General features: G+C 73.9%; 82 protein-coding genes. 49 read left to right on the top strand and 33 right to left on the bottom strand.

The features are described 5' to 3' along the window. Positions 1–120 precede the first annotated feature (120 nt). The 3 genes from ACFVZH_RS18095 to ACFVZH_RS18085 all read right to left on the bottom strand — a co-directional run bounded on the left by ACFVZH_RS18095 (position 121) and on the right by ACFVZH_RS18085 (position 3,765). On the bottom strand, positions 121–2,193 hold the full coding sequence (locus tag ACFVZH_RS18095; RefSeq protein WP_384898340.1) for a discoidin domain-containing protein: 2,073 nt from the start codon (positions 2,191–2,193) through the stop codon (positions 121–123). Positions 2,194–2,315: 122 nt separating this feature from the next. Next, positions 2,316–2,909: a TetR/AcrR family transcriptional regulator gene (locus ACFVZH_RS18090; protein ID WP_384898339.1), complete on the bottom strand. Its 594-nt coding sequence runs from the start codon at positions 2,907–2,909 to the stop codon at positions 2,316–2,318. A 148-nt stretch (positions 2,910–3,057) separates the two neighbouring features. Next, a complete protein-coding gene (locus ACFVZH_RS18085) occupies positions 3,058–3,765 on the bottom strand; it encodes a hypothetical protein (RefSeq protein WP_384898338.1) in 708 nt (235 codons plus the stop codon). A gap of 184 nt (positions 3,766–3,949) precedes the next feature. Between ACFVZH_RS18085 and ACFVZH_RS18080 the strand changes: the two genes are divergently transcribed. Then, complete coding sequence (locus tag ACFVZH_RS18080) at positions 3,950–5,464, top strand: hypothetical protein (RefSeq protein ID WP_384898337.1); 1,515 nt, start codon at positions 3,950–3,952, stop codon at positions 5,462–5,464. Between the two features lie 68 nt (positions 5,465–5,532). On the opposite strand, the gene ACFVZH_RS18075 is transcribed toward ACFVZH_RS18080, so the two are convergent. Continuing rightward, positions 5,533–6,204, bottom strand: a complete 672-nt coding sequence (locus tag ACFVZH_RS18075; protein ID WP_384898336.1) for a GntR family transcriptional regulator — start codon at positions 6,202–6,204, stop codon at positions 5,533–5,535. Positions 6,205–6,277: 73 nt separating this feature from the next. Continuing rightward, on the bottom strand, positions 6,278–7,561 hold the full coding sequence (locus tag ACFVZH_RS18070) for a CaiB/BaiF CoA transferase family protein (protein WP_384898335.1): 1,284 nt from the start codon (positions 7,559–7,561) through the stop codon (positions 6,278–6,280). 160 nt (positions 7,562–7,721) lie between these two features. On the opposite strand from ACFVZH_RS18070, the gene ACFVZH_RS18065 reads away from it, so the two are divergent. Then, positions 7,722–8,903, top strand: a complete 1,182-nt coding sequence (locus ACFVZH_RS18065; protein ID WP_384898334.1) for an acyl-CoA dehydrogenase family protein — start codon at positions 7,722–7,724, stop codon at positions 8,901–8,903. A gap of 19 nt (positions 8,904–8,922) precedes the next feature. Here the strand turns inward: ACFVZH_RS18065 and ACFVZH_RS18060 are convergent, their stop codons facing one another. Continuing rightward, positions 8,923–9,426 (bottom strand): FBP domain-containing protein, encoded by a 504-nt coding sequence (locus ACFVZH_RS18060; protein WP_384898333.1) that lies wholly within the window; start codon positions 9,424–9,426, stop codon positions 8,923–8,925. Between the two features lie 94 nt (positions 9,427–9,520). Then, complete coding sequence (locus ACFVZH_RS18055; protein ID WP_384898332.1) at positions 9,521–10,990, bottom strand: PLP-dependent aminotransferase family protein; 1,470 nt, start codon at positions 10,988–10,990, stop codon at positions 9,521–9,523. A 101-nt stretch (positions 10,991–11,091) separates the two neighbouring features. On the opposite strand from ACFVZH_RS18055, the gene ACFVZH_RS18050 reads away from it, so the two are divergent. Next, a complete protein-coding gene (locus ACFVZH_RS18050) occupies positions 11,092–11,379 on the top strand; it encodes a hypothetical protein (RefSeq protein ID WP_384898331.1) in 288 nt (95 codons plus the stop codon). Next, positions 11,376–12,005, top strand: a complete 630-nt coding sequence (locus ACFVZH_RS18045) for a universal stress protein (protein ID WP_384898330.1) — start codon at positions 11,376–11,378, stop codon at positions 12,003–12,005. Before ACFVZH_RS18050 ends, ACFVZH_RS18045 begins: the two co-directional genes overlap by 4 nt. Positions 12,006–12,074: 69 nt before the next feature. Here the strand turns inward: ACFVZH_RS18045 and ACFVZH_RS18040 are convergent, their stop codons facing one another. Beyond that, a complete protein-coding gene (locus ACFVZH_RS18040) occupies positions 12,075–13,409 on the bottom strand; it encodes a DUF6777 domain-containing protein (protein ID WP_384898329.1) in 1,335 nt (444 codons plus the stop codon). Between the two features lie 157 nt (positions 13,410–13,566). Here ACFVZH_RS18040 and ACFVZH_RS18035 point away from each other — a divergent pair, with 157 nt between their 5' ends. Next, positions 13,567–14,898, top strand: a complete 1,332-nt coding sequence (locus tag ACFVZH_RS18035) for a streptophobe family protein (protein WP_384898328.1) — start codon at positions 13,567–13,569, stop codon at positions 14,896–14,898. A 37-nt stretch (positions 14,899–14,935) separates the two neighbouring features. Here ACFVZH_RS18035 and ACFVZH_RS18030 read toward each other — a convergent pair whose 3' ends face one another. The 3 genes from ACFVZH_RS18030 to ACFVZH_RS18020 all read right to left on the bottom strand — a co-directional run bounded on the left by ACFVZH_RS18030 (position 14,936) and on the right by ACFVZH_RS18020 (position 19,668). Then, positions 14,936–15,907, bottom strand: a complete 972-nt coding sequence (locus ACFVZH_RS18030; protein ID WP_384898327.1) for a serine/threonine-protein kinase — start codon at positions 15,905–15,907, stop codon at positions 14,936–14,938. Further along, entirely contained in the window at positions 15,907–16,905 is a 999-nt protein-coding gene (locus ACFVZH_RS18025) for a hypothetical protein (protein ID WP_384898326.1), read from the bottom strand. The genes ACFVZH_RS18030 and ACFVZH_RS18025 overlap by 1 nt, the downstream gene beginning before the upstream one ends. Before the next feature lie 120 nt (positions 16,906–17,025). Further along, positions 17,026–19,668: an FHA domain-containing protein gene (locus tag ACFVZH_RS18020; protein WP_384898325.1), complete on the bottom strand. Its 2,643-nt coding sequence runs from the start codon at positions 19,666–19,668 to the stop codon at positions 17,026–17,028. A 102-nt stretch (positions 19,669–19,770) separates the two neighbouring features. On the opposite strand from ACFVZH_RS18020, the gene ACFVZH_RS18015 reads away from it, so the two are divergent. Next, positions 19,771–20,427, top strand: a complete 657-nt coding sequence (locus ACFVZH_RS18015; protein WP_384898324.1) for a TetR/AcrR family transcriptional regulator — start codon at positions 19,771–19,773, stop codon at positions 20,425–20,427. Here ACFVZH_RS18015 and ACFVZH_RS18010 read toward each other — a convergent pair. Next, the gene (locus ACFVZH_RS18010) at positions 20,391–21,197 is read right to left on the bottom strand and encodes a class II aldolase/adducin family protein (protein WP_384898323.1); all 807 of its coding nucleotides are present in this window, start codon (positions 21,195–21,197) and stop codon (positions 20,391–20,393) included. The two genes, ACFVZH_RS18015 and ACFVZH_RS18010, sit on opposite strands and share 37 nt — an antisense overlap. A gap of 99 nt (positions 21,198–21,296) precedes the next feature. Then, positions 21,297–22,112: a DUF3626 domain-containing protein gene (locus ACFVZH_RS18005; RefSeq protein WP_384898322.1), complete on the bottom strand. Its 816-nt coding sequence runs from the start codon at positions 22,110–22,112 to the stop codon at positions 21,297–21,299. Positions 22,113–22,305: 193 nt separating this feature from the next. Here ACFVZH_RS18005 and ACFVZH_RS18000 point away from each other — a divergent pair, with 193 nt between their 5' ends. Both ACFVZH_RS18000 and ACFVZH_RS17995 read left to right on the top strand, forming a co-directional pair. Then, positions 22,306–22,974 carry a ThuA domain-containing protein gene (locus ACFVZH_RS18000; protein ID WP_384898321.1) on the top strand — a complete coding sequence of 223 codons (669 nt, stop codon included), beginning with the start codon at positions 22,306–22,308 and terminating at the stop codon, positions 22,972–22,974. A 104-nt stretch (positions 22,975–23,078) separates the two neighbouring features. Next, complete coding sequence (locus ACFVZH_RS17995; protein ID WP_384898320.1) at positions 23,079–24,476, top strand: NADP-dependent succinic semialdehyde dehydrogenase; 1,398 nt, start codon at positions 23,079–23,081, stop codon at positions 24,474–24,476. Positions 24,477–24,573: 97 nt separating this feature from the next. Here the strand turns inward: ACFVZH_RS17995 and ACFVZH_RS17990 are convergent, their stop codons facing one another. Both ACFVZH_RS17990 and ACFVZH_RS17985 read right to left on the bottom strand, forming a co-directional pair. Further along, on the bottom strand, positions 24,574–25,599 hold the full coding sequence (locus tag ACFVZH_RS17990; protein WP_384898319.1) for a PHP domain-containing protein: 1,026 nt from the start codon (positions 25,597–25,599) through the stop codon (positions 24,574–24,576). A gap of 9 nt (positions 25,600–25,608) precedes the next feature. Then, positions 25,609–27,690: a SpoIIE family protein phosphatase gene (locus ACFVZH_RS17985; protein WP_384898318.1), complete on the bottom strand. Its 2,082-nt coding sequence runs from the start codon at positions 27,688–27,690 to the stop codon at positions 25,609–25,611. A gap of 449 nt (positions 27,691–28,139) precedes the next feature. Here ACFVZH_RS17985 and ACFVZH_RS17980 point away from each other — a divergent pair, with 449 nt between their 5' ends. The 3 genes from ACFVZH_RS17980 (at position 28,140) to ACFVZH_RS17970 (ending at position 32,249) form a co-directional block, all read left to right on the top strand. Continuing rightward, on the top strand, positions 28,140–31,433 hold the full coding sequence (locus ACFVZH_RS17980; protein ID WP_384898317.1) for a BTAD domain-containing putative transcriptional regulator: 3,294 nt from the start codon (positions 28,140–28,142) through the stop codon (positions 31,431–31,433). Next, complete coding sequence (locus ACFVZH_RS17975) at positions 31,426–31,965, top strand: hypothetical protein (protein ID WP_384898316.1); 540 nt, start codon at positions 31,426–31,428, stop codon at positions 31,963–31,965. Before ACFVZH_RS17980 ends, ACFVZH_RS17975 begins: the two co-directional genes overlap by 8 nt. An 83-nt stretch (positions 31,966–32,048) precedes the next feature. Then, positions 32,049–32,249, top strand: coding sequence for a hypothetical protein (locus ACFVZH_RS17970; RefSeq protein WP_367827336.1), 201 nt, complete (start codon positions 32,049–32,051; stop codon positions 32,247–32,249). A 259-nt stretch (positions 32,250–32,508) separates the two neighbouring features. Here the strand turns inward: ACFVZH_RS17970 and ACFVZH_RS17965 are convergent, their stop codons facing one another. After that, positions 32,509–32,799 carry a winged helix-turn-helix transcriptional regulator gene (locus ACFVZH_RS17965; RefSeq protein ID WP_384898315.1) on the bottom strand — a complete coding sequence of 97 codons (291 nt, stop codon included), beginning with the start codon at positions 32,797–32,799 and terminating at the stop codon, positions 32,509–32,511. Between the two features lie 308 nt (positions 32,800–33,107). Between ACFVZH_RS17965 and ACFVZH_RS17960 the strand changes: the two genes are divergently transcribed. The 3 genes from ACFVZH_RS17960 to ACFVZH_RS17950 all read left to right on the top strand — a co-directional run bounded on the left by ACFVZH_RS17960 (position 33,108) and on the right by ACFVZH_RS17950 (position 35,879). After that, positions 33,108–33,419, top strand: coding sequence for an EthD family reductase (locus ACFVZH_RS17960; RefSeq protein ID WP_384898314.1), 312 nt, complete (start codon positions 33,108–33,110; stop codon positions 33,417–33,419). Between the two features lie 110 nt (positions 33,420–33,529). Then, positions 33,530–34,402 carry a PhzF family phenazine biosynthesis protein gene (locus ACFVZH_RS17955; RefSeq protein ID WP_384898313.1) on the top strand — a complete coding sequence of 291 codons (873 nt, stop codon included), beginning with the start codon at positions 33,530–33,532 and terminating at the stop codon, positions 34,400–34,402. Positions 34,403–34,688: 286 nt separating this feature from the next. Continuing rightward, on the top strand, positions 34,689–35,879 hold the full coding sequence (locus ACFVZH_RS17950) for an acyl-CoA dehydrogenase family protein (RefSeq protein WP_384898312.1): 1,191 nt from the start codon (positions 34,689–34,691) through the stop codon (positions 35,877–35,879). A 96-nt stretch (positions 35,880–35,975) separates the two neighbouring features. Here the strand turns inward: ACFVZH_RS17950 and ACFVZH_RS17945 are convergent, their stop codons facing one another. Further along, complete coding sequence (locus tag ACFVZH_RS17945) at positions 35,976–36,257, bottom strand: pyrimidine/purine nucleoside phosphorylase (protein ID WP_384898311.1); 282 nt, start codon at positions 36,255–36,257, stop codon at positions 35,976–35,978. A gap of 71 nt (positions 36,258–36,328) precedes the next feature. Beyond that, entirely contained in the window at positions 36,329–37,186 is an 858-nt protein-coding gene (locus ACFVZH_RS17940; RefSeq protein WP_384898310.1) for a hypothetical protein, read from the bottom strand. A gap of 139 nt (positions 37,187–37,325) precedes the next feature. Between ACFVZH_RS17940 and ACFVZH_RS17935 the strand changes: the two genes are divergently transcribed. From ACFVZH_RS17935 to ACFVZH_RS17910, 6 genes are all read left to right on the top strand, one after another. Continuing rightward, positions 37,326–38,258, top strand: a complete 933-nt coding sequence (locus tag ACFVZH_RS17935) for an oxygenase MpaB family protein (RefSeq protein ID WP_384898309.1) — start codon at positions 37,326–37,328, stop codon at positions 38,256–38,258. Continuing rightward, on the top strand, positions 38,240–40,546 hold the full coding sequence (locus ACFVZH_RS17930; protein WP_384898308.1) for a tetratricopeptide repeat protein: 2,307 nt from the start codon (positions 38,240–38,242) through the stop codon (positions 40,544–40,546). The genes ACFVZH_RS17935 and ACFVZH_RS17930 overlap by 19 nt, the downstream gene beginning before the upstream one ends. Before the next feature lie 371 nt (positions 40,547–40,917). Beyond that, positions 40,918–42,486: a phytoene desaturase family protein gene (locus ACFVZH_RS17925; protein WP_384898306.1), complete on the top strand. Its 1,569-nt coding sequence runs from the start codon at positions 40,918–40,920 to the stop codon at positions 42,484–42,486. Between the two features lie 259 nt (positions 42,487–42,745). Then, entirely contained in the window at positions 42,746–43,780 is a 1,035-nt protein-coding gene (gene tdh / locus ACFVZH_RS17920; RefSeq protein ID WP_384898304.1) for an L-threonine 3-dehydrogenase, read from the top strand. Positions 43,781–43,783: 3 nt separating this feature from the next. Next, complete coding sequence (locus ACFVZH_RS17915) at positions 43,784–44,983, top strand: glycine C-acetyltransferase (RefSeq protein WP_384898302.1); 1,200 nt, start codon at positions 43,784–43,786, stop codon at positions 44,981–44,983. Between the two features lie 38 nt (positions 44,984–45,021). Further along, positions 45,022–45,945 carry a LysR family transcriptional regulator gene (locus ACFVZH_RS17910; RefSeq protein WP_384898300.1) on the top strand — a complete coding sequence of 308 codons (924 nt, stop codon included), beginning with the start codon at positions 45,022–45,024 and terminating at the stop codon, positions 45,943–45,945. Between the two features lie 132 nt (positions 45,946–46,077). On the opposite strand, the gene ACFVZH_RS17905 is transcribed toward ACFVZH_RS17910, so the two are convergent. After that, entirely contained in the window at positions 46,078–47,946 is a 1,869-nt protein-coding gene (locus ACFVZH_RS17905) for a serine hydrolase (protein ID WP_384898298.1), read from the bottom strand. Positions 47,947–48,063: 117 nt separating this feature from the next. Here ACFVZH_RS17905 and ACFVZH_RS17900 point away from each other — a divergent pair, with 117 nt between their 5' ends. The 3 genes from ACFVZH_RS17900 (at position 48,064) to ACFVZH_RS17890 (ending at position 51,474) form a co-directional block, all read left to right on the top strand. After that, positions 48,064–49,173, top strand: a complete 1,110-nt coding sequence (locus ACFVZH_RS17900) for an NAD(P)H-dependent flavin oxidoreductase (RefSeq protein WP_384898296.1) — start codon at positions 48,064–48,066, stop codon at positions 49,171–49,173. Then, positions 49,170–50,720: an acyl-CoA synthetase gene (locus tag ACFVZH_RS17895; protein WP_384898294.1), complete on the top strand. Its 1,551-nt coding sequence runs from the start codon at positions 49,170–49,172 to the stop codon at positions 50,718–50,720. Before ACFVZH_RS17900 ends, ACFVZH_RS17895 begins: the two co-directional genes overlap by 4 nt. 97 nt (positions 50,721–50,817) lie before the next feature. Continuing rightward, complete coding sequence (locus ACFVZH_RS17890) at positions 50,818–51,474, top strand: hypothetical protein (protein WP_384898292.1); 657 nt, start codon at positions 50,818–50,820, stop codon at positions 51,472–51,474. Positions 51,475–51,477: 3 nt separating this feature from the next. On the opposite strand, the gene ACFVZH_RS17885 is transcribed toward ACFVZH_RS17890, so the two are convergent. Further along, positions 51,478–52,317 carry a nitroreductase/quinone reductase family protein gene (locus ACFVZH_RS17885; protein WP_384898290.1) on the bottom strand — a complete coding sequence of 280 codons (840 nt, stop codon included), beginning with the start codon at positions 52,315–52,317 and terminating at the stop codon, positions 51,478–51,480. Between the two features lie 171 nt (positions 52,318–52,488). On the opposite strand from ACFVZH_RS17885, the gene ACFVZH_RS17880 reads away from it, so the two are divergent. The 5 genes from ACFVZH_RS17880 (at position 52,489) to ACFVZH_RS17860 (ending at position 59,254) form a co-directional block, all read left to right on the top strand. Beyond that, positions 52,489–52,893, top strand: coding sequence for a MarR family winged helix-turn-helix transcriptional regulator (locus tag ACFVZH_RS17880; RefSeq protein WP_384898356.1), 405 nt, complete (start codon positions 52,489–52,491; stop codon positions 52,891–52,893). Positions 52,894–53,139: 246 nt separating this feature from the next. After that, positions 53,140–54,609: a flavin-containing monooxygenase gene (locus ACFVZH_RS17875; protein ID WP_384898288.1), complete on the top strand. Its 1,470-nt coding sequence runs from the start codon at positions 53,140–53,142 to the stop codon at positions 54,607–54,609. A gap of 192 nt (positions 54,610–54,801) precedes the next feature. After that, positions 54,802–57,189 (top strand): collagenase, encoded by a 2,388-nt coding sequence (locus ACFVZH_RS17870; RefSeq protein WP_384898286.1) that lies wholly within the window; start codon positions 54,802–54,804, stop codon positions 57,187–57,189. A 143-nt stretch (positions 57,190–57,332) separates the two neighbouring features. Beyond that, positions 57,333–58,319, top strand: a complete 987-nt coding sequence (locus tag ACFVZH_RS17865; protein WP_384898285.1) for a proline racemase family protein — start codon at positions 57,333–57,335, stop codon at positions 58,317–58,319. Between the two features lie 29 nt (positions 58,320–58,348). Continuing rightward, on the top strand, positions 58,349–59,254 hold the full coding sequence (locus tag ACFVZH_RS17860) for an ornithine cyclodeaminase family protein (protein ID WP_384898355.1): 906 nt from the start codon (positions 58,349–58,351) through the stop codon (positions 59,252–59,254). Positions 59,255–59,311: 57 nt separating this feature from the next. Here ACFVZH_RS17860 and ACFVZH_RS17855 read toward each other — a convergent pair whose 3' ends face one another. From ACFVZH_RS17855 to ACFVZH_RS17835, 5 genes are read right to left on the bottom strand one after another with little or no spacing between them, the layout of a single operon-like run. Continuing rightward, entirely contained in the window at positions 59,312–60,334 is a 1,023-nt protein-coding gene (locus ACFVZH_RS17855; RefSeq protein WP_384898282.1) for an ABC transporter ATP-binding protein, read from the bottom strand. Beyond that, positions 60,331–61,362: an ABC transporter ATP-binding protein gene (locus ACFVZH_RS17850; protein WP_384898280.1), complete on the bottom strand. Its 1,032-nt coding sequence runs from the start codon at positions 61,360–61,362 to the stop codon at positions 60,331–60,333. The genes ACFVZH_RS17855 and ACFVZH_RS17850 overlap by 4 nt, the downstream gene beginning before the upstream one ends. Beyond that, the gene (locus ACFVZH_RS17845; protein WP_384898278.1) at positions 61,362–62,348 is read right to left on the bottom strand and encodes an ABC transporter permease; all 987 of its coding nucleotides are present in this window, start codon (positions 62,346–62,348) and stop codon (positions 61,362–61,364) included. Before ACFVZH_RS17845 ends, ACFVZH_RS17850 begins: the two co-directional genes overlap by 1 nt. Continuing rightward, positions 62,345–63,277 (bottom strand): ABC transporter permease, encoded by a 933-nt coding sequence (locus tag ACFVZH_RS17840; RefSeq protein WP_384898276.1) that lies wholly within the window; start codon positions 63,275–63,277, stop codon positions 62,345–62,347. The genes ACFVZH_RS17845 and ACFVZH_RS17840 overlap by 4 nt, the downstream gene beginning before the upstream one ends. 14 nt (positions 63,278–63,291) lie before the next feature. Beyond that, complete coding sequence (locus tag ACFVZH_RS17835; RefSeq protein ID WP_384898274.1) at positions 63,292–65,037, bottom strand: ABC transporter substrate-binding protein; 1,746 nt, start codon at positions 65,035–65,037, stop codon at positions 63,292–63,294. Between the two features lie 206 nt (positions 65,038–65,243). Here ACFVZH_RS17835 and ACFVZH_RS17830 point away from each other — a divergent pair, with 206 nt between their 5' ends. The 7 genes from ACFVZH_RS17830 to ACFVZH_RS17800 all read left to right on the top strand — a co-directional run bounded on the left by ACFVZH_RS17830 (position 65,244) and on the right by ACFVZH_RS17800 (position 72,627). Beyond that, a complete protein-coding gene (locus tag ACFVZH_RS17830; RefSeq protein ID WP_384898272.1) occupies positions 65,244–66,401 on the top strand; it encodes an NAD(P)/FAD-dependent oxidoreductase in 1,158 nt (385 codons plus the stop codon). 28 nt (positions 66,402–66,429) lie between these two features. Next, positions 66,430–66,744: a (2Fe-2S)-binding protein gene (locus tag ACFVZH_RS17825; RefSeq protein WP_384898271.1), complete on the top strand. Its 315-nt coding sequence runs from the start codon at positions 66,430–66,432 to the stop codon at positions 66,742–66,744. Continuing rightward, positions 66,725–68,215, top strand: coding sequence for an FAD-dependent oxidoreductase (locus ACFVZH_RS17820; protein WP_384898269.1), 1,491 nt, complete (start codon positions 66,725–66,727; stop codon positions 68,213–68,215). The genes ACFVZH_RS17825 and ACFVZH_RS17820 overlap by 20 nt, the downstream gene beginning before the upstream one ends. Before the next feature lie 80 nt (positions 68,216–68,295). Continuing rightward, positions 68,296–69,201 carry a dihydrodipicolinate synthase family protein gene (locus ACFVZH_RS17815; RefSeq protein WP_384898267.1) on the top strand — a complete coding sequence of 302 codons (906 nt, stop codon included), beginning with the start codon at positions 68,296–68,298 and terminating at the stop codon, positions 69,199–69,201. A 120-nt stretch (positions 69,202–69,321) separates the two neighbouring features. Beyond that, on the top strand, positions 69,322–70,707 hold the full coding sequence (locus ACFVZH_RS17810; RefSeq protein WP_384898265.1) for an aldehyde dehydrogenase family protein: 1,386 nt from the start codon (positions 69,322–69,324) through the stop codon (positions 70,705–70,707). A 47-nt stretch (positions 70,708–70,754) separates the two neighbouring features. After that, positions 70,755–71,429: a GntR family transcriptional regulator gene (locus ACFVZH_RS17805; protein ID WP_384898263.1), complete on the top strand. Its 675-nt coding sequence runs from the start codon at positions 70,755–70,757 to the stop codon at positions 71,427–71,429. A gap of 100 nt (positions 71,430–71,529) precedes the next feature. After that, positions 71,530–72,627 carry a calcium:proton antiporter gene (locus ACFVZH_RS17800; protein WP_384898262.1) on the top strand — a complete coding sequence of 366 codons (1,098 nt, stop codon included), beginning with the start codon at positions 71,530–71,532 and terminating at the stop codon, positions 72,625–72,627. Positions 72,628–72,636: 9 nt separating this feature from the next. On the opposite strand, the gene ACFVZH_RS17795 is transcribed toward ACFVZH_RS17800, so the two are convergent. Next, a complete protein-coding gene (locus ACFVZH_RS17795; protein ID WP_384898354.1) occupies positions 72,637–75,042 on the bottom strand; it encodes a penicillin acylase family protein in 2,406 nt (801 codons plus the stop codon). Positions 75,043–75,198: 156 nt separating this feature from the next. On the opposite strand from ACFVZH_RS17795, the gene ACFVZH_RS17790 reads away from it, so the two are divergent. After that, positions 75,199–76,707, top strand: coding sequence for a fatty acyl-CoA synthetase (locus tag ACFVZH_RS17790; RefSeq protein WP_384898260.1), 1,509 nt, complete (start codon positions 75,199–75,201; stop codon positions 76,705–76,707). An 18-nt stretch (positions 76,708–76,725) separates the two neighbouring features. Here the strand turns inward: ACFVZH_RS17790 and ACFVZH_RS17785 are convergent, their stop codons facing one another. Continuing rightward, complete coding sequence (locus ACFVZH_RS17785) at positions 76,726–77,106, bottom strand: VOC family protein (protein WP_384898258.1); 381 nt, start codon at positions 77,104–77,106, stop codon at positions 76,726–76,728. 23 nt (positions 77,107–77,129) lie between these two features. Next, on the bottom strand, positions 77,130–78,416 hold the full coding sequence (gene paaK / locus ACFVZH_RS17780) for a phenylacetate--CoA ligase PaaK (RefSeq protein ID WP_384898256.1): 1,287 nt from the start codon (positions 78,414–78,416) through the stop codon (positions 77,130–77,132). Between the two features lie 326 nt (positions 78,417–78,742). On the opposite strand from paaK, the gene ACFVZH_RS17775 reads away from it, so the two are divergent. From ACFVZH_RS17775 to ACFVZH_RS17765, 3 genes are read left to right on the top strand one after another with little or no spacing between them, the layout of a single operon-like run. Next, positions 78,743–79,939, top strand: a complete 1,197-nt coding sequence (locus ACFVZH_RS17775; protein ID WP_384898255.1) for a cytochrome P450 — start codon at positions 78,743–78,745, stop codon at positions 79,937–79,939. Between the two features lie 16 nt (positions 79,940–79,955). Then, positions 79,956–80,525 (top strand): cupin domain-containing protein, encoded by a 570-nt coding sequence (locus ACFVZH_RS17770; protein WP_384898254.1) that lies wholly within the window; start codon positions 79,956–79,958, stop codon positions 80,523–80,525. After that, entirely contained in the window at positions 80,522–81,733 is a 1,212-nt protein-coding gene (locus ACFVZH_RS17765) for a cytochrome P450 (protein ID WP_384898252.1), read from the top strand. Before ACFVZH_RS17770 ends, ACFVZH_RS17765 begins: the two co-directional genes overlap by 4 nt. A 69-nt stretch (positions 81,734–81,802) precedes the next feature. Here the strand turns inward: ACFVZH_RS17765 and ACFVZH_RS17760 are convergent, their stop codons facing one another. Next, positions 81,803–82,618 carry a pentapeptide repeat-containing protein gene (locus tag ACFVZH_RS17760; protein ID WP_384898249.1) on the bottom strand — a complete coding sequence of 272 codons (816 nt, stop codon included), beginning with the start codon at positions 82,616–82,618 and terminating at the stop codon, positions 81,803–81,805. Positions 82,619–82,721: 103 nt separating this feature from the next. On the opposite strand from ACFVZH_RS17760, the gene ACFVZH_RS17755 reads away from it, so the two are divergent. After that, positions 82,722–84,245, top strand: coding sequence for an alpha/beta fold hydrolase (locus ACFVZH_RS17755; RefSeq protein WP_384898247.1), 1,524 nt, complete (start codon positions 82,722–82,724; stop codon positions 84,243–84,245). 24 nt (positions 84,246–84,269) lie between these two features. Here ACFVZH_RS17755 and ACFVZH_RS17750 read toward each other — a convergent pair whose 3' ends face one another. Beyond that, entirely contained in the window at positions 84,270–84,620 is a 351-nt protein-coding gene (locus ACFVZH_RS17750) for a winged helix-turn-helix transcriptional regulator (protein WP_384898245.1), read from the bottom strand. A gap of 77 nt (positions 84,621–84,697) precedes the next feature. Between ACFVZH_RS17750 and ACFVZH_RS17745 the strand changes: the two genes are divergently transcribed. Beyond that, complete coding sequence (locus tag ACFVZH_RS17745) at positions 84,698–85,351, top strand: NADPH-dependent F420 reductase (protein WP_384898243.1); 654 nt, start codon at positions 84,698–84,700, stop codon at positions 85,349–85,351. 43 nt (positions 85,352–85,394) lie between these two features. Here ACFVZH_RS17745 and ACFVZH_RS17740 read toward each other — a convergent pair whose 3' ends face one another. After that, positions 85,395–87,029, bottom strand: a complete 1,635-nt coding sequence (locus ACFVZH_RS17740) for an acyl-CoA synthetase (protein ID WP_384898241.1) — start codon at positions 87,027–87,029, stop codon at positions 85,395–85,397. A gap of 174 nt (positions 87,030–87,203) precedes the next feature. Between ACFVZH_RS17740 and ACFVZH_RS17735 the strand changes: the two genes are divergently transcribed. The 8 genes from ACFVZH_RS17735 to ACFVZH_RS17700 all read left to right on the top strand — a co-directional run bounded on the left by ACFVZH_RS17735 (position 87,204) and on the right by ACFVZH_RS17700 (position 96,084). Further along, positions 87,204–88,004 (top strand): crotonase/enoyl-CoA hydratase family protein, encoded by an 801-nt coding sequence (locus ACFVZH_RS17735; protein WP_384898239.1) that lies wholly within the window; start codon positions 87,204–87,206, stop codon positions 88,002–88,004. 269 nt (positions 88,005–88,273) lie between these two features. Next, a complete protein-coding gene (locus tag ACFVZH_RS17730) occupies positions 88,274–89,236 on the top strand; it encodes an OB-fold domain-containing protein (RefSeq protein ID WP_384898237.1) in 963 nt (320 codons plus the stop codon). Next, entirely contained in the window at positions 89,233–90,291 is a 1,059-nt protein-coding gene (locus ACFVZH_RS17725; protein ID WP_384898235.1) for a thiolase domain-containing protein, read from the top strand. The genes ACFVZH_RS17730 and ACFVZH_RS17725 overlap by 4 nt, the downstream gene beginning before the upstream one ends. After that, complete coding sequence (locus tag ACFVZH_RS17720) at positions 90,284–91,450, top strand: thiolase domain-containing protein (protein WP_384898233.1); 1,167 nt, start codon at positions 90,284–90,286, stop codon at positions 91,448–91,450. The genes ACFVZH_RS17725 and ACFVZH_RS17720 overlap by 8 nt, the downstream gene beginning before the upstream one ends. Positions 91,451–91,484: 34 nt before the next feature. Continuing rightward, positions 91,485–91,895 (top strand): ACT domain-containing protein, encoded by a 411-nt coding sequence (locus ACFVZH_RS17715; RefSeq protein WP_384898231.1) that lies wholly within the window; start codon positions 91,485–91,487, stop codon positions 91,893–91,895. 436 nt (positions 91,896–92,331) lie between these two features. Beyond that, positions 92,332–95,145: an ATP-binding protein gene (locus tag ACFVZH_RS17710; protein ID WP_384898353.1), complete on the top strand. Its 2,814-nt coding sequence runs from the start codon at positions 92,332–92,334 to the stop codon at positions 95,143–95,145. Positions 95,146–95,201: 56 nt separating this feature from the next. Beyond that, the gene (locus tag ACFVZH_RS17705) at positions 95,202–95,702 is read left to right on the top strand and encodes a hypothetical protein (RefSeq protein WP_384898229.1); all 501 of its coding nucleotides are present in this window, start codon (positions 95,202–95,204) and stop codon (positions 95,700–95,702) included. 16 nt (positions 95,703–95,718) lie between these two features. Beyond that, the gene (locus tag ACFVZH_RS17700; RefSeq protein ID WP_384898227.1) at positions 95,719–96,084 is read left to right on the top strand and encodes an RNA-binding S4 domain-containing protein; all 366 of its coding nucleotides are present in this window, start codon (positions 95,719–95,721) and stop codon (positions 96,082–96,084) included. 51 nt (positions 96,085–96,135) lie between these two features. On the opposite strand, the gene ACFVZH_RS17695 is transcribed toward ACFVZH_RS17700, so the two are convergent. Both ACFVZH_RS17695 and ACFVZH_RS17690 read right to left on the bottom strand, forming a co-directional pair. Next, entirely contained in the window at positions 96,136–98,334 is a 2,199-nt protein-coding gene (locus tag ACFVZH_RS17695; protein ID WP_384898225.1) for a germacradienol/geosmin synthase, read from the bottom strand. 160 nt (positions 98,335–98,494) lie between these two features. Beyond that, positions 98,495–100,441, bottom strand: coding sequence for an N-acetylmuramoyl-L-alanine amidase (locus tag ACFVZH_RS17690; RefSeq protein WP_384898223.1), 1,947 nt, complete (start codon positions 100,439–100,441; stop codon positions 98,495–98,497). Positions 100,442–100,792 lie beyond the last annotated feature (351 nt).

Below are 100,792 nucleotides of genomic sequence, written 5' to 3'. Positions count from 1 at the left end.
GGCAAACACCCCCCCCGCCCGGCTGGCCCCCCCCGTGTGGGGGGGGGCGCCGACCTCGGGGGGGCCGGCCGGCACCCCCCGACCGGGCCGGCCCCTCCTGTGCTGCCGACTGCTCCGTGGTCAGGAGCGCTTGACCGCCACCTCGATGAGCGAGTAACCCCACTGGGTCGCCCGCCGCACGCCGTGGATCCGGACGTACCGTGCCGACTGCGAGGGGAACTCCGCGGTGTCGTACCCACCGTCGCCCGCCTGCGTGGACCAGGCGGTCCGCCAGGTGGCGCCGTCGTCCGACAGCTCGATCCGGTACTCCCGTGCGTACGCCTGCTCCCAGTCGAGCGTGACCCGTCCGATGCGGTGCGCGGACCCGAGGTCCACCTGCCACCACTGGTCGTCCGACCACTCGCTGGCCCAGCGCGTGCCCGTGTCACCGTCGACCGCGCGGCCGGGCGCGAAGCTGACGAACGGGTTCCACCACTCCGACGTGCTGGCCCCGGTGGGCTTGCCCGATGCCAGGTTCACGCCCGGCTCGTGGTCCTCGGTCCGCTTCCAGGTGGTCAGGTACGACTCCGCTCCCCGCGAGAGCTCGTCCACGACGCCCGGGCCACCGGGAGACAGCCGGATCTGCTCGATCCAGTCCGGCACGAGACCGTTGTGCGCGGCGCCGTCGGTGTTGAGGTCCCAGGTGCGCTCGCCGGTGACCTGACGGTCGATCACCGAGCCGCCGTCGAAGCTGCGGAACGGGTACTTCACGGAGTTCGGCGCGTCGTTCCCGACCGGGCCGGGCCAGCCGCCGACGCCGTTCATGTCCGTGCCGTAGCCGAAGCCGACCCCGTACTTCTTCCGCAGGTCCGCCTTCTGCGCGGCCTCACCGACGAACCCCTCGGCGTTGTGCATGTACGAGGCGGCGAAACCGCCGAGACGGTACAGCCGCTCGGTCCAGTCCAGGTCCATCCAGCTGTGGCTGGACAGGACGCCGGGGTACTCCTCGGCCTCCAGGATGTCGAGCGCCCGCCCGGCGGCCTTGACGCTCATGTGGTCGAGCTCCAGCATCATCCCGCGGTCGATCATGCCCCGCACCGCGTACTCGCCGAGCCTCGTCAGGCCGCGGTTGTTGCACTTGGCGTCGGAGGCGTACGAGGGAACGGCCACGCCGGCCGGCAGCTTCGCCGCCATGGCGGCCGGTGCGGCGGCGAGGCCGATCGGGTTGTCGTGCTGCGGGCCGGCGCACTTCTCGGTGGTCCAGAACGTGCCCGTGGACAGGAACTGGCCGATGTTGACCGCCACGCCCGTCGTGCCGCTGTCGAACCGCACGCCGCAGAGCGCGTTGTCGAACTTGTGGCAGAGGAACATGCTGCGCACGCCGAGCGCGTACAGCTCGTCGAGGCCCTTGTCGATGTCCGCCTGCCCGCACTGGGCGACGTCGAGGATCTGCTTGCAGCCGAAGGGCTCCGAGGTCTCCACGCCGAGGACGACCGCGAGCTTGCCCTGCTCGATCACCGAGCGGGCCTGCGCGGCGCTCGTGACGATCCGGAACCAGCCCTTGCCGGGGCCGCCGTACATCGCGTCGACGTAGTCCTGCATCTCGTACGTCTTGCGGGCCTCCAGACGGATCGCGGTCATCTCGTCGCAGCTCCGGTCACGGGGCAGCAGCGAGCAGATCAGTCCGTTGGTCACCAGGTCGTTGACGAGCACGCGCTGGCCGCCGCGCCAGGCGCGCTCGACCCAGGCGTAGTAGTTCTGCTGGTGGCTGAGGGAGTTGTTCGCCGGCCAGTCCTTGAACGTGGGCCAGCCGACCGGGTCGTGCTTCCCGTTGTCGCCGCCGGTGAGGTGCTCGAAGAGGGCGCCGGAGCCGTCCGGGTAGTGCTCGGGACAGTCCTTCAGGGCGTCGGCGACGCCCGCGGCCGAGAACGGGCTGCCGCAGATCATCCGGCCGCCGAAGCCCTCGCTGGACATCAGGTGGTTGTGCGCGTCGATGAACCCGCGCACCTTGCCCTGGGCGTCCGTTCCCTTGAACGGCGCACCCGTGACGTTGATCTGGGAGTCGGCGGCGGGCCGGGACGTGGGCTCCCACCAACCGCCGCCGGCGTCGGCGGCGGGGACCGGAGCGGAGCCGAAGAGCACGGCGGCCAGGGCGAGGAACAGCGCCAGGAGGGCGGATCTGCCGCCACTCCCGCGCGAAATGGGTCGAGTCATGATCAGCGAGCCTCCGGGCGGTGGGGGTGTACCGGGCGCCCCGAGGATCGCGGTGTCGAGGGAGTGAGTCAAGAGTCCGGGTCAAATGACCTGTTGGTGAGACGAGAATCTCCCCCGATGCCTCAATCCTCCATCAGGGCAACGAGTTGATCTGCCGTCAGATCCAGGTGTCCGGCGGCGACACGCGCGTCGCCGAGCACCAGGAACTGCAGTGTCAGACCGTCGATCGCGGCCGCCAGATACCGGGCGAGCACCTCCACCGGTACCCGCGGCTCAAGCCCCCGTACCTCGCCGACCTGCTCCAGCAGGGCCGCCGCCGACGCCACGTACTGGTCGTACTGGGCCCGCGCCAGATGCTCGAACCCCGGCTCCCGCAGGGCGTACTGGGTCAGGTCGTACGTCAGCATGTGCTCGCCCGGGTGGGCCGTCACATGGTCCCAGTACGTCTGCAGCGCGCCCCGGACGGTCTCCCGGAGCGTGCTGCCCGGCTCCACCGCCGACATCACCCGCGTCACGTAGTTTCCGGTGATCGCCTCGATCGCCGCCTCGAGCAGCGCCTGCTTGGACTCGAAGCAGTAGTGGAAGACGCTCAGCGAGACGCCCGCCTCGGCGCAGATCGACCGCGTGGTCGTCCGGGCGACCCCGTCCCTGGTCATCGCCCTGATCGCCGCCTCGACCAGCTGCCTGCGTCGTTCGGCCGACGGCATCCGCCCCATGGTTCCTCCTCGCGTCCGGCGCAAGGGTAACGGTCGGACCTTTGCCCGCCTCCCGCGTGGTCGACCTCGGATCCACGCCGGATCCACGCCGGGGCGCGGACCTCCGTGCCGGTCCCGCCGTGCGCGGCGGGACCGGTGAACCGGAACATCAGGGGGAGTAGGGGGCGTCGCTGTGGTCGAGTTCGGTCATGGTGGGCTCGGTCACGCGGTAGACGGCGGTGCGCCGGATCGTGACGACGGCCGCCGGGTCGGAGTCGCCGCGGGTCAGGTAGACGACGGTGGCCTGACGGGCCGCCGGCGTGGAGACGTCGATCGACTGCACGGGGGTGCGGTCGCCGAGCGAGGCCGCCGCCACGGGCACCGGCGTCCCGGAGTCGTTGCGCCAGGTGACCAGCCCGTAGAACTTGCCCGTACCGCCCGTGGTCACCTTGACGGCGGCCACGGCGTCCTCGGCCGGATCCCCCGTCATGTCCCCGATGCCGCACTGCGGCTGGAGCTCGATCACCACACCGTCGCCCTCCCACCGGCCGTCGGTGAAGGCGACGGTGCCCTCCGGGGCGTCGGGGAACCGGAAGTCCGATGTCTGCAGCGCGGCATCGCGCAACCCCTCACAGGTCAGCGCGCCCGCCGAGGTGCCCTTGCCCGGCTTCTTCGGCTTCTTCGACGCGGTCGGCGACGGCTTGGCCGATTCCTTGCCCTTGCCCGGCGCCTTCGAGGACCCGGCCGACTTCCCGGGCTTGGGGTTCGCCCCTCCCGTGCCGCCGCCCGTGTCCTGGCACCCCACCGTGACCGACGCCAGTGCCAGGGCGGTGATCAGCCACGTACCCCGTGCCGGCCAGTTTCTCTTCCCGTTCACCGCAGGACCCCCTTGTGTCGGTTCGCGCCGTCCGTCCACGGTCCGGCAGGGCCGAAGACGCGCCATCCCGCACCGCGGTTGCGGGTACGGGGCAGCGGGGAGAGCCGGGACACCCTGGCCGGTACTCGTCCTCGCCGATGGCGATAATGAGCCTTCCCGTTCTCCCGTCTTGCGAAGAGCCGCCGTGACCGACAGCACCACCGCACTCCAGTCCACCGACCGCGCCGACATACGCGCCGAGCGACGACGGCTCGTCGAATCGGTCCGCGCCCATCGCCGCCTCCTCCTGGCGCGAGGCCCGTTCGAACTCGCCGACCGGCGTCGGCTGAACCGCGAGACCGGGCAACGGACCCGGGCGGAGGCGCGACGCGGCAAGTCCCTCCAGCGGATCCACGAGAAGCAGGCCAGGCGCGCGCGCTCCCTCACGGGCACGCTCGACGGCCTCGACGGCAAGCGGGCGAGCCGGGAGCGGCGGGCGCTCGCCGTGCTGCGCCGCGAGGCGATCGAAAGCGCGCTGCGCGGCACGCGTCTGACCGCGAGCCAGGTGAACGGCATCGGCAGCGGCCTGGTCCGCGACCTGGCGGCCCAGGGCATCCGTACGGCCGCCGACTTCCGGCGGGTCAGCTGGGGCAAGGCCCCCAACGGCCGCGGCGGCGAGGTGCTCTACATCCACCGCACCGAGGGCCGCAAGGTCCACATCAACGGCATCGGCGAGCACCGGGGCCGCCCGCTGATGGAGTGGCGCCGAGCCGCCGTCGCGCGGGCCGCGGCCCGCGCGCCCCAGGAACTGCCGGCGGACGAGCGGCACCGCATCGACGAGATCATCGAGAACGAGCGGGTCCGCCTCGAAGAGGAACTCGCCCGCGTCCCGAAGACCGCGGAATCCGCTCGCGCCGAGGCCGAACGGATCCACGCGGAACAACTGACGCTGCTGACCGGTGCCGAACGCGAGGCGCAGGCCGAGGCCGACCGGAGGCGGGCCGAGTTCGACGAGACGGCGGAGCGATTGCTCGCGCTCCGGGCCGAGCTGGCCGCCCACGTCGACCGGTACGGCGATCTGGGGCTCCGCGACCGCCGCGCCCGTTCCCGGGCCCTGCGACCGGTACCCGCCGTGGCGCCGGTGGTTCCGGCGATCCCGGCGCCGCGGCCCGCGGACGCCGGCGCGCCGGGACCGGAAGACCCGGCGGGAACGAACGGCGTGTCCCTGTCGAAGGACTCGAAGGACTCGAAGGGGCCGGCGGGCTCGAAGGGCCCGGCGGGCGCGGGCGGCGCGGAAAGCGCCGGAGAAGCCGATGGCGCCCGGGCAGCCGGCGGGGGCGTCGTGGCCGACGTCCCCGGGGTGCCCGGTGTCCGGGCCGGTCTCGGCTGGCTCGTGCCGGTCGCACTGTTCGGCATGACGGCGGTCCTGGGCGCGGGAGAGACGGACGCGACGCCGCTGTGGTGCGCCGTCGCGTCCCGCCTCGTCTCGCTGGCCGTGGTCGTGGACCTGCTGCGGCTGTGGATTCCGCGCAGGAAGTGGCGTACGGCGGGGGACATGCCCGCCGGCACCGGCCTGGTCGCCTCGGGCGCCTTCCTGGGGCTCGCCGCCGCGAGCATGTTCACCGACCCCGTGCACGCCGCCGGCGGCGCCCCCTGGGCCGTGGCCGTCGTGGCGGTGCTCCTCTTCCTGGTCGGCGTGGGCCGTCGCGCGGGGCGGTGACAGGGCCGCCGGGCCCGCCGTCTGACCGCCCGCCGTGTTCCCTGGGCCCGGACCGGGGTCCTCGCGGCTCAGCCCCGGTCCGGGGGCAGGACCCGGCGCAGGGCCGCCACCGCGTGGGAGCGGTGTTCGTCGAGGCGGCGGACCACGGTGTCGGCGTCGCCGTGGCGGAGGGCGGTGAGGACGGCGCGGTGCTCGTCGACGGCCTGCTCGCGGTGCGGGGTGTCGGTGTAGTACAGGGAGCGGTAGGCGTCGGTGGAGTCCCAGAGGGTGGCGATGAGACGGACGAGGCGGGGCATGCCGGAGGCTTCGACGAGGGTGAAGTGGAAGCGGCGGTTCGCCGCGGCCATGCCGGGGACGTCCCCGGCGTCGGCGGCGCGTTCGACGTCCTCCTGGAGGCGTTCGAGCGCGGTGAGGGTGCCGTCGGGCATCCGCCGTAGGGCGACGCGGACCGCCTCCGTCTCCAGGAGTTCGCGGATGCGGTAGATCTCCTCCAGGTCGGCGAGCGAGAGCTCGGCGACGAAGTAGCCCCGGTGTATGTGGTGGACGACGAGGCCCTCGGCCTCCAGGGCCTTCAGGGCCTCGCGCAGCGGTACCCGGCTCACCTCGAACCGGGCGGCGAGGGAGTCCTGGACGATCTGGTCGCCCGGCTTGAGCTCGCCGGTGGTGATGGCGCGCCGCAGTTCCTCCAGGACGAACTGCTGGGCGGTCTGCGGCCGCCGCTTCTGCACCGCGCTGCTCATCGCCTGTGACCTTCCGTTCCTTCGTGTCGCCACCGGCGGAGCACGCCGCCGGTGGCGACCATCTTCCTATGGATCAGGGCGTGCGCGCGGGCCGTCCCAGCGCGGCGAGCAGGCTCTCGGTGTGCTCGCCGAGGCGCGGGGGAGCGGCGCGGTAGGACGGCGGGGTGGCGTCGAGGCGGATCGGGTTCACGACCTGACCGGGTCCGGCGGCGGCCTCCGGCACCCGCGGGGCGAGGCCGAGGCGGTCGGCGAGGCCGAAGGCGGCGGCCAGGTCGTTGATGGGGCCGCAGGGCACGCCGGCGGCGGTGAGGTCCTCGAACCAGGCGTCGGCGGTACGGGTGGCGAGCGGCGCGGACAGGGCCGTGACCAGGTCCTCGCGGTGGGCGACCCGGGCCGTGTTGGTGGCGAACCGGGGGTCCTCGGCCAGCTCCGGCCGGCCGAGCCGGTCGCACAGGCCGCGGAACTGCCGGTCGTTGCCCACGGCGAGGACGAGCGGTCGGTCCTGGGCGTCGAAGACCTCGTACGGGGCGATGCTCGGGTGGCGGTTGCCCATCGCGCGCGGCACGACGCCGGCCGCGAGGTGGGCGGCCGCCTGGTTGGTGAGCGCGGAGAGCAGGGAGGTGAGCAGGGAGACCTCGACGCGCTGCCCCCGGCCGGTGAGGTCCCGGTGCCGCAGGGCGGCCAGCACGCCGAGGCCCGCGTGGAGTCCGGTGATGACGTCGACGAGGGCGACACCCGCCTTGGTGCCCGGGCCGTCCGGCTCGCCGGTGACGCTCATGAGGCCGCCCATCGCCTGGACGAGCAGGTCGTACCCGGGGAGCCGCGCTCCCTCGGCGGTGCCGAAACCGGTGACCGAGCAGTAGACGAGCCCGGGGTTGGACTCCCGTACGTCCTCGTATCCCAGGCCGAGCTTCTCCATGGTGCCGGGCCGGAAGTTCTCCACCAGGACGTCCGCGCGGTCCACGATCGCGCGGGCCGTCGCGAGGTCCTCGGGGTCGGTGAGATCGAGGGAGACGGAGCGCTTGTTCCGGTTGACCCCGAGGAAGTACGTGGCCTCGCCGTCGGCGAACGGCGGGCCCCACGCGCGCGTGTCGTCGCCGGAGCCGGGCCGCTCGATCTTGATCACGTCCGCGCCCAGGTCGGCGAGGAGCATCGTCATGTACGGCCCGGCGAGCACACGGCCGAAGTCGGCGACGACGATCCCGGAGAGAGCGCCGCTCTCGGGCGTCCCCGGTGCTCCCGGTGCCCCTGGCGTGCCCGTGGTGCCCGGCGTGCCCGTGGTGTCCGGCGTCTCCCGCGCGCCCGGCGTCCTCCGCGTTCCCGGGGTGTCCGGCGTGCCCGGCTGGTCTGCGCCCATGCGGCGTTCCCTCGCTCTCCCTGGTGACGCGGTGCGATCCGGCGATTGGATCCAATCGGACCGTAGGGGGCGGCCCGCCTGATTTCAATACTGGATCCAATATCCGATCGGGCGCTACGCTTCGCCTCGCCGAGTTGCCGCAGTCGCCAGGAGGCCGTCCGTGAAGTCGCCGTCCACCCCCGTCCACCCCTTCGACCTGCTCGCCGTCGACGGACTGCTGACCGACGAGGAGCGCGAGATCCGCCGCACCGTGCGCGCCGTCGCGGACCGCGAGCTGCGGCCGCACGTCGCCGGCTGGTTCGAGAAGGGCGAGATCCCCGCCCGCGAACTCGCCCGCACCCTGGGCGGCATCGGCGTCCTCGGCATGCACCTGGAGGGCTACGGCTGCGCGGGGACCAACTCCGTCGCCTACGGGCTCGCCTGCCTGGAGCTGGAGGCCGTCGACTCCGGGCTGCGCTCCCTCGTCTCCGTGCAGGGTTCCCTCGCCATGTACGCGATCTGGAAGCACGGCTCCGAGGAGCAGAAGCAGCGGTGGCTGCCGAAGATGGCGGCCGGCGAGTACATCGGCTGCTTCGGCCTCACCGAGCCCGACGCGGGCTCGGACCCGGGCGCGATGCGGACCAACGCCAAGCGGGACGGCTCCGACTGGGTGCTCAACGGCACCAAGATGTGGATCACCAACGGCTCCGTGGCCGACGTCGCCGTCGTCTGGGCCCGCACCGAGGAAGGCGTCCGGGGCTTCCTCGTCCCGGCCGGCACGCCCGGCTTCAGCGCCCCCGAGATCAAGATGAAGCTCTCCCTGCGGGCCAGCGTCACCAGCGAACTGGTCCTGGAGGACGTGCGCCTCCCGGCCGACGCGATGCTCCCCGGCGCCCGCGGCCTCTCCGGCCCGCTCGGCTGCCTCAACGAGGCCCGCTTCGGCATCGTCTTCGGCGCGCTCGGCGCCGCCCGCGACTGCCTGGAGACGGCGATCTCCTACGCCCGCGACCGGGTCGTCTTCGCCCGCTCCCTCGCCTCGTACCAGCTGACGCAGCAGAAGCTCGCCGACATGTCCGTCGAGCTCGGCAAGGGCATGCTGCTCGCCCTCCACCTCGGCCGGCTCAAGGACGCGGGCGAGCTCACCGCCGAGCAGGTCAGCGTGGGCAAGCTCAACAACGTGCGGGAGGCGATCGCGATCGCCCGCGAGTGCCGCACGATCCTGGGTGCCAACGGGATCACCCTGGAGTACCCGGTGCTGCGCCACGCCAACAACCTGGAGTCGGTGCTCACCTACGAGGGGACGAGCGAGGTCCACTCCCTGGTCATCGGCAAGGCGCTCACCGGCGAGCAGGCGTTCCGCTGAGCGAAGCCGCAGAGCCGGCTCAGCCCGCCGTCACCCGGTCGACGAAGGCGTCCAGGTTGCCCGTCAGACGGGCGACCTGCTCGTCGAGGGTGAGGGACTCCTCGTGGCGCCGGCCGCGCAGCTTCGGCTGCCGTCTGCCCCGCACGTACAGGGAGCAGGCCAGGTCGGCGCAGAGGTAGATGCCGACGGTGTTCCCCTCGCGGCCGCGGGTGCCGGCGAGGGGCGCCACCAGGAGCGTGACGCCCGAGGAGGCGTGACCGGTCAGGCAGACCTGGCACATGCTCGACTTCACGGCACTGGTCCGGCCGGAGGCCGGCACGCGCAGGCTCACACCGACCGGCCCGTCCGCGCGGGGTACGACCAGATGCGCGCGGAGCGGCGCGCCCGGGTCGACCCAGCCGAGGAAGTCCAGGTCCTCCCAAGGGAGTTCGGCGAAGTCGAGCGGCAGCTTGAGGCGGGCCGCCTCGCCCTTGGTGCTGTTCACGAAGGACGAGCGGATCTGTTTGTCGGTCAGTGGTTCCACTCGGTGGACCGTACACCGACCGCTGACGGCGGGCACCCGAATATGACGCGGTGCGGAGTCGGCCCCACGGCGCCGCGCGCCGGCCGCCGCGGACTCAGGCCACCCAGTCCGGCAGCGCCGGGTCGGCGAACCGTCCCGGCGCCCCGTCGAGCGCCGACGCGAGCCGCTCGGCCGCCGGCTCGTACACGTCCTCCGGCAGCGTGTACGGGATGCGCAGCCGGTGCTCGTGCGTCCCGGGGTCCACCCCGAACCGGGCCCCGCCCTCCACCCGTACGCCGTGCCGCATGGCCCGGGCCGCGAGCGAGGAGGCGACCGGGCGGCCCAGGTCGATCCACAGGCACATGCCGCCGGGCGGCACCGTCCAGCGCCACTCGGGCACATGCCGGGCGAGCGCCTCGGTCAGCGCGGACCGGCGCTGCCGCAGCTCCTCGACGCGCCGCGGGAGGATCTCGCCGAGCCGGTCCATCAGGGCGACGGCCACCAGCTGGTCCAGGACGGAGCCGGACAGGTCGGCGGTGATCCGGACCCGGGCCAGCTCGGTCACGACCCGGGCCGAGGCCCGCACCCAGCCGACCCGCATCCCGCCCCAGCAGCTCTTGCTCAGCGAGCCGATGGAGACGATCTGCTCCGCGTCGCCCGCGCCGGCCGCCGCCGCGAACGGCGCCGGAGCGGGCACGTCCAGGGCCATGTCGGTGAGCGTCTCGTCCACCACCAGCCAGGTCCCGGTGGCGCGCGCGGCCCGGGCCAGCTCCCGGCGCTGCTCCTGCGGCATGAGGTGACCGGTCGGGTTGTGGAAGTCGGGGATCAGATAGGCCAGGCGCGGCGCGGTCTGCCGGAGCGCCGCGTCGACGAGCCCGGTGTCCCAGCCGGTTTCGGTCACCGGCACCGGCGTCACCCGGAGCATGCGTCCCCGCATCGCGTCGAGGGCGTTGGTGTACGAGGGGTTCTCGGCGAGCACCCGGTCGCCGGCCCGGCCCAGCAGGGTGAGGACCAGCGACAGGGCCTGCTGCGCGCCCGAGGTGACGAGGATCTGCTCGGGGCGGGTCGGCAGGCCCCGTGCCGTGTAGCGCTCGGCGACGGCGGCGCGCAGCGTGGGCAGTCCGTACGGGTGGTAGCCCTGGGCGCCGGCGTAGCGGGGCAGTTCGAGTGCGGCCGCCGCCAGCGCGGCGGACAGCTCCCGCTCGGGCGCCTGCGGCGCGGCGAGGGCGAGGTCGATCCTGGCGCCGGTCTCGTCGTGGAACCCGCCGAGGGCCGTCGGTGCCTGGCCGTCGGGCAGCGCCGTCCAGGTGCCCGCGCCCCGGCGACTGTGCGCGTAACCGCTCTCGCGGAGCAGGTCGTACGCCCCCGTCACGGTGGTCCGGCTCACCAGCAGCACCGCCGCGAGCTCGCGCTCGGCCGGCAGCCGCAGGCGCAGGGCCACCCGGCCGTCGAGGAGCGCCTCGCGGACGGCCCGCGCCAGCTCGCGGTACCCGAACCGGCCCTCGGGGGGCGGGGTGAGGAGCGACGCCAGCTGGCGGCCCGTCAGGGTCCGGTCCGCTGTGTGGACCACACGTGCCACTGCCATGCCAATCACTCCTCATTGGCTCTGCTGTCCGGGCCAATAAGACTACAGACTCCTTTTCAGTGGCCTGGTGGCCATCTTCCACAAGGGAAAGGAGACGACCGATGTCCGGACAGTTCACCGACCGCGACGAGCGGGTGTGGCAGCTGCGAGCGGAGGAGCGGGCGGCCCGGCCCCTGCCGGTCGGCGCATGGCTCCGGGGGCTGCGTTCCGCCGCGGTGCGGGCCGCCGCCGAGCGCCGGGCCGCCGCCGGCCGAGCGGCCGCCGTCGACCGTGGGGCCGTCTCCGGCCGAAGGGGCGTCGTCGACCGTGGGGCCGCCGCAGGCCGAGGGGCCGCCGCCGAGCGCCGGGCCGTCCCGCCCGTCGCCCGTGCCGCCTGTGAGCAGGCGTGACCGCCACGTTCCCCCCGGCCGTCGGCCGGGTCGTCGTCGGCGTGAGCGGATCCCTCGCCTCGCTGGCCGCCCTCCGGCACGCCACCGCACTCGCCCGGCGCGAGGCCGCGCCGCTGCTCGCGGTCCTGGTCTGGGAGCCCCCGGAGGGGGAGGCGCTGCACGCCCGGATGCCCGACCGGGCCTGGGCGCGCATGTGGGGCGAGGACGCCCGGCGGCGTCTGGAGGACGCTCTCGTCGACGGACTCGGGGGAATCCCCGCGGACCTGGCCTTCGAGGGCCGCGTCGTCCGGGGCGCACCGGCCGACGCGCTCAGCGCGATGGCCGGCCGCCCTGGCGATGTGCTGGTCGTCGGCTCCGCGCCGGGCCGCGGCCGGTTCTCCCGGCTGCGCCGCCGGCCGGTCCTGCGTGCCCTGGTGGACCGTGCCGCCTGCCCGGTCCTCACGGTGCCGGGACCGGTCCTGCTGCCGGGGGAGGCCCGTGTCCTGCGCCGGAGCGCCCGTACCTCCGCACCGGTGGGGGCCGGGGCGGAGGTACGGGGAGGGGGGCCGGGTGTCGGTGCGGGGCCCGGGTCGGACGACGGGCGCGATGCCCGGACCCGGCGCGGGGACGGACTCCGGGAGCGATGAGGAGTCCGACGCGGACGGCGAGTCCGGCAAGGACAGCGGCGACACCGACGTGACGGCCGAGGACGATGCCTAGGTCGACGCCGACTCGTCCGGCGGCGTGTCGGCGGACTGGCTCGTGGTGTCCGTCACGGGCCCGGACGCGGGGCTCGACGACTCGTCCGGCGGCGGGGAGGAATCGGTGGGGGGCGAGGATTCGGACGAGGGCGGAGGGGTGCTCGTCGACGGGGGCGGAGGGGTGCTCGTCGACGGGGGCGGGGAGAGCGTCGAGGGGCACGGCGACGGGGTGATCCCGTTGCTCGGCGTGGGGGTCTCCGCGCCCGTGACCGTCACGCAGGGCACCGGCGACGACGGGGAGACCGACGGCGACGAACTCGACGTGGAGGGCGAGGTCGACGGGGAGACCGTGTGCGGCGGGGGAGGCGGCGGCGTGGGCTTGTCGTGCTTGCCCGTGTCACCGTGCTGCCGGGCGAACCAGCTGTCGTCCTGGGGGTCGTACACGACGAAGACGTTCACGACCGTCACCGAGGGCGCCACCACGACCACCTGGGACGAGTTGTACCCCTGCCACGGCGTGCCCGACGTCTTCGGCGCCTTCTGCGCCACCGGGTCCGTCAGCGGGTTGCCGCAGGCGCAGCGCACGCGGGGCACCCCGTGGCCGTCGACCATGACGGCCGTCCCGGTCTGGAGCACCGCCTGGTACGTGGTGGCGGATCCGTCGCGGAAGCCGTGGTTCGTCACCCGGGTGTCGACGCGGAGCTGAAGCGGGGTCAGCGAGCGCAGGTAGCCGGGCACCTCGTCAGGGGAGACGCCCGCGACCGAGGCGAAGGCCGCGTTCTTCGAGGGCTGGTCGGCGAGGAAGCGCACCTGCTTCTCCACGTCGCAGCTCGCGACCGACTGCGTACCGCCGTAGAGGCCAGGGGTGGAGCCGTTCACCTCGGGGGTCGTCGAGGCGGTACGGGGCGGCAGCGAGGCCGGCGAGGGGGAGCTGTCGCCGGTGCGTGCCGTCGACTGGGTGAAGGGGTCGGGGCCGGACGCGGCGGCGTTCTGCAGGAAGACCTCGCCGCCCCCGGAGCCCGTCGTGGAGCCGTTGTCGTCGGGACGGTTGGCGAGGACGACGGCCAGGGCGGCGGCGGCCACCAGGACCGCGGTGGCCGAGGCGACCTTCGGGACGGAACGCCACCAGGGACCCTTGCCGCCACCGTCCGGGGGGGAGCCACCGGCGCCGGTGCCACCGCCGCCGGAACCGCCCCCGCCGCCCGAACCGCCCCCGGAGCCGCCGCGAGGTGGTCCGGGCGGCGGCGGAGGACCGCCGGTCCCGGGGCGTGTACTCGGGCCCGAGAGGGGGCCGGAGGGGGGGCCTGTGGGGGGAACCGACGGGGGGCCGGACGGCGGGTGGGAAGTCACGTTTTTCCCTTTCTTCCGTTCCGCGCCTATTGTGTGCGCCGACCGGGGCCCGCCCGCAAGCGGAAGCGTCACCCTGTGCGAGAGCGGCAGGTCCCGTGCCCGGGCCCGTGGCCGATCGGCGTCCGTCCACAAGCGGACCGCCGTCACCGGTACTAGCGTGGTCAGGGTGAGCAGTCGGCTCCCCACCTCCACGCGGCCCGCCGCGTCCACCGGTCCCGTCGCCCGCATCGCCCTCCAGGCCCTGGCGGCCGTGGTCGCCGGGTACGCGGCGATGGCCGTCACCGCCGGGCTCGGCCTCTGGGCCGCCGGCGCCGCCGACCTGCCGGGCGGCTTCACCGCCGTCCTCGCCGCCGTCGTGGTGATGGCGTCGGGCGGCCAGGTCGAACTCTCCGGCGACGCCGGTTCCCTCGCCGGCACCCAGGGCGAACTGACCGCCATGCCCCTCACCGTCACCCTGGTGGGCGCCCTGGTCGTCGGCTTCTGCTTCCTGCGCCCCCTGCGCCACCACGCCGTCGCCGCCACCCGCGAACTCCTGCTCCGCGCGGCGAGCGTCGTCGTGCTCTGGCTGGCCGCCCTCGCGGGCCTCTCGGCCCTGGCCCGGCACGACTTCCCGATCACCCTCGGCGGCGGCGGGGACGAGCAGAGCTCCCTCGGGGACCTCTTCGGCGACCTGCTCGACGCGGTGAACCCGACCGTGGGCTTCCGCACCGACGTCGGCCCCACCCTCTTCTACGGGCTCCTGTGGATCCTCGGCGTGCTCGTCATCGCGCTCCTCGTCTCCCGCAGGACCCCCCTGCCTCCCCGGCTCGTCCGCTACCACGAACCCGTCCGGCCCGCCGCCTTCGCGATGCTCCTCCTGCTCCTCGCGTACGTGGTCGTCGGCCTGGGCATCGGGGTGGTCGTCGCCGCGACCAAGGGCCACGCGGCGGAGACCCTCGCCGTGCTCCTCCTCGGCCTGCCGAACGTGGCGTGGCTCGCCCTCGGCGTGGGCATCGGCGGCTCCTGGGAGGGCAAGGTGGACGGCCCGTTCGGGCTGCCCATGCCGCAGGTCCTCGACGCCGTGCTGCGCGGTGGCGGCGACAGCCCGGACCTCTCGACCGTCGACCTGTCCTCGCTCGCCGAGCAGGACGCGCGCGCGTGGTGGCTGCTGCCCATCGCCGCCGTCCTGCTGTTCGCCGTGGCCTTCTGGGCGGCCGTCCGTTCCCCGGCCCGCATGCGGCTCTGGCAGCACTCCCTGCACCTCGGGATCGCGTTCGCGCTGGCCATGCTGGTCGTCACCCCCCTCACCCTGGTCGAGGCCCGCTTCGGCCTCTCGATCCTCGGGATCGGCGAACTGGACTCGCTCGGCGGGGAAGTGGTGCTGCGCCCCGACATCTGGAAGACGGTCGGCCTCGCGCTGCTCTGGGGCCTGGTCTTCGGCTTCCTCGCCGGCCTCCTCGCCACCCGCGTCCACCGCAAGGGCGAGGTCGCGCAGCAGCCACCCGCCTGAATGCGTTGCGCCAGGTCCTGACGGCGTCGCCTGCGGTTCACAGCTCCCGGAACACCGGCCGCGCCCACGCGGGTGGGGCCGGCGGAGGTCCGAGCGCCTGGGGGCCCTTCGTCACCACCGGACCGGTGCCGCCCGAGGTCAGGGCGGCCCGCAGTTCGGCGACGAACTCCAGGCAGGTCCCGTACCGCTCCTCGGGGGTCTTCGCCAGCGCCTTCGCGAAGACCGCGTCGGCCGCCTCCGGCAGCCCGGGGCGCATCTCGGAGAGCGGCGGCGGGGGATCGTACTGCTGGGCCCAGAGCACGGCCCAGTCGGTGTCACGGCGGAAGGGCGGCGCCCCCGCGATGGTCTCGAACACCACGCACGCCAGGCCGTACACGTCGCAGCGGCCGTCCACCGGCTTGCCGGAGATCTGCTCCGGCGCCACGTAGTCGAGTGTGCCGACGAACTCGCCCACCGTCGTGAACCCGGTCAGCGACAGCGACTTCTTCGTCAGCCCGAAGTCGGTCAGGTACACGTGCTCCGGGTGGTCGCCGTCGGTGCCCTCGGCGATCAGGATGTTGCCGGGCTTCACGTCCCGGTGGACCAGGTCGTGCGCGTGCGCCGCGTCCAGGGCGGACGCCACCTGTACGGCGATCCGGCACGCCTTCACGGGCGGCAGCGGCCCCTCGCGGTCGAGCAGGGCGACCAGGTCCTGTCCCGCCACGTACCGCATCGCGATGTACAGCACGCCCTCCGTCTCGCCCGCCTCGAAGACCGGCACGATGTGCGGGTGGTCGATCGAGGCGGCGACCCGCGACTCGTGGGCGAACCGCTTGCGGAACGTGTCGTTGCGGGCCAGCTCGGGGGCGAGCAGCTTCAACGCCACCGTCCGGTCGAGCCGCAGGTCCCGCGCCCGGTACACGACGGCCATGCCGCCGCGCCCGATCTCGCCCTCCACGCGGTAGCCCGCGATCTCCTTGCCGAGGAGCCCCGAGGGCCGCCCCGCCGGCAGATCGGCGTCGCCCGCCATCAGTCCTCATCCTCCGGTGCCGGCGGTCGTACCACCCGTGTCGGTGTCGGTGCCGGCGGTGATCCGGCCGCGTCCGCGGGGTCTACCTGGGGGACGACCTGTGTGGGCGGCGGTCCGGCGGTCTCGGCGGGGTCGATCTGAGGCACCACCTGGGTCGGGGGCGGTCCGGCGGCCTTGGCGGGGTCGATCTGAGGCACCACCTGGGTCGGGGGCGGTCCGGCGGCCTTGGCGGGGTCGACCGGCGGCACCACCTGGGTCGGCGGCGGTCCGGCGGCCTTGGCAGGGTCGATCTGGGGCACCACCTGCGTCGGCTCGTACACGGCGGGCGTCGCGCCGGCCCGCTCCGGCTCGCGCTGGGGCTGGGGCCGGGGCCGGGGAGCTTCGCCGTCGTCCCGGCCTCCGTGTCCGGTCTCCGGGGCCACGCCCGGGGAGGGGGAGGCGTCCGCGGCCGCTTCCGGGGCCGCTCGCGGGAGCGGGGCCACCGGTGAGGCGATCGAGGGCGCGGCCGAGGCGGCGTACGTACTGAGGCCGAGCCCGTCGCAGTACACCCAGCGCTCGTGCTCCGCGTCGTACAGCCACACCGACTCGCCGTCCACGACCATGCCCACCCGCAGGCCGCGGGTCCGCTGCCGGAAGGTCTCGCCGTCGACGCGGCCGGCGCCCAGCTCCTCGGCGGCCCGCCGGTACCGGCCGAGCGCGTCCTCGGCCCGGGAGATCAGCGGCCGCGGGTCGGCGGTCCTCGTCAGCGGGCGGCCCGCCGCCGGAGGGTCGTCGGGCACGGTGACCAGCAGCCGGGCGTCGACCCACGCGGTCCAGCCGTTGGAGCACAGCACCCGCCCCCAGTCACCGGTCCGCTCCTCCAGCCGCACCGGCAGGAAGGCGTCCAGGGGCGACGTGGGCAGCCCCGGGTCCGGCGCCTCCCAGGCGGCGAGCCCGTCGCGCGGCACGACGTGGGTGGGCCGGAAGTCCGGCACGTACTCCGACAGGGGGAAGCTCACGGACCCTCCAGCGCTACGGGACGGTGCACGGGCCCTCCTCCGCCGCGGGAACGCCCACCGGCCCTCGTCCGGGCCGCGGGAAGGCCCGCGGCCCCTCTCCTCCACGGTGACGCCCACGGCCTACTTCCGCATGACGACCGGCTCGTGGCGGCGCAGCAGCCGGGCCACGACGAGCCCGAGGGCGAGACAGAGCGCGACCAGCATGCCCATGTCGAACAGCCACGCCTCCGCCGTGTGGTGCATCAGCGGGTCGGCGGTCTTGTCGCTCGGCGCGACCTTCCCGATGTCGATGGTCGCGCCCATGGCGGCGAACGCCCACCGCGACGGCACCAGCCAGGCCAGCTGCTCCAGGACGAGTGTGCCGCGCACGGTCAGCAGCGCGCCGCAGAACACCACCTGCACGATCGCGAGGAGGACGAGCAGCGGCATCGTCACCTCCTCCTTGCGCACGACCGCAGAGACGAGCAGGCCGAGCATCATCGCGGTGAAGGCGAGCAGTGCCACGGCGAGGGTGATCTCCACCAGCGGAGGCATCAGGACGCCCTTGCCGTCGGGCACGTTCAGCGGCACGCCGATCAGGGCCACCAGCGTCAGGACCACGGCCTGCACGACGGTGATCACTCCGAGGACGACGATCTTCGAGGCGAGATAGGCCGAACGGGACAGGCCGACGGCTCTCTCGCGCCGGTAGATCGAGCGTTCCTTGACCAGCTCGCGCACGGCGTTCGCCGCGCCCGTGAGGACCGCGCCCACGCAGAGGATGAGCAGGACGTTCAGCGTCGACTCGGGGTTGAGGCTGCCCTCGGACAGGGCCCTGGCCATCGCCCCCATGACGAACGGCAGCGCGATCATGATGGCGATGAAGGTGCGGTCGGCGGAGAGCGCCGTCGCGTACCGGCGTACGAGCGTCCGCAGCTGGGAGCCCCAGCTCTGCGCCTTCGGCGGCGGACCGGGCTCGGCGGCGGGCGCCGCGGCCCCGGCCCCAGCCCCAGCGTCGGCCCCGGCGTCGGCCCCGGCGGCGCCGGTGGGGGTGGCGACGGGGACGTTCGGAGCGGCCGTCGCGTCCGTGATGTACCGGCGGTGGAAGCGGGAGGACCGGTACTGCCCGGCCCAGTCGCGGTCCTTGTCGTTCTCGAACGCCTCGAACGCCTCCGGCCACTGGTCGAACCCGAAGAAGCCGAGGGTGTCCTTCGGAGGCCCGTAGTAGGCGACCCGGCCGCCCGGCGCCAGCACGAGCAGCCGGTCGCAGACGTCCAGGCTGAGCACGCTGTGCGTGACCACGACGACCGTCCGCCCGTCGTCCGCGAGCCCGCGCAGCATGTGCATCACGGACCGGTCCATGCCCGGGTCGAGGCCGGAGGTCGGCTCGTCGAGGAAGAGCAGCGACGGCTTGGTGAGCAGTTCGAGCGCCACGCTCACCCGCTTGCGCTGACCGCCGGAGAGGCTGTGGATCGGCTGCTCCGCGCGCTCCACGAGGCCGAGCTCGCGGATCACCTCGTCCACCCGGTCCCGGCGTTCGGCCGCCACCGTGTCCTCGGGGAACCGCAGCTCGGCGGCGTACCCGAGGGCCCGGCGGACGGTGAGCTGGAGGTGCAGGATGTCGTCCTGGGGCACGAGCCCGATGCGCTGGCGCAGCTCGGCGTAGTCCCGGTACAGGTCACGGCCGTCGTAGAACACGGTGCCCCGGTCGGCGGGGCGCTGTCCGGTGAGGGCGCCCAGGAGCGTCGACTTCCCGGCGCCGGACGGCCCGACGACCGCGAGCAGGCTCTTCTCGCCCACGGGGAACGACACCTCGTCGAGCAGCGTCCGCCGCCCGTGGTCCACGGTCACGGCCAGCGACTGGACGTCCAGCGACACCTCGCCGGTGTCGGTGAACTCGACCAGCTGCCCGCCGATCAGGCAGAACGCGCACCGGCCGACGCCCACGATGTCGTCCGCCGTCACCCGCGCGTCCTCCACCCGCCGGCCGTTGAGGAACGTGCCGTTGTGGCTGCCCAGGTCATGGATCCAGTACGTGCCGTCCGGATGCGCCCGCAGCTCCGCGTGGCGCCGCGAGACCACCAGGTCCGCCACGACGACGTCGTTGTCCGGCGCCCGGCCGATCCGGATGCTGTGCGCCGGCAGCGGCCGCACGGACGTCGGCTGCCGGAACGTACCGGTGGCGGCGGGGTGCGACACGGAGGGCGGCCGGAGCGCGGTCCCGGCGGGGGGTACGGGCGCGGGCGCGGGTTCCGGCGCCGGGGTCCACACCGGGGCGTCGGGCGCGGGCGCGGGCGGGGGTTCCGCCAGGGGAGGGAGCGGCGCGGACAGGACCGGCTCGGGGGGAGCACCGGCAGGGGGCGACGACAGGGCCGGGTCCGGGGGCAGGAGCGGGTCGGGAGGCAGAACGGAGTCCGGGTCCGGCGGCGGGGGCACGGGCGGCGGGGGTACGGGCGCCGGGGCGCCGGCCGAGAGCACCGCGCGGGGGCCGTCCTCCGGGTGCCCGAAGCGTACGGTCGTGCCGGGGCCGACCTCCTGGGGCAGGAACACCCGGAGACCGTCCGCGTACGTGCCGTTCGTGCTGTCCTCGTCCGCCAGGGTCCAGTGGCCGCCCGCGGCGCGGAACACCGCGTGGTGCCAGGACGCCCGGGCGTCCGAGAGGACGACATCGCTGGTGGGGTCGCGCCCGATGCGATAGACGCGGCTCGCGTCCATGCGTGTCGCGTCCCCGTCGATCTCGAGGACCATGTCGGGCGCCGCAGGCGCGACGGGCCGCTCTCCCATGCGTGAATTTTATCCGCCGGTGCTGATCCCCGCCCGGGATGGAGGCGCCGGTAGGGTGGGCGTCCGCCGCGGGACGCGGCCCGGACCAAGGAGGAACCACCCGTGCCGAAAGGTGTGACCAGGCGGCGGCCCCGTACCCGCGCGGCGCTTCTGAAGGCCGCCCTGGAGACCTTCGCCGAGCACGGCTTCCACGCGACGACGATCGAGCAGATCTGCGAGCGCGCGGGCTACACCCGGGGCGCGTACTACTCGAACTTCGCGAGCAAGGAAGAGCTCTTCCTCGCCCTCTTCGACGAGCACAGCGACCGGACCGTACGGCGGCTCGCCGAGGCGATCGACGCGCTGACGGCGGAGGAGTACACGCTGGAGCGGCTCGCGGAGCTTGCCGCCCGGGTGGAACCGGACGAGCGGGACTGGTACCTCGTCACCACCGAGTTCACCCTGCACGCCATCCGCGACCGGCAGGCCGCCTGGGTGCTCGCCCGCCACGACGAGCGGCTGCGGGCCGAGATCGCCCGCGGCCTCACCCTCGTCCTGCGGCGGGCGGGGCGCGAACTGACCGTGGACGCCGACCGGTTCGCCCGGCTCCTCATCGCCCTGCGCGAAGGCGGTCTCGCGCAGAGCTACGTGGAGCCGGACGCGCTGCCGTCCGGCAGTCTGGAACGCCAGTTCCTCGCCCCGCTCCTGGAGGCGTCGACCCGGGCGATCCCCGGGCCGGCCGGTCAGTCGAAGAGGTCCGGGTCGGACGCGGTGATCTGATCCCACAGCGGGCGCGCCTGGAACCATCCGGCCAGGTGCCCGCCGACCTGACCCCGGGTGAGGAGGGCGGTCTCCCGGTCGATGAGCTGCGGGGTGCCCGCCGCCATCGCGAGGAGCTGCGCCTGGCAGGAGCGCTCCATGGTGACGAACCACCAGACGGCCTCGGCGACCGAGTGGCCCACCGTGAGCAGCCCGTGGTTCTTGAGGATGACCGCCTTGTGGTCGCCGAGGGCCTTGGCGACCCGCTCGCCCTCCTCGGTCTCGTTCACCACGCCCCGGTAGTCGTCGTAGATGCCGTGGTCCTCGAAGAAGGCGCAGGCGTCCTGGGTGATGGGGTCGAGCGGGATGCCCAGACTGGAGAACGCCTTGCCGTGCAGGGAGTGCGAGTGCGCGGCGGCGATCGCGTCCGGCCGGGCGGCGTGGACCCGCGAGTGGATGACGAACGCGGCCCGGTTCACGGGCCGGCGGCCCTCCAGGACGGTCCCCTCGTGGTCGACCAGGATCAGGTCCGACGCCTTGATCTGGCCGAAGCTCATCCCGAACGGGTTGACCCAGAAGGCGTTCGGGTCCCCGGGGTCGCGCACGGTGATGTGCCCGGCCACGCCCTCCGAGAAGCCGAACCTCCCGAAGATCCGGAACCCCGCGGCCAGTTGTTCCTTGCGGTACCGGCGTTCCTCCTCCACCGTCCCGAAGGTGGGCGGCAGCGGCAGCACGACCCCCTCGGGCAGCGGTCCTACGGCGGCGGCGAGCGCGGGCGGCACGGTGCTCATGGCGGCTCCTCGTCGAGCGGGTGGGGCACGGCGCGCCAAAAGATACAGAGATGTATCCGATACGACAACGGAGCGACTGCAGCCGCTCCTGGCGGGCGCTCACCCCACCGGGGCCCCGAACCGCGCCAGACAGTGCCAGACCTTCTTCACGTCCTGCGGGTCGTACCGCCCCGAACCGGCCGCCTCCTGCACGATCCGCGGGTCGAGGAACCCGTCCACGGCCATCCGGGCGCCCAGCTCCACGTACTCCGGGCCCCGGAACTCCGGGTGCCGCCGCAGTTCCCCGACGGAGAGCCGGAACCCGCCGTGCCACTCGACCGGGCACCCGAGGCGCCGGGCCGCCTCCTCCACCTCCGTACCCCGGTGGCTCGGGTCCAGGACCAGCGCCTCCACGTCGCGCCCGACCACCACGGGTCCGTGGACCTGCGACTCGACGTAGTCGTCGAGGAGGTCCTGCTCGTCGGCCTCGGCGAGGGCCACCAGCCGCATGCGGGACGCGACGCCGAAATCGACGGGCTCCAGGAAGCTGTCCGGGTAGCAGAAGGTCGCCCGCTCCAGGGTGGTCGCCGCGAGCCGGAGATGGGCGGAGCCGAACCGGGGCGCGGCGCCGAAGGGTCGGCGGCGGAAGTCGAGGGCGCCGTAGACCGGGCGGGTGTCCGCGGGGGAGTCGTCGTACGCCCCGCCGAAGATACGGCTCTCCCGGCGCCAGCGGTCCCCGCCGGGATGCGCGGTGAGGCCGCCGTTGCCGGTGCCGGTGACGAACTGGGAGCGGTAGACCCCCTCGTCCGCCAGCCGGTCCAGGAAGTGCGGATGGAAGTTGAGGGTGATCCTCAGGCCCGGATCGAGCGGCTCGCCCGAAGAGCGGCCCGCGACATGGGCGAGGGCCTGCCGGGCGGGGGCGTGGAGTGGTGTCATCGGGGCAGTGTGCCGGGGCGGCGGGGCTTGCGGCGCGGGGTTTTCGCTGGTTACGGTCGGAGGGTGTGGGAAAGCGCTTTCTATCGCGCCTGTCCGCCTGTCCGCCTGCCCGCCTGTGCCTCTGCCGTACCCCGCCGTGCCTCTGCCCTACCCCCGCCCCCGCCCCGCACCTCAACGCCCCGGAGTCCGCCGCGTGCCCACCGCCGACGTCCTGATCTACACCCGCACCGCGGGCTACCGCCACGACTCGATCCCCGCCGGTGCCGCCGCGCTCACCGAGCTGGCGGCGGAACTCGGGCGGGCGGCCGAGGTGACCGAGGAGCCGGGAGTCTTCACGGCCGAACGGCTGGCCGGGTGTGCGGTGGTGGTGCTGCTCTCCACGACCGGGACCGTGCTGACCTCCGAGGGCCGGGCGGCGTTCGAGGAGTACCTCAGAGGAGGCGGCGCGCTGCTCGCCGTGCACGCGGCGGCCAACGCGGAACCGGACTGGCCGTTCTACGGCGAGCTGCTCGGGACGCGCTTCGACGGGCACCCCGAGATCCAGCCGGGCGTCGTCCTCGTCGACGCCCACGACCACCCGGCGACCGCCCCGCTCCCGGACCGCTGGGCCTGGACCGACGAGTGGTACAACTTCACCTCCGACCCGCGAGGGAGCGGCGGAACCCCCGTACGCGTGCTCGCGCGCGCCGACGAGTCCACCTATCGCGGCGGCACCCACGGCGACGACCATCCGCTGGTCTGGTGCCGGGAGGTGGACCGGGGACGGGTCTTCTTCACGGCGCTCGGCCACGCCTCGGAGGCGTACCGCGACACCGCCTTCCGCGCGCACCTCTCCGGCGCCCTGGCCTGGCTGACCGCCTGAGCGCACCCGCGCGCCGGTCACCCCAGCGCCCCGCCCCTGTTGCGCCGCCACCCCCGGGGCGCGGAAGGTTGCAGAGGGGGCCGTTGGCACGAGGAGGCACCGTCATGGGCATCGCCACCGTGAACCCCGCGACCGGCGAGACGCTGCGCACCTACGAGGCCCACGGGCCCGAGGAGGTCGAGCGGCGGATCGCCGCGGCGCACGAGGCGTACCGCCAGTACCGCACGACCCCCTTCGCCGAGCGCGCCCGCCTCATGCGTGCCGCCGCCGCCCTCCTCGACGAGGACACCGAGGACATCGCCCGCACCATGACCCTGGAGATGGGCAAGCCGATCGCCGCCGCCCGCGCGGAGGCCGGCAAGTGCGCCAAGACCATGCGCTGGTACGCCGCCCACGCGGAGGAGCTGCTCGCCGACGAGCATCCCGCCGAGAGCGACGTTCAGGACGCCGGAGCCGACCTCGCCCGCGTCCACTACCGGCCGCTCGGCCCCGTCCTCGCCGTCATGCCGTGGAACTTCCCGCTCTGGCAGGTGATCCGCTTCGCCGCGCCGGCGCTCATGGCGGGCAACACGGGTCTGCTCAAGCACGCCTCCAACGTGCCGAGGACCGCGCTCTACCTCGGCGACCTCTTCCGCCGTGCGGGTTTCCCCGAGGGCTGCTTCCAGGCCCTCCTCATCGGCTCCCGCGACGTCGAGGGCGTCCTGCGGGACCCCCGGGTCGTGGCCGCCACCCTCACGGGCAGCGAACCGGCCGGCCGGGCCGTCGCCGCCGTCGCGGGCGACGAGGTGAAGAAGACCGTCCTGGAACTCGGCGGCAGCGACCCGTTCATCGTCATGCCCTCCGCCGACATCGTCCGGGCCGTGAAGACGGCCGTCACCGCGCGCGTGCAGAACAACGGCCAGTCCTGCATCGCCGCCAAGCGGTTCATCGTCCACCAGGACGTGTACGACGACTTCTCCGAACGCTTCACCGCCGCCATGAACGCGCTCACCGTCGGCGATCCCTTCGACGAGTCCACCGACGTCGGCCCGCTCGCCACCGAGCAGGGCAGGACCGACCTGGAGGAGCTCGTCGACGACGCGGTACGCCGGGGCGCCACCGCCCTGTGCGGCGGCCACCGGCCGGAGAACCCGGAGCTCGCGAACGGCTGGTACTACCGGCCCACCGTCCTCACCGGCATCACCCCCGAGATGCGGATCCACCGGGAGGAGGCGTTCGGCCCGGTCGCCACCGTCTACCCGGTCCGCGACATCGACGAGGCCGTGACCGTCGCCAACGACTCGCCGTTCGGCCTCAGCTCCAACGTCTGGACCCGCTCCCCGGACGAGGTCGCCTTCTTCGTCCGGGACCTGGAGGCCGGGGGCGTCTTCGTCAACGGCATGACGGCCTCGCACCCGGCGCTCCCCTTCGGCGGCATCAAGCGCTCGGGCTACGGCCGCGAACTCTCCGGCCACGGCATCCGCGAGTTCTGCAACGCGACCACGGTCTGGCAGCGCGCCTGAGACCCGTCGGGGCGGGACCGGACCCCGTGGGCGACCCGCGGGACCGGACCAGTCTGGGCGACCGGTGGGAACCGCGGTCACCCCCGCTCAGGTCCCCTCAGGCCCGCGTCCACTCCGACAAGCGGTCCGCCGGCCAGGTGTTGATCACGCGCTCCTCCGGTACTCCGCACTCCTCCGCCCGCGCGCAGCCCAGGATCTGCCACTCCAGCTGGCCGGGCGCGTGGGCGTCCGTGTCCACGGCGAAGTACACGCCCGCCGCCACCGCGAGCCGCAGCAGCCGGCGGGGCGGATCGAGCCGTTCCGGGCGGCTGTTGATCTCCACGGCCGTTCCCGACTCGGCACACGCGGCGAGCACCCGCTCGGCGTCGAACTCCGACTCCGGCCGCAGCCGCCCGCCCGCCACCAGCCGGCCCGTGCAGTGCCCGAGGACGTCCATCAGCGGATTGCGCACCGCCCGTTCCAGCCGCCGGGTCATCGCGTGCGCGTCCATGCGGAGCTTCGAGTGGACCGAACCGACCACCAGGTCAAGACGCGCGAGCAGCTCGGGCTCCTGGTCGAGCTCGCCGTCGTCGAGGATGTCGCACTCGATCCCGGTCAGCAGCCGGAACGGCGCCCACTCCTCGTTCAGCCGCGCCACCACGTCCAGTTGCTCCCGCAGCCGCTCCGGAGACAGGCCCCGCGCCACCGTGAGCCGGGGCGAATGGTCGGTGAGCACCGCCCACTCGTGGCCGAGAGCCGCCGCCGCACGGCCCATGTCCTCGATCGTGGCGCCGCCGTCGGACCAGTCCGAGTGGAGGTGGCAGTCGCCGCGCAGGGCCGCGCGCAGCGCCTCGCCGCCGTTCACCGGACCGGCGGACCGCAGGGACTCCTCGAGTTCCGCCTCCAGCCGGGCCAGGTACGCGGGCACCTGCCCGGCCAGCGCCTCGCGTACCACCGCCGCGGTCTTGGGCCCCAGCCCCTTCACGGACTCCAGGGTGCCCGCGGCGGCGCGCCGGGACGCCTCGCCCTCCGGCAGTCCCGCGAGGGCGCCCGCGGCCGTACGGAAGGCCCGCGCCCGGTACCCCGGCTCCTGGGCCCGTTCGAGGAGGAACGCGATCCGGTTCAGCGCCGCCACGGGGTCCACGACGCCCCCTCAGGCGCCGCTGGCGGCGTCGGCCGGCACCGTCTCCGGGCCGATCTCGCACCACACCGCCTTGCCCTCGCCGCGCGGTTCGACCCCCCAGCGGGAGGCCAGCGCGTCGAGCAGGAGCAGGCCCCGCCCCGACGTCGCGGCCTCGCCGGGGGTACGCCGTCGGGGCCAGGCGCTCGACCGGTCCTGCACCGAGAGCCTGACCCGGCGCACCGGCTCGGGCAGCACCTCCAGGGTCAGCACCGCGCCGCCCTCGGTGTGCAGCAGCACGTTGACGAGGAGTTCGCCCGTCAGAAGCTCGGCGTCGTCGGACAGCTCGTGCATCCCCCAGTCGCGCAGCGCCTGCCCGACGGCCGCGCGCGCGTCCGAGAGCCCCTGCGGATCGGCCTGGTGGATGTATTGGTGGATGCGCGGCGCCCGCGGCGTGCCCGGGTCCGGGCTGCGCCGCAGTACCAGCAGGGCCACGTCGTCCCCCGAGCCCCACCGCTCCCAGAGCCGCTCGGAGAGATGGTCGGCGAGCGCCTCCGCCTGCGGCGGGCCACTGCTGATCGCCTCCGAGAGTGCCGCGAGACCCGAGTCGATGTCCGAGTCGGGCTGTTCGACGAGCCCGTCCGTGCAGAGCACCAGCGTCTCCCCGGGCACGAGGTCGAGCCGCGTCTCCGGGAACTCCTCGTCCCCGAACACCGTGGCCAGACCCAGCGGGAGCCCGCCCCGCAGCTTCGGCTGCCCGACCCGGCCGTCGGTGTGCCGGATCATCGGGCCGAGGTGCCCGGCCCGTACGGCCCGCAGCGTGCCGCTGCCCAGGTCCACCTGCGCGTACGTGCACGTGGCGAAGCGGTCGGTGTCGAGATCCGCGAGAAACCGGGAGGCCCGGGCGAGCACCGTCGACGGGGCGTGCCCCTCGCCGGCGTACGCGCGCAGGGCGATCCGCAGCTGCCCCATGATGGCGGCGGCGTGCGTGTCGTGGCCCTGGACGTCGCCCACGACGATCCCGACCCGGCCGCGGGGCAGCGCGATCACGTCGTACCAGTCCCCGCCGACCTGCCGCCCGCTCCAGGCCGCGTGATAGCGCACCGCGATCTCGCCGCCGGTGATCTCCGGGATCCGGCGCGGCAGCATCGTCGCCTGGAGCCCGGTCGCGAGCTCCCGCTCCTCGTCGAAGAGGATCGCCCGCTGGAGCGACTGCGCGACGATCGCCGCGAGACCGAGCGCGAGGTTGCGTTCGTCGGGGTTGAAGGCGGTGCGGCCCCGGTAGAAGAGCGCCATCCCGCCGAGGGAACGTGCCTGCGCGACCAGCGGCAGATAACAGGCGGCCCGGAACCGGAGCCGCTCCACGTACGGGGCGAGCTCGGGGAAGTCCCGCCCGAGCGACGGGAACGAGGAGACGAACCGGGCCCGCCCGCTCAGCACCGCCTCCGCCAGCGGAAGGCCCCGGTCGAGCCGACGCGTGCGGAAGTCGTTCAGCACGTCGAGGGATTCGCCGCTGAGCGCGATGATGTTGAGCGAACCGTTCTCGACGAGCGCCAGCGCGAGTCCGTCCGCGCCGAGCCGGGCGAGCCCGCCGGGACCCGTCAGGGCGGCCGTGACGTCGTCCACCGTCACCGCGCGCGACAGCGCGTTCGTCGTCCGCTCGACGATGCTCGTCTGCCGCTCGCGCCGCCGCTCCAGCTCCTGGACGAAGGCGAAGTGCGTGACCTCGGCGGTGGTGTCCCGGACGACGCCCACGATCCGCCGGGCCCGCCCGTCCGGGGAGCGCAGGATCCGCGCCTGCACGTGCGTCCAGTGGAGTGACCCGTCGTCCTGCGGAATGGGGAAGTGCGCGGTGTACGAGACCGCGCCGCTCGTGACGGCCTCCCGTACGACGCCTTCCAGCTTCACCCGCTCCTCGGGGGCCAGCCGCTGGACCACGGACACCGGGCGCCCGTCGTAGGCCGCCGGGGTCAGCCCGAAGACCAGCAGCCCGGTCTCGTCGACATCGATGGTGCCCGTGTCGAGATCCCAGTCGAAGCTGCCGGTCCGGTTCATGGCGAGCCACTCGGCGGGCTCGATCTCGCCATTGCGCGCATGCCGGTCGTCATCGGTCATCCCCCCCATTGTCGAACCCGCACCCCCGCGACGCCATGGCGGCGGCACGGTGTGGCGCGAGTTCGCCGCGGCCAATGTGACCGAAGGGGCGGATCGGGTCGGAGGGGCGCACGGGAACGAGGTGCGCGCGGGGCGGAGCGTGTGCGGGGGCGGGTGCCTGGCCGCGGGGCCTGGGTGATTGCGGCGCGGGGGCGGGTGCCACGTGATGCGCGGCAGGCCCTTCGCGATGTCCTGGGTGCTTGCGGCGCGGGGGCGGGTGCCTCGCTGCGGGGCCCGCGTCCTTGCCGGAGTGGGGGCGGGTGCCTGGGTGCTTGCGGGGCAGGGGCGGGCGGGCGTCTCACTCCGGGGCATGCGCGCTTGCGACGCGGGCGTCCCACTCCCGGGACCGGCGCCCCGGGCCCGCCGGAAACTTCGTGGGGTCACCTCGCCCGCCGGGGCAGAATGGGCCGGTGCAGCCCCTCTACCGCGTTCTCGGTCCGTGCCAGGCCCTCCGTACCGACGACGGGACGGAGGCCGTTCTGGGCGGTGCCAGGCTCCGGGCGCTGCTCACCGCGCTCGCCGCGGCCGGCGGGCGCCCGGTCGGCCCGGGCGCCCTGATCGAGCAGGTGTGGGACGACGGCGACACGGCCGACGGCCAGGACCGCACGGCGGCGCTCCAGGCCCTCGTCGGACGGCTGCGCAAGGCACTGGGGCGGGACGCGGTCCTCTCCGCACCCGGCGGCGGCTACCGCCTCGCCGCCGGGCCGGACGCCGTCGACCTCCACCTGTTCGAACGGCTCGCCGGCGAGGGAACCGCCGCCCTCGCCGCCGGGCACCCGGAACGGGCCGCCGACCTCCTCGACGAGGCACTCGGCCTGTGGCGCGGGCCCGCCCTCGCGGACCTGCCGGGCCGGGCCGCCGACCCCCTCGTCGTACGGGTCGGACAGCGGCACGCCCAGGCACGCCGCGACCGGTTCGCCGCCGACCTCGCCCTCGGCCGGGCCACCGCCGTCCTCGCGCCGCTCACCGCCCTCGCCGCCGGCGAGCCGCTCGACGAGCCCCTCCAGGCGCTGCGGATCCGGGCCCTGCGCGCCTCCGGCCGGCCGGCCCAGGCCCTCGCGGCGTACGAGGAGGTACGGGCGGCCCTCGCCGACCGGCTGGGCACGGACCCCGGCCCCGAGCTGCGGTCCCTGCACGCCGAGCTTCTGAGGGAGGACCCGGCCGGGGCACCGGCGGCGCCCGCCCCGCACGGGTCGGCGCGCGCCCTGCCGGCCAGGCTCACGTCCTTCATCGGCCGGACCGACGAACTGCGGACGCTCGCCGGCCTGTGGGGCGAGCGGCGCCTCGTCACCCTCACCGGCCCGGGCGGCGTGGGCAAGACCCGGCTCGCCGTCGAGGCCGCCGAGACCTACGGCGGCCGCGTCCACCTCGCCGAACTGGCCTCCGTCCGCGACGGGACCGCGGTCGCCGCCGCCGTCCTCACCGCGGTCGGCGCCCGCGACACCCAGCTCTGGCACCGCCCCGCCGTCACCGAACCGGACGACCCCTACGCCTCCCTGGTCGAGCACTGCGCCGGACGCCGGATGCTGCTCGTCCTCGACAACTGCGAACACGTGGTCGACGTCGCCGCGGAACTCACCCACACGCTGCTCACGCGATGCCCCGGCGTGACCGTCCTGGCGACGAGCCGCGAGCCGCTGGGGGTGCCCGGGGAGGCGGTGCGTCCGCTGGGGCCGCTGCCCATGGCGACGGCGCTGCGGCTGCTCGGAGAACGCGGCGCCGCCGCACGTCCCGGGTTCGTGGTCGAGGAGGACGCGGAGGCGGCCGAGGAGGTCTGCCGCCGCCTGGACGGCCTTCCCCTCGCCATCGAGCTGGCCGCGGCCCGGCTGCGGATGCTCTCCGTCCGGCAGATCGCGGACCGGCTCGACGACCGGTTTCGGCTGCTGACCTCGGGTGCCCGGACCGTACTGCCCCGCCAGCAGACGCTGCGCGCGGTCGTGGACTGGTCGTGGGAGCTGCTCGACGAGCCCGAACGGGCCGTCCTGTGCGGTCTGTCGGTGTTCACCGGCGGCTGCGACCTGGAGGCGGCGGAGGCCGTGTGCGCCGGTGTCGACGTCCTGGACGTGCTGGGTTCCCTGGTCGACAAGTCGCTCGTCGTCGCCGCGCCCGGTGACACCGGCATGCGCTACCGGCTTCTGGAGACCGTGGCGGAGTACGCGGGTGAGCGGCTCGACGAGGCGGGAGAGCGGGCGGCGACCGAGCGCCGGCACCTGACGTACTACCGCGAGCTGGCCCGCCGAACCGACCCCGAACTGCGGGGCGCGGGGCAGGTCGCCGCCATCGCCCGCCTGGAGCGAGAGCACGACAACCTGCGGGGTGCGCTGCGTACGGCGGTGGCGCTCGGCGACGAGCAGGAGGCCCTCTGCCTCGTCCACTGCCTCAGCTGGTTCTGGCAGCTGCGCAACCACACCCTGGACGCCCGGACCTGGGCCGCCGAGGCGGCCCGCCTCGGCCCCGACCCCTTCCGGGCCCCCGTCCGCCCCGCCGCTCCGGTCGACGGCCGGTGCGTGGACGTACCGCCGCCGTGGACCGGCGAGCGGCTCCGGGAGGCACGGCGCGGCGGACACCTCTACGCGTTCGCGACCCAGGGCGGTGAGGGCGCCACCGCGTTCGAGCAGCCGGAGACCCGCGCCCGGCTGGTCGCCCTCGTCGCCGCGTACCGCCCCGGCCTTCCGCAGACCTGCCGCCAGCCGGGGACGATGTGGTACTTCGCCCGGCTCATGACCGGAGAGCTGAGCACCCTCGACGAGACCCTGGCGCTCACCGTCACGGCCTGCCGCGACCACGGCACCGACTGGGACCTGGCCTTCGCCCTCCTCATGCGGGCCAAGCTCCTCGGCCACGGACCCGAGGACGCCGACGAGGCACTCGCCCTCTTCGAGGCCGCCCGCGACTCCTGGGGCATCGCCGAGTCGCTCTCCGCCCGGGGCGAGGCGTACGAGCGCGCCGGGCGGCTCCCCGAGGCCGCCGCCGACTTCGCGCGCGCCGCCGACGCCGCCACCCGGATCGGCGCCCGCTCCCAGGTACCCGTCATCACGGCCCGCCTCGCGGCCGTACGGCTCCGGCTCCGTCCCGACGGCGACGAGGCCGCGGAACGGCTCCTGGCCGAGGCCGCCGACGAGGCGGGGGAGTGGGGGGCCGAGGCCGCCGGCGCCGGGCGGCTGCTGCTCGCCCAGCACTATGCCCACACCGGGCGCGTGCCCCTCGCCAGGGCCCAGCTCGACCTCGTCGAGAGCGAGTTCGGAGACGTCACCCCGGCGCTCTTCTGGGGCCTCGTCGGCGGCGTGCGGGCCTGGCTCGACTGCCTGGACGGCGCGTACGACGCCGCCGTGGAGCGGCTGGCCCGCGCCGTCGCGGACGTCGAGACACTCGCCCGGCTCGTCGCCCCCACCCTGATCGCCGCCCAGTTCGCCACCGCCGCCTGGGCCCGCGGCGGACGCGGCGCACCGGACGACGCGGAGACCGGTGCCCGGCTCCTCGGCGCGTACGACCAGCTCATCGGTGCCGACAGCGCCGGTGGATTCCGCCCCTTCACCGGCCCGACGGAGGCCATGATCCGCGCCCGGGCCGAGGAGACGCTCCGCGCCGCCCTCACCCCGGAGACGTACGCCCGCCACCACGCGACGGGCGCCACGCTGTCCCTGGGGACGGCCGCCGACCTCGTCCGGAACCCACGGAACCCAGGGGAGACCCCGCATGCCTGACCACTACCCCTACCGCATCGCCACCCGCAGGGGGGACCTCCACCTGATCTGGCGGGCCGGGGAGCAGGACGACCCCGACACGCTCGCCGTCGACGACCGGCGCAGGCTCCTCGCCTTCCACGACGCGGGCACGCTCCAGGAGCACTGCGACCGCCACGGCTGGGAGCTCGTCCGGGACGCGGAGGCCGTCCTCGACCTCGAAGTCGTACGCCAGGCGGTCCAGGACCCCCACCGGCGCACGGACCCCACGGGGCCGCTCCTGGACGCCTGGAACTTCTTCGAGGACCTCGCCCGCAGCGTGGACACCGCCACGGCCCTCCCCGCCCAGGGGGCGGTCCACGACATCGCCTACGACCGGTTCTTCGACCCCGACGCCGGGGGAGCCTGGTCCGACGAGGAGGCGGCCGCCGTGCGGGGCCTCCTGCGCGCGGGCCTCGACCTCTGGGACGAAGCGGCCCGTGACGCCCTCGTACCGGACGCTGCCCTGCTCACCCGGCCGGCCGACGCCGCGCGGCCCGTTCCGCCGACGTGACACCGCTCCGGACACCGCCCCGGATGCGGTCCCGGTGGCCGGACACGACAATGGCCAGTGCCGGAAGAAACGTAGGAGGCGGCATGAACGCAGAGCCCGACAAGACGTCCCCGGGGGACTTCCCGACGCCCGACCGGCTGCTGCACGCCGGGTCGGAGGGCGAATTCACGGCGGAGGACCTGGTCCTCGCCTCCGGCCGTGACGTGAATCCGAAGAGCCTCGCATGGGCGGAACGCCGCATGGCCGAGAAGGGGCGCGCCTCCATGGACGAGCTCCTGCCCTAGCCCGCCGGCACAGGCCCAGGGCCTGTCCACGATTCCCTTGATCCCGTCGGCCCCGGATCGGCAGCCCCGACCCGGGGCCGAGGGCTGTCCGGGGGTCTGACCCAGATACGCGCCAAACCCGCTGCGCGGCGCCGACCTGGCGACCGAAGGCTTCTCACAGGCCGCGTGAGCCCCGTGTCCCGGCTTCCGCGCTGCGGCACAGCGGAAACCCGGGGCCCAGGCCCTCCGCGCCCAGAAACGATCGAAGAGCCCGCGACCTTCATGCCTCCTCAGGATTCTGGTCGTCCTGCGCCTGCGCCCAGGTGGTCGCCCATTCGTCGAGTGGCTGGAGGGCGTGACCGAGTGCTGTCCCCAGCCGGGTGAGCTCGTAGCCATCGGCTGAAGGGGCGATGATCCCGCTTGACGTGAGTTCGCGAAGCCGCTGGTAGAGAACACTGGATGACAGACCTGCGCACCGTGTCAGCAGCTCACGCGCACCGAGCGGCCCCGCCCGCAGCTCCCAGAGAATGCGCAGCGCCCACCGACGGCCGAAGAGATCCATCGCGGCCATGATCGGACGGCCGGTAGTCGATCCACGAACCGGTGTTCCTGGGCGCGGTGTCGGCATGACCCTCCTTGTGTTTCGTTATTCGAAACACTAGCATTCCTCGTGTTTCTGATTTCGAAACACCCTCAGGGGAGAGCCGATGTCGCCGACAGCCCTGCTGGAAGCGCCGTACACCGAGCGGGCAGGTGCGCTGCTCGCGCGCATGATGCCCGGGCGAACTGCCCGCGTGCGGTCACGGCACCGTTGCGGCGCCGGCCTCCCTCGCCGAACGCATTCCAAGCCCGCCGACCCTGATCTGGACGGAGGTCGCCATGCATAAGTTGGTGGTCCTGTATTCCGAGCCCGCCGACCCTGACCACTTCCGCGACTACTACGTGACCAACCACCTTCCGCTGGTCATGGAATGGCCCGGCCTGCTTGCGTGGCGCTACAGCTTCGACGTGGCGGCGACCAAGGGGGAAGCGTCGTATTTCGCGGTCTTCGAAGGCGACTTCGCCGACGCCGCCGCCATGGCCGCGGCGCGGGCGTCGCCGCACGGCCGGCGGGTGGCCGCCGATGTCGCCAACTACGCCACCGGCGGTGCGGTCGTCATCCACTATCCGGTGCAGGACGGCACCGGCTGAGGCAGGCCGGGACGCTCCGGGACGCGTTCGGTCGGCCGTTGCGGCCAGGTCCGGCTAGCCGCGGACGCCGTTCGCGGTTGCCGGTTCGTTGAGCGTCAAAGGGGGGGCCGATGTCCTGGCCGGATGTCACGGTGGTTCATGCGTGCGTGCGGCGCGACGGCCGGGGCGGTAGCCCCACGGCCGTCACCGACGACGACCCGGCGGCGACGGACGCGGACCGGCGTGCGGTCGCTGCTGCGGCCGGCACCTCGCACGCGGCGTTCCTCGGCCCGGGGCGGACGCCGGACGGTGGCCGGCCGGTCCGGTTCTTCACCGCCACCGCCGAACTGTCCGGCTGCGGCCATGGCACCGTTGCCGCGCAGGCCGTCCGGTTGACCCGCGCCGCGCTGGGCGAGCTGAACGACCGCCAACACACCGGCGGGCGCACGTTCGACACCGTCGCGATCCGCCGCCCCGCCGGTATCGAGGTGTGGTTCGACCAGGGCCTCGTCGCGCTGCGTCACCCGGCACCGGACGAGCGCGCCGCGATCGTCGCCGCGCTCGGGCTCACCGCGGACGATCCGCATCCGACCGACGTGCCACGGATCGCCACGCCCGGCGCACCACGCATGCTGGTACCGGTCCACGACCGGTCGGCGCTGCTCCGAGTCCGCCCACACCTCGGCAGGCTGACAGCGGCGTGCCGGCGGTACGGGCTCCTCGGCTGTTTCGTGTACGTACCGCCGGTGGGCGACCGACCGGGTGCGGCACGGATGTTCGCGCCGGCGATCGGTGTCGACGAGGACGTCGCCAACGCCAACAGCACCGGCTGCCTGGCCGCCCACCTGCTCGACACGACAGGGGCGCAGACGGTCGCGATCGAGGTGGAGCAGGGTGACACCCTCGGTCGACCGGCCAGCGTGCTCGCTTCGGCCCGACGCGGGCCGGCGGGCATCACGACCCGGGTCGGCGGGTTGGCGGTGGTCCGCGACTCTCACAGATGACCATCTCTGCGAGTTCTGCGAACAACGCCCCCTCGGCGATCACGTTTCCGCAGGTCGCCGTTCGCAAGAAACCCGGCTCCCGTCCGTCCCGCTGTCCCGCCCGTCCCGTCCGTCCCGCCGTCCCGCGCGGAGGGCGATCCGGTGGGACCGCCACCGCCCCGAGGCTTCCCCATTTATGAAACACGTTCTACCGTGGCCGCCGTCGCGCGTCGCACCATGCCCAGGCGCGCGCCGCACCGAGGACGGCGCTGGACGCCGCCGCAGGACGCCGCCACGGGAGGCCCCCATGCACCTCGAGTACACGCCCGAGCAGAACCGCCTGCGCGCCGAACTCCGCGCGTACTTCGCCGAGCTGATCCCGGACGACGTGCACACCCGCTACGAGGACCCGGCGGCCCAGAAACGCTTCTACCGGGAGACCGTGCGCCGGCTCGGCGCCGACGGCTGGCTCGGCGTGGGCTGGCCCACCGAGTACGGGGGGCGCGGGCTGACCCCGATGGAGCAGTTCATCTTCTTCGACGAGGCGGCGCAGGCCGGCGTGCCGCTGCCCCTCATGGCGCTGAACACGGTCGGCCCGACGATCATGCGGTTCGGTACCGACGAGCAGAAGGCGTACTTCCTGCCCCGCATCCTCTCCGGCGAGATCGACTTCGCCATCGGCTACAGCGAGCCGGACGCGGGCACCGACCTCGCCGCCCTGAAGACCCGCGCGGTACGGGAGGGCGACGAGACCACCGGCCACTACACCGTCAACGGCCAGAAGATCTGGACCACCAACGGCGACACCGCCGACTGGGTCTGGCTCGCGGTCCGCACCGACCCCGACGCCCCGCCCCACAAGGGCATCACCATGCTCCTCGTCCCGACGAGCGACCCCGGCTACTCCTGCACCCTCATCAACACCCTCGCCTCCCACGACACCACCGCCAGCTACTACGACGACGTCCGCGTCCCCGCCTCACGGCGGGTCGGCGAGGAGAACAAGGGCTGGCGGCTCATCACCAACCAGCTCAACCACGAACGCGTCACCCTCGCCGCCCACGGCACCATGGCCATCCGCGCCCTCCACGACGTCCAGCGCTGGGCAGCCGCCACCCCCCTCGCCGACGGCCGCCGCGTCCTCGACCTCCCCTGGGTCCGCCGCACCCTCGCCCGTACCCACGCCCGCCTCGACGCGATGAAGCTCCTCAACTGGCAGATGGTCCACGCCGTCCAGCACTCCACCCTCACCCCCCAGGACGCCTCCGCCGTCAAGGTCTACGGCTCCGAGGCCCGCCGCGACGCCTACGCCGCCCTCATGGAGGTCGTCGCCGCCGCCGGCGCCCTCAAGGAAGGCTCCTCCGGCGCCGTCCTCCACGGCGAACTGGAACGCGGCTACCGCTCCGCCGTCATCTTCACCTTCGGCGGCGGCAACAACGAGATCCAGCGCGAGATCATCTCCTGGATCGGCCTGGGAATGCCCCGCGTCCGCCGGTAGGAGTCGGTGGGGGCCGACGGGCCGAGTCCGGCCGTGCCTCGCGGGTGGCCGGGGCGGGTCTCGCCCCGGCCTGGGGTGCGGCGGAAGCCGTCAGGGTCAGCGGTATTCGCAGAGGTACGCGGTGTCGACCGCGACCTCGAGCTGGAACTTGCTGTCCCCGGGGACCTCGAACCGCTCCCCGGTGGCGAAGGTCCGCCACTCGGCGGCGTCGGGCAGCTTGACGGTCAGGGCCCCGCTGACCACGTGCATGATCTCCGGGCGCGCGGTGCCGAACTCGTACGAGCCGGGGGCCATCACACCGATGGTCGCCGGGCCCTGCTCCTGGGTGAAGCCGATCGACTTGACCGTGCCGTCGAAGTACTCATTGACCGTGAACATGGACATCCTCTGGAGAAGCGGGGCAAGGGAGGTGGTCGGACCCTCACGTGCCGGCCACCGGTAAGTCGACTTTACCGACGCGGGTGTGCGCCGCCCGTCGTGCCCCCGCCCTGCTGAGGCCCCCCGATCCGGTCCTTGGCCCACCACAGGAACGCCGCGGCGTGCTGCTGGCCGGCGAAGCCGTCGCCCGCCAGGGAGTACAGGAGGTCGTTGCTCCAGAAGACGAGGCGGCCGAGCGTCCAGTTCACCGACTCGGGTGCGGGCAGCTCCAGTCCGTAGACCTTCCGCGCGATCTCCCGCTTGCCGTCCGCCTGGGTCGTGTACTTCAGGATGGTCAGGAACCGTTCGGGACGCATCACGCAGAGAACCCTCGTCAGGAGGGCCTCCTTGAACCCGGTCATGGCGAACGGCTTCGTCCCGTCCAGCAGCTCCTGGAGCCGGTCTTCCAGGGGCACGCCGTCGGGGCCGTACAGGAGGTAGCCGATCGTCTCGCGGGTCGACGCTCCCGCCGCGGCGTCGCCCATGGTGTTCCAGGCGGAGTTGAAGGTGGCCTGGTTTCCGGGGTGGGCCCCGACCTCGGAGTTGGCGAAGTCCTTCAGGAGCCGGGGGTCGCAGTCGCGGAGTCCGCCGGGGGAGAAGACCCGCTGGTACTTCGACCAGTACGCGACGACCTCCGGCGCCGGGGCCGGCCTGACGGCGAGGTACTGCTCCTTGAGGCGGTTCACGAGTTCCAGCCGCTCGGGAGTGACGTCCTCGGCCTTCGGGAACCGGGCCTTGAGGTAAGCGAAGGAACGGGGCGCGGTGCCGCTGGTGGGTGCGGGGTCGGCGTGCTCCCACGCGTAGCCGCACCGGTGCTTCACCAGGCGGCGGCCGTCGTCGAACGTCCGGGTCACCTCGATGTCCTCGTCGTCACTGCACAGTGGACACATGGCCAAGGCCATTCCTACCCCCGCTCGCACAACGCCCGTGGTCGCCCCGGAGCGTACCCGGCGCGGTGGCGACCGGTCAGCCGGAGTGCCGGGTACCGGACGGTGTCCGGGGGCCGGGGTGCGGCGTAGCCTGGGCGGCATGACGCAGGACGCCGATCCGGGGCTCTTCGGGCCCGGTTCCGTGACGTGGCAGGTGCACTGCGATCCGGTGATGTGGATCGCGGGGGTGCGGGCGCTGTGGCTTCAGGCGCTGCATCCGGTGGCGGTGCGGGGGGTGATGATCAACAGCGGGTTCCGGGACGACCCGTGGGGGCGCCTCATGCGGACGGCGGACTTCGTGGGGACGCTGAGTTACGGGACGACGGCGGCCGCGGAGGCGGCCGGGGCGCGGGTGCGCAAGATCCACCGGCTGCTGGGGGTCGACGACCCCGAACTGCTGCTGTGGGTCCACTGCGCGGAGACCGACTCGTACCTGTCGGTGGTGCGCCGCTCCGGTGTTCCGCTCACGGACGCGCAGGCGGACCGGTACGTCGACGAGCACCGGACGTCGGCCCGGCTCGTCGGGCTCGACCCGGCGAGCGTGCCGGGGTCGACCGAGGAACTCGCCGCCTATTTCGACACGGTACGCCCGGGACTGGCGGCCGGCCCCGACGCGCGGACCGTCGAGGACTTCCTGCGCCGCCCGCCGGTGAAACCCGTGCTGGTCCCGGCGCGCGAGGTGATCTGGCGGCGCGTCGCGGCCCTCGCGTACGACACGCTGCCTCCGTACGCCCACGCGCTCTACGGCCGGCCCGCGCCGCCGGAGGAGACCGTCACCCGCAGGCTCGTGGCGACGGCCAATCTCCTGCGGTGCGTTCCCGCGCGTCTGCGGTGGCGGCTGCCGCCGCGGCACGTCCTGCGGGCCGTCGAACGGCTGGGGCCGCAGACGCGCCCCGACCCGTACGTGTACCTGCGCGCGGACACGTACCCCGCCCCGTACCCACTGTCAGAACCGGCGTCCATACTGGAGACGCCGAGGAAGGCGTACGGATTCGACGGGGGCGGCGGCACACGATGGGGGACTCGAGACTGATCCAGGGCCGGTACCGGCTCCACGAGGTCATCGGGCGCGGCGGCATGGGCGAGGTGTGGCGCGCCACCGACGAGGCGCTCGGCCGCGGCGTCGCCGTGAAGTGCCTCAAACCGCTCGGCCCGCAGCAGGACCCGCAGGTCCTCACGGTGGTGCGCGAGCGGTTCCGGCGCGAGGCCCGGGTGGCCGCCGCGCTCCAGCACCGGGGCATCACCGTCGTGCACGACTTCGGCGAGTACGACGGGGTGCTCTTCCTCGTGATGGAACTCCTGGAGGGAAGCAACCTCAGCCAGCTCCTCACGGCCAACGCCCAGCGGCCGCTGCCCGTCCAGGACGTCGTCGAGATCGCCGACCAGGTCGCCGACGCCCTCGCCTACACGCACGGACAGGGCATCGTGCACCGCGACCTGAAGCCCGCGAACATCATGCGGCTGCGGGACGGGACGGTGAAGATCTGCGACTTCGGCATAGCGCGTCTCGGCGCCGACATGGGCTTCACCTCGAAGCTCACCGGCACAGGCATCGCCATGGGCACGCCCCACTACATGTCGCCCGAGCAGATCGGCGGCAGCGAGGTCGACCACCGCAGCGACCTCTACTCGCTGGGCTGCGTGCTGTACGAGCTGGCCACCGGCGCCCCGCCGTTCGACCTGGGGGACTCCTGGGCGATCCTCATCGGCCACCGGGACACGGTGCCGCAGCCCCCGCGCGCGATCCGCGCCGAACTGCCGCCCTTCTTCGACCGGATCGTCGTCAGCCTGCTGGCCAAGGTCCCCGAGGAGCGGCCGTCCCACGCGGCCGACCTGCGCCGCCGGATCGCCGTGGGCCGCGTGTCGCCCGCGATCGAGACCGGGGCCGCGGTCCCGTCCGGCCCCTGGCCCGGTGACACCGCTCCCTACCCGGTTCCGGGCCACCCGCCCCTCGGCCCCGGCGAGCCCACGCCCGTGCCCGCGCCCACGCCCGCGTGGGCCCGGGGGATCGGCGGCGGACTCCGGCCGGCCGCCGAGGCCGCCGCCGCGCCGCGCCCGGTCGCCCACGACCCTGCCGCGGCCGTCCTCACCACCGAGTGGACCACCGCCGGCCAGGTGCCGGACGCGCTCGTCCCCGCGCACGGCCACGCGTCCGCCGCGCTCTCGCCGGCGACCGCGGCCCCCGCCCCGTCGGCGGAGCTGGTCGCGGTGCTGGCGGGCCGCTACCGGGCGGGCATGGGTCTCGGCCGCCTCGGCCGCTGGCACGAGGCCGAGACCGTGCACCGGTCGGTCGCCGACGACCGCGCGCGGGCCCTGGGCGAGGACCATCCCGACACCCTGGCCAGCCGGTACGAGGTCGGGTTCGCCCTCGCCCGGCTCGGCCGCCCCGCCGAGGCGCTCGGTGTCTTCGGCCGGGTCGCCGAGGCACGCGCGCGCGTCCTCGGCGAGGACCACGCCGACACGCTTGCGGCCCGGCAGGAACGGGCCTACGCGCTGGGGCGCCTCGGCCGGCACCCCGAGGCGTACGAGCTGTACGCGGCGGTGCTCGCGGCCCGCGAGCGGACCGTGGGCCCCGACCACCCCGACACCCTGCGCTGCCGCCACAACCTGGCGTTCACGCTCGGCCGCCTGGGCCGCCTGGAGGATTCGTACCGCACGGCGCACGAGGTCGCCGAGGCACGGGCCCGGCTGCTCGGCGAGGACCACCCCGACACCCTGGTGACCCGCCACGAAGTGGCCTACACCCTCGGGAAGATGGGACGCGGACAGGAGGCCCTCACCGAGTACCGCGCGGTGGCCGACGCGCGGGCCACCGCGCTCGGCCCCGACCACCCGGACACCCTCGCCGCCCGCTACGAGACCGGCGTGTTCCTCGGCCGACTCGGCCAGGCGGCGGACGCCCTCGACGTCTGCCGCGACCTCGTGGCCGCCCGTACCCGCGCGCAGGGCGCGGACGCCCCGGAGACCCTCCGCGTCCGCCACGCCCTCGCCGTCAACCTCGGCCGCCTCGGCCGCTGGGAGGAGGCGCTCGCCGAGTCCGGGGCCGTGCACACCGACCGGGCCCGGGCCCTGGGCGAGGACCACCCGGACACCCTGCTCAGCCGCCGCGAGGCCGCCGTCGCCCTCGGCCGCCTCGGCCGCTGGGAGGAGGCCCTGGAGGCGCACGCCGCGATCGGCGCCGCCCGCACCCGGCTCCTGGGCCCCGCCCATCCCGACACCCTCGCCGCGCTCGACGACGAGGCCCACTGCCTGGAGCGCCTCGGCCGCCACGCCGAGGCCGCCGCCCTCCACCTGAGAGCGGCCACCCTGCCGCCGGCCTGACCGATCGTCCGATCCGTCGCGGGCCTGTCCCGTCGGCGGCCTTCGGGACGGGCGGCCTGTGCCGCGGGCGGCCGGTTCGGGTGGCGGTCTGTGCCGTGGTCGCCTGCGCCGTGGGCGCCGGTGCCGGTGCCGTCGGCCGCCCGGTTCGCCGACCGCCCGTTCTCGCCAGTCCTCCGGTGGGACGGCGGCCCGTGTCGCCGGCCCACCGGCCACGCCCCCAGGGACGCCCGCCGCACGCCACCCCGCCGCGCCGAACCCCGGCGCACGACGCATCGCCGCCGAAACCCGCCGCACGACCCCACCGTCACCGAAACCCCGCCGCACCCGCCGCGCGCTCTTCCCCGGCCGTCGCCCGCGTGTGAGCATGAGCCATGACCGCCCTCGACGCGCACCACGGCGCCCCGGCCGCATCCCGTTCGTACGACGCCGTCATCGTCGGAGCGGGCCACAACGGCCTCGTCGCCGCCGCCTATCTGGCCCGTTCCGGACGGAGCGTCCTCGTCCTGGAGAGGCTCGGCTCCACCGGTGGGGCAGCCGTGTCGACCCGGCCCTTCGCCGGGGTCGACGCCAGGCTGTCGCGGTACTCGTACCTGGTCTCGCTGCTGCCGGAGAAGATCGTGCGGGAGCTGGGACTGCGGTTCGCGGTGCGGAAACGGTCCATCTCCTCGTACACCCCGAAGGGCGACACCGGTCTGCTCGTCGGCGGCGGAGCCGACCGGACCCGCGCCTCGTTCGCGGCGCTCACCGGCTCCGACCGGGAGTACGAGGCATGGGAGGCGTTCTACGCCCGTACGGCCCGCGCCGCCCGCCGTGTCTTCCCGACGCTCACCGAGCCGCTGCCCACCCGGGCCGAGCTGCGCGGCCGCGTCGACGACGCCGAGACGTGGCGGCTTCTCTTCGAGGAGCCCCTCGGCGTCGCCGTCGAACGGGACTTCGACGACGACCTCGTGCGCGGAGTCGTCCTCACCGACGCCCTCATCGGCACGTTCGCCGACGCCCACGACCCCACGCTGCTGCAGAACCGCTGCTTCCTCTACCACGTCATCGGCGGCGGCACCGGGGACTGGGACGTCCCCGTCGGCGGCATGGGAGCCCTCACCGACGCCCTCGCCGACGCGGCCCGCGCCGCCGGGGCCGTCATCGTCACCGGCCACGAGGCCACCCGGATCGAGACCGACGGGCGGCGCGCCGCGATCGGCTACCGCACCGCGGACGGCGAGGGCACGGTCGAGGCGGACCACGTCCTCGTCAACGCCTCCCCGCGGGAGCTCGCGGCCCTGCTCGGCGAGGCGCCCCCACCGGCCCCCGAGGGCGCCCAGCTCAAGGTCAACATGCTGCTCACCCGGCTGCCGAGACTCCGCGACCGCTCCGTCGACCCGCGCGAGGCGTTCGCCGGGACCTTCCACATCGCCGAGGGGTACGGCCAGCTGGCCGCCGCCCACGCCGAGGCCGCCGCCGGCCGGCTACCGACCGCCCCGCCCTCCGAGATCTACTGCCATTCCCTCACGGACCCGACGATCCTCGGCCCCGACCTCGCCGCCCGGGGCCACCAGACCCTCACCCTCTTCGGCCTGCACACCCCCGCCAGGCTCTTCGCCGCCGACAACGACGGCACCCGCGCCGCGCTCCTCAAGGCGACCCTCGACCAGCTCGACGCCCACCTGGACGAGCCGATCGAGGACTGTCTCGCACTCGACGCGGACGGACGGCCCTGCATCGAGGCGAAGACCCCGCTCGACCTCGAACGCGAACTGCGCCTGCCCGGCGGCCACATCTTCCACCGCGACCTGTCCTTCCCGTACGCGGAGGAGGCCACGGGCCGCTGGGGCGTCGAGACCGGCCACGCCAACGTGCTGCTGTGCGGGGCGGGCGCGGTCCGGGGCGGCGGAGTCAGCGGCATCCCCGGCCACAACGCGGCGATGGCGGTCCTCGGCCACTGACGGGACACGAGGAGGCCGGGACCCGACGGGACGGGGCGCGTCGCGGCTCGACCGCGGCCTCCGGCCCTGCCCCCGCCGTTCGGCCGAGTCGGCGTCGCCCCTTCCGCGTCCGCGGTGTGAAGCTGATCTGCGAGCGCGCTTAAGAAATCCTCGATGGACCACGAGCGCTCCGTACGGAAGATTCTCTTCCAGGGATCTTGGGCGCGCAGTCGCGCCCGCGCCCCCACATCACAGGACACGCACGTCGGGAGCCGTTGCATTGAAGGCGCTGGTCAAGCTGAAGGCGGAGCCGGGACTCTGGCTCACGGACGTGCCCGAGCCGGAGACCGGCCCGGGAGACGTCCTCATCAAGGTCAAGCGGACCGGTATCTGCGGAACCGACCTGCACATCCGCTCCTGGGACGGCTGGGCGCAGAAGACGATCGCCACGCCGCTGACGATCGGCCACGAGTTCGTCGGCGAGGTCGTCTCCGTCGGCCGTGACGTCGCCGACATCGCCGTCGGCGACCTGGTGAGCGGCGAGGGCCACCTCGTCTGCGGCAAGTGCCGCAACTGTCTGGCCGGCCGCCGTCACCTCTGCCGCGCCACGATCGGCCTCGGCGTCGGCCGGGACGGCGCGTTCGCCGAGTACGTGGCGCTGCCCGCGTCGAACGTCTGGGTGCACCGCGTCCCCGTCGAACTCGACGTCGCCGCGATCTTCGACCCGTTCGGCAACGCCGTGCACACCGCGCTCTCCTTCCCGCTCGTCGGCGAGGACGTGCTCGTCACCGGCGCGGGCCCGATCGGCATCATGGCCGCCGCCGTCGCCAAGCACGCCGGCGCCCGCAGCGTCATGATCACCGACGTCAGCGAGGAGCGCCTCGCCCTGGCGCGCAAGACGGGCGTCACGCTCGCCCTCAACGTCGCCGAGCACACCATCGCCGACGGCCAGCGCACCCTCGGGCTCAAGGAGGGCTTCGACGTCGGCCTGGAGATGTCCGGCAACCCGCGCGCGATGCGCGACATGGTCGCCAACATGACCAACGGCGGCAAGATCGCCATGCTGGGCCTGCCCAGCGAGGACTTCGCCGTCGACTGGGCGAAGATCGTCACGTCCATGATCACGGTCAAGGGCATCTACGGCCGCGAGATGTTCGAGACCTGGTACGCCATGTCGGTGCTCCTGGAGGCGGGCCTCGACCTCGCCCCCGTCGTCACCGGCCGGTACGCGTACACCGACTTCGAGGCCGCCTTCGACGACGCGGCCTCCGGCAAGAGCGGCAAGATCATCCTCGACTGGACTGCGGGAGCCTGACCCATGTTCGATTCCGTACGCGACGACATCCGCGCCACCCTCGAAGAGATCCGGCAGGCCGGGCTGCACAAGCCCGAGCGGGTCATCGGCACCCCCCAGTCGGCCACCGTCGCCGTCACCGCGGGCGGCCGCCCCGGCGAGGTGCTCAACTTCTGCGCCAACAACTACCTCGGCCTCGCCGACCACCCCGACGTCGTCGCGGCCGCCCACGAGGCGCTGGACCGCTGGGGCTACGGCATGGCCTCCGTCCGCTTCATCTGCGGCACGCAGGAGGTGCACAAGGAGCTGGAGGCGCGCCTCTCGGCCTTCCTCGGCCAGGAGGACACGATCCTCTACTCCTCCTGCTTCGACGCCAACGGCGGCGTCTTCGAGACGATCCTCGGCGCCGAGGACGCGGTCATCTCCGACGCCCTCAACCACGCGTCGATCATCGACGGCATCCGCCTGTCCAAGGCCCGCCGCTTCCGCTACGCCAACCGCGACATGGCCGACCTGGAGCAGCAGCTCAAGGAGGCCACGGAGGGCGGCGCCCGGCGCAAGCTGATCGTCACCGACGGCGTCTTCTCCATGGACGGCTACGTCGCCCCGCTCGCCGAGATCTGCGACCTGGCCGAGCGCTACGACGCCATGGTCATGGTCGACGACTCGCACGCGGTCGGCTTCGTCGGCCCCGGCGGCCGCGGCACCCCCGAGCTGCACGGCGTCATGGACCGCGTCGACATCATCACCGGCACCCTCGGCAAGGCCCTCGGCGGCGCCTCCGGCGGTTACGTCGCCGCCCGCGCCGAGATCGTCGCCCTGCTGCGGCAGCGCTCGCGCCCGTACCTCTTCTCGAACACCCTCGCCCCGGTCATCGCCGCCGCCTCCCTCAAGGTCCTCGACCTCCTGGAGTCCGCCGGCGACCTGCGCGAGCGGCTCAACGCCAACACGGCGCTCTTCCGCTCCCGCATGACCGCGGAGGGCTTCGACATCCTCCCCGGCGACCACGCCATCGCCCCCGTCATGATCGGCGACGCCGCCGTCGCCGGCCGGATGGCCGAGCTGCTCCTGGAGCGCGGCGTGTACGTGATCGGGTTCTCGTACCCGGTCGTGCCGCAGGGCGCGGCCCGCATCCGTGTGCAGCTCTCCGCCGCGCACTCCACGGAGGACGTGAACCGGGCCGTCGACGCCTTCGTCGAGGCCCGCGCCGCCCTGACCGCCTGACGTCGGAAGCAGGGCTCCGGTCCTGCGAGACTAGGGACATGATCGAAGCGCGGCGGTTGCACATCCTCCGAGCGGTGGCCGACCACTGCACGGTGACGGCGGCGGCCGCCGCGCTGTACCTCACCCCCTCCGCCGTCTCCCAGCAGCTCGCCGCCCTGGAGCAGGAGACCGGCCACCGCCTGGTGGACCGCAGCGCCCGGGGCGCGCGCCTCACCCCGGCGGGCGAGATCCTGCTCAGCCACGCCAACGCCGTCCTGGCCCAGCTGGAGCGCGCCGAGTCCGAACTCGCCGCGTACGGCTCGGGCGAGGCCGGCACGGTCACCGTCGCGGCCTTCGCCACCGGCATCGGGCTCGTCGTCGCCCCGGCCATCACGGCCCTGTCCCGCACCGCGCCCGGCATCCGGGTCCGGGTGCGGGACGCCGAGGGCGACGAGAGCCTGCTGATGGTCCTGGACCGGCACGTGGACGTCGCGGTGGCGGTCGAGTACCGGGGCGCTCCCGGCGAGGACGACGCCCGGCTCACCCGGGTCCCGCTCTACGCGGAGCCCTTCGACGTGGTCCTGCCGCCCGGCCACCCGCTCGCGGGCGACGAGCGGGTCCCGCTCGCCGACCTCGCCAAGGACACCTGGATCGGGCAGTCCACCGGCAACCCGTGCCACGACGTGACCGTCCTGGCCTGCGAGTACGCCGGATTCGCCCCCCGCTTCGCGCATGTCTCCGACGACTTCCGGGCCGTCGTCGCCCTTGCCTCGGCCGCCGCCGGAGTGGCCCTGGTCCCGCGTTCGGCGCTGCGCGGCACGGACCTCAGCGACGTCGCGATCCGCCCGGTCGACGGGGTCGCCCCCACCCGCCGGGTCTTCGCGGCGGTGCGGCGCGGCGCCGAGGAACACCCCCTGATCAGCCCGCTCCTCACGGAACTCCGCGCGGCCGCGGCACCGGAACGGGCGGACGCGGCGCACTGAAGGCCCGGACCGACGCCACGGGCCGCACCGACACGACCCCCACCCCACCGACGCCGCCGGCCGGTCCGACGCTGCCGGCTGCTGCCGCTGGCCGGCCCGACGCCGCCGGCCGGCCGCTCCGGATCACCCCGTTCAGTCCCCCGAGGCCGTCCAGCCCACCGCCTCGACGCGGGAGCGGTCCGCCGGCCGGGCCTCGTCGAACAGCGGCCGCCCGGTGGCGTCGAGGACCCGCACCCCGTCCACGTACACCCCGCGTCCGACGTACCGCTGGTCGGTCGTGTACCGCCAGCGCAGCCGTACGGGGAAGGGGCCCGGGTCCGGCACCTCGGCCGTCACGCGATGCCAGGTGCGGCCGGACCAGCCGCCGACCGCGCCGGACGGACGGGACTCGGGTTCCCGGCCGGGGCGGGCGGTGGCGAAGGGCACCGGCTCCCAGGTCGCTCCGCCGTCGGCGGAGGACTCCAGGCGGGCGACGTCGGTGCCGGGCTCGGTGTCCCACCACAGGGCGCACTCCAGGCGTGCCGCGCCGGGGACCGGGGGGAGGGTGAGGGTGGCGGTGGTACCGCTCTCCATTCCGGAGAACCAGGCGTCACGGCCCCGGGCCGGGCGTACGGGGACCGCCCTGGCCAGTCGGTTCGCGGTGGCGACGCGTGGCGCGGAGCCGGAGCGCCAGGAGCGGACCGGGTGCACGGAGTTGCCGAGGACGATCAGGAAGGCGTCGGTCGTCGGGTCCAGGACGAGGCTGGTGCCGGTGAAGCCGGTGTGCCCGGCGGTGTGCGGGGTGGCCATGGCCCCCATGTACCAGTGCTGGTAGAGCTCGAAGCCGAGGCCGTGCTCGTCGCCGGGGAAGGCGGTGTTGAAGTCGGTGAACATCAGCTCCACGGACGCGGGGGAGAGGATGCGGGCACTGCCGTACGCTCCGCCGTTGAGGAGGGTGCGGGCCAGGACGGCGAGGTCCCAGGCGCGGGAGAAGATGCCCGCGTGGCCGGCGACGCCGCCGAGGCTGTGGGCGTTCTCGTCGTGGACCTCGCCCCGGATCATGCCGCGGTCGAGGCCGGACCAGGGGGGCCGGGCGTCCTCGGTGGCGGCGATCTCCGGCCGCCACGAGAGCGGCGGGTTGAAGCGAGTGCGGTGCATCCCGAGCGGAGCGGTGATCTCGTCGTGGAGCAGGACGTCCAGGCCGCGAGCGGTGATCTTCTCCAGGATCAACTGGAGCGAGATCAGGTTCAGATCGGAGTAGAGGTACGCCGAACCCGGCGGTGACGCCGGCCTCTCGTCCCACAGCAGCCGCAGCTTCCCCTCACGCGTCGGCGTCCGGTAGAGCGGGATCCAGGAACGGAACCCCGAGGTGTGGGTCAGCAGCTGACGGACCGTGACGTCCTGCTTCCCGCCGCCCCCGAACTCCGGGAGGTACGTGGTGACCCGCGCCTCCAGTTCCAGCGCCCCGCGCTCGATCTGCTGCACCGCCAGGATCGAGGTGAACAGCTTGGTGACCGACGCCAGGTCGAACACGGTCTCCTCGGTCATGGGGAGCCGCTCTTCGGGCGGCAGCTCGACGCCCGTGTCCGTCTTCTCGTCGTACGCCGCGTACCGTACGGCCGAACCGATCGCCCGGTGCAGGGCGACGGTCCCGCCGCGCCCGGCGAGCAGCACCGCGCCCGCGTACCAGGGGTGGACGGGGGACGGCCCGAGGAAGCTCTCGGCGTCCGCGACCAGCCGGTCCAGGTGCGGGGCGAGCAGTCCCGCCCGCTCGGCCGAGCCGCGCCGCAACGTGGTCCGGCGCGCCGCCGGGAAACCGCCGGTTCCGGCCCCGGTTCCCCGCGCGTCCCCGGTGCCGCCCCCGGCATCGCTCCCGGCCCCGGCCAAGGCGCCCGTTCCTCTCTCCGGGGACGCCGCCGCCCCCGGCACCGCGCCGATCGTCACCGCACCTCCGAGGGCCAGTACCCCGCCGCCGAACGCGCGCCGGTTCAGACCTCTGTCCTTCGTGTCATCGTCCGTCATGCCCACCCTCTCCCACGGCGGGGCGCGGCGAAACTCCGGCGTGCCGCCCGCAAAGAATCTGACGATGCATCAGAAAAGGTCTTCCCTCCGCCGGGCGGCTGGGGCATCCTGCCGCCCATGAAGACGGAGCTGAGTCGCACCCTGGGGATCGAGCACGCCATCTTCGGCTTCACGCCCTTCCCCGCGGTGGCCGCCGCACTCACCAGAGCCGGCGGGTTCGGCGTCCTCGGCGCGGTCCGCTACACCGCACCCGACGACCTCGCCCGCGACCTCGACTGGATGCAGGAGCACACCGACGGCCTGCCCTACGGCCTCGACGTCGTGATGCCGACCAAGAAGGTCGAAGGGGTCAGCGAGGTCGAGGTCGAGGCCATGATCCCCGAGGAGCACCGGGCGTTCGTCCGCGCCACCCTCGCCAAGCACGGCGTGCCCGAACTCGCCGAGGGCGAGGCGTCCGGCTGGCGGATCACCGGCTGGATGGAGCAGGTAGCCCGCGGCCAGCTGGACGTGGCCTTCGACTACCCCATCAAACTCCTCGCCAACGCCCTCGGCTCGCCGCCGCCGGACGTCGTCGCCCGCGCCCACGACCACGGCGTCCTCGTCGCCGCCCTCGCCGGCAGCGCCCGCCACGCCCGCCACCACGCCGATGCCGGCATCGACGTCGTCGTCGCCCAGGGATACGAGGCGGGCGGCCACACCGGCGAGATCGCCTCCATGGTCCTCACCCCCGAGGTCGTCGACGCGGTCTCCCCGCTGCCCGTGCTCGCCGCCGGCGGCATCGGCAGCGGCGAGCAGATCGCCGCCGGACTCGCCCTCGGCGCCCAGGGCGTGTGGCTCGGCTCGATCTGGCTCACCACCACCGAGGCGGACCTGCACTCCCGCGCCCTCACCGACAAGCTCCTCGCGGCCGGATCCGGCGACACCGTCCGCTCCCGCGCCCTGACCGGCAAGCCCGCCCGGCAGCTCCGCACCGAGTGGACCGACGCCTGGGACGACCCGGCGGGCCCGGGCACCCTCCCCATGCCGCTCCAGGGACTCCTGGTCGCCGAGGCCGTCTCCCGTATCCAGCGCTACGAGGTCGAACCGCTCCTCGGCACCCCCGTCGGGCAGATCGTCGGCCGGATGAACTCCGAGCGCAGCGTCCAGCAGGTCGTCGACGACCTCACCCGGGGCTTCGAGAAGGCCGTCGACCGCATCAACCGCATCGCCGGAAGGAGCGCCCAGTGAGCAACGGTCCCACCGGCTTCTGGTCCCAGGCCGCCGCCGACCCCGACCGCACGGTCCTCGTCGCACCCGACGGCGAGGAGTGGAGCGCCGGCCGGCTGCACGCCGAGGCCAACCGCCTCGTCCACGGGCTGCGCGCCGCCGGGCTGGAGCGCGGCGACGCCTTCGCCGTCGTCCTGCCCAACGGCCCCGAGTTCTTCGCCGCCCATCTCGCCGCCACCCAGGCCGGTTTCTACCTCGTCCCGGTCAACCACCACTTCGTGGGCCCCGAGATCGCCTGGATCGTCGCCGACTCCGGCGCGAAGGTCCTGCTGGCCCACGAGCGGTTCGCCGAGGCCGTCACCCTCGCCGCCGACGAGGCCGGCCTCGCCGCCACCCACCGGTACGCGGTGGGCGCGGTCCCCGGCTTCCGCCCGTACGCCGAACTCCTCGACGGCCAGGACGACTCGGCGCCCGCCGACCGCACGCTCGGCTGGGTCATGAACTACACCTCCGGCACCACCGGACGGCCCCGCGGCATCCGCCGCCCCCTCCCCGGCAGACTCCCCGAGGAGACCCATCTCGGCGGCTTCCTGGGCATCTTCGGCATCCGGCCGGCCGACGGCAACGTCCATCTCGTCTGCTCGCCGCTCTACCACACCGCCGTCCTCCAGTTCGCCGCGGCCGCGCTGCACATCGGCCATCCGCTCGTCCTGATGGACCGGTGGACCCCGGAGGAGATGCTCCGCCTCGTCGACCGGTACGCCTGCACCCACACGCACATGGTCCCCACCCAGTTCCACCGGCTCCTCGCCCTACCCGAGGACGTACGCGCGCGGTACGACGTCTCCTCGATGCGCCACGCCATCCACGGCGCCGCACCCTGCCCGGAGCACGTCAAGCGGGCGATGATCGACTGGTGGGGCCGGTGCGTCGAGGAGTACTACGCGGCCAGCGAGGGCGGCGGCGCCTTCGCCACCGCCGACGAGTGGCTGAAGCGTCCCGGAACGGTCGGCAGGGCCTGGCCCATCAGTGAACTCGCCGTCTTCGACGACGACGGCAAACAGCTGCCGCCCGGCGAACTCGGCACCGTCTACCTGAAGATGAACACCGGCGGCTTCCAGTACCACAAGGACGAGGCCAAGACCGCGCAGAACCGCATCGGCGACTTCTTCACCGTCGGCGACCTCGGTCTCCTCGACGAGGACGGCTACCTCTTCCTCCGCGACCGCAAGATCGACATGATCATCTCCGGCGGGGTCAACATCTACCCCGCCGAGATCGAGGCCGCGCTCCTCGCCCACCCCGCCGTCGCCGACGCCGCCGCCTTCGGCATCCCCCACGCCGACTGGGGCGAAGAGGTCAAAGCCGTCGTGGAGGTGGCCGAGGGGCACGAGGCCGGGCCCGCCCTCGCGGAGTCCGTCCTCGCCCACTGCGCCGACCGCCTCGCCGGCTTCAAACGCCCCAAATCCGTCGACTTCATCCCCGTCATGCCCCGCGACCCCAACGGCAAGCTCTACAAGCGCCGCCTGCGCGACCCGTACTGGGAGGGCCACGAGCGCCCTCTCTAGGGGGCGTCCGCCGGCGCCGGGAAATCGCCGATCCGTTCGTGGCGGGACGGGATATCGTGCGACGGTGATCGGGCGGAGGAGGCGTGTGGAGCAGCGGGTGGACGTGCACAGGGTGCGGGTGGACGGCGGCGAGGTGAGGGTCGTCCGGGCGGCACCGGCGCCGGGGCGGCTGGTGCTGCGCGACACGGGGCACTGGCTGTCGATGTACGCCGACCCGGAGGGGGCGGAGCGGCTCGCCGCTCTGTGGGAGCTGGCCGCCCGGTCGTCGCGGTCGCTGGTCCATGTGCCGATGCGGGCCGAGGCGGCGCCCGAGGGTGTCGACGGTGAGGGGGTGTCGGTCGCGCTGGATCTGGTGCTGGTCCACCACAGCCTGCAGTTCCTGACGGCCTCGTGGAAGCGGGTCCGGGCGGGGCTGGGCGCGGGGCGGCCGCAGGTCGCCTCCACTCCGGACACGTACCTTCCCGACGAGGACACGGTCGATCACGGGCGCAGGTACCACCGGACGTACCGGGATCACCTCGGGTTCGACATCGCCGCCCACACGCTGTTCGTCGTGGGCAGTGCCACCGCGTTCCGCGACCACGGCACCGTGCTGCGCCGGCTCGTGGACGAGGCCCCGTCCCACCGTCGACGTCATCCCTCCGCCGGTCACTACTGCGTCGAGTTCACCTCCGGGCCCTGGTCGCGGCCGCGGACGCGCCGGCACGTACCCGGCAGCCTGCACATCCAGTACTGCGAGACCTGGCGCGGCTGACCGTCACGCTCCGGGATCCAGTGCCGGGAGCAACCGGGACTCCTCGTAGGCGAAGTGCTCCTCCAGGCGCGTGGCGAGGCGGTCGACCTCGGGACGGAGGGTCGCCGGGGTGGCGCCGGAGCCGAGCAGGGACTCCAGTTCGTCGACCGCGCGGGCGACGACGCGGTGCTCCCGGCGCATGCGGTCCAGGGAGTCGGAGAGGCCGGGGAACTGCCGCTCCAGGAGGTCGAAGACGGAGTCCTCGTTGTGGTGGTGGGCGTGGAGCGCGCCGCACAGGGTGAGGCAGTGGCGGGCCAGTCGCCGCCCGAGGGTCGGCGCCGGGGATGCCAGGCCGTCGCGCAGGGCGGCGAGTTCGGAGCGGAGCTCGTCGTGGACCTTGACCAGATGGGCGGCGACGGCCCGGAGGCGGGCCGGGTCGGCGAGGTCCGTGCGGTGCAGGGCGACGACGGGGATGAGGCGGTCCGTGGCGGCCCGGTAGGCGGCGAACGCGGGGTCCCGTGCGCATTGCTCCGCGAAGAGGCGGTCGCGCTCCTCGCCCTCCGTCACTACCGCCGTCGCCGCGAAACGCTCCACGGTTCCCTCGGGGGTGCCGAGCTCGACGTTCACCTGGGCGTCGGCGCGGAGGTTGTGGAACCAGGCGGGGTGGCGCGGCCCGCCGGCGTTCGACGCGTAGACGAGGAGCCTGGCCCCGTCGCGCGTGAACACGGCGGGGGTGGTGTGCGCCCGCCCGCTGCGGGCGCCGGTCGTCGTGAGGAGGAGTAAGGAGGCGCCTTCGAACATGCCGCCCACGCGGCCGCCGTGGGCGCGGAACTCCTCGATGACCTGCTGGTTGAACCCGGACATGGCTGTGCCCTTCGATAGCATCGATCCCGGCGGATCCATTTGCTTTGAAAGCAAAGCTAAAAGGGAGGGTGCAGGGTGTCAACCGCACGCGAGGGGGACGAGCGCACAGGCGTGCCCGAGACCGGCGCCGGACCGGACGTCGACGACGCCGTCCGTACGCTGCTGCTGCTCATGCCCCGGATGGTCGGACGGGTCAAGCGCATCCGGATCCCCGACGAGTTGCAGTCGCTCACCCTCGCCCCCCGTCACCTCTCCCTCCTCGCCTACCTGCTGTTCGACGGGCCCCTCGGCGTCAACGAGCTCGCGGCCCGGCTGGAGGTCGCCCCGACCACCGTGAGCCTGATGGTCGGCGACCTCGCCAAGAAGGGCGTCCTGGAGCGCGCCGAGGATCCCGCCGACCGCCGGCGGAAGATCGTCTCCATCGCCGACGCCCACCGCCCCGCCATCGACGGCTGGCTCGGCCGCAGCGCCGGCGCCTGGCGCGCCGCCCTCGGCCCCCTCAGCCCCGCCGAACGCAGGATGTTCGTCGACACCCTCGCCGCGTACGAACACGGGCTCGCCGACCACGACGACTGAACGAGCCCGGCGGGACCGGAGCCGTGTTCGGCCCGTGCCGGTGCGGGCCCGCGCGCGGCGCGTGAGGAGAGGCCGGGCCCGTTCCGGGCGTCGGCGGACGCGATCACCGACCGTCACGCCGGACGCGCGGAAGAGGCCGGCCCGCCGGAGAGGGACTCCGGTGGGCCGGCCCGCCGACCGCCTGGGGCAGAATGCCCACCGGCGGCCGCGGAGGAGGCCGGGGCGACGGTCGGGACGGAGACGGGGATGGCGGCAGGGACGGAGGACCGGCACGTCGACGTGCTGGTCATCGGCGCGGGACTGTCGGGCATCGGCGCCGGCTGTCATCTGCTCGCCGGGAACCCGGGCGCCACGTTCGTGATCCTGGAGCGGCGCGCCGCGGTCGGCGGGACCTGGGACCTGTTCCGCTACCCCGGGGTCCGCTCCGACTCGGACATGTCCACCTACGGCTACCGGTTCCGCCCCTGGCACGGCACCAAGGTGCTCGCCGAGGGCGACGTCATCCGCCGCTACCTCCGGGAGACGGCCGACGCGCACGGCGTCTCCGAGCGCATCCGCTTCGGCCGCCGGGTCGTCCGGGCGGACTGGTCGAGCGAGGAGGGGCGCTGGACGGTCGAGTCCGTCGACGAGTCCACCGGGGCGACCGAGGTCCGCACGGCCCGCTTCCTCGTCGGCGCCACGGGCTACTACGACTACGACGCGGGCCACCGCCCGGAGTTCCCCGGTGAGGGGGACTTCGGGGGGATCGTCGTGCACCCGCAGCACTGGCCCGACGACCTCGACCACACGGGCAAGCGCGTGGTCGTCATCGGCAGCGGCGCCACGGCCGTCACCCTGGTCCCCGCGATGGCCGACGCCGCCGCGCACGTCACCATGGTCCAGCGCTCACCCTCGTACGTGCTGACCCTCCCGGAGGACGACCCCTTCTCGCTGCTCCTGCGCGGGCTGGGCGTCCCGGCCGGGCTCGTCCAGCGGCTGGGGCGGGCCCGCAACATCGTGCTGCAGCGCGGTCTGTACGCCCTGTGCCGCAGGGCTCCCCGCCTCATGCGCAAGGCGCTGCTGCATGCCGTGCGGGCGCAGCTCGGCGACCGTGTCGACATGCGGCACTTCACTCCCGCGTACAAGCCGTGGGACGAGCGGCTGTGCGCCGTGCCCGGCGGCGACCTCTTCGCCGCGCTGAGGAGCGGCCGGGCGTCGGTCGTCACCGACCGGATCGAGACGTTCACCGGGTCGGGCGTCAGGGTCTCCTCCGGCGAGGAGATCCCGGCCGACATCGTGGTCACGGCGACCGGCCTGCGGATGCGGCTCGCGGGCGGCGTGGAGCTGTCGGTCGACGGGGAGCCCGTCGTCCTGCGCGACCGGCTCCTCTACAAGGGCGTGATGCTCGACGGCGTGCCGAACCTGGCGATGGTCATCGGCTACACCAACGCCTCCTGGACGCTCAAGGCCGATCTCGCCTGCGCGTACGTCGGCAGGCTGCTCGCGCACATGGACCGGCGCGGTCTCACGGTCGTGACCCCCGTGGCCACCGCGGCCGACCGCTCGCCGGTGTCCGTCCTGGGCGCGTCGCTGACGTCCGGTTACGTCGTCCGCGCCGACGCGGTCATGCCCCGGCAGGGCACCCGGGGCCCGTGGCGCTTCAGGAACGACTACTTCCACGACCGCCGCGCCCTGCGCCGCGCCCCGATCGAGGACCCCGTACTCCGGTTCCGATGACCGATTGATGCCCATGGGGGCGTAGTTGCGGGGCCGCCCGCGGAAGTGGTGCCGTCCCAGGGCTTGTCAGTGCAATTTCACATTACTATGTTACAGCGCACGCGGCCCGATGAACTTCTGTCATACGCCGTGCGAACCAGACCAGTTCGCCTTGCCATCCCCGCCCCACCCCCCTCAACAGCAGGAGTTCCGTTGTCCCTCCACAGACGTGCGCGCTCGTCCCTGCTCGCCTCCGCCGTCGCGGTGACCCTCATGACCTCCCTCGGCCAGGCCGGCGTCGCCGCCGCGATCGCGGACGAGCACCCCGCCCCGGCCCCCGCGCTCGGCGCCCCGGCGCCGCAGGCGCAGACCGGCGCCAACCCGTTCGACGAGGTCGAGCACCTGGGCTCCGCGCCCCGGAAGGTCTTCGGGCCCGCACCCGCCCCCGGCGGCCTCGCCACCGGCCGAGTGCCCGGCCGCGCCCCGGCCGTCGCCGCCACCGCCGCGCGGAAGTTCGCCGCCTCGGCCTCGGCCTCGGCCACCGCCACTGGAGCCGCCGACACGACGACGGCCGGCGTCCCGTGCACCCTCGACGGGATCACCGGCCTCGCTCCGGAGCAGTTCGCCGACTTCCTCGCCGACCCGGCGGTCACCGCCGACGGCTGTCTGCGCGGCCTCATCTGGACCTGGGACGCCCGCCTCGCCCCCGTGATGTCCGACGCCCACGTCCAGGCCGTCTCCCGCCGGATATCGAGCCTGTCCGCCTCCCACGACGGACGGAACTCCTCGCACCTGGAGGAGATGTTCACCTACCTGCACGCCGTCGCCTACCACGACTACGCGCGCGGCGAGATCGACGTCACCGACGCGCCCACCGTGAACGCGATGCGGCAGGCCGTCGCCGACTTCGGCGCCGCCCCCCGCACCTTCGACGTCACGCGGACCAACGCGAACACCCTGCGCGAGGCGCTCAACGCCGCCAGCGCGCCCGGCCTGCGCCAGCACCAGCTCGGCCTGATCAAGCAGGTCCTGGCCACCATGGACGCCTCGCACACCGCCACGAACACCGACCCGGCCTGGGCGGGCGCCGCGCTCGGCGCGCTGTCCGTCAACTACCTGGGCGTCTACCCGGGCAACCGGGACACCGCCTTCCACGCGGCCGTGGCCGCCGACCCGGCGTACCGCGCGGCCTTCAAGGTCTTCGCGGGCTACGGGCACCTGAAGGGCACCGCCAACAGCTGGGTCGCCCGTGACGCCCTCAGCGAGTACGGCCGCTTCGGCCAGGTGGCCGGCCTCACGGACGGGATCGTGGCCGACCTCGGCGTCCTGCTCACCACGGCCGTGAACACCTTCGGGCGGGGCAGCGAGCAGTGGGCCAAGGTGGTCTCCTGGCTCAACTTCTACGAGGCGTGCAAGCCGTACGGCGTGTGCAAGGAGGACATCGAGAAGCAGCTCTTCACGAACACGTACACCTACGACAACGGCGCCATCAAGGTCCGCACCGGGCTCGACCGGGCCACCGTCGACCAGCTCTACTACGCGAGCAAGCAGGTCAAGGCGCAGTACCACCGCGTGCTCGGCACCGAGCAGCCGCTCGCCGGCGACCCGAACACCACCCTGAACATCGTGCTGTACGCGTCCCGCGCGGACTACGAGAACTACCACCCCATCCTGACCGGCATGGGCACCAACAACGGCGGCGTCTACATCGAGCGCGGCGCCACCTTCTACACCTACCAGCGCCGCGTCCCGCAGGACTCCTCGCTGACGCTCGAAGAGCTGTTCCGCCACGAGTACACCCACTACCTCAACGGCCGGTACGCCGTCCCCGGCTTCTTCGGCGAGGGCCCCTGGTACCAGGGCGACCGCACCACCGCCATGGACGAGGGCACCGCCGAGTTCTTCGACGGAGCCACCCGCGACAACGGCATCGCCGTCCGCAAGTCCCTGGTCCGCGGTGTCATCAACGACACGGCCGGCGGCGGCCCGCGGATGAGCGTGCGCCGGCTCCTGCACGCCACCTACGACGGCGACGGCTTCCGCTTCTACAACTACGCGGGCACCTTCTTCGAGTTCCTGTGGACCGAGCGGCCCTCCCTGCTCCGCGAGATGTACACCCACCTGCGGAACAACGACGTGACCGCGTACGACGCCTGGCGCGAGCGGCTGAGCGCCGACGCCGGCCTCCAGCAGGCGTACGACCGCTTCCTGGACGCGCAGATCGCCAAGGTCGACACGCTGTACGTGCCGAACACCACGTACACGGCCAACGGCTACCTGCGCGACGTGGACGTCTCCGCCGTCCGGGCCGCCTTCGCCGGCGCCACCTCCAACAGCCCCGACTGCGTGGAGGCGGGCGAGTACGGCAAGCGCCGCTTCGTCTGCACCGGCCGGATCACCGCCAACCTGTCGGACGCCAACAACGCGGACAAGGTCTTCAAGGACATGTCCGAGACCGTCGACTACTTCATCCTCGACCGGGCGGGCGCCGCCTCCAACAACCTCGCCGACATGAACTGTTCCTTCGGCACCGTCGACATCTGGGCCAACCGGGTCGCCGGCACGTCGAGCTTCACCTGCGAAGGCCCCCTGCGCAGCTGATCCCCGCCGTCCGGGCCGGCCCCGCCCACGGGGGGAGGGGCCGGCCCGGCCTCCGTTTCCCCGACGGCCTTCCCCGACGCCACCGGCGTCGCGGAGGGCCGTCTCCGAACGTTCCCCCGAAACCGCACCCCGGAGGCAGTACCTTGAGCACCACCCCACGCCCCGTCCGCACCACCGACTACCACGCCGCGGGCGAACCCTTCCGGATCGTCGACCAGGACCTCCCGCCGATCCCCGGCGACACCGTCGCCGAACGCCGCGCCACCGTGATCGGCGCCGGCGGGACCGCCACGGACCCGCGCCGGGGGCCGCTCGACGACCTGCGGCGCCTGCTCGTCCGGGAACCCCGCGGCCACGCGGGCATGTACGGGGGCTTCGTCGTGCCGGCCGACGACGACGGCGCCCACTTCGGCGTGCTGTTCTGGCACAAGGACGGCTACTCCACCGCGTGCGGCCACGGCACCATGGCCCTCGGTGCCTGGGCCGTCGACACCGGGCGCGTCCCGGCCCCCGACGACGGCGACGTCGCCGTGCGCATCGACGTGCCCTCGGGGCGCGTCACCGCGACCGTGCACCGCCGGGGCGGCCGCACCACCGGAGTCACCTTCCGCAACATCCCGACCGTCGTCATCGCCCGCAAGGTCCCCGTGACCGCCTCCTTCGGAGCCGTCGAGGTCGACCTCGCCCACTCCGGCGCCTGCTACGCCTCCGTCCCCGCGCGGGCCCTCGGCCTCGACACCACCCGGCACTCCCTGCCCGCGCTCGTCCGCGCCGGGCGGGAGATCCGCGCCGCGTTCCCGGAGCACGAGGTGTACGGCGTCATCCTGCACGAGGACCTGCCCGACACCCCCGACGGTCCGCACCAGCGCAACGTCACCGTCTTCGCCGACGGGCAGATCGACCGCTCGCCCTGCGGATCCGGCACCTCCGCCCGCCTCGTCCTGCTCGCCGAGGACGGGCGCCTCGCCCCGGGGGCCACCCTCACGCACGAGTCGGTCGCCGGCACCGTCTTCACCGGCCGGCTGCTGCCCGGCGGCGTCACCGAGGTCACCGGCAGCGCGCACCGCACCGGCACCCACACCTTCGTCCTCGACCCCCATGACGACCTGGGGACGGGATTCGCGCTGTGACCGGGCTGCTCCAGATCGACGCCGCGACCATGAGCCGCCTGCTCACCCCGGCGGCGACGGCCGACGTGCTCGCCGACGTCCTGCGCGCCGGATTCGACCCCGAGGCCGCACCGCACCGCACCGCCCTCCCCGTCCCGGCCGGCGAACTCCTCCTCATGCCCGCCGCCTTCGGCGCGTACGCCGGAGTGAAGATCGCGGGCGTGGCCCCCGGCAACCCCGCCCTCGGCCTGCCCCGCATCACCGGCTCCTACCTGCTGCTCGACGGTGCGAACCTGCGGCCGCTCGCCCTCCTCGACGGCGCGGCCCTCACCGAGCTGCGCACCCCGGCCGTCTCCGCGCTCGCCGTACGCCGTCTGACGCCGGATGACAGGCCGCTGCGCCTCGTGCTCTTCGGCACCGGTCCCCAGGCGTACGGCCATCTGGAGGCGGTCCTCGCGGCCCGCGAGCTCGCCGGGGCGGTCGTCGTCGGGCGCAACGCGATCGGCGCGCGCGCACTCGCCGGATACGCCCGGAGCCTCGGCGTCCCCGCCCGCGCCGGGACACCCCAGGACGTGGCCGAGGCCGACCTCGTCGTCTGCTGCACCACGGCCCGTGAGCCCCTCTTCGACGGAGCCCTGGTGGCGCCCGGCGCCACCGTCGTCGCGGTCGGCTCGCACGAGCCGGCCGCCCGGGAGACGGACACCGTGCTGGTGGCCCGCTCCGAGGTGTACGTCGAGGCACGCGCCGCGGCGCTGCGCGAGGCCGGGGACCTGCTCGTCCCGACGGCCGAGGGCGCGATCGGGGCGGACCACATCGCGGGCGGCCTCGCCGAGCTGGTGACCGGCCTCCGCACCCCGGCGGCCGACCGGCCGCGCTTCTTCAAGAGCGTCGGCATGGCCTGGGAGGACCTCGCCGTGGCCGGCGCCCTGTACGAGGCGGCCGTCGCGGGGACCTGACACGTCCACGCGGAACGCCCCGGCCCCGCAACCGCGGGACCGGGGCGATCGGCATGCTCAGGCGTCCCCGGGGAAGTGGCAGGCGACCTGCCGGGCCTCGCCGGGGGCGGCGATCCGCAGCAGCGGTGCCTCGGTCCGGCAGATCTCCCGGGCCTTGGGGCAGCGCGGGTGGAAGGTGCAGCCCGGCGGAGGAGCGGCCGGACTCGGCGGGTCGCCGAGCAGCGTGATCCGCTCCCGGGCCCGCTCGGCCGCGGGGTCGGGCAACGGCACGGCCGACAGCAGCGCCCGCGTGTACGGGTGGGCGGGAGCCGCGTACACCCGTTCCTTGGCGCCGATCTCCACGATCCGGCCGAGGTACATCACGGCGACCCGGTCGCAGACCCGTTTCACCACCGACAGGTCGTGGGCGATGAAGAGATAGGCGAGCCCGAGTTCGCGCTGGAGCCGTTCCAGCAGGTTGACGATCTGCGCCTGCACCGAGACGTCCAGGGCGGAGACCGGCTCGTCGGCGACGACGAGCCGGGGGCCGGTGGCCAGCGCGCGGGCGATGCCGATGCGCTGGGCCTGGCCGCCCGAGAACTCGTGCGGATAGCGGTCGACGTGCTCCGGGATGAGCCCGACGAGCTCCATCAGCTCCACGGCCCGCCGGCGCGCATCGGCCTTCGAACTCCCCTGGACGAGCAGCGGATCGGAGATGATCCGGGCCACCGACTGGCGCGGATTGAGCGAGGAGTGCGGGTCCTGGAAGACCATCTGTATCTCGCGCCGCAGGGGCTTGAGGGCCCGCTGTGAGAGATGGGTGACGTCCTGGCCCGCGTAGGTGACGGAGCCCGAGGTCGGCTCCAGGAGCCGCACGATCATGCGGCCGGTGGTCGACTTGCCGCAGCCGGATTCGCCGACCAGGCCCAGGGTCTCGCCCTCGGCCAGGTCGAAGCCGATGCCGTCGACGGCCCGGACTGGTGCCGAACGGCGGCGCCCGGGAAAGGACATGGCCAGGTCGCGCACCCGCAGCAGCGGCGGCTCGGCGGCGTCGTCAGGCGCGGGCGCCGGGTGCGGCAGTGCCGCGTGGGCGGTGGTCATGAGTCGACCTCTTCGTACGGGGAAGGCGCGGCTGACAGCGCCGGAGACGGGAAGTGGCAGGCGGCGGAGTGGCCTTCGGGGCCGCCGAGCCGGGGGCGCTCGTTCGCGCACCGCGCCCGCTCCTCCTCGGTGCCGGCGGCGGCCCGCGCGCAGCGCGGGGCGAAGGCGCAGCCGGGCGCCGGGTCGAGGAGCGACGGCGGGCTGCCGGGGATCGCCCGCAGCGGTACGCCGTCGGGGTCGTCGAGCCGGGGCAGCGAGTCGAGCAGCCCGCGCGTGTACGGGTGTGCCGGCGCGGCGAACAGGGCGTCCACCGGGGCCTGTTCGGCGGCCCTCCCGCCGTACATCACGAGCACCTCGTGGGCGACCCGGGCCACCACGCCGAGGTCGTGCGTGATCATCACGACGGAGAGCCGCCGTTCCCGCTGGAGCCGGGCCAGCAGGTCGAGGATCTGGGCCTGCACGGTGACGTCGAGCGCGGTGGTCGGCTCGTCGGCGATGAGCAGGTCCGGTTCGCAGACCAGCGCCATCGCGATCATCACCCGCTGGCGCATGCCGCCGGAGAACTGGTGCGGGTACTCGCCCGCCCGGCGCTTCGGCTCCGGGATGCCGACCTCGGCGAGCGCCTCGACTGCGCGGGCGCGGGCGGTGGCCCGCCGGGAGCCGAAGTGCACCCGGTGGTGCTCGGCGACCTGCTCGCCGACCGTGTAGTACGGGTGGAGGCTGGACAGCGGGTCCTGGAAGATCATCGCCATCCGCCGGCCGCGCAGCCGGTTGAGTTCGCGGTCCGGCAGACCGACGAGCTCGCGCCCGTCGAGCGAGACGGAGCCGGAGACCTCGGCGCCGGTGTGCAGGCCCATGACGGCGAGCGAGGTCACGGACTTGCCGGAGCCGGACTCGCCGACGATGCCGAGGGTGCCCCCGTGCGGCACGTCGAAGGAGAGGGAGTCCACGGCCCGGACGGGGCCGCGCGGGGTCGGGAAGGTGACCGTGAGGTCGCGGACCCGCAGCAGGGGTTCCGGTGCGGCCATCAGTACCTCACTCGCGGGTCGACGACGGCGTACAGCAGGTCGACGGCCAGGTTGGCGACGACGATGAAGGTGGCGGCGAGCAGTGTCACCCCGAGGATGACGGGCTGGTCGCCGGTGCTGAGGGCGCCGTAGAAGAGGCGCCCGATGCCGGGGAGTCCGAAGAGGGACTCGGTGATGACGGCGCCCGCGAGGAGCCCGCCGAGGTCCATGCCGAAGATGGTGAGGATCGGGGTCATGCCGGCCCGCAGACCGTGCTTGACGACGACGGTGCGGCGCGGCAGGCCCTTGGCGCGGGCGGTCCGGATGTACGGCTCCGCCATGGACTCGATCATCGAACCGCGGCTCTGCCGGGCGTACATGGCCGCGTAGAGCACGGCCAGCGCCAGCCAGGGCAGCAGCAGGTTGGAGGCCCAGGACAGCGGGTCGGTGGCGAACGGGACGTACTGCGGGTAGGGCAGCAGTCCGGTGAGCCGGACCAGCCCGTAGATGAGCAGCACCGAGGTGAAGTACACCGGCAGGGAGGCGGCGGCGACCGCGCCGACCATGAGGGCCCGGTCGGTGAGGGTGTCCTTGCGGATCGCGGCCGTGACCCCGGCGGTCAGGCCGAGGGCCAGCCACAGCACGGCGGCGCCGACGGCGAGGGAGGCGGAGACCGGCAGCCGGTCGACGAGCAGGTCCCAGACGCCCTCGCTGTTCTCGTAGGAGTAGCCGAGACAGGGGAAGTCGCAGCGCAGGGCGTACTGGCCGCTGCCCATGGTGCGGCCGGTGAAGATGCCCGTGACGAAGTCGGCGAACTGGCGCCACAGCGGGGCGTCGAGGCCCATGTGGGCGCGGATCGCCTCCAGACGCTCGTCGCTGCACGCCTTGCCGCAGGCCGCGGCGGCCGGGTCGGAGGGCAGCACGTAGAAGATGACGAAGGTGACGGCGGCGATCGCGAGAAGGACGCCGATCACCCCGAGCAGCCGACGGCCGAGGTAGAGGATCACGAACGGCCCCCTCGCGGGTCGAGGATGTCGCGCAGGGCGTCGCCGAGGAGGGTGAACGCGAGCACGGTGAGGAAGAGGCAGACGCTGGGGACGAGGAAGTACATCGGGTCGGTGTCGTAGTAGGCGACGCTCTCCGCGATCATCTGGCCCCAGGACGGGGTCGGCGGGCGGACGCCGACGCCGAGGTAGCTGAGGGCGGCCTCGGTGGCGATCATGCCGGGGATCATCAGCGTGGTGTACGCGATGACGGGTCCGGCGACACCCGGGAGGATGTCGCGGGCGAGGATGCGCCAGGGGCCGGAGCCGCCGACGCGGGCGGCGTCGACGTACTCGCGGTGCTTGAGCGAGAGGGTCTGGCCCCGTACGACCCGGGCGACACCGGGCCAGCCGAAGAGGCCGATGACCAGGATCATGAGGAGCGTCCGGTTGACGTCCCGGGCCACCGACATCATCGCGATCATGAAGATGAGGGACGGGAAGGACATCGTGAGGTCCATCAGCCGGGACAGCACCGTGTCGGTGCGGCCGCCGAAGTAGCCGGCGGCGACGCCGGCGGCGACCCCCGCCACCACGACGATCGCGGTGGCGGCGAAGGCGATGAGCAGCGACACCTGGGCGCCGTGCACGACGCGGGCGAACAGGTCGCGTCCGGTGATGGGTTCGACGCCGAGCCAGTGCTCGGCGGAGACTCCGCCGAGCGGTCCGATCGGCAGTCCGCCGAGGTAGGGGTCGACGGCGGACTTGTCGAACTCCTCCGGGCCCCAGCCGCCGAGCGCGCTGATCAGTGGCGCGGCGACGGTCATCAGGGCGAAGAACGCGACGACGGCGAGGGATGCCTTCAGCGAGGTGCGGCGGTGCAGTTCCGCGCGGACCGAGTGCCAGGCCCCGCTGCCCCCGGACACCGGAGGGAAGGTGGTGGTGAGCGTCATGGGAGGGGCGTCCTTCAGTTCGTGCTCTTCGACGGGTCCTTGAGACCGACGGTCGCGTAGTCGAGCTGGCCGCTCCAGGAGGTGTGCCCGTAGGCTCCTGCGACGTTGGTGCCGATGAGGAGCGTGCGGCGCTTCGAGGCGCCGGGGGCGACCGGGGCCTTGGCGAGGATCTGCCCGTCGAGGTCCTGCCACGCCTTGTTGGCCTGGGCGCCGTCGGACATGGCGGCGATCTCGTCCATCCGCTTCATGGTGGCGTCGTCCTTGAAGAGGGAGTGGTTGCCCGAGTTGCCCTTCACCTTGATGAATCGCCCGTCGAAGACGAAGGGGAGGAAGGTGGAGCCGGACGGGTAGTCGGGGCACCAGCCGGTGTAGACGAGGTCCGTGCGGCTCTTGGTGTCGCCGATGGTGTCGTAGAAGGCGGACGGGTCGACGGTCTCGATGGTCACCTTGATGCCGGCCCGGCCCAGGGACTCCTGGATGGCCTCGGCGATGCGCTTGTCGTTCATGGAGACGGTGAGGCGGGTGGAGAAGCCGTCGGCCTTCCCGGCCTCCTTGAGGAGTTGCTTGGCCTTCTCGACGTCGCCGGAGAGCGGGATCTTCAGCGTGTCGGGCTGCTTGCCGCCGGTGAAGAGGGTGCCGGGCATGGCGGCGGTGGAGGCGTCGACGACGGCCGGGCCGCCGGCGGCGGTGACGATCGCCTCCCGGTCGAGGGCGTACTGCACGGCCTGGCGGACCTTCAGGTCGTCGAAGGGCGCGCGGCCGGTGTGCATCTGGACCATCTCGTTGCAGCTGCTGGACTCGGCGAGCAGCCGGGCCTTCACGTCGGCCTTGGTGAGCACCTTGGAGATGGACTCGGGGCGGAGCTGGGCCCAGGAGACGGCGGAGGCGTCGGTGCCGGAGGAGGCGATCAGACGGTCGTCGATCTGGTTGCCTTTGAGGCCCATGGTGACGACGATCCGGTCCGGGTACGCCTTGCGGACGGAGTCGGTCTTCGGGTCCCAGTGGGTGTTGCGGACCAGGACGAGCTGCTTGTCGCGGGCGTAGGTCTCGACCTTGTACGGGCCCGAGGAGAACGGGCGGCTGTCGTACTGGGGGCCCTTGTCCTGGGACGGCGGCACGGGGGCGAAGGTCGGGAGGGTGGCGGCGAAGGGGAACTCCGCGAAGGACGTGTGGAGTTCGAAGACGATCGTGCGGGCGTCCGGGGTCTTCACCGAGTCGAGGTGCTTGCCCTGGGCCGGGCCCCGGTAGTCCTTGCCGCCGACGAGGTAGCGGGCCGCGTAGTCGGGGCCTCCCGGCAGGTCGGGGGAGAAGGACCGCTCGACGTTGTGCTTGATGTCCTGGGAGGTGATCGGGGTGCCGTCCTCGTACTTCAGGCCGGGCTTGAGGCGGAAGGTCCAGGTCTTGGCGCCGTTGGAGGGGGTGCCGAGGTCCTCGGCGAGGTCGGGGGTCAGCTCGCTGCCCTTGGCACCGGGCTCCGCCGTGTAGGTGACGAGGGTGCGGTAGAGCAGTCGGGTGCCGAAGTCCATGTCCGGCATGACCCAGTTGCGGGCCGGGTCGAGGTGGGTGAAGTCCTGGTTGGACAGGACGGTCAGCGTCCCGCCCCGCTGCGGGGTGCCGCCGACGACCGCGCCGTTGTTGGCGACCGCGGGGTTCTTCCGGTCCCGGGAACCGTCGGACTTCGTGCCGTCGGAACAGCCGGTCGCGCCGAGGGCGAGGGTCGTCACCAAAGCGGTGGCCAAGGTGCACGTGCGCTTGTTCATGGGTGGTCACTCCGGGAGCAGCGGTTCGGACAGCCGGCGACGGCTGGAATGTGACCGGTAACATAGTAATGTGAAATTGCACTGACAAGGTGTCGGGGACTCCGTTACTCATCCGTGTCCGGGAGTCGTCCGGCCGTCCGTGCGACAACTGCGATGCTCGCCTGCGGGGTCTTGGCAACTCCAGTGCCATGTGAAATATTACTGCCGTGCCCACGAGAAACACCTCGGATGTCATCGTCGTCGGCGCCGGCGTCGTCGGCGCGGCCTGCGCCCACTACGCCGCCCTCGCCGGCCTCTCCGTCACCGTCGTCGACCGCGGTCCCGTCGCCGGCGGGACGACCGGAGCAGGTGAGGGAAACCTCCTGGTCTCCGACAAGGAACCAGGACCCGAACTCGAACTCGCCCTGCTCTCCGCCACGTTGTGGCGCGAGCTGGCCGACCTGCTCCCGCCGCAGGTCGAGTACGAGGCCAAGGGGGGCCTCGTCGTCGCCTCGGGCGAGACCGGGCTCGGGGCCCTGCGGGAGTTCGCGGCCCGCCAGGAGAAGGCGGGCGTCACCGCCCAGGAGGTCCCCGGGGACCGGCTCCACGATCTGGAGCCCCACCTCGCTCCCGGTTCGGCAGGGGGTTTCCTCTATCCGCAGGACGCCCAGGTGATGCCCGCCCACGCCGCAGCCCGACTGCTGCGCGCCCGCCGCGACCGGATCCGGCTGCGCCTCGGCGAGGAGGTCACCGGCCTGCTCACCGGCCCGGCCGGCGACCTCCGCGGCGTCCGGACCACCGCCGGCGACCTCCACGCCCCCTTCGTCGTCAACGCCGCCGGAACCTGGGGCGGCGCCCTCGCCGAACTCGCCGGCGTCCACCTGCCCGTCCTGCCCCGCAGGGGCTTCGTCCTCGTCACCGAACCACTGCCGCGCGTGGTGCGGCACAAGGTGTACGCCGCCGACTACGTCGCGGACGTCGCCAGCGGCTCCGCCGCCCTCCAGACCTCGGCGGTCGTCGAGGGCACCCCGGCCGGCCCGGTCCTCATCGGCGCCAGCCGCGAGCGCGTGGGCTTCGACCGGACGCTCTCCACCGAAGTCCTGCGCCGCCTCGCCGCCGGCGCCACCGCGCTCTTCCCGGTCCTCGGCACCGTGCGGGCGATGCGGACCTACCTCGGCTTCCGCCCCTACCTGCCGGACCACCTGCCCGCGATCGGACCCGACCCGCGCGTCCCCGGACTGCTGCACGCCTGCGGTCACGAGGGGGCCGGAATCGGCCTCGCCCCGGTGACCGGGCTGATCATCGCGGCCTGCCTGACCGGCGGCGAACCGCCGCTCGACATCCACCCGTTCCGGCCCGACCGGTTCGCCCCGCCCGCGCGCTGAGGCGCACACCGTCACGAGAGGAGGGCCCGTGGCCCGCACCCCCGCCGACCTCGTCGGCGCACAGCCCGATCCGCCGTTCGAGATCACCTTCGACGGCCGGACGATCACCGCCCTGCCGGGCCAGACCGTCGCCGCCGCCCTCTGGGGCGCCGGCATCCTCGCCTGGCGCACCACCCGGGACGGCGGCCGCCCGCGCGGCGCCTTCTGCGGCATCGGGCAGTGCTACGACTGCCTCGCCACCGTCAACGGCGAACCCAACCGCCGCGCCTGCCTGGTCCCCGCCCGCCCCGGCGACGCGATCACCACCCAGGAAGGACACGGCCATGACCGCCTCGCCGTCTGAACGGGACGCGTCCGGCGCACCGGAAGCCTCCGGTGGCCTGTACGACCTCGCGGTCGTCGGCGCGGGCTCCGCGGGACTCGCCGGAGCCGTCACCGCCGCCGAACTCGGACTCTCCGTGGCCCTGCTCGACGCCTCCCCGCAGACCGGCGGGCAGTTCTACCGCCACCCTGCGCCCGCACTGGGGGCCGTGCGGCCCGAGGCCCTGCACCACGACTGGTCCGCCTTCTCCGACCTGCGCCGACGCCTGGGCGGAAGCGGCGTCGCCCATCTGGCCGGGCACCACGTCTGGTCCACGGTCCGCGAGGCCGACGGGACGTGGACGGTGCACGCGGTCACCGGTCCCGACGGCGCCGCCGAGCGGCCCGCCCGCGTCCGGGCCCGCGCGCTGCTCCTCGCCACCGGGGCGTACGAGCGTCAACTGCCCTTTCCCGGCTGGACCCTGCCCGGCGTCGTGGGCGCCGGGGGAGCGCAGGCCATGCTCAAGTCCGGCCTCGTCCTGCCCGGCCGCCGCGTCGTCGTGGCCGGCAGCGGTCCCCTGCTGCTCGCCGTCGCCTCGTCGCTCGCCGCCGCCGGGGCGCGCGTGCCGGCGGTCGTCGAGGCCGCCGGGTACCTGCGGTACGCCCGGGCGCCGCGGGCGCTCGTGACCAACCCCCGCAAGGCGGCCGAGGCCCTGGTGCACGGAGCCGCGCTGCTCCGGCACCGGGTGCGCGTCCTGCCGCGCAGCGCGGTCACCGAGGTGCACGGCACCGACCGGGTGGAGGCCGTCACCGTGAGTCGCCTGGACGTCGACTGGCGCCCCCTGCCGGGGACCGGCCGCCGCATCGCCTGCGACGCGCTGGCCGTCGGGCACGGTCTCGTGCCGCAGATCGAACTGGCCACCGCCCTCGGCTGCGCCACCCGGCCCCTGCCCGACGGGACCCTGGGCCTGGCCCTGGACGACCTCCAGGAGACGTCGGTGCCCGGGCTGTGGGCGGCGGGCGAGACCGGTGGGGTGGGGGGCGCGGAACTCGCCCGCGCCGAAGGTGAGCTGGCCGCTCGCGCGATCGCCGGACGGCTGCGGGCGCCGGCGGCCCCGGGCCGGATCGCCGGACTCCGCCGCCGGCGGGACCGGATGCGCGCCTTCGCCGACGTGATGTCCGCGGCCCATGCTCCCGGCGCCGGCTGGTCCGCGTGGCTGAGCGACGACACGGACGTCTGCCGCTGCGAGGAGGTTTCCGCGGGGTGCGTCCGCGAGGCGGTCGCCGACCTCGGGGCGCGGGACGCGCGGACGGTCAAGCTCCTGACCCGGGCGGGCATGGGCTGGTGCCAGGGGCGGATGTGCGGGACGGCCGTCGCCTGCCTGGCCGCGCCCGGCGCCGCCGCCGAACCACCGGCCGAGCGCCGCCCGTTCGCCGTCCCCGTCCCGCTCGCGGTGCTCGCCGCGCTCGAAGAGCCGGCCGGGCCGGGCGCCCCGCCCTCCGAAGCCCCCTGACCTGATCCCGGGGGAGGGCCCGTGTGGGCTCTCTTCAGCTCTCTGTAAAATGTCACATATCATAGAAAGGTAGCCTCGACATGGCCACCACCTGGACCACCGACCGACCCTGGCGCGGCATCATGGTCGCCACCACCCTCCCCTTCCGCGAGGACCTCTCCGTCGACTACGACGCCTACGCCGAGCACGTCGCCTGGCTCATCGCCAACGGCTGCGACGGGGTCGTCCCGAACGGCTCCCTCGGCGAGTACCAGACCCTCACCGACGAGGAGCGCGCCCAGGTCGTCCGCACCGCCGTCGCGGCCGCCGGGGACGGGGCCCGCGTCATGCCCGGCGTCGCCGCCTACGGCAGCGCCGAGTCCCGCCGCTGGGCCGAGCAGGCCGCCGAGGCCGGCGCCGGATCGGTCCTCCTCCTGCCGCCGAACACCTACCGCGCCGAACCGGAGGCCGTGCGCGCCCACTACGCCGAGGTCGCCGGCGTCGGCATCCCGATCGTCGCCTACAACAACCCGATCGACACCAAGGTCGACCTCACCCCCGGACTCCTGGCGAGCCTGTACGCCGACGGCAGCATCGTCGCCGTCAAGGAGTTCAGCGGAGACGTCCGCCGCGCCTACGAGATCGCCGAACTCGCCCCCGAACTCGACCTGCTGATCGGCGCCGACGACGTCCTCCTGGAGCTGGCCGTGGCCGGCGCGGTCGGCTGGATCGCCGGCTACCCCAACGCCCTCCCCGTGAGCTGCGCCGAGCTGTACCACGCCGCCGTCGCGGGCGACCTGACCACCGCCGTACCGCTCTACAAGTCCCTGCACTCCCTGCTGCGGTGGGACTCGAAGACGGAGTTCGTCCAGTCCATCAAGCTCTCCATGGACCTCGCCGGCCGCCGGGGCGGGCCCACCCGTCCGCCGCGCCACCCGCTCACCGGGGCGATCGAGGCCGGAGTGCGCACCGCCACCGAGAAGGCCATCGCCGACGGCCACCGCTGACCCCCGGCCCGCGCGGTACGCACGTCGTGAAGCACGCGGCGCGGTACCGCCGCGCCGGGTACGACCGGCACCGCGCGGCCCTTCCCCGACCCGGACGAACCCCTCCCGGAGGCTCCCCCTGTGACCGACGCATTTCCCTTCCTCACGTCCCGGAACCCGGCCGACCCGGCCGACGTGCTCCTGACGATCCCCGCACCCGGTGCCTTCGCCGTCGTCGACACCGTCGAACGGGCCCGCGCCGCCCAGCCCGGCTGGCTGCTCGCGGGGGCCGCCGCCCGCTCCGCCGCCCTCGGCGCGGTCGCCGACGGCATCGAGGCGGCGGCCGCCGAACTGGCCGCCCTCGCCGTGCGCGAGGTCGGCAAGCCGATCGCCGAGGCCACGGCCGAGGTCGCCCGCACGGTCGCCATCTGGCGCTATTACGCCCAGGCCCCGTTCCGGCCCACCGGCGCCGTCCACGAGACCTCGGCGGGAGCCGGGCTGCTGCTCACCCGGCGCCGCCCGCACGGCGTGGCCGGGCTCATCACGCCGTGGAACTTCCCCTTCGCCATCCCGACCTGGAAGGCCGCCCCGGCGCTCGCGGCCGGGAACACGGTCGTCCTCAAACCGGCGCCCGAGGCCACCGCGTGCGCCCAGCGCCTGGCCGAGATCGTCCGGGGCGCGCTGCCCGACGCCGTGTTCACCGTCCTGCCCGGCGGGCCGACCGAGGGCAACGCACTCGTCTCCGCCGCCGACGTCGTCTCCTTCACCGGTTCCACCCCCGTCGGCCGGTCCGTCGCCCGGGCCGCGACCGCCCGGGGCATCCCGGCGCAGGCAGAGATGGGCGGCCTGAACGCGGCGCTCGTGCTGCCCGACGCGGACATCGGGCAGGCGGCCGCCCACATCGCCGCCTCCATCGCCGGGTACGCCGGCCAGAAGTGCACCGCCACCAGCCGTGTCGTCGCGGTCGGTGCCGCGCTCGACCCGCTGCGCGAGGCACTCTCCGAGGCGCTGCGGGCCGTCCCCGTCGGCGATCCCGCCGACCCGGCCACCGTGTGCGGGCCGCTCGTCGACGAGGGCGCCCGCGACCGGATGACCGAGGCGACCCGCGGCCTGTCGGTGCTCGCCGGCGGCACCGTCCCCGACGGGCCCGGCTGGTACGCGGCCCCGACCCTGGTCGAGAAGGTCCCCCCGGGCCACCGGCTGCTGCGCGACGAGGTCTTCGGCCCCGTCGCCTCGCTGCTCGCCGCCGACGACCTGGACCACGCCGTCCGGATCACCAACTCCGTGCCGTACGGCCTGGTCACCTCCGTCCACACGGCCGACCTGAACACCGCGCTGCACGGCCTCGACCTGCTCGACACGGGCATGGTCCGGATCAACGCCCCCTCCACCGGCGTCGACTTCCACCTGCCGTTCGGCGGAGCCAAGGCGTCCAGCCACGGGCCGCGCGAGCAGGGCGCCGCGGCCCTGGGGTTCTACACCTCGGAACGGACGTACACACTGGCACCCGCGGGCCCCGGGGCGTGACATCGTACGGTGGTGATGTCAACCGGAACGAAGGGATCACCACCGTCATGGGGCACCTGACCCAGCGCGACCTCAACGCCTCCCGCGAGCGGCTGCGCGACCAGGTCGCCCATGCCCTGCGCGCCGCCCTGATCTCGGGCGAACTACGGCCCGGGGTGGTGTACTCGGCGCCCACGCTCGCCGAGGACTTCGGTATCTCCGCCACCCCGGTCCGCGAGGCGATGCTCGACCTCGCCCGGGAGGGCCTGGTCGAGCCCGTCCGCAACAAGGGGTTCCGGGTCACCGAGGTCGACGAGCGCGACCTCGACCAGTACAGCGAGATCCGCGCGCTCATCGAGATCCCCACGGTCGGCAGGGTCACCCGCGTCGCCGCCCGCGAGGACCTGGAGGCGCTGCGCCCGGTCGCCGAGGACATCGTGCGCGCGGCCCGCGGACACGACCTCATCGGCTATCTGGAGGCCGACCGGCTGTTCCACCTCACGCTCCTCGGCCTCGCCGGCAACGAACGGCTCGTCGAGACCGTCGGCGATCTACGCAAGCGGTCCCGGCTCTACGGACTCACCGCCCTGGACAAGAGCGGAGACCTCCTCCCGTCGGCCGAGGAGCACCTCGAACTGCTCGACCTCATGCTGGCCGGCGACGCCGAGGGCGCGGAGGCGTGCATGACCCGGCACCTCGGACACGTCCGCTCCCTGTGGGCGAAGGGCGACGACCCGGCCTGACGGGAGGACACCTCCTGGGCCGGGTCCGGGCCACGCGGACCCGTCGGCCACGAAGGCCGAACGAAAGGGGCGAAAGGCCCGATGTGGCAGGATGCGGATCATGAGTTCGAGTGCGACCGCAGTGACACGGCAGTGGACCACCTGGGGGCCGGTGGTGTCGGCGCTTGCCCTGGTCGCGGCCTGGGGCCGCGATCTTCCGGGCTTCGCCGTGGGGCTCATCGCGCTCTGCCTGATCGCCGCCGTCCTCGCGGCGGTGCACCACGCGGAGGTGATCGCGCACCGCGTCGGCGAACCCTACGGCTCGCTCGTCCTGGCGGTGGCCGTCACCGTCATCGAGGTCGGTCTCATCGTCGCCCTCATGGTGGGCGGCGGCGAGAAGACCTCGACCTACGCGCGTGACACCGTGTTCGCCGCCGTCATGATCACCTGCAACGGCATCGTCGGCCTGTCGCTCCTCGTGGCCGCCCTGCGCAACCGCGTCGCGGTCTTCAACGCCGAGGGCTCGGGCGGCGCGCTCGCGACGGTCTGCACCCTCGCCGTGATGACGCTGGTCCTGCCGACGTTCACCACCAGCCACCCCGGCCCCGAGTTCTCCCCGGCGCAGCTCGCCTTCGCCGCGGTCGCCTCGCTCTGCCTGTACGGCGTGTTCGTCGGCGTCCAGACCGTCCGGCACCGCGACTACTTCCTCCCGGTGCCGCGCCCGGGCCACGAGTCGGCGGACGAGCACGCCGACCCGCCGAGCAAGCGGGAGACATGGACCAGCCTGGGCCTGCTCGTGGTCGCCCTGGTCGCCGTCGTCGGCAACGCCAAGCTGATCTCGCCGACCATCGAGGACGGCGTCCAGTCCGCGGGCCTGCCCAAGGCGGTCGTCGGTGTCGCGATCGCCCTGATGGTGCTGCTGCCCGAGACCCTCGCGGCCGTCCGGGCCGCCCGCCGCGACCGCATGCAGACCAGCCTCAACCTCGCGTACGGGTCCGCGATCGCCAGCATCGGCCTGACGATCCCGTCGATCGCGCTCGCCTCGATCTGGCTGTCCGGGCCCCTGGTGCTCGGCCTGGGGCCGCTGCACATGGTCCTGCTCGCCCTCACCGGTGTGGTGAGCGCGCTGACCGTGGTGCCCGGACGAGCCACTCTCCTCCAGGGCGGCGTCCATCTCGTGATCTTCGCCGCCTTCATCTTCCTCTCGATCAGCCCCTGAGGACCCCGGTCACCCCCTGACGAACACCACCCGCAGCGCCGGCGAGCGCAGGATGTCCTTCTCGCAGAACCGGGAGGTCACCCAGCGCTCGCCCGCGTACAGCCGGGTCTGGTCGCTGTAGTGCGGGGACGCGGGGTTCGACGACTGGGAGTACGAGAGCAGGGTGCGGGCCACCGGGCACCGGCTGCCGTCCCAGCCCACCGCCTGGACGTGACTGGTCCCGTGCGCGACCTCCACGTAACCGCCGCCGGCCGCGCTCCACACGGACTCGGTCTTGTTCCAGACGCCCAGCGACTCGGTCCCGCCGCTCACCGGGATCCGCTGCCTGTTCCGTACGACGAACTGGTGGTCCCCGAGCGGGGCGTCCAGCGGGATGCCCGCCGTCCGCAGCTCCGCCACCGCGTCGGCCAGCGCCTTCGCGAAACCCGGCGCAGCCGTGTTCACGGTGCGCGGGGTGCGGACCGGGTCGGCCGCAGAGAACGGCACCAGCCACTGCTGGGCCGAGGGCACCGTCCCGCTGAACTTCCGCCAGAACCGGTCGAAGAGCAGGGCGCCCCGGCTGTCCGTGTTCACCGTCCGGTCCCAGGCCGTGAGCACCCGGCAGGCTTCGGGGTCCTCCGGCAGCGCCGCCGGGCAGGCCGCGGCGACATCGGCCGCCGCCAGGTCGCCGGCCGGCGCCCGGTTGGCGAACTGCTGGCGCTGGAGATCGGCCACCGTGAGCCGGCCGCGCTCCGCCATCGCCGCCACGTCCTCGACACCGCCCCGGGTGCGCATCGAGCGCGGGGTCGCGACCGTGCCGAAGATCCGCTCGTAACCGGTCAGCGGTTGCCCGGCGTTGGTCAGCCAGGCGCTGTCGTTGGAGTTCTCCACGTACGGGGTGTCCCGCAGCACCGGCATCCTGGCCGGGCCGAAGATCCCCGGCTGCACCGCGTCCGGGTCGGAGCCGGGCGCGCAGTCGGAGCGCGAGCCGTCGAGCACCGCGACGCCCGACGCCGGGTAGGTCGCCCGGCCGAGCGGCGTGGAGCAGCGCTGGGCGAGCTCGTCGGTGATCCGGGGAAGGACCTGCGACTGGCTGAAGTACGCGTGCCCGGCCGAGTCGGCCGCGATCGTGTTGACCCACGGCAGACCCTGGGTGCGGCGCAGTGTGTCGGCGACGTCCTGGGTCGAGCGCGCCTTGCCGAAGCCGAGCGCGGTGTCGGAGCCGCGCAGGTTGGCCGCGTTGGGGTCGTTCAGCGCGTACGCCGTGGTCGCGGTCCACGGCAGCGGGAGCTGCGCGCCGAGACCGCCGACGACCGGGCCGTACCGCGTCCACCACTGGGTACGGGTGACGGGGGCGCCGTCCTTCACCGGCACGGTCACCGTGCGCGCGGTCATCCGCTCCGGCAGCCCGTCCACCAGGTAGGAGGTCGGGTCGCCGGGGGAGAGCGTCAGCTGGTGCAGGTTGAGCGGCACGCCGGTGGCGACGGTGTGGCTCCAGGCCACCTTGTCGTTGAAGCCGATGTTCACGACGGCGGTGCCGAGGAGCCCGGCACCCGAGACGTTCAGCTCGCCCGGGATGGTCTGCTGGGACTGCCAGAAGCGCCGGCCGCCCTGCCAGGGATAGTGCGGGTTGCCCAGGAGCAGCCCGCGCCCGCCGGCCGTGGTGGCGCCGGAGAACGCGACGGCGTTCGACCCCATGGTGGCGTTCTCGGCGGCGAACAGCTGCCTGGCCGCCGCGGCGGCGTCGTCCGGATCGGGGACGGCGCCGGAGGCGGGGGCGGGGGCGGGGGCGGCGGGGGGAGCGGCCGGCGGCCGGGCGGCGGTGATGCCGTCCACGGCCCGGCCCTGTCCGCCGAGGACCGAGATCGCGAAGCCGCGGCGGGCCACGTCGAGCGCGCTCACCGGGCGGACCCAGTCGGCGCCCGCGCAGGCCGGGTCGGTGATCCGGTTCTTGCGCAGCCAGGCGTTGTAGCCGGCCGCCCAGCCGCGCATCAGCTCCTTGAGGTCGCGGCTCGGCCCGGCCGGTGCCGGGGTCCGTAGCAGTTCCTCGACGGTCCCCGCGTCCTTCACGCCACGGAAGTACAGGTCGCTGGAGAGGTTGGTGGCGGCGGAGGACAGCGAGCCGTCCGGTGCGGCGTCCGGGCCGAAGTACCGGGAACGCTCGCCGGTGACGGTGAGGAAGCCGTCCGCCAGGACGCAGACCTGGTCGGCCGCCTGCGCCCACCCCGTGCCGAAGCCGAGGTTCGCGTAGTCCTTCGCCACGATGTGCGGGATGCCGTACTCGGTGTACCGGATGACGGCCGACAGGCCGCGGTCGGACGGGTGCCGGCCGCGGTCGCCGGAGTCGGCGGCCGCCGCGCCGGGCAGCGAGGCGGTGACGACGGCGAGGGCCGCGCCGGCGAGCGCCAGGTGTCTCAGACGGGTGCGGAGGTGCAACGTGCCTCCCAACGGATCGATGAGCACTGCGGGTTGGACCATGCACGCAGTTGACCGCCCCCATGTCAACATGCCGTTCGGTATCCGAGGTCCGGGCATGTACGGCTCGCCGCCCGGTACTTGACCTTCCGCCCGTTCCACGCCGAGGATCACGGCATGGAACGACTCCTCAGCCGCGCCGTCGACGGTGTCCTGCGCATGAGCGCCGAGCGCGTCCCCGACCGGATCGCCGTGCGGTACGCCGACCGGGCCTGGACGTACGCCGAGCTGGACGCGGCCGTCAGCACCGCCGCCGCCGTCCTGCGGGAGCCCCACCACGGCCTGGCCCTGCCCGAGCGCGCCCGGGTGGCGACCTACGGCCACAACTCGGACGCGTACCTCATCGCGTTCCTCGCCTGCTCCCGGGCCGACCTCGTCCACGTGCCGGTCAACCACCACCTGACCGGCGAGGACCTCTCCTACATCCTGGAGCAGTCGGACACCGCGCTCGTCCTCGCCGACCCCGCCCTCGCGGACCGCGTCCCCGACGGGTTCGCGGTCAAGGCGCTGCGGGACGCGCCCGGTTCACTGCTCGACGCGCTCGCGGCACCGGAGGAGTACGACACCGACCGCGACGCCCGCGAGTACGTCCAGCTGCTCTACACGTCGGGCACCACCGCCCTGCCCAAGGGCGCGATGATGACCCACCGGGCGCTCGTCCACGAGTACGCGAGCGCCGTCGAGGCCCTCGATCTGCGCGAGGACGACCGGCCGGTGCACGCCCTTCCGCTGTACCACTCGGCGCAGATGCACGTCTTCCTGCTGCCGTACCTCGCCGTCGGCGCCGAGAACACGATCGTCGACGGACCCGATCCGGCGGTCCTGTTCGATCTGATCGAGGCGGGCCGCGCGGACAGCCTCTTCGCCCCGCCGACCGTGTGGATCGGCCTCGCCAACCACCCGGACTTCGCGGACCGCGACCTGTCGGCGCTGCGCAAGGCGTACTACGGGGCCTCGATCATGCCCGTGCCCGTCCTGGAGCGGCTGCGCGCCCGGCTGCCGGACCTCGCCTTCTACAACTGCTTCGGCCAGTCGGAGATCGGTCCGCTCGCCACCGTCCTCGGCCCCGACGAGCACGAGGGCCGGATGGACTCCTGCGGCCGGCCCGTCCGCCATGTCGAGGCGCGGGTCGTCGACGAGGACGGCAAGGACGTCCCCGACGGCACCCCGGGCGAGATCGTCTACCGCTCTCCGCAGCTGTGCGACGGCTACTGGCGCAAGCCCGAGGAGACCCGGGCGGCCTTCCGCGGCGGCTGGTTCCGCTCGGGCGACCTCGCCGTCCGCGACGCCGAGGGCTACCTCACCATCGTCGACCGGGTGAAGGACGTCATCAACTCGGGGGGCGTCCTGGTCGCCTCCCGTCAGGTCGAGGACGCCCTCTACGGCCACCCCGGGGTCGCCGAGGTGGCCGTGATCGGCCTTCCCGACGAGCGCTGGATCGAGGCCGTCACGGCCGTCGTCGTCCCCCGCGGCGAGGTCACCGAGGCCGAACTCGTCGCCCACGCGCGCGAGGGCCTCGCCGCGTTCAAGGCGCCGAAGCGGGTCCATTTCGTGGACGCGCTTCCCCGTAACGCCAGCGGCAAGATCCTCAAGCGGGAGCTGAGGGACCGCTTCGGCGCCCGATGACACCGGCGCGCGGGGGTGTCAGCCCGCGCGTTCCTCCACGACGCAGAGGATGTTGCCCTCACTGTCCTTGAACCAGGCGCCCCGCATGGTGTCCGACTCGGCCACGCCGTCGACCGTCTTGATGCCGGGCAGGTCGTAGTCCTCGAAGGCGACACCCTTGGAGCGCAGCTCCTTCATCTCGCTGTCGAGGTCGGCGACCTTCCAGCTCGCCAGGGTGTGCCCGGCCTGGCCGCCGTAGGGCGTCTCATAGAGGCCGATCGTGGTTCCACCGCACTCGTACCGGGTGTCCTCGGCCGACTCCCTGGTGAGGGGAAGACCGAGGGTCTCGGAGTAGAAGCGCTTGGCCCGGTTCATGTCGTTGACCGGAATGATCGCGGCTATGGGGGAGTCCGACAGCATCGCAACCACCTCCTCCCCCCAGGCTACGCGCCGCGGAGGTCCACGATCCGCTTGATCTTGCCCACCGAGCGCTCCAGCGTCTCGGGGTCGACCACCTCGACCGCGACCGACACCCCGATCCCGTCCTTCACCCCCGCCGCGATCGCCCGTGCCGCCTCCGCCCGCTCCTCGCCGGTCGCCCCCGCCCGGGCCTCGGCCCGCACGGTCAGGGCGTCCAGTCGGCCCTCCCGGGTCAGCCGCAGCTGGAAGTGCGGGGCGACGGCCGGGGTGCGGAGCACGATCTCCTCGACCTGGGTGGGGAACAGGTTCACCCCGCGCAGGATGATCATGTCGTCGCTCCGCCCGGTGACCTTCTCCATCCGCCGGAACACCCGCGCGGTCCCCGGCAGCAGCCGGGTCAGATCGCGCGTCCGGTAGCGGATCACCGGCATGGCCTCCTTGGTGAGCGAGGTGAAGACCAGCTCCCCCTCCTCGCCGTCCGGCAGGACCTCGCCCGTGAACGGGTCCACGATCTCCGGGTAGAAGTGGTCCTCCCAGATGTGCAGCCCGTCCTTGGTCTCCACGCACTCCTGCGCCACGCCGGGGCCGATCACCTCCGACAGGCCGTAGATGTCGACCGCGTCGATCGCGAACCGGTCCTCGATCTCCTTGCGCATCGCCTCCGTCCACGGCTCGGCACCGAAGACGCCCACCTTCAGAGAGGTCGACCGGGGGTCCACGCCCTGGCGCTCGAACTCGTCGAGCAGCGTGAGCATGTACGACGGGGTCACCATGATGATCTCGGGCCGGAAGTCCTGGATCAGCTGCACCTGACGGGCCGTCATGCCGCCCGAGGCGGGGATGACGGTGCACCCGAGCCGCTCGGCGCCGTAGTGCGCGCCGAGCCCACCCGTGAACAGGCCGTATCCGTACGCCACATGGACCTTGTGCCCGGGGCGGGCGCCGGCGGCGCGCAGCGAGCGGGCGACCACGTCCGCCCACATGTCCAGATCCCCTTCCGTGTAGCCCACGACGGTCGGCCTGCCGGTGGTGCCGCTGGAGGCGTGGATGCGCCGGATCCGGGACTGGTCGACGGCGAACATGCCGAAGGGGTAGTGGTCGCGCAGGTCCGCCTTGGCGGTGAACGGGAAGCGGGCGAGGTCCGCGAGCGTACGGCAGTCGTCCGGGGTCACCCCGGCCGCGTCGAAGGACCGGCGGTAGAAGTCGACGTTCGCGTAGGCGTGCCGCAGGGTCGCGCGCAGCCGCTCCAGCTGCAGCGCCGCCAGCTCGTCGCGTCCCAGCAGCTCGCCGCTGTCCAGCCAGTCCGTCATGCGCCGCTCCTCCGTTGTCGTAAAACGGACTACCGATCATTCGGTAGATCGTTCCCGGCCAGTAAAACCGGCGACACCCCCGGCTTGGCAAGGGGTCGGGAGAAGTTTTCCCGGCTCGTGCGACGGCCCCCACGGCGGAGCGCGCGCCGGGCTCGCGCGGCACGCGCCCACGCGCCCGGATGTCACGCCTTGGGGTGCTTTTGCGTGCGTCCGGACGGCCAGGCCGCAGGGCGTACGGAAGGGTGGGCGCGTCATGCCCACGGTTCCCGCCCGCCCGGACGGTGAGGACCGGATCGACGACCAGGTCCGGGAGGCAGGTTCCCCCCATGCTCGACACACGCGTCCACTTCTGGGCCGTACCCGACCTCACCGGGCTGGACTTCGACCCACTGCTCGCCCGGCTCCTCCACGAGGACCCCGTCACCCGCGTCCGGCTTCCGCACGGAGACGGACACGCCTGGCTCGTCACCCGCTACGAGGACGTCAAGTTCGTCTCGGTCGACCCCCGCTTCAGCCGCCAGGCCGTCTGGGGCCGCTCCATCACCCGCGCCGCCCCCCACTTCATCCCGATGGAGGGCGCCGTCGGCTTCGCCGACCCGCCGGACCACACCCGGATGCGGCGCGTCGTCGCCCGCGCGTTCGGCGCCCGCGCGCTGGGGGCGCTGCGCGACCACGCCCAGGAGGTCATGGACCGGCTCCTCGACCGGGTCGAGGAGCACGGAGCCCCCGCCGACCTCATGGAACTCGTCAACCGGCCGTTCCCGCTCGCCATGGTCAGCGAACTCATGGGCGTGCCCGAGGCCGACCGGCCGCTCATGGCCCGCTGGTCCGACGGCATCCTCTCCGCCGGCGGCGGCCGGGAGGCCGCCGAGCAGGCGAAGGCCGACCTGGCCCACTACTTCACCGAACTGATCGGCCGCAGCCACGGCACCGGCAAGGAGACGCTCGCCGCCGTCCTCGCCGACGCCGTCGACGACGACACGCTCACCGAGCACGAGGCCGTCGGCCTCGCCGTCCTCATCCAGATCGGCGGCGCGCACGCCGTCCGCAACAACAGCGCCAACATGGTGTACGCGCTGCTCACCCACCCCGGACACCTCGCCCGGCTGCGCGCCGAACCCCACCTCGTGCCGCAGGCCGTCGACGAACTCCTCCGCTACATCCCGCACCGCAACGCGGTCGGCCTCTCCCGGATCGCCCTGGAGGACGTCGAGGTCGGCGGGGTCACCATCCCGGCCGGCGAACCGGTCTACGTCTCCTATCTGACCGCCAACCGCGACCCGGCCGTCTTCCCCGAGCCCGAACGCCTCGACTTCGACCGCGGCCACAACCCGCACGTCGCCTTCGGCCACGGCCCCCACTACTGCCCCGGCTCGGCGCTGGCCCGCATCGAGTCGGAGATCCTCGTCCAGTCCCTCTGGACCCGCTTCCCCGACCTCCGTCTCGCCGTCCCCGACGAGGAACTCCGCTGGCAGCGCGGCGCCCTCATCCGGGGCCCCGAGACCCTCCCGGTCACCTGGTGAGAGGACCCGGCACCCCGTGACGACCACAGCGATCGGACCGGGCGGCGGGCTCGTCGTGCCGCCCGGCCACGGAAAGACCCTCACCACCGCGGCCCAGCACGTCACCTTCAAGGTGACCGGCGAGCACTCCCGAACCGCCTCCACCTTCGAGGTCGTCGTGCCGCCCGGCTTCGACGTCGGCGCCCACGCCCACGGACACAGCGAGGAGCTCTTCTACGTCCTGGAGGGCGAACTCGACGTCCTCGCCTTCGAACCCCTCGTCCGCACCCGGGACAGCTGGCGGGAGTGGGAGTCCTCCTCGGGGCAGCGGGCCGTCCGCGCCACCCGGGGCACCCTCATCCTCGTCCCGCCGGGCTGCCCGCACGCCTTCGCCAACCCCACCGGCGAACCCGTCCGGATGCTGTTCCAGGCATCGCCGCCACCCGACCACGAGCGGTACTTCGAGGAACTCATGGAGATCCTCGGTTCGGGCGGCGAGGTCGACCACGCGGCGATCGAACTGCTGCGGATCCGCTACGACATCGAGCAGATCACCCCCCTCCGGCACGACGCCACCGTTCGACAGGACACGGCCCCCCTTTCATGAACCCACCCGAGAACCACGGCCCGGTCGTCCACGACTGGGCCGTGACCCCGCTCCCCGGCACGGACTTCGACCCGCTGCCGCACCGGCTGCTGCGCGAGGAGCCCGTCGCCCGCGTCCGGCTCCGTCACGGCGAGGGCCACGCCTGGCTCGTCACCCGGTACGAGGACGTCAAGCGGATCGCCTCCGACCCCCGGATGAGCCGCGCCCTGACCGTCGGCCGGCCGATCACCTCCATGACCCCGCACAACCTCGCCCCGGCCGGCGGCGTCGGCCGCGCCGACCCGCCCGACCACACCCGGCTGCGCAAGCTGATCGCCCCCACCTTCGGCCGCCGGCGGATGAGGGCCCTGCGCGAGCACACCCGGCTGCGGGCCGAGGACCTCGCCGCCCGCACCCTCGACGCCGGCCCGCCCGCCGACCTCACCACCACCTTCATCGGCCCACTCTCCGCGACCGTCGTCGCCGAACTCCTCGGCGTCCCCGCCGCCGACCTCGACCGCGTCGACCGGTGGCGCGAAGGGATCCTGTCCAGCGACACCACCGCCGCCGAGGGGGAGTCCGTCAAGAAGGAGATCGCCGGCTACTTCGCCGACCTCGCCCGGCACCGCGCCGACCACCCCGGCGACGACCTGATCAGCGAACTGGCCGCCGCCCGCGCGGACGGCGGGATCAGCACCCCGGAGCTGGTCTCGACGGCCGTCATGCTCACCCTCAACGGCCTCGACGCCGTCCGGAACATCGTCGCCACCATGCTGTACGTCCTCCTCGTCCACCCCGACCAGACGCGGAAACTCCGCGCCGAACCCGACCGCCTCCCCGGGGCCGTCGACGAACTCCTGCGGTACATCCCGCAGCGCAACGGCGTCGGCATGCCACGCGTCGCCACCGCCGACGTCGAGGTCGGCGGCGTCACCATCCGTGAGGGGGAGGCCGTCTACGTCTTCTATCCGGCGGCCAACCGGGACCCCTCCGTCTACACCGAACCCGACCGGCTCGACCTGACCCGGCGGGAGGCACCGCACCTCGCCTTCGGCCACGGCGCCCACTACTGCGCGGGCGCCCAACTCGCCCGCATGGAAGCCGAAGTGATGCTCTCCACACTGCTCCACCGCTTCCCCGGCCTCGCCACGGCGGTGCAGCCCGAGCGCATCGAGTGGCGCCGCGGAACCGTCAACCGGGGCCCGGTCTCCCTCCCCGTGACCTGGTGACCTGGTGACCTGGTGACACCCCCAGGGGGAAGAGCGTCGTGACCGTCCCCCACTGAGTCGCGAGCGCCGTCAGGGAGTCCAGTGCGCGGGGCGGTCGAAGCCCTCGGGCAGCCGGGTGGCGGCGTTCCCGCGTGCCGAGTTCAGCTGGGGCTGCGTGAGGAACAGCGCGCCCGTCAGGTCCGCGCCCGAGAGATCGGCGTCGCGCAGGTCGGCGCCGATCAGATCGGCGAGCGACAGATCGGCCCCCGTGAGGTCGGCGGCGATGAGCAGCGCCCCGCGCAGGTCCGCGCCCCGCAGCGCGGCCCCGCGCAGCCGCTTGCCGATCAGGTCCGCCCCGCGCCGGCTCTTCGGCTTCCCGCCGGCCGTGGCGCGGACCAGCTCGCTCGTCCGCAGCAGCAGCGGGTTCACCTCGGCCCGTACGGGCGCGACGTCGAGCTTCTCCAGGGCGGCGGGCGTCCCCCGGGTGAGCGCCTCGACCCGGTCGAGCGCCGCGCGCAGCTCGGAATGGAGGGGACGAGCGGTCCGTAGCGCCAGGGCCTCGGTGAGGTACCGCAGCAGCTCGTGGAGCTGGCGCACCACCGGGAACACCTCGTACATCCGCGCCGCGGTCTCCGGCGCCTCGCGCCAGGACACGCCGCCGAAGGTCACCTGGGAGACGTGCTGGCCGGCGCCGAAGCAGTCGTACACCGTGCAGCCCTGGAATCCGCTCGGCCGCAGCCGGGTGTGGATGCCGCAGCGGAAGTCCTCCTGGAGGTTCCGGCACGGCTCGCCGGACGACTTGTTCACGGCGAAGTCGGCCGACTTGGCGAAGGGCAGCGCCACACAGCACAGGCCGAAGCAGTTCGCGCAGTCGCCGCGCAGCGCGGAATCCCGGATCTCGGGCACGGGGAGACGGTTCCTTCGGGGTTCGGGGACGGTCGGCCCACCGTATCGCGCTCTCCGCGAAACCGATTGCGAAGATCATCGGGCAGCGGTGAGGATCGGCGGCATGCCCATGTTCACGACGTACGACGGCACCCGACTCTCCTACCGCACCCTCGGGGAGGGGGAGCCGCTCGTGTGCCTGGCCGGCGGGCCGATGCGCGACGCGGCGTACCTCGGTGACCTCGGCGGGCTCGCCGCCCACCGGACCCTGGTCCTGCTCGACGCGCGCGGCACCGGCGACAGCGCCGAACCCGCCGACCCCGGCACCTACCGCTGCGACCGGCAGGTCGGCGACGTCGAGGCCCTCCGCGCCCACCTCGGCCTGGAGCGGATCGACCTCCTCGGCCACTCGGCCGCCGGCAGCCTCGCCACCCTGTACGCCGCCGCCCACCCCGCGCGGATCCGCTCCCTCGTCCTGGTCACCGCCGCCGGACAGGCACTCGGCGTCGGCACCACCGACGAGGAGTGGGACGAGGCCGTCACGGTGTTCGCCGACCGGCCGTGGTACGCGGAGGCCCGAGCCGCGCTCGACACGATCGGCCCCGACACCCCGCTGTCGCGGGTCTACGACATCGTCGCCCCCTTCGCCTACGGCCGCTGGGACGCGGACGCGCGGGAGCACGCCGCCGCCGGGTCGTGGCAACTGCGCTGGGACGCGGCGACCGCCTACCACGGCGAGGGCGCCTACGACCCGGAGGAGACCCGCCGCCGGCTCACCGGCCTCACCGCGCCGGTCCTCGTCCTGGCGGGGGAGTACGACGCGGGACCGACCCCGGCCAAGGCGACCGAGGCGGCGGCCTTCTTCCCGCACGCCGAACTCGTCGTCCTGCCCGGCGCCGGCCACTTCCCCTGGGTCGACGACGCGGAGGCGTTCGTCCGCCCCGTCGCGGCCTTCCTCGACCCGGAGGTCCGCACGGTCACGGTGGACGGGGTGCGCCTCGCCCACCGGGTCAGCGGACCCGAGGACGCCCCGCCGGTCGTCCTGGTCCACGGCCGCGGCGAGAACAGCACCACCTGGGCGGAGATCGCCGCCGACCTCGCCGCCGACCACCGCGTGTACGCGCTCGACCTGCGCGGCCACGGGCTCAGCGACCGGCCGGGCCGCTACGGCTTCGACGACTTCCGCGACGAACTCGGAGGCTTCCTGCGCGCCCTCGGCCTCACCGGCGCCACCGTCGTCGCCCACTCGATGGGCGCCGGCGCCGCCCTCCTCCTCGCCCAGCGGGAGCCCGGCCTGATCGGCCGCCTCGTCCTGGAGGAACCCCCCGGCTTCGTGCCGCTCGACCCGCCCCGCCCGCCGGCCGAGCGCCCCTCCGGCCCCCTCGCCTTCGACTGGGGGATCGTCCCGGCCACCGACACCCAGCTGAACGCCCCCGACCCCCGCTGGCGCGAGGAACTGCCCGCGATCACCGCCCCCACCCTCGTCCTCGCCGGCGGTCCCTCCAGCCACGTCCCCCAGGACCACCTGTCCGGCCTCGCCGACCTCATCCCCGGCGCCCGCCTCGCCACCATCCCGGCCGGCCACCTCGTCCACACCGGCCGGCCCGGCACGTTCCTCGGCGCGATCAGGGAGTTCGGCCTCCGCTGAGCACACCGAGGGAGCGGCCCGGGCTCACCCGCCGTGCCGCTCCCGCACGGCCATGACCTCGTCACCGTGCTCGAAGGCCCAGGCGCCGAACGCGCCGATGGGGCCGAGCAACGTCCGCCCCAGGTCGGTGAGTTCGTAGGACACCCGGGGCGGCGGGCCGGGGTCGTCGCGCCGTTCCACCAGCCCGTTGAACTCCAGCCGCCGCAGCGTCTCGGTGAGGACCTTCGCGCTGATGCCGCCGATCCGCCGGCGCAGTTCGCCGTGGCGGCTCGGGCCGCCGCGCAGGGACCAGAGCACCACGGAGTTCCAGGTGTTCGCCAGCAGGTCGAAGGCGAGGCGGGCACGGCAGTCGGCCAGGTATCCGTCGGAAGTCACGTACCAGATGGTGCCCGATCGGCTGCCTAGTGTCGTCTCCGGAAGCGCTCGAACGGGCGCGGAGAGGGGACGGGACGATGAGGATCGGCCTACTGGGAACGGGGAACATGGCGGACGCCCTCGCCACCCACTGGGTGCGGGCGGGGCACGAGGTGCTCGTCGGCGGACGCGACGCGGGGAAGGCGCGACGGCTGGCGACGCGCCTCGGCCCGGGCGTGGGCCACGGGAGTCTGCGGGCCGCCGCGGGATTCGGCGACGTGGTCCTGGCCGCGCTGCCGTACGGAGCGGGCGAGGGAGTCGTCGCGGACCTCGGCACCCCGCTGGCCGGCAGCGTCCTGCTCGACTGCGCCAACCCCGTGGGGCCCGGCTTCCGGCTGCTCACGGACGGCGGTCCTTCGGCGGCCCGGCGGCTCGCCGACGCGGCGCCCGGTGCGCGGGTGGTGAAGGCGTTCAACCTCTGCCACGAGGACGTGTGGCGGATGACCCCGCCCGTCTTCGACGGGCAGCCCCTGGCGGTCCCGGTCTGCGGGGACGACGCGGAGGCGCTCGCGCTGGTCGGGGAACTGGTGCGGGACACCGGCTGCGTGCCCCTGGCCGGGGGCGGACTCGACCGGGCCGGCCTGCTGGAGGCGACCGCCGCGCTCTTCATCGGCCTGTGGGTCGGCGAGGCGGCGGACGTCCGGGCGATGGCCCCGCCGCTCGCGTACGCGGCGGGGCCCCGGCGGGACTGACCCGGGTGTCCGGTGCCGGCCGTACGGGCCGGGTCCGCGTGGTTCAGGGGGCGGTGGCCTCGGCGTCCGCCTCCACCGCGACCGCGCGGGCCCAGCGATAGTCCGCCTTGCCGCTGGGGGAGCGCTGGATGCGGTCGGCGAGGACGAGCTGGCGGGGGACCTTGTAGCCGGCGAGGCGGGAGCGGCAGTGGGTCTGGAGGGACTCCAGGTCCAGGGGCGGGGCGTCGGCGCGGAGCTGGACGACGGCGGCGACGTGGTTGCCCCAGCGGGCGTCGGGGACGCCGGCGACGAGGGCGTCGTACACGTCGGGGTGGGACTTGAGCGCCTGCTCCACCTCCTCCGGGTAGACCTTCTCCCCGCCGGTGTTGATGCACTGCGAGCCGCGCCCGAGGACGGTGACGACGCCCGCCTCGTCGACGGTCGCCATGTCGCCGAGGAGGACCCAGCGCACGCCGTCCCGTTCGAAGAACGTCTCGGCGGTCTTGGCGGGGTCGTTGTAGTAGCCGAGCGGGACGTGGCCGCGCTGGGCGAGGCGGCCGGTCGCGCCCGCCGTGACGGGGGCGAGGGTCACCGGGTCGACCACCTGGGTGCGTTCGTTGACGTGGAGCCGGAAGCCCCGGGCCGGTCCGGAGTCGTCGGTGGCGCGGCCGTTGGAACCGGACTCGGTGGAGCCGAAGTTGTTGAGCAGCAGCACGTTCGGCATGAGTTCCTGGAGCTGGGCCCGCACGGTGTCGGACATGATCGCCCCGGACGAGGACAGGCTGAACAGGGCGGACAGGTCCGTGTCCCGGAGCGGTCCGCTCAGCGCGTCCACGAGGGGCCGCAGCATCGCGTCCCCGACCAGGGAGATGCTGGAGACCTTCTCCTTCTCCAGCGTCCGCAGCACCTCCTCGGGTACGTACTTGCGGTGCAGGACGACCCGCTGGCCGTAGTCGAAGGCGATGAACGCGGTGAGGGTGGACGTGCCGTGCATCAGCGGCGGCGCGGGGAAGAAGGTGATGCCGGCGCCGCCGGCCGCGACGCGTTCGGCCAGCTCCTCGGGGCGCTTCACGGGCTCGCCCGAGGGGTCGCCGCCGAAGAGGCCGGCGAAGAACAGGTCCTCCTGGCGCCACAGGACGCCCTTGGGCATGCCGGTGGTGCCGCCCGTGTAGATGATGAAGAGGTCGTCCGCCGAGCGGGGGCCGAAGCCGCGGTCGGGCGAGCCGGCGGCCTCCGCCTCGGTGTACGCCACGCAGTCGAGCGGCGGTGCGCCCTCGGGCGGGGTCCCCACCCGCACGAGGTGCCGCAGCTTCGAGGTCTGCGGCAGCGCCGCCGCGACCCGGTCGGTGAACTCGGCGTCGAAGACGAGTGCGGCCAGGTCGGCGTCGCGGTAGAGGTAGACGAGCTCCTCCTCCACGTACCGGTAGTTGACGTTGACCGGCACGATCCTGGCCTTGAGGCAGGCGAGGACGGTCTGCAGGTACTCGACGCCGTTGTAGAGGTGGAGGCCGAGGTGTTCGCCGGGCCGCAGGCCCGCGTCGAGCAGGTGGTGGGCGATCCGGTTGGCGGCCGCGTCGAGCTCGGCGTAGGTGAGGCGGCGCTCCGCGCCCGTCCCCGGGTGGTCGACGTACACCAGCGCCTCGCGCTCGGGGACCACGTCGACCACCGATTCGAACAGGTCGGCAAGGTTGTACTCCACCGTTCCTCCTGACGCCGGCTCGCACTGGCTCACATGGACTCGGCGGTCATTAGAGCGCCGACCGCCCGACGGCGGAAGGGGGTGTGCAGAAGAATCTGACTGAGTGTCAGAAAACTATTGAACTGGACCCCCGGCTCCTGCAACCTGTTCCAGAACTGGAGACGGGAGACCCCCATGGGCGGCACCGAACATCTCAGCGTCCGGCGCGAAGGCGCCACGCTCGTCCTCACCTTGAACCGGCCCGAAGCCAAGAACGCCCTCTCGCTGCCGATGCTCGTCGGTCTCTACGACGGCTGGCTGGAGGCCGACGCCGACGACACCGTCCGCTCGGTCGTCCTCACCGGTGCCGGCGGCGCGTTCTGCGCGGGCATGGACCTCAAGGCCCTCGCCGGCGCGGGAATGGCGGGCGAGCGGTACCGCGACCGGCTGAAGGAGGACCCCGACCTGCACTGGAAGGCGATGCTCCGCCACCACCGGCCGCGCAAGCCCGTCATCGCGGCCGTCGAGGGGTACTGCGTCGCCGGCGGCACCGAGATCCTGCAGGGCACCGACATCAGGGTCGCCGCCGCCTCCGCCACCTTCGGGCTCTTCGAAGTCCGGCGCGGCCTCTTCCCGATCGGCGGCTCCACCGTCCGGCTGCCCCGCCAGATCCCCCGCACCCACGCCCTCGAAATGCTCCTCACGGGCCGCCCCTACACCGCGGAGGAGGCCGCCCGCATCGGACTCGTCGGCCGCGTCGTCCCCGACGGCACCGCCCTGGACACCGCACTCGACATCGCCGAACGCGTCAACGCGTGCGGCCCGCTGGCCGTCGAAGCCGTCAAGGCGTCCGTGTACGAGACCGCCGAGATGACCGAGACGGAAGGGCTCGCCGCCGAACTGAAGCGGGGCTGGCCCGTCTTCGACACGGCGGACGCGAAGGAGGGCGCGAAGGCGTTCGCGGAGAAGCGGGCGGCGGTGTACCGGCGGGAGTGAACCCCCGCCGCAGGAGGCCCTGCGCGACGGCGTCCCCGACCGCAGGAGGCCCTGCGCGACGGCGTCCCCGACCGCAGGAGGCCCCGCGCGACGGCGTCCCCGACCGCAGGAGGCCCCGCGCGACGGCGTCCCCGACCGCAGGAGGCCCCGCGCGACGGCGTCCCCGGCCGTAGGAGGCCCCGCGCGAGGGCGCCCCGCCGCAGGAGGCCCCCTCGGCGGCTCCCCCCCCCGCCGTATCCCCTCGTCCACCCCAACGAAGGAGCCGTCCCATGACAGCCGCCGCACCACCGCCGGAAGTCCTCCGCGCCCCCCTCGTCGTCGAGTTCCCCTTCACCCGCTCCCTCGGCCCCGTCCAGTCCGCCTTCCTCACCGGACTGCGCGAGCGGACCGTCCTCGGCGTCCGCACCGAGGCCGGACAGGTCCTCGTCCCGCCCGTCGAGTACGACCCCGCCACCGCGGCCGAACTCCGCGACCTCGTCGAGGTCGGGACCACCGGCACGGTCACCACCTGGGCCTGGAACCCGGAACCCCGCCCCGGCCAGCCGCTGGCCACCCCCTTCGCCTGGGTCCTGGTCCGCCTCGACGGCGCCGACACCGCCCTCCTGCACGCCCTGGACGCACCCGGCCCCGAGGCCGTCCGCACCGGCCTGCGGGTCCGCGTGAGATGGGCCGCCGAACGCGCCGGAGCGATCACCGACATCGCCTGCTTCGAGCCGCACGACAGCACCGCGGACCAGGAGGCCCGCGACCACGACGGGACGTTCGAGGACCCCGTCACCGGCATCGTCGCCGCCGCCCGCCTCGACTACACCTACAGCCCGGGCCGCGCCCAGACCCGCTACCTGCACGGGCTCGCCGAGCGCCGCACCGTCGGCGAACGCTGCCCGTCCTGCGCGAAGGTCTACGTGCCGCCCCGCGGCGCCTGCCCCACCTGCGGGATCGCCACCACCGACCAGGTCGAGGTCGGCCCGCGCGGCACGGTCACCACCTTCTGCATCGTCAACATCAAGGCGAGGAACCTCGACATCGAGGTCCCCTACGTCTATGCCCACATCGCCCTGGACGGCGCCGGGCTCGCCCTCCACGGCCGCATCGCGGGCATCCCCTACGACCAGGTCCGGATGGGCCTGCGCGTCGAACCCGTGTGGAGCGACGACGGCCGCTACCCCGACCACTACCGCCCCTGCGGCGAGCCGGACGCCGACTACGACACGTACAAGGAGCTGCTGTGACGCCGGACCGAGAGGTGGCCATCGTCGCCTTCGCCCAGAGCGACCATCTGCGCCGCACGGACGACCTCTCCGAGGTCGAGATGGTCATGCCCGTCCTGCACGAGGTGCTCCGCAGCACCGGGCTGAAGGCAGCCGACATCGGCTTCACCTGCTCCGGCTCCTCCGACTACCTGGCCGGACGTGCCTTCTCCTTCACCATGGCCCTCGACGGCGTCGGCGCGTGGCCGCCGATCTCCGAGTCCCACGTGGAGACCGACGGCGCCTGGGCGCTGTACGAGGCATGGGTGAAACTGCTGACGGGCGAGGCGGACACGGCGCTCGTCTACTCCTACGGCAAGTCCTCGCCCGGCTCCGTCCGCGACGTCCTCACCCGCCAGCTCGACCCGTACTACCTCGCCCCGCTCTGGCCCGACTCCGTCGCCCTCGCCGCCCTCCAGGCCCAGGCACTCGTCGACGCGGGCGCCACCGACGAACCCGCCCTCGCCGCGATCGCCACCCGCAGCCGCGAGGACGCGCGGGCGAACCCGCACGCCCAGCTGCCCGGCGCCCGCCCCCATGGCGCGTACGTCGTCCACCCCCTGCGTACCGGCGACTGCCCGCCGATCGGCGACGGCGCCGCCGCCGTGATCCTCGCCGCCGGCGACCGGGCCCGCGAACTCTGCGCCCGCCCCGCCTGGATCCGGGGCATGGACCACCGCATCGAGGCCCACTCCCTCGGCGTGCGCGACCTCACCGACTCGCCCTCCACCCGCCTCGCCGCCGAACGCGCCGGAGCCTTCGAACGGCCCGTCGACACCGCCGAACTCCACGCGCCCTTCACCTCCCAGGAAGTCGTGCTCACCCGGGCGCTCGGCCTCGACGACACCGTCCGGATCAACCCCTCCGGCGGCGCGCTCGCCGCCAACCCCGTCATGGCCACCGGGCTCGTCCGGCTCGGCGAGGCCGCCGCCCGGATCCACCGCGGGGAGTCCGACCGGGCCCTCGCCCACGCCACCTCCGGCCCCTGCCTCCAGCAGAACCTCGTCGCCGTCCTGGAAGGAGAATCCCGTGCCTAAGGAGCCCGTGGCGATCGTCGGGGTCGGCCAGACCAAACACGTCGCCGCCCGCCACGACGTGTCGATCGCCGGACTCGTCCGCGAGGCCGCCGTCCGCGCCCTGGAGGACGCCGAGCTGACCTGGGCGGACATCGACGCCGTCGTCATCGGCAAGGCCCCCGACTTCTTCGAGGGCGTGATGATGCCGGAGCTGTACCTCGCCGACGCGCTCGGCGCGGTCGGCAAGCCCATGCTCCGGGTCCACACCGCCGGCTCGGTCGGCGGCTCCACCGCCCTCGTCGCCGCCAACCTGGTCGCGGCGCGCGTCCACCGGACCGTCCTCACCCTCGCGTTCGAGAAGCAGTCCGAGTCCAACGCCATGTGGGGCCTCTCCCTGCCCGTCCCCTTCCAGCAGCCGCTGCTCGCCGGCGCCGGCGGTTTCTTCGCCCCGCACGTGCGCGCGTACATGCGCCGCACCGGCGCCCCCGACACCATCGGCTCCCTCGTCGCCTACAAGGACCGGCGCAACGCGCTGAAGAACCCGTACGCCCACCTCCACGAGCACGACCTCACCCTGGAGAAGGTGCAGTCCTCGCCGATGCTCTGGGACCCGATCCGCTACTCCGAGACCTGCCCGTCCTCCGACGGAGCCTGCGCGATGGTCCTCACCGACCGCACGGGAGCGGCCCGTTCGCCGCGCCCGCCCGCCTGGGTGCACGGCGGCGCGATGCGCAGCGAACCCACCCTCTTCGCCGGGAAGGACTTCGTCTCGCCCCGGGCCGGCCGGGACTGCGCCGCGGACGTGTACCGCCAGGCCGGCGTCACCGACCCGCGGCGGGAGATCGACGCCGTCGAGATGTACGTGCCGTTCTCCTGGTACGAGCCGATGTGGCTGGAGAACCTGGGCTTCGCCGCCGAAGGTGAGGGCTGGAAGCTCACCGAGGCCGGGGTGACCGAACTCGACGGCGACCTGCCCGTGAACCCCTCGGGCGGAGTCCTCTCCACCAACCCCATCGGGGCCTCCGGGATGATCCGCTTCGCCGAGGCCGCCCTCCAGGTACGGGGGGAGGCGGGCGAGCACCAGATCGACGGCGCGCGCCGGGCGCTCGGCCACGCCTACGGAGGAGGCGCCCAGTTCTTCTCCATGTGGCTGGTGGGGGACACCCCGCCCGCCGGCTGAGCCCCGGGGGCCGGCCGCGCCTACCCTGGCGCGTATGAACGCGGAACGTGATCTGACCCGGCTCCTCGCCGGAATGCGGCCGGAACTCGACCCCGGCCGGTACGTCTTCACCACGGTGGACGGCCCCGCCCCGGACGGGGTCGCCCCGGTGGTCACCGTCGCCGAGTCCGAGGGCCTCACCCTCGTCCTGCGGCAGGAGGAGGCGGACGCCGCCGGACTCGCGTACGACTACGTGGCGAGCCGGATCACCCTGCGGATCCACTCCGCGCTCGACGCCGTCGGACTGACGGCAGCCGTCGCGGGCGAGCTCGCCGCGGCGGGCATGAGCTGCAACGTGGTGGCCGGATTCCACCACGACCACCTCTTCGTCGAACATGCCAGAGCCGAGGAGGCGTTGGCCGCCCTCGACCGCCTCGCCGAGCGATCGGGAAGCTTGCCCGATTGACCGTTGCATACGGTGCCAACCGGCGTACGCTGGGGCTTTCGCGGGGCCTCCCGCCTGGCGCCGCCCCTCGTGCGCCGGGCGCGCGCCCCCGGTGTGGGGGTGGAACGTGGCACGACAGGGAGGCCGGCCGGCCCGGCAGGGATTCGGCCTCTTCGAACGCGAGGCGGCGCTCACGGCGGCCGAGGACGCGCTGGACCTGCTGACCGGCCTGGCCGAGGACCCGCCCTGGCCCGACCGCTTCCCCCTCCCCGCGCCCCGCGGAGCCCGGGGGCCCCACCTCGTCGCGGTCCCCGACAGCCCCGCCGCCGCCCACGGCGACCGGCCCGGCGGCGCCCCGCCGGAAGCACGCCGCCCCCCGGACGCCCCCTTCCCGGGCACGGGCGACGGGCGCCCGGACGCGACCGGCCCGGCGGACCCCGTCCACCACCCCGCCGACCTGACGCCCGACCGGCCGCGCACCGCCCGGCGCGGCGGCATCCTGGCCTACGCCGCGCCCGCCGGGCTCGGCAAGACCACGCTGCTGGCCGAGATCCGGCGCCGCGCGGCGGCCCGGGGCTGCACCGTGCTCTCCGCGCGCGGCGGCGACCAGGAACAGCGGGTGGCCTTCCACGTCGCCCGGCAGCTCCTCCAGCCGCAGCTGGCCCACGCCACCGACAGCGAACTGCGCGAACGGCTGGGCTCCTGGTACGACATCGTCGGCCCCGCCCTCGGGCTGCGCGCCGCCGGCGAGGGCTCGCCGCCGGACCCGCAGGGACTGCGCGACGGTCTCGACTGGGTCCTCACCCACCTCGCCGTCCGGCGCGCCCCGCTGGTCGTGGTCCTCGACGACGTCCACTGGGCCGACCCCGAGTCCCTCGGCTGGCTCGCCGCCTTCGCGCCGCGCGCCGAGGAACTCCCCATGCTGCTCGTCGTCGCCTACCGCCCCGACGAACTCCCGGACGAGGGAGCGGAGTTCACCGGACACCGGTCGGGCCGCCGACCCCTGGGCCTGGCCCCGCTCACCTCCGACGCCATCGCGAGCCTCGTCCGCGACCGCGTCGGCGCCCACGCCGACGACACCTTCTGCCGCGAGTGCTGGACGGTCACCTCCGGCAACCCCTTCGAGGCCGTCGAACTCGCCGCCAAGGTCCGCGACCGCGGCCTGGAGCCCACCGCGGGCGAAGCCCACGAACTCCGCGACCTCGCCGCCGCCCTCAAGGGCAGCGGCCTCGTCACCCGCCTCGAACGCCTCGGCACCGCCACCGTGCGCCTCGCCTGGGCCTGCGCCGTCCTCGGCACCGAGATCTCCCCGCAGCTCGCCGGGGCCGTCGCCGGCCTGGGCGGCGAGGCGGTCGCCGACTGCGCCGGCCGGCTGCGCGAGGCCCGCGTCCTCGCCGAGGCCGACAGCCCCGACGACCCCCTCGAATTCGTCCACCCCCTCATCGCCACCACCGTCTACCGGTCCATCCCCGCCGCCACCCGGGTCGCCCTGCACGGCCAGGCCGCCTGGTGCGTCGTCGACGCCGGACTCGGCCCCACCGCCGCCGCCCGCCACCTCCTGGAGACCCATCCGGAAGGCGACCCGTGGGTCGTCGGCCGGCTGCGCGCCGCGGCCGGCGAGAACCTCCGGGCCGGCGCGCCCGACGCGGCCCGCCGCTTCCTCGCCCGCGCCCTGCGCGAGCCCCCCGCCCACGACGACCGGGCCGCCGTCCTCTTCGAACTCGGCTGCTCCTCGCTCCTCACCGAGCCCGCGACCACCGTCAACCACCTGCGGGCGGCCCTGGAGGAGCCCGTCTCCGACCCCGAGCTCCGGCACGGCATCGTCTACCGCCTCTCCCAGGTCCTCGCCCACAGCGACCGCCTCGTCGAGGCGTCCGAGCTGCTCGGCCGCGAGGCCCGGCAGACGACCGACGCCCGCAGCCGGCTGCGGATGCAGGCCGAGAAGTTCATGTGGGACGCCTTCCGCGCCGACGAACCCGAGTCGCCGGCCCGCTCCCGCCGCCTCACCGCCCTCGCCGACCGGCTCACCGGCCGCGACCTCACCGAGCGGTACATCATCGGCCTGCGCGCCTGGGACGCCACCCTGCGCGCGGAACCCTCCGCCGTCGCCCTCGCACACGCCGAGCGGGCCCTCGAAGGCGGCCTCAGCTGGGCCGACGAGAGCCGTGGCTTCGAGGTCCCGGTCCTCACCGCCCTCACCTTCCTCTACGCCGACCGCCCCGGCCGCGCCGAGGAACTCTTCGCGGCCGGCACCGCCGAGTTCGAGCGCCAGGGCTGGCGCGGGGCGCACCTCTCCTTCGCGTACACCCTCCTCGGCTACATCCGCTACCGGCGCGGCCGGCTCGTCGAGGCCGAGGACTTCGTCCGGGCCGGACTGCGCCTGGCCGAACGCGTCGGACCGCGCACCCCCGCCCAGTGGTACGCGGTCGGCGTCATGATCGAGGTACTGCTCGCCCGCGGCCGCGTCGAGGAGGCCGCCCGGATCGCCGACGCGCACGACTTCGGCGAGCCCTTCCCCGCCGCCGTCACCTTCCCCGACTCCCAGACCGTCCACGCCGAGCTGCTCCTCGCCCGGGGACGCACCGAGGAGGCCGCCGCCGAGCTGGCCGCCGTCGGCCGCCGCCTCGACCCGCGCGGCATGCGCAACCCGGCCTGGTGCCCCTGGCAGCTCCACCTGGCCGTCGCCGAGGCCGCCACCACCCCCGGCCCGGCCCTGCGGACGGCCGAGGACGCCGTCGCCCGGGCCCGCCAGTACGGCGCGCCCTCCGCGATCGGCTCCGCGCTCCGGGTGACCGCCGAGGTCTCCGAGCCCTCCGCGCGCGTGAAGCTCCTGGAGGAGTCCGTCGACTGGCTCGACCAGTCGCCCGCCGCGTACGAGCTGGCCCGCTCCGTCGTCGCGCTCGGCGCCGCCCTGCGCCGCACCGAACGCGCCGGGGAGGCCGCCGAGCACCTCTACCGCGGCCTGGAGGCCGCCCAGGACTGCGGGGCCGACGGCCTCGTCGAGGAGGCGCGGGCCGAGCTCGCCGCGGCCGGTCTCCGCCCGCGCCCGCTGCATCCGGCCGGCACCGACACGCTCACCGCCCGTGAGCGCGCCGCCGCCGAGCTCACCGTCCGCGACCGGGACGCGGCCGCCGTCCTCGGGGTCGACGCGGCCGCCCTCGGCCGCCTCCTGTCGGCCGTCTACCGCAAGCTCGGCACCGACCGCACCGGCCTCGCCCAGGCCCTGCGGAACACCGACCGGGAGTCCCAGGACCCCGGCGGGGAAGGCTGACCGCACACGTCCGCCCGGCGCGTCGCATCGCGCGCCGGGACACGTACCATGGCCGTATGTCCTTCCTCCGCCGCCGCAGCGCCGCCACACCCGCGGGCCCGGACTTCGATGTCCTGGCCATGGACCCGGGAGACTGGCCCGGCAATCTCGGCGCCGGCCTGCTGCCCGCCCCCGACGGCTCCTGCCAGGGCGTGTTCCTCCGGTACGACCTGTTCGGCGGCCGCGGCCCCGCGATGATCATCGGGAACCTGCCCGAGGGCTCGCCGGCGCGCGAGCTCGCCGACGGGCAGATCCCCTTCGAGGTCGCCCAGCTCCTCGCGGCGCTGGAGAACGACGAGCCGGTCGACGTGCTCGACGCCGAGGACATGCCCGTGATGCAGGGCGACAACCTGCTGATCGTGCGTCGCCTCAAGCTCTCCGAGAGCCGCATCTCCTGCGTCCAGTTCGACCGCAGCGACAACGTCCTGGTGACGATCGCCAGTTGGGACCGGCCGATCACCGACGACCTCTACGCGCTGCTGAAGCCGCTGCCCGCCGAGCTGTTCCAGCAGGGCTGACGGGGGGCGGGGGCCGATGAGCGCACGCGTCGACAGCTGGATCTGGGCGGTCCGCCTGACCAAGACCCGCTCGCAGGCCGCCGCGGCCTGTCGGGCCGGGCACGTCAAGGTCAACGGCGAACGCGCCAAGCCCGCCCAGCCGGTGAAGCCCGGCGACGAGGTCCGGCTCTTCCACGGCGGACGGGAACGGATCGTCGAGGTCAAGGAGCTCCACACCAAGCGGATCGGCCCGCCGGTCGCCGCCGAGGCGTACGTCGACAACAGCCCGCCCCCGCCGCCGCGCGAGCACGTCGCCGTGGCCGCCGTCCGTGACCGGGGGACCGGCCGCCCCACCAAGCGCGACCGCCGCGAGCTCGACGACTTGCGCGGCCGACGCCCCTGACCGTCGTCCGCACCACGGCCCCGGGAGTCCTCCCGGGGCCGTCGCCGTACGTCAGCGCGCGACCGACCCGAGCAGCTCCGACACCCGCGCCGCCGAGGTGCCCAGACCGGTCGGCCCCTGCCGCAGAAGCGCCGTGCCGCTGCCCGCGTGCACGTCCTCCGCACCGTAACGCCGCACGTTCCGGTGCCAGTTGAGGATGCCCGCGAGCCAGTCCTCCAGCTCGCGCAGATACGCCTCGAAGGCCGACCGGCCCGCCGCGTCGAGCGCGAAGTGCTCGTACAGCAGCGGCACTTCGCGCTGCTTCAGGTGCTCGAACTGGCGCAGCCGCCCCCGCATGAGGTCGTCGACCATCGCCACCGCCGTCGGATAGTCGCAGTCGAAGAACGTCTGGAGCACCAGGACGCCGTTGTGCACCTCGCCCTCGACCTCGATCTCCTTCTGGTACGAGAAGAGGTCGTTGAGCAGCGTCGCGTAGTCCATCACCGCGTGTTCGAGGGCCTGGACGGTGCCCGAGCGGTAGAGCTCCGGCGGCAGCACCTCGGTGTGCCGCAGCCGGCACATCAGCGTGGTCAGCTCCGAACCGAAGGTGCTCCGCCGCATCTCGATGTAGTCGACGGGGTCGGGCACCCGGTGCTGGGCCTGGTTGTGCAGCTCCCACAGCCAGCTGTCCAGCATGAGGTCGAGCGCGGTCCGCAGCTGGGCGCGGGCCTCCGGGCCCATCGGACCCGCGGTCCGCGCCCACAGGTCGGCGAGCGAGCGCTCCAGCGGGTTCCCGGCGAGCGCCGCCCCCGACGCCGGATCGTCCTGCGGCATGCAGGACTTGAACCGTGCGGTCTGCTCCTTCGCCCCGAGGAGGTTGCGCGACCGCCCGAAGACGGACGGGTAGTAGTCGTCCGCGTACGTCCCCCAGGTCAGCCACTCGGCGCTGAGCACCAGCTCCTCGAGGGTGGCGTCCGGGTCGAGCCCGGCCGAGCACAGCGCCAGGTCGAAGCCCTCCGCCATCGGCCGGTCCCAGAGGTCGTCCAGGAGCCCCATCGACTCGGCCCAGTCCAGCGAGAGCCGGCGCGCCTCGGCGTGGTGGGGGCTGACGGCCAGCGGGTACGGCAGGTCGAACTCCGGCAGCAGCGAGGGGCCGACGCGCTGGTGCGGCACATGCGTGAGCGACCGCAGCCGGGACGCGGCCGGCCGCCCGAAGAGGGTCCGGATGTCCAGCGCGGACGTGCCGAGGACCCCGTCGAGCCGCGAAGGCCCGGCGACCATGCCCTCGTTCATGTAGCGGCTGGAGCGCATGTGCCACTCGTGGCCGCCGGACTGCCAGTCCTGGAGCCCCTTCGCGTACGCCGCCACGGCCGCGCACTCGGCCGCGTCCAGGCCCTTCTCGGCGGCGAGTCGGGGCACCTCGGTCAGGGCGGTGTTCTCGAACTGCTGGAGCCGCGAGGTCAGCAGGTCGTTGACGGCGTTCGCCGCCTCCTGCGTGGTGCAGCCGAGGAACCGCTCCAGGACCAGGACGCCGTTGCTGTTCTCGCCCTCGTCCTCGACCTCGCGCTGGTACGAGAAGAGGTCGTTGCGCAGGTGGACGGCGTCCGAGAAGGCATCCCTGAGCACGCGCAACGGCCGGGAGTACGCCACCCGGGCGGGGACCTCGGCCCCGGCCGCGTACTCGACGAGACCGGCCGACCAGGGCGCGCCGCCCACCTTGCGGCGCATCTCGATGTACTCGACGGGGTTGGCGATCCTTCCGTCGTTGATGTTGTCGAGCTCCCAGAGGGACTCGTAGAGCAGGTGCTCCGTCGCCTCGGCGAAGCGCACGCGCCACCCCTCGGACATCGACGGGACGGTCCGCCGCCAGAGGTCCGCGAGGCCCGCCTCGACGGGGTTGGTCGGCTCGGGCATGCCGGTCGCCGGGTCCGCCGGCATGAACAGGGGCAGCCGGTCCAGGTACGCCTTGCCGCCGGCCCGGTCCTGGGTGCGCTTGAAGATCTCCAGGAAGTGGTCGTCGAAGAAGAAGACCCAGGTGTACCAGTCGGTCACCAGGTCGAGTGCCTCCCCGTCGCAGTCGGGGTGGGTGTACGAGCAGAGCAGCGCGTAGTCGTGGGAGGTGAGGTCGTGCTCCTCCCAGACTCCCGAGCCCTCCAGCATCCCCATCGCGCGCGCCCAGTCACGCGTGTGCGTGCGGGCGGCCTCCACATGGGGATTGAGCCGCGCCGGATACGGAACATAGAAGTCCGGCATAACGAAGGGCTGAGGCATGTGCTGGGGGGCCTTCCGGTGAGCAGCGGCTGTGTGCGGGCCCAGCCTTACCCGTGGCCCGTACGGCGCACGCGATCTCCCTAATAGTCGTATGAACGCCGAAGGGGTGGCGCCGGATCGTTCCTCCGGCACCACCCCGTAGCTTTCGGCCAGACCTCCGTCAGCTCTGGGAAACCCGCACGTCAGCGGCCTTCACAAAGGCGACCCGATGGCCGAACTGGATCTCGTAGTACTCCTCCTGGCCCTGGACCACCGTGTGCCCCGTCGGGTCGAACACCGGCGCGAAGTAGTACTCGCCCGGAGTGCGGTCGCCCACCACGTACCGCTGGCCGGCGAGCAGCTTGTACGGCAGCGGCGACACCGACTGCACCGGCACGCCCACCGGATACGCCGACGCCTCGGGATAGGCCCGTCCGTACACCGGCACCTCCGCCAGCCCCTCACGAGGAGTCAGGACGAGCCCCCGCGCGTTCACCGCCGTCGGCTCGGCCTTCGGGTTGGCGAACCACGCCTTCTGGCCGAGATACCAGATCGCCGTCCAGTCGCCCTGCCGCTCCGCCACCGCGAAGCTCTGCCCCGTCGAGGCCCGCGCCCCGGTGTCGTTGACCCCGGTGGTCGAATCCTGCCCGCCCGGCCGCAGGCCGATGTCCTTCACCAGGGGCGCGTCGGCGCTCGGTGCGGTGTGCAGTCGCACCGCACCGCTCCCGTGCGGCGCACACGCCTCGCCCGCCGTCGCACAGCCCGTGTAGACCGGCCGGTGGGTGCCGTACTCGGGCCGGATCGTCACCACGCCCGCGCGCGGGCCCGCGCTCGGCGTGATCGGCCGGCCGAGCAGCTTGAAGTAGTGCGCCCAGTCCCAGTACGGCCCCGGGTCCGTGTGCATGCCCTTGATCGTCGACGTCACCGTCCCCGGCACGGTGTCGTGCCCGAGGACGTGCTGCCGGTCCAGGGGGATGTCGTACCGGTCGGCGAGGTACCGCACCAGGCGCGCCGACGTCCGGTACATCGCCTCCGTGTACCAGGAGTCCGGCGAGGTCAGGAAGCCCTCGTGCTCAAGACCCACGGACTTGGCGTTCACGAACCAGTTGCCCGCGTGCCAGCCGACGTCCTTCAGCGGCAGGTGCTGGGCGATGTGCCCGTCGGAGGAGCGCAGCGAGTACTGCCAGGACACGTACGTCGGATCCTGCACCAGCTTCAGGGTCACGTCCCACGTGGCCTCGGTGTCGTGGATCACGATGTAGTCGATCGACTGCGACGCCGGCCGGTTCGCCTTGTCGTGGTTCCCGTAGTCGCCGTCGCCGAACTCCTCGTACGGCGCGGGGATCCACTCGCAGGCCACCGACCGCGGGCACTCCACCGGACCGCCGGCCGGCCGCCGCAGCCCGAGCGCGGTCAGCTGCTCCGTGGCGGGCGCCACCTGGGGAGCGGCGGGAAGCGTCACCAGCTGACCGCTGTCCGTCGTCCGCGACTCGCCGGTCCGGATCACGTCGAACACGTCGTTCGCGTACGTCGCCGCCGTCGCCGAGTCGTCGGCACCGGAGTACGCCGCCACCGCCCCGTACCAGTCGGCCGGGTCGGCGCCGGCCGGAAGCCCGGACTCCCGCTGGGCCGCGGCGAGCAGCGCCGCCCCGCCCTCGATGTTGGCGGCCGGGTCGGTACGCAGTTCCTCGGCGGGGATCCCGGACAGCGCCGAGGCCCGCTCCAGGGTCCGCAGCCGGCCGGGCAGCTGCTCCGGGGACGGGATCTCCGCACCGGCCCCCGTGCGCGGCGCCCGCGAGGCGTCCCCCCGGGCGTCCTCCTCACTCCCGGAGTGGTGCGGGGCGGCCTCGGCGAGCGCCGTCACGGCGTCCGTCAGGTGCATCGGCCCGTAGCCCCCGGTCACGCTCGGCGCGCCGCCGTGCGCGTCCCACCGCGACTGGAGGTACGAGACGGCGAGCAGCACGCTCTCCGGCACGCCGTGGCGTGCGGCCGCCCGCGCGAACTGCCCCTGGAGGGCACCCGCCTCGGGTACGTCGGCGCCCGCGGGCGGAGCGGCGGACAGCAGGGGGAGCAGCAGGGCGGCGGACGCCACGGCGCCCACCGCCCTCGGCACCCGGTTCGGTGACATACGTCTGCGGGACGCGGAACGGAGCAAGGCAGCCTCCAGGGGCGGGGGTGGCGCGGGGGCGTGCGGGACCGAACCCGTACAGGGGTATCGGGTCCCGGACGATCCGTCAATCACGCCTGCACACACGGAAGTTCCCACGTCAGGGCGGGAATGGAGGCCAGGTGGCGGAGTTTCGCGGAGATGGGTCCCGGGCCTGGGGCGCGTCAGTGGAGTGGACCAATGACCGCAGCGCCGAGGCGCTCCGGAGGCGGACGAGCCGGTGCGGCCCGGGCCCCGGGGGGCGGGCGCCGGGGGCGGCGCCCCCCCCCGGGCCCCACGGGACGGGCCCCCCGCCGCGGGAGAAGATTAAAA

The sequence above is a fragment of the Streptomyces sp. NPDC059534 genome, assembly GCF_042743475.1.
Lineage (GTDB): Bacteria > Actinomycetota > Actinomycetes > Streptomycetales > Streptomycetaceae > Streptomyces.
This window is presented reverse-complemented; position numbering and strand designations above follow the sequence as displayed.

What these genes read in the sequence shown, in the direction of transcription:
- ACFVZH_RS17970 (WP_367827336.1), top strand. Translation starts at nt 32,049, where the DNA reads ATGAACGCAGAGCCCGACAAGACGTCCCCGGGGGACTTCCCGACGCCC.
- ACFVZH_RS17875 (WP_384898288.1), top strand. Translation starts at nt 53,140, where the DNA reads ATGGCGGCAGGGACGGAGGACCGGCACGTCGACGTGCTGGTCATCGGC.
- ACFVZH_RS17965 (WP_384898315.1), bottom strand. Translation starts at nt 32,799, where the DNA reads ATGGCCGCGATGGATCTCTTCGGCCGTCGGTGGGCGCTGCGCATTCTC.
- ACFVZH_RS17690 (WP_384898223.1), bottom strand. Translation starts at nt 100,441, where the DNA reads ATGTCACCGAACCGGGTGCCGAGGGCGGTGGGCGCCGTGGCGTCCGCC.
- ACFVZH_RS17975 (WP_384898316.1), top strand. Translation starts at nt 31,426, where the DNA reads ATGCCTGACCACTACCCCTACCGCATCGCCACCCGCAGGGGGGACCTC.
- ACFVZH_RS18070 (WP_384898335.1), bottom strand. Translation starts at nt 7,561, where the DNA reads ATGGGCGCAGACCAGCCGGGCACGCCGGACACCCCGGGAACGCGGAGG.
- ACFVZH_RS17815 (WP_384898267.1), top strand. Translation starts at nt 68,296, where the DNA reads ATGGCCACCACCTGGACCACCGACCGACCCTGGCGCGGCATCATGGTC.
- ACFVZH_RS17930 (WP_384898308.1), top strand. Translation starts at nt 38,240, where the DNA reads ATGGGGGACTCGAGACTGATCCAGGGCCGGTACCGGCTCCACGAGGTC.
- ACFVZH_RS17835 (WP_384898274.1), bottom strand. Translation starts at nt 65,037, where the DNA reads ATGAACAAGCGCACGTGCACCTTGGCCACCGCTTTGGTGACGACCCTC.
- ACFVZH_RS17985 (WP_384898318.1), bottom strand. Translation starts at nt 27,690, where the DNA reads ATGACCGATGACGACCGGCATGCGCGCAATGGCGAGATCGAGCCCGCC.
- ACFVZH_RS17765 (WP_384898252.1), top strand. Translation starts at nt 80,522, where the DNA reads ATGAACCCACCCGAGAACCACGGCCCGGTCGTCCACGACTGGGCCGTG.
- ACFVZH_RS18095 (WP_384898340.1), bottom strand. Translation starts at nt 2,193, where the DNA reads ATGACTCGACCCATTTCGCGCGGGAGTGGCGGCAGATCCGCCCTCCTG.
- ACFVZH_RS17735 (WP_384898239.1), top strand. Translation starts at nt 87,204, where the DNA reads ATGGGCGGCACCGAACATCTCAGCGTCCGGCGCGAAGGCGCCACGCTC.
- ACFVZH_RS17910 (WP_384898300.1), top strand. Translation starts at nt 45,022, where the DNA reads ATGATCGAAGCGCGGCGGTTGCACATCCTCCGAGCGGTGGCCGACCAC.
- ACFVZH_RS17955 (WP_384898313.1), top strand. Translation starts at nt 33,530, where the DNA reads ATGTCCTGGCCGGATGTCACGGTGGTTCATGCGTGCGTGCGGCGCGAC.
- ACFVZH_RS18010 (WP_384898323.1), bottom strand. Translation starts at nt 21,197, where the DNA reads ATGAGCACCGTGCCGCCCGCGCTCGCCGCCGCCGTAGGACCGCTGCCC.
- paaK (WP_384898256.1), bottom strand. Translation starts at nt 78,416, where the DNA reads ATGACGGACTGGCTGGACAGCGGCGAGCTGCTGGGACGCGACGAGCTG.
- ACFVZH_RS17950 (WP_384898312.1), top strand. Translation starts at nt 34,689, where the DNA reads ATGCACCTCGAGTACACGCCCGAGCAGAACCGCCTGCGCGCCGAACTC.
- ACFVZH_RS17960 (WP_384898314.1), top strand. Translation starts at nt 33,108, where the DNA reads ATGCATAAGTTGGTGGTCCTGTATTCCGAGCCCGCCGACCCTGACCAC.
- ACFVZH_RS17900 (WP_384898296.1), top strand. Translation starts at nt 48,064, where the DNA reads ATGAAGACGGAGCTGAGTCGCACCCTGGGGATCGAGCACGCCATCTTC.
- ACFVZH_RS17785 (WP_384898258.1), bottom strand. Translation starts at nt 77,106, where the DNA reads ATGCTGTCGGACTCCCCCATAGCCGCGATCATTCCGGTCAACGACATG.
- ACFVZH_RS17915 (WP_384898302.1), top strand. Translation starts at nt 43,784, where the DNA reads ATGTTCGATTCCGTACGCGACGACATCCGCGCCACCCTCGAAGAGATC.
- ACFVZH_RS17925 (WP_384898306.1), top strand. Translation starts at nt 40,918, where the DNA reads ATGACCGCCCTCGACGCGCACCACGGCGCCCCGGCCGCATCCCGTTCG.
- ACFVZH_RS17715 (WP_384898231.1), top strand. Translation starts at nt 91,485, where the DNA reads ATGAACGCGGAACGTGATCTGACCCGGCTCCTCGCCGGAATGCGGCCG.
- ACFVZH_RS17805 (WP_384898263.1), top strand. Translation starts at nt 70,755, where the DNA reads ATGGGGCACCTGACCCAGCGCGACCTCAACGCCTCCCGCGAGCGGCTG.
- ACFVZH_RS18055 (WP_384898332.1), bottom strand. Translation starts at nt 10,990, where the DNA reads ATGGCAGTGGCACGTGTGGTCCACACAGCGGACCGGACCCTGACGGGC.
- ACFVZH_RS17790 (WP_384898260.1), top strand. Translation starts at nt 75,199, where the DNA reads ATGGAACGACTCCTCAGCCGCGCCGTCGACGGTGTCCTGCGCATGAGC.
- ACFVZH_RS17700 (WP_384898227.1), top strand. Translation starts at nt 95,719, where the DNA reads ATGAGCGCACGCGTCGACAGCTGGATCTGGGCGGTCCGCCTGACCAAG.
- ACFVZH_RS17800 (WP_384898262.1), top strand. Translation starts at nt 71,530, where the DNA reads ATGAGTTCGAGTGCGACCGCAGTGACACGGCAGTGGACCACCTGGGGG.
- ACFVZH_RS18075 (WP_384898336.1), bottom strand. Translation starts at nt 6,204, where the DNA reads ATGAGCAGCGCGGTGCAGAAGCGGCGGCCGCAGACCGCCCAGCAGTTC.
- ACFVZH_RS17775 (WP_384898255.1), top strand. Translation starts at nt 78,743, where the DNA reads ATGCTCGACACACGCGTCCACTTCTGGGCCGTACCCGACCTCACCGGG.
- ACFVZH_RS17880 (WP_384898356.1), top strand. Translation starts at nt 52,489, where the DNA reads ATGCCCCGGATGGTCGGACGGGTCAAGCGCATCCGGATCCCCGACGAG.
- ACFVZH_RS17905 (WP_384898298.1), bottom strand. Translation starts at nt 47,946, where the DNA reads ATGACGGACGATGACACGAAGGACAGAGGTCTGAACCGGCGCGCGTTC.
- ACFVZH_RS17885 (WP_384898290.1), bottom strand. Translation starts at nt 52,317, where the DNA reads ATGTCCGGGTTCAACCAGCAGGTCATCGAGGAGTTCCGCGCCCACGGC.
- ACFVZH_RS17935 (WP_384898309.1), top strand. Translation starts at nt 37,326, where the DNA reads ATGACGCAGGACGCCGATCCGGGGCTCTTCGGGCCCGGTTCCGTGACG.
- ACFVZH_RS17940 (WP_384898310.1), bottom strand. Translation starts at nt 37,186, where the DNA reads ATGTGTCCACTGTGCAGTGACGACGAGGACATCGAGGTGACCCGGACG.
- ACFVZH_RS17820 (WP_384898269.1), top strand. Translation starts at nt 66,725, where the DNA reads ATGACCGCCTCGCCGTCTGAACGGGACGCGTCCGGCGCACCGGAAGCC.
- ACFVZH_RS18090 (WP_384898339.1), bottom strand. Translation starts at nt 2,909, where the DNA reads ATGGGGCGGATGCCGTCGGCCGAACGACGCAGGCAGCTGGTCGAGGCG.
- ACFVZH_RS18030 (WP_384898327.1), bottom strand. Translation starts at nt 15,907, where the DNA reads ATGGCGGGCGACGCCGATCTGCCGGCGGGGCGGCCCTCGGGGCTCCTC.
- ACFVZH_RS17705 (WP_384898229.1), top strand. Translation starts at nt 95,202, where the DNA reads ATGTCCTTCCTCCGCCGCCGCAGCGCCGCCACACCCGCGGGCCCGGAC.
- ACFVZH_RS17945 (WP_384898311.1), bottom strand. Translation starts at nt 36,257, where the DNA reads ATGTTCACGGTCAATGAGTACTTCGACGGCACGGTCAAGTCGATCGGC.
- ACFVZH_RS17855 (WP_384898282.1), bottom strand. Translation starts at nt 60,334, where the DNA reads ATGACCACCGCCCACGCGGCACTGCCGCACCCGGCGCCCGCGCCTGAC.
- ACFVZH_RS17745 (WP_384898243.1), top strand. Translation starts at nt 84,698, where the DNA reads ATGAGGATCGGCCTACTGGGAACGGGGAACATGGCGGACGCCCTCGCC.
- ACFVZH_RS17755 (WP_384898247.1), top strand. Translation starts at nt 82,722, where the DNA reads ATGCCCATGTTCACGACGTACGACGGCACCCGACTCTCCTACCGCACC.
- ACFVZH_RS17730 (WP_384898237.1), top strand. Translation starts at nt 88,274, where the DNA reads ATGACAGCCGCCGCACCACCGCCGGAAGTCCTCCGCGCCCCCCTCGTC.
- ACFVZH_RS18020 (WP_384898325.1), bottom strand. Translation starts at nt 19,668, where the DNA reads ATGGGAGAGCGGCCCGTCGCGCCTGCGGCGCCCGACATGGTCCTCGAG.
- ACFVZH_RS17860 (WP_384898355.1), top strand. Translation starts at nt 58,349, where the DNA reads ATGAGCCGCCTGCTCACCCCGGCGGCGACGGCCGACGTGCTCGCCGAC.
- ACFVZH_RS18050 (WP_384898331.1), top strand. Translation starts at nt 11,092, where the DNA reads ATGTCCGGACAGTTCACCGACCGCGACGAGCGGGTGTGGCAGCTGCGA.
- ACFVZH_RS17695 (WP_384898225.1), bottom strand. Translation starts at nt 98,334, where the DNA reads ATGCCTCAGCCCTTCGTTATGCCGGACTTCTATGTTCCGTATCCGGCG.
- ACFVZH_RS18005 (WP_384898322.1), bottom strand. Translation starts at nt 22,112, where the DNA reads ATGACACCACTCCACGCCCCCGCCCGGCAGGCCCTCGCCCATGTCGCG.
- ACFVZH_RS17840 (WP_384898276.1), bottom strand. Translation starts at nt 63,277, where the DNA reads ATGACGCTCACCACCACCTTCCCTCCGGTGTCCGGGGGCAGCGGGGCC.
- ACFVZH_RS17995 (WP_384898320.1), top strand. Translation starts at nt 23,079, where the DNA reads ATGGGCATCGCCACCGTGAACCCCGCGACCGGCGAGACGCTGCGCACC.
- ACFVZH_RS17850 (WP_384898280.1), bottom strand. Translation starts at nt 61,362, where the DNA reads ATGGCCGCACCGGAACCCCTGCTGCGGGTCCGCGACCTCACGGTCACC.